Annotated in this window: 99 protein-coding genes and 1 pseudogene (1 of these 100 only partly in view); 58 read left to right on the top strand and 42 right to left on the bottom strand. The window is 70.2% G+C overall.

Annotated features, from left to right (window positions below; translation table 11 throughout):
- The 5 genes in view from araD to DPQ23_RS10710 are tightly spaced (at most 2 nt apart) and all read left to right on the top strand, a layout consistent with a single transcriptional unit that may run on beyond the window.
- On the top strand, window positions 1-767 hold the 3' portion of the coding sequence (gene araD, locus DPQ23_RS10730) for an L-arabinonate dehydratase (RefSeq protein WP_112874693.1). The gene continues 976 nt to the left of window position 1, outside the view; only the last 767 of its 1,743 coding nucleotides appear in the window; the start codon falls outside the window, past its left edge; the stop codon is at window positions 765-767.
- A complete protein-coding gene (locus DPQ23_RS10725; RefSeq protein WP_112874692.1) occupies window positions 754-1,704 on the top strand; it encodes a Gfo/Idh/MocA family protein in 951 nt (316 codons plus the stop codon). Before araD ends, DPQ23_RS10725 begins: the two co-directional genes overlap by 14 nt.
- Before the next feature lie 2 nt (window positions 1,705-1,706).
- Window positions 1,707-2,633, top strand: coding sequence for a 2-dehydro-3-deoxygalactonokinase (locus DPQ23_RS10720; RefSeq protein ID WP_112874691.1), 927 nt, complete (start codon window positions 1,707-1,709; stop codon window positions 2,631-2,633).
- Window positions 2,630-3,268, top strand: a complete 639-nt coding sequence (locus tag DPQ23_RS10715; RefSeq protein ID WP_112874690.1) for a 2-dehydro-3-deoxy-6-phosphogalactonate aldolase — start codon at window positions 2,630-2,632, stop codon at window positions 3,266-3,268. The genes DPQ23_RS10720 and DPQ23_RS10715 overlap by 4 nt, the downstream gene beginning before the upstream one ends.
- The gene (locus DPQ23_RS10710; protein WP_112874689.1) at window positions 3,268-4,119 is read left to right on the top strand and encodes an SMP-30/gluconolactonase/LRE family protein; all 852 of its coding nucleotides are present in this window, start codon (window positions 3,268-3,270) and stop codon (window positions 4,117-4,119) included. Before DPQ23_RS10715 ends, DPQ23_RS10710 begins: the two co-directional genes overlap by 1 nt.
- A 16-nt stretch (window positions 4,120-4,135) precedes the next feature.
- Here DPQ23_RS10710 and DPQ23_RS10705 read toward each other — a convergent pair whose 3' ends face one another.
- Both DPQ23_RS10705 and DPQ23_RS10700 read right to left on the bottom strand, forming a co-directional pair.
- Window positions 4,136-5,167, bottom strand: coding sequence for an aldose epimerase family protein (locus tag DPQ23_RS10705; RefSeq protein ID WP_112874688.1), 1,032 nt, complete (start codon window positions 5,165-5,167; stop codon window positions 4,136-4,138).
- Window positions 5,164-6,102 (bottom strand): sugar-binding transcriptional regulator, encoded by a 939-nt coding sequence (locus DPQ23_RS10700; protein WP_112874687.1) that lies wholly within the window; start codon window positions 6,100-6,102, stop codon window positions 5,164-5,166. The genes DPQ23_RS10705 and DPQ23_RS10700 overlap by 4 nt, the downstream gene beginning before the upstream one ends.
- Before the next feature lie 102 nt (window positions 6,103-6,204).
- Between DPQ23_RS10700 and DPQ23_RS10695 the strand changes: the two genes are divergently transcribed.
- From DPQ23_RS10695 to xylB, 8 genes are all read left to right on the top strand, one after another.
- Window positions 6,205-7,521 carry an ABC transporter substrate-binding protein gene (locus tag DPQ23_RS10695; RefSeq protein ID WP_112874686.1) on the top strand — a complete coding sequence of 439 codons (1,317 nt, stop codon included), beginning with the start codon at window positions 6,205-6,207 and terminating at the stop codon, window positions 7,519-7,521.
- Window positions 7,522-7,591: 70 nt separating this feature from the next.
- Window positions 7,592-8,461: a carbohydrate ABC transporter permease gene (locus DPQ23_RS10690; protein WP_112874685.1), complete on the top strand. Its 870-nt coding sequence runs from the start codon at window positions 7,592-7,594 to the stop codon at window positions 8,459-8,461.
- A 4-nt stretch (window positions 8,462-8,465) separates the two neighbouring features.
- On the top strand, window positions 8,466-9,296 hold the full coding sequence (locus DPQ23_RS10685) for a carbohydrate ABC transporter permease (RefSeq protein ID WP_112874684.1): 831 nt from the start codon (window positions 8,466-8,468) through the stop codon (window positions 9,294-9,296).
- A 15-nt stretch (window positions 9,297-9,311) separates the two neighbouring features.
- The gene (locus DPQ23_RS10680) at window positions 9,312-10,310 is read left to right on the top strand and encodes an ABC transporter ATP-binding protein (protein ID WP_112874683.1); all 999 of its coding nucleotides are present in this window, start codon (window positions 9,312-9,314) and stop codon (window positions 10,308-10,310) included.
- On the top strand, window positions 10,307-11,071 hold the full coding sequence (locus DPQ23_RS10675; RefSeq protein WP_112874682.1) for an L-iditol 2-dehydrogenase: 765 nt from the start codon (window positions 10,307-10,309) through the stop codon (window positions 11,069-11,071). Before DPQ23_RS10680 ends, DPQ23_RS10675 begins: the two co-directional genes overlap by 4 nt.
- A 3-nt stretch (window positions 11,072-11,074) precedes the next feature.
- A complete protein-coding gene (locus tag DPQ23_RS10670; RefSeq protein ID WP_112874681.1) occupies window positions 11,075-12,541 on the top strand; it encodes a mannitol dehydrogenase family protein in 1,467 nt (488 codons plus the stop codon).
- Window positions 12,538-13,230: an HAD family hydrolase gene (locus DPQ23_RS10665; protein WP_112874680.1), complete on the top strand. Its 693-nt coding sequence runs from the start codon at window positions 12,538-12,540 to the stop codon at window positions 13,228-13,230. The genes DPQ23_RS10670 and DPQ23_RS10665 overlap by 4 nt, the downstream gene beginning before the upstream one ends.
- A gap of 49 nt (window positions 13,231-13,279) precedes the next feature.
- Window positions 13,280-14,719, top strand: a complete 1,440-nt coding sequence (xylB, locus tag DPQ23_RS10660; protein ID WP_112874679.1) for a xylulokinase — start codon at window positions 13,280-13,282, stop codon at window positions 14,717-14,719.
- Here xylB and DPQ23_RS10655 read toward each other — a convergent pair.
- Window positions 14,716-15,276: a nucleotidyltransferase family protein gene (locus DPQ23_RS10655; RefSeq protein ID WP_112874678.1), complete on the bottom strand. Its 561-nt coding sequence runs from the start codon at window positions 15,274-15,276 to the stop codon at window positions 14,716-14,718. The genes xylB and DPQ23_RS10655 overlap by 4 nt on opposite strands.
- Window positions 15,273-16,250 carry an XdhC family protein gene (locus tag DPQ23_RS10650; protein WP_112874677.1) on the bottom strand — a complete coding sequence of 326 codons (978 nt, stop codon included), beginning with the start codon at window positions 16,248-16,250 and terminating at the stop codon, window positions 15,273-15,275. The genes DPQ23_RS10655 and DPQ23_RS10650 overlap by 4 nt, the downstream gene beginning before the upstream one ends.
- Window positions 16,251-16,317: 67 nt before the next feature.
- On the opposite strand from DPQ23_RS10650, the gene DPQ23_RS10645 reads away from it, so the two are divergent.
- The 11 genes from DPQ23_RS10645 to DPQ23_RS10595 all read left to right on the top strand — a co-directional run bounded on the left by DPQ23_RS10645 (window position 16,318) and on the right by DPQ23_RS10595 (window position 27,564).
- Window positions 16,318-16,860: a 2Fe-2S iron-sulfur cluster-binding protein gene (locus DPQ23_RS10645; protein WP_420818580.1), complete on the top strand. Its 543-nt coding sequence runs from the start codon at window positions 16,318-16,320 to the stop codon at window positions 16,858-16,860.
- Window positions 16,857-17,849: an FAD binding domain-containing protein gene (locus DPQ23_RS10640; protein ID WP_112874676.1), complete on the top strand. Its 993-nt coding sequence runs from the start codon at window positions 16,857-16,859 to the stop codon at window positions 17,847-17,849. Before DPQ23_RS10645 ends, DPQ23_RS10640 begins: the two co-directional genes overlap by 4 nt.
- On the top strand, window positions 17,846-20,053 hold the full coding sequence (locus DPQ23_RS10635; protein ID WP_420818579.1) for a molybdopterin cofactor-binding domain-containing protein: 2,208 nt from the start codon (window positions 17,846-17,848) through the stop codon (window positions 20,051-20,053). The genes DPQ23_RS10640 and DPQ23_RS10635 overlap by 4 nt, the downstream gene beginning before the upstream one ends.
- A gap of 182 nt (window positions 20,054-20,235) precedes the next feature.
- On the top strand, window positions 20,236-21,399 hold the full coding sequence (locus DPQ23_RS10630) for an ABC transporter substrate-binding protein (protein ID WP_205961439.1): 1,164 nt from the start codon (window positions 20,236-20,238) through the stop codon (window positions 21,397-21,399).
- A gap of 78 nt (window positions 21,400-21,477) precedes the next feature.
- Window positions 21,478-22,332: a branched-chain amino acid ABC transporter permease gene (locus DPQ23_RS10625; RefSeq protein WP_112874674.1), complete on the top strand. Its 855-nt coding sequence runs from the start codon at window positions 21,478-21,480 to the stop codon at window positions 22,330-22,332.
- A gap of 1 nt (window position 22,333) precedes the next feature.
- A complete protein-coding gene (locus DPQ23_RS10620; RefSeq protein ID WP_112874673.1) occupies window positions 22,334-23,356 on the top strand; it encodes a branched-chain amino acid ABC transporter permease in 1,023 nt (340 codons plus the stop codon).
- A complete protein-coding gene (locus DPQ23_RS10615) occupies window positions 23,353-24,105 on the top strand; it encodes an ABC transporter ATP-binding protein (RefSeq protein WP_112874730.1) in 753 nt (250 codons plus the stop codon). The genes DPQ23_RS10620 and DPQ23_RS10615 overlap by 4 nt, the downstream gene beginning before the upstream one ends.
- On the top strand, window positions 24,098-24,829 hold the full coding sequence (locus DPQ23_RS10610; RefSeq protein ID WP_112874672.1) for an ABC transporter ATP-binding protein: 732 nt from the start codon (window positions 24,098-24,100) through the stop codon (window positions 24,827-24,829). The genes DPQ23_RS10615 and DPQ23_RS10610 overlap by 8 nt, the downstream gene beginning before the upstream one ends.
- Entirely contained in the window at window positions 24,826-26,007 is a 1,182-nt protein-coding gene (locus DPQ23_RS10605) for a cytochrome P450 (RefSeq protein WP_112874671.1), read from the top strand. The genes DPQ23_RS10610 and DPQ23_RS10605 overlap by 4 nt, the downstream gene beginning before the upstream one ends.
- A gap of 17 nt (window positions 26,008-26,024) precedes the next feature.
- A complete protein-coding gene (locus tag DPQ23_RS10600; RefSeq protein WP_112874670.1) occupies window positions 26,025-26,348 on the top strand; it encodes a 2Fe-2S iron-sulfur cluster-binding protein in 324 nt (107 codons plus the stop codon).
- A 1-nt stretch (window position 26,349) separates the two neighbouring features.
- Window positions 26,350-27,564, top strand: coding sequence for an NAD(P)/FAD-dependent oxidoreductase (locus DPQ23_RS10595; protein WP_112874669.1), 1,215 nt, complete (start codon window positions 26,350-26,352; stop codon window positions 27,562-27,564).
- Between the two features lie 161 nt (window positions 27,565-27,725).
- Here DPQ23_RS10595 and DPQ23_RS10590 read toward each other — a convergent pair whose 3' ends face one another.
- Window positions 27,726-29,024 (bottom strand): cation:proton antiporter, encoded by a 1,299-nt coding sequence (locus DPQ23_RS10590; protein ID WP_112874668.1) that lies wholly within the window; start codon window positions 29,022-29,024, stop codon window positions 27,726-27,728.
- A gap of 372 nt (window positions 29,025-29,396) precedes the next feature.
- Between DPQ23_RS10590 and DPQ23_RS10585 the strand changes: the two genes are divergently transcribed.
- Together DPQ23_RS10585 and DPQ23_RS10580 are read left to right on the top strand one after the other, a co-directional pair.
- Window positions 29,397-30,782 (top strand): GntP family permease, encoded by a 1,386-nt coding sequence (locus tag DPQ23_RS10585; protein WP_112874667.1) that lies wholly within the window; start codon window positions 29,397-29,399, stop codon window positions 30,780-30,782.
- 3 nt (window positions 30,783-30,785) lie between these two features.
- On the top strand, window positions 30,786-32,732 hold the full coding sequence (locus DPQ23_RS10580) for an acyl CoA:acetate/3-ketoacid CoA transferase (protein WP_112874666.1): 1,947 nt from the start codon (window positions 30,786-30,788) through the stop codon (window positions 32,730-32,732).
- Window positions 32,733-32,797: 65 nt separating this feature from the next.
- Here the strand turns inward: DPQ23_RS10580 and DPQ23_RS10575 are convergent, their stop codons facing one another.
- Window positions 32,798-33,502 (bottom strand): GntR family transcriptional regulator, encoded by a 705-nt coding sequence (locus DPQ23_RS10575; protein WP_112874665.1) that lies wholly within the window; start codon window positions 33,500-33,502, stop codon window positions 32,798-32,800.
- Between the two features lie 186 nt (window positions 33,503-33,688).
- On the opposite strand from DPQ23_RS10575, the gene DPQ23_RS10570 reads away from it, so the two are divergent.
- The 12 genes from DPQ23_RS10570 to glf all read left to right on the top strand — a co-directional run bounded on the left by DPQ23_RS10570 (window position 33,689) and on the right by glf (window position 48,598).
- Window positions 33,689-34,924 carry an NRAMP family divalent metal transporter gene (locus DPQ23_RS10570; RefSeq protein WP_205961438.1) on the top strand — a complete coding sequence of 412 codons (1,236 nt, stop codon included), beginning with the start codon at window positions 33,689-33,691 and terminating at the stop codon, window positions 34,922-34,924.
- 13 nt (window positions 34,925-34,937) lie between these two features.
- Complete coding sequence (locus tag DPQ23_RS10565; RefSeq protein WP_205961437.1) at window positions 34,938-35,699, top strand: LamB/YcsF family protein; 762 nt, start codon at window positions 34,938-34,940, stop codon at window positions 35,697-35,699.
- On the top strand, window positions 35,696-36,475 hold the full coding sequence (locus tag DPQ23_RS10560; protein ID WP_112874663.1) for a putative hydro-lyase: 780 nt from the start codon (window positions 35,696-35,698) through the stop codon (window positions 36,473-36,475). Before DPQ23_RS10565 ends, DPQ23_RS10560 begins: the two co-directional genes overlap by 4 nt.
- Window positions 36,472-38,049, top strand: coding sequence for a 5-oxoprolinase subunit B/C family protein (locus tag DPQ23_RS10555; protein ID WP_112874662.1), 1,578 nt, complete (start codon window positions 36,472-36,474; stop codon window positions 38,047-38,049). Before DPQ23_RS10560 ends, DPQ23_RS10555 begins: the two co-directional genes overlap by 4 nt.
- On the top strand, window positions 38,046-39,821 hold the full coding sequence (locus tag DPQ23_RS10550; protein ID WP_240602634.1) for an acetyl/propionyl/methylcrotonyl-CoA carboxylase subunit alpha: 1,776 nt from the start codon (window positions 38,046-38,048) through the stop codon (window positions 39,819-39,821). Before DPQ23_RS10555 ends, DPQ23_RS10550 begins: the two co-directional genes overlap by 4 nt.
- 408 nt (window positions 39,822-40,229) lie before the next feature.
- Window positions 40,230-40,937, top strand: coding sequence for a serine O-acetyltransferase (locus DPQ23_RS10545; RefSeq protein ID WP_112874661.1), 708 nt, complete (start codon window positions 40,230-40,232; stop codon window positions 40,935-40,937).
- A gap of 56 nt (window positions 40,938-40,993) precedes the next feature.
- On the top strand, window positions 40,994-42,178 hold the full coding sequence (locus DPQ23_RS10540; RefSeq protein WP_112874660.1) for a DegT/DnrJ/EryC1/StrS family aminotransferase: 1,185 nt from the start codon (window positions 40,994-40,996) through the stop codon (window positions 42,176-42,178).
- Between the two features lie 292 nt (window positions 42,179-42,470).
- Window positions 42,471-43,634 carry a glycosyltransferase gene (locus DPQ23_RS10535; RefSeq protein WP_162630717.1) on the top strand — a complete coding sequence of 388 codons (1,164 nt, stop codon included), beginning with the start codon at window positions 42,471-42,473 and terminating at the stop codon, window positions 43,632-43,634.
- A gap of 353 nt (window positions 43,635-43,987) precedes the next feature.
- On the top strand, window positions 43,988-45,892 hold the full coding sequence (locus DPQ23_RS10530; RefSeq protein ID WP_112874658.1) for a DEAD/DEAH box helicase: 1,905 nt from the start codon (window positions 43,988-43,990) through the stop codon (window positions 45,890-45,892).
- Window positions 45,893-46,091: 199 nt separating this feature from the next.
- A complete protein-coding gene (locus tag DPQ23_RS10525; RefSeq protein WP_112874657.1) occupies window positions 46,092-46,313 on the top strand; it encodes a hypothetical protein in 222 nt (73 codons plus the stop codon).
- A gap of 87 nt (window positions 46,314-46,400) precedes the next feature.
- Window positions 46,401-47,456 carry a glycosyltransferase gene (locus DPQ23_RS10520; protein ID WP_240602632.1) on the top strand — a complete coding sequence of 352 codons (1,056 nt, stop codon included), beginning with the start codon at window positions 46,401-46,403 and terminating at the stop codon, window positions 47,454-47,456.
- The gene (gene glf / locus DPQ23_RS10515; protein ID WP_112874656.1) at window positions 47,453-48,598 is read left to right on the top strand and encodes a UDP-galactopyranose mutase; all 1,146 of its coding nucleotides are present in this window, start codon (window positions 47,453-47,455) and stop codon (window positions 48,596-48,598) included. The genes DPQ23_RS10520 and glf overlap by 4 nt, the downstream gene beginning before the upstream one ends.
- A gap of 6 nt (window positions 48,599-48,604) precedes the next feature.
- Here glf and DPQ23_RS10510 read toward each other — a convergent pair whose 3' ends face one another.
- From DPQ23_RS10510 to DPQ23_RS10465, 10 genes are all read right to left on the bottom strand, one after another.
- Window positions 48,605-49,918: a polysaccharide pyruvyl transferase family protein gene (locus DPQ23_RS10510; protein ID WP_112874655.1), complete on the bottom strand. Its 1,314-nt coding sequence runs from the start codon at window positions 49,916-49,918 to the stop codon at window positions 48,605-48,607.
- Window position 49,919: 1 nt separating this feature from the next.
- A complete protein-coding gene (locus tag DPQ23_RS10505) occupies window positions 49,920-50,747 on the bottom strand; it encodes a sulfotransferase family 2 domain-containing protein (RefSeq protein WP_162630716.1) in 828 nt (275 codons plus the stop codon).
- Between the two features lie 26 nt (window positions 50,748-50,773).
- A complete protein-coding gene (locus tag DPQ23_RS10500) occupies window positions 50,774-51,676 on the bottom strand; it encodes a glycosyltransferase family 2 protein (protein ID WP_112874653.1) in 903 nt (300 codons plus the stop codon).
- Complete coding sequence (locus tag DPQ23_RS10495) at window positions 51,673-53,310, bottom strand: glycosyltransferase (protein WP_112874652.1); 1,638 nt, start codon at window positions 53,308-53,310, stop codon at window positions 51,673-51,675. Before DPQ23_RS10495 ends, DPQ23_RS10500 begins: the two co-directional genes overlap by 4 nt.
- Window positions 53,311-54,044: 734 nt before the next feature.
- On the bottom strand, window positions 54,045-55,001 hold the full coding sequence (locus tag DPQ23_RS10490; RefSeq protein WP_112874651.1) for an FAD:protein FMN transferase: 957 nt from the start codon (window positions 54,999-55,001) through the stop codon (window positions 54,045-54,047).
- Window positions 54,982-57,186, bottom strand: coding sequence for a PepSY domain-containing protein (locus DPQ23_RS10485; RefSeq protein ID WP_112874650.1), 2,205 nt, complete (start codon window positions 57,184-57,186; stop codon window positions 54,982-54,984). Before DPQ23_RS10485 ends, DPQ23_RS10490 begins: the two co-directional genes overlap by 20 nt.
- Window positions 57,187-57,195: 9 nt before the next feature.
- Window positions 57,196-57,657, bottom strand: coding sequence for a DUF2271 domain-containing protein (locus tag DPQ23_RS10480; protein ID WP_112874649.1), 462 nt, complete (start codon window positions 57,655-57,657; stop codon window positions 57,196-57,198).
- A gap of 74 nt (window positions 57,658-57,731) precedes the next feature.
- Window positions 57,732-58,097 carry a PepSY domain-containing protein gene (locus tag DPQ23_RS10475; protein ID WP_112874648.1) on the bottom strand — a complete coding sequence of 122 codons (366 nt, stop codon included), beginning with the start codon at window positions 58,095-58,097 and terminating at the stop codon, window positions 57,732-57,734.
- Window positions 58,098-58,914: 817 nt separating this feature from the next.
- Window positions 58,915-59,778, bottom strand: a complete 864-nt coding sequence (locus DPQ23_RS10470; protein WP_112874647.1) for a dienelactone hydrolase family protein — start codon at window positions 59,776-59,778, stop codon at window positions 58,915-58,917.
- A complete protein-coding gene (locus tag DPQ23_RS10465; RefSeq protein ID WP_240602630.1) occupies window positions 59,763-61,394 on the bottom strand; it encodes an alpha/beta hydrolase in 1,632 nt (543 codons plus the stop codon). The genes DPQ23_RS10470 and DPQ23_RS10465 overlap by 16 nt, the downstream gene beginning before the upstream one ends.
- Window positions 61,395-61,928: 534 nt before the next feature.
- On the opposite strand from DPQ23_RS10465, the gene DPQ23_RS10460 reads away from it, so the two are divergent.
- The gene (locus DPQ23_RS10460; RefSeq protein ID WP_240602628.1) at window positions 61,929-64,823 is read left to right on the top strand and encodes an erythromycin esterase family protein; all 2,895 of its coding nucleotides are present in this window, start codon (window positions 61,929-61,931) and stop codon (window positions 64,821-64,823) included.
- Window positions 64,824-65,252: 429 nt separating this feature from the next.
- On the opposite strand, the gene DPQ23_RS10455 is transcribed toward DPQ23_RS10460, so the two are convergent.
- The 3 genes from DPQ23_RS10455 to DPQ23_RS10445 all read right to left on the bottom strand — a co-directional run bounded on the left by DPQ23_RS10455 (window position 65,253) and on the right by DPQ23_RS10445 (window position 69,811).
- Entirely contained in the window at window positions 65,253-66,473 is a 1,221-nt protein-coding gene (locus tag DPQ23_RS10455) for an acetate/propionate family kinase (RefSeq protein WP_112874645.1), read from the bottom strand.
- Complete coding sequence (locus DPQ23_RS10450; RefSeq protein ID WP_112874644.1) at window positions 66,470-67,900, bottom strand: bifunctional enoyl-CoA hydratase/phosphate acetyltransferase; 1,431 nt, start codon at window positions 67,898-67,900, stop codon at window positions 66,470-66,472. Before DPQ23_RS10450 ends, DPQ23_RS10455 begins: the two co-directional genes overlap by 4 nt.
- Before the next feature lie 108 nt (window positions 67,901-68,008).
- Window positions 68,009-69,811 carry a PHA/PHB synthase family protein gene (locus DPQ23_RS10445; RefSeq protein ID WP_240602626.1) on the bottom strand — a complete coding sequence of 601 codons (1,803 nt, stop codon included), beginning with the start codon at window positions 69,809-69,811 and terminating at the stop codon, window positions 68,009-68,011.
- 200 nt (window positions 69,812-70,011) lie between these two features.
- Here DPQ23_RS10445 and DPQ23_RS10440 point away from each other — a divergent pair, with 200 nt between their 5' ends.
- A complete protein-coding gene (locus DPQ23_RS10440; protein ID WP_112874642.1) occupies window positions 70,012-70,587 on the top strand; it encodes an exopolysaccharide biosynthesis protein in 576 nt (191 codons plus the stop codon).
- A gap of 117 nt (window positions 70,588-70,704) precedes the next feature.
- Here the strand turns inward: DPQ23_RS10440 and DPQ23_RS10435 are convergent, their stop codons facing one another.
- The 3 genes from DPQ23_RS10435 to DPQ23_RS10425 all read right to left on the bottom strand — a co-directional run bounded on the left by DPQ23_RS10435 (window position 70,705) and on the right by DPQ23_RS10425 (window position 74,525).
- A complete protein-coding gene (locus DPQ23_RS10435; protein ID WP_112874641.1) occupies window positions 70,705-71,625 on the bottom strand; it encodes an AEC family transporter in 921 nt (306 codons plus the stop codon).
- Window positions 71,626-71,628: 3 nt separating this feature from the next.
- Window positions 71,629-73,509, bottom strand: a complete 1,881-nt coding sequence (locus DPQ23_RS10430) for a bifunctional sugar phosphate isomerase/epimerase/4-hydroxyphenylpyruvate dioxygenase family protein (protein WP_112874640.1) — start codon at window positions 73,507-73,509, stop codon at window positions 71,629-71,631.
- 89 nt (window positions 73,510-73,598) lie between these two features.
- On the bottom strand, window positions 73,599-74,525 hold the full coding sequence (locus DPQ23_RS10425) for a LysR family transcriptional regulator (RefSeq protein WP_112874639.1): 927 nt from the start codon (window positions 74,523-74,525) through the stop codon (window positions 73,599-73,601).
- Window positions 74,526-74,700: 175 nt separating this feature from the next.
- Here DPQ23_RS10425 and DPQ23_RS10420 point away from each other — a divergent pair, with 175 nt between their 5' ends.
- From DPQ23_RS10420 to DPQ23_RS10385, 8 genes are all read left to right on the top strand, one after another.
- On the top strand, window positions 74,701-75,369 hold the full coding sequence (locus DPQ23_RS10420; protein ID WP_112874638.1) for an amino acid ABC transporter permease: 669 nt from the start codon (window positions 74,701-74,703) through the stop codon (window positions 75,367-75,369).
- Window positions 75,370-75,382: 13 nt separating this feature from the next.
- Window positions 75,383-76,030 carry an amino acid ABC transporter permease gene (locus DPQ23_RS10415; protein ID WP_112874637.1) on the top strand — a complete coding sequence of 216 codons (648 nt, stop codon included), beginning with the start codon at window positions 75,383-75,385 and terminating at the stop codon, window positions 76,028-76,030.
- 30 nt (window positions 76,031-76,060) lie between these two features.
- Window positions 76,061-76,897: a transporter substrate-binding domain-containing protein gene (locus DPQ23_RS10410; protein WP_112874636.1), complete on the top strand. Its 837-nt coding sequence runs from the start codon at window positions 76,061-76,063 to the stop codon at window positions 76,895-76,897.
- Between the two features lie 73 nt (window positions 76,898-76,970).
- A complete protein-coding gene (locus DPQ23_RS10405; RefSeq protein WP_205961436.1) occupies window positions 76,971-77,774 on the top strand; it encodes a transporter substrate-binding domain-containing protein in 804 nt (267 codons plus the stop codon).
- A 49-nt stretch (window positions 77,775-77,823) separates the two neighbouring features.
- On the top strand, window positions 77,824-78,264 hold the full coding sequence (aroQ, locus tag DPQ23_RS10400) for a type II 3-dehydroquinate dehydratase (RefSeq protein ID WP_112874634.1): 441 nt from the start codon (window positions 77,824-77,826) through the stop codon (window positions 78,262-78,264).
- A gap of 17 nt (window positions 78,265-78,281) precedes the next feature.
- A complete protein-coding gene (locus DPQ23_RS10395; protein WP_112874633.1) occupies window positions 78,282-79,034 on the top strand; it encodes an amino acid ABC transporter ATP-binding protein in 753 nt (250 codons plus the stop codon).
- On the top strand, window positions 79,034-79,894 hold the full coding sequence (locus tag DPQ23_RS10390) for a shikimate dehydrogenase family protein (protein WP_240602624.1): 861 nt from the start codon (window positions 79,034-79,036) through the stop codon (window positions 79,892-79,894). The genes DPQ23_RS10395 and DPQ23_RS10390 overlap by 1 nt, the downstream gene beginning before the upstream one ends.
- Window positions 79,895-79,905: 11 nt before the next feature.
- Complete coding sequence (locus DPQ23_RS10385) at window positions 79,906-80,940, top strand: 3-carboxy-cis,cis-muconate cycloisomerase (RefSeq protein ID WP_112874632.1); 1,035 nt, start codon at window positions 79,906-79,908, stop codon at window positions 80,938-80,940.
- On the opposite strand, the gene pcaQ is transcribed toward DPQ23_RS10385, so the two are convergent.
- Complete coding sequence (pcaQ, locus tag DPQ23_RS10380) at window positions 80,937-81,848, bottom strand: pca operon transcription factor PcaQ (protein WP_112874631.1); 912 nt, start codon at window positions 81,846-81,848, stop codon at window positions 80,937-80,939. The two genes, DPQ23_RS10385 and pcaQ, sit on opposite strands and share 4 nt — an antisense overlap.
- Window positions 81,849-81,934: 86 nt before the next feature.
- Here pcaQ and pobA point away from each other — a divergent pair, with 86 nt between their 5' ends.
- The 6 genes from pobA to DPQ23_RS10350 all read left to right on the top strand — a co-directional run bounded on the left by pobA (window position 81,935) and on the right by DPQ23_RS10350 (window position 86,941).
- Complete coding sequence (gene pobA / locus DPQ23_RS10375) at window positions 81,935-83,116, top strand: 4-hydroxybenzoate 3-monooxygenase (protein ID WP_112874630.1); 1,182 nt, start codon at window positions 81,935-81,937, stop codon at window positions 83,114-83,116.
- An 86-nt stretch (window positions 83,117-83,202) separates the two neighbouring features.
- Window positions 83,203-83,604, top strand: coding sequence for a 4-carboxymuconolactone decarboxylase (gene pcaC, locus DPQ23_RS10370; RefSeq protein ID WP_112874629.1), 402 nt, complete (start codon window positions 83,203-83,205; stop codon window positions 83,602-83,604).
- On the top strand, window positions 83,601-84,344 hold the full coding sequence (pcaH, locus tag DPQ23_RS10365) for a protocatechuate 3,4-dioxygenase subunit beta (RefSeq protein ID WP_112874628.1): 744 nt from the start codon (window positions 83,601-83,603) through the stop codon (window positions 84,342-84,344). Before pcaC ends, pcaH begins: the two co-directional genes overlap by 4 nt.
- 2 nt (window positions 84,345-84,346) lie before the next feature.
- Window positions 84,347-85,057 (top strand): protocatechuate 3,4-dioxygenase subunit alpha, encoded by a 711-nt coding sequence (gene pcaG / locus DPQ23_RS10360; RefSeq protein WP_112874627.1) that lies wholly within the window; start codon window positions 84,347-84,349, stop codon window positions 85,055-85,057.
- A gap of 10 nt (window positions 85,058-85,067) precedes the next feature.
- The gene (locus DPQ23_RS10355; protein ID WP_112874626.1) at window positions 85,068-85,928 is read left to right on the top strand and encodes a 3-oxoadipate:acetyl-CoA acetyltransferase; all 861 of its coding nucleotides are present in this window, start codon (window positions 85,068-85,070) and stop codon (window positions 85,926-85,928) included.
- Between the two features lie 398 nt (window positions 85,929-86,326).
- The gene (locus tag DPQ23_RS10350; RefSeq protein ID WP_112874625.1) at window positions 86,327-86,941 is read left to right on the top strand and encodes a rhomboid family intramembrane serine protease; all 615 of its coding nucleotides are present in this window, start codon (window positions 86,327-86,329) and stop codon (window positions 86,939-86,941) included.
- A 217-nt stretch (window positions 86,942-87,158) separates the two neighbouring features.
- On the opposite strand, the gene gph is transcribed toward DPQ23_RS10350, so the two are convergent.
- The 10 genes from gph to DPQ23_RS10300 form a co-directional block, all read right to left on the bottom strand.
- A complete protein-coding gene (gph, locus tag DPQ23_RS10345; protein WP_112874624.1) occupies window positions 87,159-87,839 on the bottom strand; it encodes a phosphoglycolate phosphatase in 681 nt (226 codons plus the stop codon).
- On the bottom strand, window positions 87,836-88,534 hold the full coding sequence (locus DPQ23_RS10340; RefSeq protein WP_112874623.1) for an HAD-IA family hydrolase: 699 nt from the start codon (window positions 88,532-88,534) through the stop codon (window positions 87,836-87,838). The genes gph and DPQ23_RS10340 overlap by 4 nt, the downstream gene beginning before the upstream one ends.
- Complete coding sequence (rpe, locus tag DPQ23_RS10335) at window positions 88,531-89,220, bottom strand: ribulose-phosphate 3-epimerase (protein ID WP_112874622.1); 690 nt, start codon at window positions 89,218-89,220, stop codon at window positions 88,531-88,533. Before rpe ends, DPQ23_RS10340 begins: the two co-directional genes overlap by 4 nt.
- On the bottom strand, window positions 89,210-90,136 hold the full coding sequence (gene cbbX / locus DPQ23_RS10330) for a CbbX protein (RefSeq protein WP_112874621.1): 927 nt from the start codon (window positions 90,134-90,136) through the stop codon (window positions 89,210-89,212). Before cbbX ends, rpe begins: the two co-directional genes overlap by 11 nt.
- A 75-nt stretch (window positions 90,137-90,211) precedes the next feature.
- Entirely contained in the window at window positions 90,212-90,601 is a 390-nt protein-coding gene (locus tag DPQ23_RS10325; RefSeq protein ID WP_112874620.1) for a ribulose bisphosphate carboxylase small subunit, read from the bottom strand.
- 12 nt (window positions 90,602-90,613) lie between these two features.
- Window positions 90,614-92,068 (bottom strand): form I ribulose bisphosphate carboxylase large subunit, encoded by a 1,455-nt coding sequence (locus DPQ23_RS10320; protein WP_420818581.1) that lies wholly within the window; start codon window positions 92,066-92,068, stop codon window positions 90,614-90,616.
- Between the two features lie 23 nt (window positions 92,069-92,091).
- On the bottom strand, window positions 92,092-93,171 hold the full coding sequence (gene fba, locus DPQ23_RS10315) for a class II fructose-bisphosphate aldolase (protein WP_112874618.1): 1,080 nt from the start codon (window positions 93,169-93,171) through the stop codon (window positions 92,092-92,094).
- A gap of 4 nt (window positions 93,172-93,175) precedes the next feature.
- Window positions 93,176-95,158, bottom strand: a complete 1,983-nt coding sequence (gene tkt / locus DPQ23_RS10310) for a transketolase (protein ID WP_240602622.1) — start codon at window positions 95,156-95,158, stop codon at window positions 93,176-93,178.
- Between the two features lie 16 nt (window positions 95,159-95,174).
- Window positions 95,175-96,047 carry a phosphoribulokinase gene (locus DPQ23_RS10305; protein WP_112874616.1) on the bottom strand — a complete coding sequence of 291 codons (873 nt, stop codon included), beginning with the start codon at window positions 96,045-96,047 and terminating at the stop codon, window positions 95,175-95,177.
- Entirely contained in the window at window positions 96,047-97,060 is a 1,014-nt protein-coding gene (locus DPQ23_RS10300; protein ID WP_112874615.1) for a class 1 fructose-bisphosphatase, read from the bottom strand. The genes DPQ23_RS10305 and DPQ23_RS10300 overlap by 1 nt, the downstream gene beginning before the upstream one ends.
- Before the next feature lie 97 nt (window positions 97,061-97,157).
- On the opposite strand from DPQ23_RS10300, the gene DPQ23_RS10295 reads away from it, so the two are divergent.
- Window positions 97,158-98,126, top strand: a complete 969-nt coding sequence (locus tag DPQ23_RS10295; protein WP_112874614.1) for a LysR family transcriptional regulator — start codon at window positions 97,158-97,160, stop codon at window positions 98,124-98,126.
- Between the two features lie 605 nt (window positions 98,127-98,731).
- Here the strand turns inward: DPQ23_RS10295 and DPQ23_RS10290 are convergent.
- Window positions 98,732-99,502, bottom strand: coding sequence for a Crp/Fnr family transcriptional regulator (locus tag DPQ23_RS10290; RefSeq protein WP_112874613.1), 771 nt, complete (start codon window positions 99,500-99,502; stop codon window positions 98,732-98,734).
- A 92-nt stretch (window positions 99,503-99,594) separates the two neighbouring features.
- On the bottom strand, window positions 99,595-100,305 hold the full coding sequence (locus DPQ23_RS10285; RefSeq protein WP_112874612.1) for an HWE histidine kinase domain-containing protein: 711 nt from the start codon (window positions 100,303-100,305) through the stop codon (window positions 99,595-99,597).
- 250 nt (window positions 100,306-100,555) lie between these two features.
- Here DPQ23_RS10285 and DPQ23_RS10280 point away from each other — a divergent pair, with 250 nt between their 5' ends.
- Complete coding sequence (locus DPQ23_RS10280) at window positions 100,556-100,993, top strand: response regulator (protein ID WP_112874611.1); 438 nt, start codon at window positions 100,556-100,558, stop codon at window positions 100,991-100,993.
- Here DPQ23_RS10280 and DPQ23_RS10275 read toward each other — a convergent pair.
- From DPQ23_RS10275 to DPQ23_RS10265, 3 genes are all read right to left on the bottom strand, one after another.
- Entirely contained in the window at window positions 100,952-101,353 is a 402-nt protein-coding gene (locus DPQ23_RS10275; RefSeq protein WP_205961435.1) for a response regulator, read from the bottom strand. The two genes, DPQ23_RS10280 and DPQ23_RS10275, sit on opposite strands and share 42 nt — an antisense overlap.
- Window positions 101,346-105,857, bottom strand: a complete 4,512-nt coding sequence (locus tag DPQ23_RS10270; RefSeq protein ID WP_162630715.1) for a CheR family methyltransferase — start codon at window positions 105,855-105,857, stop codon at window positions 101,346-101,348. Before DPQ23_RS10270 ends, DPQ23_RS10275 begins: the two co-directional genes overlap by 8 nt.
- 108 nt (window positions 105,858-105,965) lie before the next feature.
- Window positions 105,966-106,991, bottom strand: a complete 1,026-nt coding sequence (locus tag DPQ23_RS10265) for a chemotaxis protein CheB (RefSeq protein WP_112874609.1) — start codon at window positions 106,989-106,991, stop codon at window positions 105,966-105,968.
- Window positions 106,992-107,145: 154 nt separating this feature from the next.
- On the opposite strand from DPQ23_RS10265, the gene DPQ23_RS10260 reads away from it, so the two are divergent.
- Entirely contained in the window at window positions 107,146-107,373 is a 228-nt protein-coding gene (locus DPQ23_RS10260) for a hypothetical protein (RefSeq protein WP_112874608.1), read from the top strand.
- An 84-nt stretch (window positions 107,374-107,457) separates the two neighbouring features.
- Here DPQ23_RS10260 and DPQ23_RS10255 read toward each other — a convergent pair whose 3' ends face one another.
- From DPQ23_RS10255 to cphA, 3 genes are all read right to left on the bottom strand, one after another.
- Window positions 107,458-108,327, bottom strand: a complete 870-nt coding sequence (locus DPQ23_RS10255; protein ID WP_112874607.1) for an isoaspartyl peptidase/L-asparaginase family protein — start codon at window positions 108,325-108,327, stop codon at window positions 107,458-107,460.
- Between the two features lie 191 nt (window positions 108,328-108,518).
- Window positions 108,519-109,325 (bottom strand): cyanophycinase, encoded by an 807-nt coding sequence (locus DPQ23_RS10250; protein ID WP_112874606.1) that lies wholly within the window; start codon window positions 109,323-109,325, stop codon window positions 108,519-108,521.
- Entirely contained in the window at window positions 109,322-112,210 is a 2,889-nt protein-coding gene (gene cphA / locus DPQ23_RS10245) for a cyanophycin synthetase (protein WP_112874605.1), read from the bottom strand. The genes DPQ23_RS10250 and cphA overlap by 4 nt, the downstream gene beginning before the upstream one ends.
- A gap of 446 nt (window positions 112,211-112,656) precedes the next feature.
- Here cphA and DPQ23_RS16190 point away from each other — a divergent pair.
- Window positions 112,657-112,872 (top strand): annotated as a pseudogene (locus DPQ23_RS16190) (hypothetical protein); the annotation flags it as partial.
- Window positions 112,873-112,925: 53 nt separating this feature from the next.
- Here DPQ23_RS16190 and DPQ23_RS15440 read toward each other — a convergent pair.
- A complete protein-coding gene (locus DPQ23_RS15440; RefSeq protein ID WP_162630714.1) occupies window positions 112,926-113,228 on the bottom strand; it encodes a cytochrome c biogenesis protein ResB in 303 nt (100 codons plus the stop codon).
- Window positions 113,229-113,508 lie beyond the last annotated feature (280 nt).

The raw sequence follows: 113,508 nt of genomic DNA, 5'->3' as shown, positions 1-113,508 counted from the left end.
ACGCCGGCGGCCTGCCCGTGGTCATCAAGCGCCTGGCCGAGGCCGGTCTGCTGCACCGCGACGCGCTGACCGTTTCCGGCGAGACCGCCTGGGATCAGGTCAAAGACGTGGTCAACTGGAACGAGGACGTGATCCTGCCCGCCGACCGTCCGCTGACCGAACACGGCGGCATCGCGGTCCTGCGCGGCAACCTTGCCCCTGACGGGGCGGTGCTGAAGCCGTCCGCCGCCTCGCCCCATCTGTTGCGCCATCGCGGCCGGGCGGTCGTGTTCGAGGACATCGACGATTATAAGGCGCGCATCAACGACGAGGACCTCGACATCGACGAGACCTGCGTGATGGTGATGAAGAACTGCGGTCCCCGCGGCTATCCCGGCATGGCCGAGGTCGGCAACATGGGCCTGCCGCCCAAGGTGCTGCGCCGCGGGATCACCGACATGGTGCGGATTTCCGACGCGCGGATGTCGGGGACGGCCTATGGCACCGTGGTGCTGCACACCGCGCCGGAATCGGCGGTCGGCGGCCCGCTGGCCGTGGTGCAGACCGGCGACATGATCGAGCTGGACGTGCCCGCCCGCCGCCTGCATCTGGACATTCCCGACGACGAACTGGCGCGCCGGCTGGCCGGCTGGCGGCCCGCCGCCCCGCCCCCGCAGGGCGGATACGCGCAGATCTTTCACCAGCACGTCCAGGGGGCCGACACCGGCGCTGACTTTGATTTCCTGCGCGGCTGCCGCGGGGCGGAGGTTGGTCGTGACAGCCACTGACGCCCGCGCGCCCACGCCCCTGGCCATCGTGGGGCTGGGCAAGATTGCCCGCGACCAGCATGTGCCGGCCATCGCGGCCTCGGCCGCCTTTACCCTGGCCGCGACCGTCGATCCGGCCGGCGGCATGGCGGGGGTCGAGACCTTTGCCGACCTGGCCGCGATGCTGGACGGGCGCCCCGACATCGCCGCCGTCGCGCTGTGCACCCCGCCGCAGGTCCGCTTTGACCTGGCCCGCGCGGCGCTGCTGGCGGGCCGCGACGTGCTGCTGGAAAAGCCCCCCGGCGCGACGGTCGCCGAACTGCACGCGCTGGACCGCATCGCCGCCGACACCGGCCGCGTGCTGTTCACGGCCTGGCATTCGCAGTACGCGCCCGGCGTGGACGCGGCCCGCGACTGGCTGGCGGGCCGCCGCGTGACCGGCATCGACGTCGTCTGGCGCGAGGATGTGCGCCAGTTCCACCCCGGCCAGGACTGGATCTTCCAGCCCGGCGGCACCGGCGTCCACGATCCGGGCATCAACGCGCTGTCGGTGCTGACGCGCATCGTGCCCTCGCCCCTGCGCGTCATCGCCGCCGAACACATGGTGCCCGCCAATCGCGCCGCCCCCATCGCCGCCCGCCTGACGCTGGCGACCGGGGACGGCGCGCCGGTCACGATGGACTTGGACTTTCGCGAACAGGGCACGCCCCGCTGGGACATGACCATCCGCACCGACCGGGGCGATCTGTCGCTGTCGCGGGGCGGCGCCGTGGTGTCGGCCGAGGGACTGGACATCGCCGCGGCGGGCGCGCTGCCGGGCGAATACCGGCGCCTCTACGACCGCTTTGCCGCGCTGATCGCCCGGCGCGAACGCGACGTGGACGCCACGCCCTTTCAGCTGGTCGCCGACGCCTTCCTGCTGGCGCGCTGGTCCGTGGTCGAGCCGTTCGCGTGGTGAGCATGACCCCCGCAGCCGACCGGATCGCCGCCGACTGGATCGCCGCCGACTGGGGCACCAGCAACCTGCGCGCCTGGGCGATCTCGGACGCGGGCGCGGTGCTGGCGCAGGCGGACAGCGACCGCGGCATGGGCCGCCTGACGCCCGCCGACTATGAACCCGCGCTGCTGGAGCTGATCGGCGGCTGGCTGGCCCCCGCCTGCACCACCCCGGTGCTGGTCTGCGGCATGGCCGGCGCGCGCCAGGGCTGGACCGAGGCCGCCTATCGCCCGGTCCCCTGCCCGCCGCTGGGCCTGCCGCTGACCGCTGCGCCCACCGCCGATCCGCGTCTGGTGGTGTCGATCGTGCCCGGACTGTCGCAGGTCCGCCCGTCCGCGGACGTGATGCGCGGCGAGGAAACCCAGATCGCGGGGGCGCTGGCGCGGCACCCCGGTTTCGACGGCGTCGTCTGCCTGCCCGGCACCCACAGCAAATGGGCCGAGGTCTCGGCGGGCGAGGTCGTCAGCTTTCGCAGCTTCATGACGGGCGAGCTGTTCGACCTGCTGGCGACGCAGTCCGTGCTGCGTCACGGGCTGGCGGGGGACGGCTGGAACGACGACGCCTTCGACGGGGCCGTGGCCGAGGCGATGGCCCGCCCCGAGGCGCTGGCCGCCCGGCTGTTCACCCTGCGGGCCGAGGGGCTGCTGGCCGGCCTGTCCCCCGACCGTGCCCGCGCCCGCCTGTCGGGCCTGCTGATCGGCGCGGAACTGGCGGCCGCGCGGCCGTGGTGGCTGGGGCGCGACGTGCTGCTGGTGGGCGCGGGACCCCTTGCCGCGCTGTATGCCCGCGCGCTGGCGCCGCTGGGCGTCACGCCGCGCACCCTGCCTGCGGAGGGCGCCGCCCTGGCGGGGCTCGCGCAGGCCCGCGCGCTGTCGAAAGGACCCCGATGACCCGCCCCCTGATCGCCATCCTGCGCGGGATCACCCCGCCCGAGGCCGTGGCCCACGCAAGCGCGCTGATCGACGCCGGCATCACCGTGATCGAGGTGCCGCTGAACTCTCCCGACCCGTGGGACAGCATCGCGGCGCTGCTGGCGGCCTGCCGCGGGCAGGCGCGGATCGGTGCGGGCACCGTGCTGGACGTCGCGCAGGTGGACCGGCTGGCGCGGCTTGGCGGTCAGCTTGTCGTGTCGCCCAACGCCGACCCCGCCGTCATCGCCGCGACCCGCGCCGCCGGGATGGACAGCTGGCCCGGCGTGATGACGCCGACCGAGGCGTTCGCCGCGATCCGAGCAGGGGCGACCGGGCTGAAGCTGTTTCCCGCCAGCCTGATCGGCCCCGCCGGACTGGTCGCGCTGCGCGCGGTGCTGCCGCCGGACCTGCCGGTCTATGCGGTGGGCGGGGCGGGCGCGGACAATTTCGCCGACTGGCGCCGGGCGGGCGCGGACGGCTTTGGCCTTGGCACGGCGCTCTATCGCCCCGGACAGCCGGTGGACCGCACCGCCGCCACCGCCGCCGCCGCCGTCGCGGCGTTCGACGCGGCCTTCGACGCGGCGGTCGGCGGACCAGCACAGGCGGGCGGCTGATGCGGGTGCTGGACGCAACCCCCTGCCAACTGGGCGAGGGCGCCTTCTGGCACCCCGAACGCGGCGTCTTCATGTGGTTCGACATCACGGGCCGGACCCTGTTCGCGGCCCAGCCGGGCGGCACGCACCGCTGGCCGATGGCCGAGATGACCTCGGCCATGGGATGGGTGGACCGCAGCCGGGTGCTGCTGTCGGGCGAAACCGGGCTGGCGCTGTTCGACCTGGACAGCGGCGCGCGCACGCCGGTGGCGGTCATCGCCGCGGACGACGACGCGCTGCGGTCCAACGACGGGCGCGCCGATCCCTGGGGCGGGTTCTGGGCGTCCACGATGGGCAAGCAGGCGCAGCCCGGCGCGGGGGCGATCTGGCGCTGGTGGCGGGGCGAGCTGCGCCGCCTGCACGACGCGATCACCATCCCGAACGCGATCTGCTTTCACGGGCGCCACGCCTATTTCGCCGACACCATGCGCCAGATCGTCTGGCGGCAGGCCCTTGACCCGGCGACCGGCTGGCCCGAGGGCGCGCCCGCCGTGTTCCTTGACCTGTCCGCCGAGGGGCTGATCCCGGACGGGGCGGTGACGGACGCCGCGGGCAATCTGTGGATCGCGCAATGGGGCGCGGGCCGCGTCACCTGCCACGCCCCCGACGGGCGGTTGATCCGCAGCCTGCCCGTGCCCGCGCGCCAATGCAGCTGCCCCGTCTTCGGCGGGGAGGGGCTGTCGGAGCTGATGGTGACATCGGCCACCCAGGGATTGGGCGCGGACGGGCTGGCCGCCGACCCGCTGGCGGGCCAGACCTTCATCGTGCGCACCGATGCGACGGGCGTTGCGCCGCCGCGGGTGGTGGTCTGAACGGCCCGACAGGCCCTCAGGGGCAGGGCGGAAGGGCGCTGAAGGCCAGCGCCATGCGGTGCCGATAGACCGTGCCCGGCCGCAGGATGCAGGCGGGAAAGTCCGGCCGGTTCGGGCTGTCGGGCCAGGCGCCCGGTTCCAGGCAGACCGCGTCGCCCATCCGGTACGCGGCCCCGGCCTTGCCCGCCACGGTCCCGTCCAGGCCGTTCCCGGTATAAAGCTGCAAGCCCGGCGCATCCGTCCACAGCGTCATGCGCCGCCCCGACCGGGAGGCCTGCAGCACCGCCGCCGGCCGCAGCCCCCCACCGTCCAGCGCAAGGCAATGGTCATAGCCGCGCACGCGCAGCAGCTGCGGGTGCCCCGACCGCAGCCCCTGCCCGATCGTGGGGCCTGCGCGAAAGTCGAAGGGCGTGCCCGCGACCGGCTGCGGTGCGTCCCCCAGCGGGATCGCCGCGTCGTCCACCGGCAGATAGCGCGCGGCCGCGATGGTCAGGCGGTGGTCGTCCACGGCCCGGATCGCCGCCGGGTCGTCGGTGCCGTCCAGATTGAAGAAGGCATGGTTGGTCAGGCTGACCGGCGTGGCGCGGTCGGCGGTCGCGATCATCGTGATCGCCAGCCGCCCCACCCCGCCGGGGTCGGCCGCGCCGTTGTCCTGAACCCCATAGGTCACGCGCGCCTCAAGCCGCCCCGGAAACCCCTGGTCGCCGTCCGGGCTGACCAGCGCCAGCGTCACCGCGACGTCGCTGCGGTCCACCACGGCCCAGTCGCGGCGGTCGAAGCCCTCGGCCCCGCCGTGCAGCGTGTGCGCGCCGTCGTTGGCCGAAAGCCGGTGCGCCGCGCCGTCCAGATCGAACCGCGCCCCCGCGATGCGGTTGGCGAACCGCCCGATCGTGACGCCGAAAAAGCCGCGCCCCATGCGCGGGTCGGGCACGCCCGCCAGCACGTCGGCCGGACGGCCCGCGGCGTCCGGCACCCGCAGGGCGACCAGCGCCGCACCGAACGGGTCGATGTCGGCCGAAAGCCCGCCCGGCAGGCCCAGCCGGATCATGCCGCGTCCCCCTGCGCCAGCAGCCAGTCGGCCGAGCCCTCGTCGATGACCAGCCCCGTCACCAGCCCGCCCCGCAGCGCGCCCAAGGCCGGCGCGCGCTTGGCCGGGCCATGGACGGCGGCGATGACGCGGGTGCGGGCACGGTCGGGCAGCGGGGCGGCGGCGACCCGCGCCTCGTCCGGCAGCAGCCGGCCCTGCGCGTCATAGGCGCGGCCCAGGATCTCGCCCACGGCACCCGCGTTGTGCAGGGCCGCGACCTCGGCCCCGGTCAGAAAGCCGTCCTGCAGCAGCGGCGCGCCCGGGTCCATCGAGCCGAGGCCGACAAAGGCGACGTCCGCCTGGCCCGCAAGCTCCATCACCCGGGCGATGCCGGGCTGGCGGTGCAGGGCGTCCTTTTCGTCCGCCGTGGCGGCGATCACCGGGACCATCAGCGGATAGATCCGCGCCGTCACCAGATCCGACAGGGAAAACAGCACGTTGTAATACGCGGCCGAGCCGTCGGGGGCGATGTTGCCGGTCAGCGACACGATCCGGTGCTGCGGGCAGTCCAGCCGCGACATCTGCCCCACGGCGGCGCGCAGGGTGCGCCCCGTGCCGATGGCGACGATCTGCGGATCGGGGCGGGACAGTTCCCCCTCGATCAGGTCGGCCAGCGCCATGGCCACGCCCGCCGGCCCCGCCTCGGCCGGCGTCACCTCGGCCAGCGCCAGGCCGAACCGCGCGCGCAGCCGGTCCGCCAGGTCGCGGCAGCGCGCCAGCGGGTGGTCGATGCGCACCTTGACCATCCCCGACGCCATCGCCTGCGCCACCAGCCGCTGCGCGGTCTGGCGCGACACGCCCAGGGCGCGGGCAATGTCGTCCTGGGTCTGCCCCGCGACATAGTACATCCACGCCGCGCGGGCCTGCTGATCCTGTTTGCGGTTGTCCCGCGTCATGCCACCATCCACCCGGCGCGAATCCGTTTGACAACCCTGCAGCAATGATGAGCATTTGCCCACAGTCATGGCAAATGACACCCTTGGGGGAGGAAAGATTTGATGACCACCATGATGCGCCGCCTGCTGGGGGCCTGCGCGCTGACCGCGCTGGCGATGCCCGCCGCGGCCGAGACGCTGACCATCGCCACCGTGAACAACGGCGACATGATCCGCATGCAGCAGATGGCCGAGGATTTCACGGCCAAGAACCCCGACATCACGCTGGAATGGGTCACGCTGGAGGAGAACATCCTGCGCCAGCGCGTCACCACCGACATCGCCACCAGGGGCGGGCAGTATGACGTGGTGACGATCGGCAACTACGAGGTGCCGATCTGGGCCAGGCAGGGCTGGCTGATGCCGCTGGACCAGCTGCCCGCCGAATACGACGTCGAGGACCTGCTGCCGGCGCTGCGCAGCGCGCTGTCGCAGGACGGCAAGCTGTATGCCGCGCCCTTCTACGGCGAATCCGCGATGGTGATGTATCGCACCGACCTGGCCGAGAAGGCCGGCGTCACCATCTCGGAGACCCCGACCTGGGCCGAGCTGCTGGATGCCGCCCGCAAGATGACCGACAAGGACAACGAGATCTACGGCATCTGCCTGCGCGGCAAGGCCGGCTGGGGCGAGAACATGGCGTTCCTGTCGGCGATGGCCAACAGCTATGGCGCGGCCTGGTTCGACAAGGACTGGAAGCCGCTGCTGACCAGCGACGAATGGAAGGCCGCGGCGACCGACTACGTCACCATCATGGCCGAGGCGGGGCCGCCCGGCGCGTCGTCGAACGGCTTCAACGAGAACCTCGCGCTGTTCCAGCAGGGCAAGTGCGGGATCTGGATCGACGCGACGGTTGCCGCGGGGTTCGTCACCAACCCCAAGGAATCGACCGTGGCCGACAAGGTGGGCTTTGCCCAGTTCCCCAACAAGGAGGGCGTGGACAACCACGGCAACTGGCTGTGGTCGTGGAACCTTGCCGTTCCCGCCTCGACCGACGCGCCCGAGGCCGCGCAGACCTTCATCGCCTGGGCGACCAGCAAGGACTATACGAACCTTGTCGCCGGCAAGGAGGGCTGGCTTGCAGCCCCGCCCGGCACCCGCGCCTCGCTGTACGAGAATGCCGAATACCAGGCGGCCGCGCCCTTTGCCAAGCTGACGCTGCAGTCGATGAACGCGGCCACCCCCGACCGGCCCTCGGTGCAGGAGACGCCCTATACCGGCGGGCAGTTCGTCGCGATCCCCGAGTTCCAGGCCATCGGAACCGCGGTGGGCCAGCAGCTGTCGGCAGCCGTCGCCGGCCAGGTGCCGGTCGATCAGGCGCTGACCATGGCCCAGCAGATCGCCGAGCGGGAAATGGCCAAGGCCGGCTATCCCAAGTGACCTGACAGGGCACGCCGGCCGGGCGGACCGTCGCCCGGCCCCATCGACGCCGCCAGCAGGGGGACGCGGCATGGCAACCCGACACCAACGCGGACTGGCCCGGCTGATGGTGGCGCCTTCGGTGCTGCTGCTGCTGGGCTGGATGATCGTGCCGCTGGCGATGACGCTGTGGTTCAGCTTCCAAAGCTACAACCTGCTGTCGCCGGGGACCGAGCAGTTCATCGGGCTGATGAACTATCGCTTCTTCCTGTCCGACCCGGCGTTCTGGGCGGCGCTGACCAATACGCTGCTGCTTGTGGGCGGGGTGCTGGTCATCACCGTCGGCGGCGGCGTGCTGCTGGCGCTGCTGATCGACCAGCCGATCTGGGGGCAGGGCATCGTCCGCATCCTTGTGATCGCGCCCTTCTTCATCATGCCGACGGTGTCGGCGCTGGTGTGGAAGAACATGTTCCTCAATCCCGTCAACGGGCTGTTCGCGTGGCTGGCCAAGCTGGTCGGCGCGCAGCCCGTCGATTTCCTGGCGCAGTATCCGCTGGCCTCGATCATCGGCATCGTCGCCTGGCAGTGGCTGCCCTTCGCCACGCTGATCCTGCTGACCGCGCTGCAGTCGCTCGACAGCGAGCAGCTTGAGGCCGCCGAGATGGACGGCGCCGGCGCCTGGGCCAAGTTCACCCACCTGACCCTGCCGCATCTGGCGCGCCCGATCACCGTCGTCGTGCTGATCGAGACGATCTTCCTGCTGTCGGTGTTCGCCGAGATTCTTGTCACCACGAACGGCGGGCCGGGGTATCAGTCCACCAACCTGACCTATCTGGTCTATTCGCTGGCGCTGCTGCAGTTCGACGTGGGCGGCGCGTCCGCCGGCGGCATCGTGGCCGTCATCCTTGCCAACATCGTCGCGATCTTCCTGATGCGGATGATCGGGCGGACGCTGGACTGATCCCATGGCCCGCACCGTCACCCCCGCGCGCAAGCTGACCTTCACGATCCTCGCCTGGGGGATCGCGGGCCTGATCTTCTTTCCGATCCTGTGGACCGTCCTGACCAGCTTCAAGACCGAGGCGGACGCCATCGCCAGCCCGCCGAAGTTCCTGTTCTTCGACTGGACGCTGGAAAACTACGCCACCGTGCAGGAGCGCTCGCCCTATGTGCGCCACTTCCTGAACTCGATCGCGATCGCGCTGGGATCGACCCTGCTGGGGCTGGCGGTGGCGGTCCCCGCGGCCTGGTCGATGGCGTTCCAGCCCGCGCGGCGCACCCGCGACGTGCTGATGTGGATGCTGTCCACCAAGATGATGCCGGCGGTGGGCGTGCTGATCCCGATCTATCTGCTGTTTCGCGACCTGGGCCTGCTGGACACGCGCAGCGGGGTCATCGTCGTGCTGATGCTGATGAACCTGCCGATCATCGTCTGGATGCTGTACACCTATTTCCGCGAGATCCCCGGCGAGATCCTGGAAGCCGCGCGCATGGACGGCGCCAGCCTGTGGAACGAGATCCGGCACGTCCTGCTGCCCATGGCGCTGCCGGGCATCGCGTCCACGATGCTGCTCAACATCATCCTGGCCTGGAACGAGGCGTTCTGGACGCTGAACCTGACGACCAGCAAGGCCGCGCCGCTGACCGCCTTCATCGCCAGCTATTCCAGCCCCGAGGGGCTGTTCTACGCCAAGCTGTCGGCGGCCAGCACCATGGCGATCGCGCCGATCCTGATCATGGGCTGGTTCAGCCAGAAACAGCTTGTCCGCGGCCTGACCTTCGGCGCGGTCAAGTAATCAACGGGGGAACACATGGGCAGCATCACCCTGCGCCGGGTCCGCAAGTCGTTCGACACGGTCGAGGTCATCCCGGGCGTGGACCTCGACATCGCGGACGGCGAGTTCGTGGTCTTCGTCGGCCCCTCGGGCTGCGGGAAATCGACCCTGCTGCGGCTGATCGCGGGGCTTGAGGACGTGACCGACGGCCAGATCCTGATCGACGGGCAGGACGTCACCCACGCCGCGCCGTCGAAACGGCGGCTGGCGATGGTGTTCCAGTCCTATGCGCTCTACCCGCACATGTCGGTGCGCAAGAACATCGCCTTTCCGTTGAAGATGGCGGGGCTGTCGGCGGCCGAACAGGACGCGCGCGTGGCGCAGGCAGCCGGCATCCTGAACCTGACGCCCTATCTGGACCGCAGGCCCGGCCAGCTGTCGGGCGGCCAGCGCCAGCGCGTCGCCATCGGCCGCGCCATCGTCCGCGAACCCGCCGCCTTCCTGTTCGACGAGCCGCTGTCGAACCTGGACGCCGCGCTGCGCGTCAACATGCGGGTGGAGATCAGCCAGCTGCACAAGAAGCTGGCGACCACGATGGTCTATGTCACCCACGACCAGGTCGAGGCGATGACCATGGCCGACAAGATCGTCGTGCTGCAGGCGGGCCGGATCGAACAGGTCGGAAGCCCGCTGGATCTGTACAACAGCCCCGCCAACCGCTTCGTCGCGGGCTTCATCGGCTCGCCCAACATGAACTTTGTCGAGGGCGAGGCCGCCGCCCGCCACGGCGCCCATGCCATCGGCGTGCGCCCCGAACACTGGCAGCTGTCCACCACCGCGGGGGCGTTGCAGGGCACGGTGGGCGTGGCCGAGCATCTGGGGTCGGACACGTTCCTGCATGTCGGCCTGGACGGCGGCACCCCCATCGTCGTGCGCGCGGCGGGCGAAGTGCCGGTCCACCACGGCGACCGCATCTGGCTGACCCCGCAGGACGGCCGCATCTATCGTTTCGACGCACAAGGATTGGCACTATGAGACTGGCCGGAAAGACTGCCCTGATCACCGGCGCCGCGCGCGGCATCGGCCGCGCCTTTGCCGAGGCCTATCTGGCCGAGGGCGCGCGCGTGGCCATCGCCGACATCGACGCGGCCCGCGTGGCGGACACGGCGGCCGAGATCGGCGCGCTGCCGGTGGTGATGGACGTCACCGACCAGGCCAGCATCGACGCGGGCGTTGCGCGCGTGGTCGCGGAACTGGGCGGCATCGACATCCTGATCAACAACGCAGCCCTGTTCGACCTGGCGCCCATCGTGGACATCACCCGCGACAGCTATGACCGGCTGTTCGCCATCAACGTCGGCGGCACGCTGTTCACCCTGCAGGCCGTGGCGCGGCACATGATCGACACCGGCCGGCGCGGACGGATCATCAACATGGCCAGCCAGGCGGGCCGGCGGGGCGAGCCGCTGGTCGCCGTCTATTGCGCGACCAAGGCCGCCGTCATCAGCCTGACGCAGTCGGCGGGCCTGAACCTGATCGCCCACGGCATCAACGTGAACGCCATCGCGCCGGGCGTGGTGGACGGCGAGCACTGGGACGGCGTGGACGCCAAGTTCGCCGAATACGAGAAAAAGCCGCGCGGCCAGAAAAAGGCCGAGGTGGGCGCGGCCGTCCCCTATGGCCGCATGGGCACCGCCGCCGACCTGACCGGCATGGCCATTTTCCTCGCCTCGTCCGAGGCCGATTACATCGTTGCCCAGACGTACAACGTCGACGGCGGCAACTGGATGAGCTGACCCATGACCCGACTGTCGAACGCGACCCTGCCCGCCCTGACCGGCGCGGCCACCCCGTCCTATGACCGCGCGGCGCTGACGCCGGGCATCGTGCATTTCGGACTGGGCAACTTTCACCGCGCGCACCAGGCGGTCTATCTGGACCGGCTGATGAACGCGGGGCTGGGGCTGGACTTTGCCATCGTCGGCGCGGGCGTGATGCCGTCGGACGCGCGGATGCGCGACGTGCTGGCCGCGCAGGACCACCTGTACACCGTGGTCGAGCAATCCGCCGCCGCGTTCCAGGCGCGCGTCCTGGGGGCCACGGTCGATTACCTGCCGCCCGGCGATCCCGCGCGCACCATCGCGGCGCTGGCGGACCCGGCGATCCGCATCGTGTCGCTGACCATCACCGAGGGCGGCTATTTCATCGACGCGGCGACGGGGCATTTCGACCCGGCGCATCCTGCCATCGCGGCGGATGCGGCGCACCCGGACGCGCCCGCCACGGTGTTCGGCCTGATCGTCGCGGGCCTGCGCGCACGCCGCGATGCGGGCAGCCCGCCCTTTACCGTGATGTGCTGCGACAACATCCCCCACAACGGCGTCGTCACGCGCGAGGCGGTGGTGGAAACCGCGCGCCTGTCGGACCCGCGGCTTGCCGACTGGATCGCCGCGAATGTCGCCTTTCCGAACGGCATGGTGGACCGCATCACCCCCGCGACCAGCGACCGCGAACGCGCGATGGTGCGCGACGACTTCGGCATCGAGGACGACGCCCCGGTCTTTTGCGAGGATTTCATCCAGTGGGTGCTGGAGGACAACTTCCCCGCCGGCCGCCCACCGCTGGAACAGGCCGGCGTCGAGTTCGTCGCCGACGTCACCGCGTGGGAGATGATGAAGATCCGCATCCTGAACGGCGGCCACGCGGTCATCGCCTATCCGGCCGGGCTGATGGACATCCACTTCGTGCATGAAGGCATGCAGGACGATCTGGTCCGCGCCTTCCTCGACAAGGTCGAGGTCGAGGAGATCATCCCGGTGGTGCCGCCCGTGCCCGGCACCGACCTGCGGGCCTATTTCGACAAGGTCAAGGAACGCTGCGCCAACCCCAAGATCGGCGACACGATCCGCCGCCTGTGCCTGGACGGATCGAACCGCCAGCCCAAGTTCATCATCCCGACCATCGCCGACCGGCTGGCGCGGGGCCTGGCCGTGGACGGTCTGGCGCTGGAATCGGCGCTGTGGTGCCGCTATTGCGCGGGCACGACCGACAGCGGCGCGGTGACCGAGGCCAACGACCCGAACTGGGACCGCCTGACCGCCGCCGCGCAGGCCGCGCGCCACGACCCCGCCGCATGGCTGGGCATGGCCGACATCTATGGCGCGACCGGGGCCGACCCGGGGCTGGCCGAACCGTTCGCGCGCTGGCTGGCGATGCTGTGGGCCGACGGCACGGCGGCGACCCTGCGCAGGTATCTGGGGCCATGACCGGCCCGGCCGCGGCGGGACCGGCGCTGATCTTCGACTGCGACGGGGTGCTGATCGACAGCGAGCCGCTGTCGGTGTCGGAACTGGGCCGGACGCTGCGGGCGGCGGGCGCGCCGGTCAGCGACGCCGACATCTATGACCGCATGATCGGCCGCTCGGTGGCCGAGATCACCGCCCTGGTGCGGGACGAACACGGCGTCGATGCGACCGCCGACCTGCCCGCCTATCGCGCCCGGCTGGCCGACCGCTTCGCCGCCGAACTGCGCCCGATCGCGGGCATCGCCGCCGCGCTGGCCGCGCTGGACGGGCTGCCGCGGGCCGTCGCCTCGTCCTCCACGCCGGCGCGGCTGGACCTGACGCTGCGCCTGACCGGACTGTGGGACGCCTTCGCCCCGCACATCCACTCCGCAACCGAGGTGGCGCGTGGCAAGCCCGCGCCCGACCTGTTCCTGCACGTGGCGGCGCGGCTGGGCGTGCGCCCCGCCGACTGCATCGTGATCGAGGACAGCATCGCCGGCGTGCGCGCCGCGCAGGCCGCGGGAATGCGCTGCATCGGGTTCACCGGGGGCAGCCATGCGGCGGCGGCGCGGCTGGCCGAACGCCTGCCCGCGCTGCACCCCGATGCCGTGATCGCCCGGGCCGCCGACCTGCCCGACGCGGTGGCGCGCTTGGCGGCGGCGCGGGCGTAGGGCGCGCAGGCGGACGGGACGGGCGGGCATCCGGGGCAAGGGACTGGCGATGTATCTGGGGATCGATCTGGGCACCTCGGGCGTCAAGGCGCTGCTGATGGATGGCGATCAGCGCGTGCTGGCATCGGCGACCGCGGCCCTGACCGTCTCGCGCCCCGCGCCCGGCTGGTCCGAGCAGGACCCCGCCGACTGGACCCTCGCGGCGGCACGCGCCGTCGCGGACCTGCGCGCGCGCCACGACCTGTCGGCGGTGCAGGGGATCGGCCTGTCGGGCCAGATGCACGGCGCGGTCACGCTGGACGCAGGCGACCGCGTGATCCGCCCCGCGATCCTGTGGAACGACGGGCGCAGCCACGCCCAGGCCGCCCGGCTGGACGCCGACCCGCGGTTCCGCGCCATTTCCGGCAACATCGTCTTTCCCGGCTTCACCGCCCCCAAGCTGGTCTGGATGGCCGAAAACGAACCCGAGGCCTTCGCCCGCGTGGCCAGGGTGCTGCTGCCCAAGGACTATCTGCGCCTGTGGCTGACCGGCGAGCCTGTCGCCGAGATGTCGGACGCCGCCGGCACCAGCTGGCTGGACACCGGCGCGCGGGCGTGGTCGCCCGACCTGCTGGCCGCGTCCGGAATGCGCCCCGACCAGATGCCCGCGCTGATCGAGGGGACCGCGCCCTCGGGCGGGCTGCGTCTGGCGCTGGCGGCCGACTGGGGGATGCGGCCCGGCACGGTCGTCGCGGGGGGCGCGGGCGACAACGCCGCGACCGCCATCGGCGCGGGCACGGTCGCGGCGGGCCAGGGGTTCGTGTCGCTGGGCACCTCGGGCGTGCTGTTCGCGGCGACGGACCGGTACCTGCCGCTGCCGGAAAGCGCCGTCCATGCGTTCTGCCACGCGCTGCCGGGGATGTGGCACCAGATGGGGGTGATCCTGTCGGCCTCGGCGGCGCTGGACTGGCTGGCGGGCCTTGTGGGCCAGCCCGCCGCCGCCCTGACGGGGGCCCTGGGCGAGCGTCTGGCCGCACCGGGCGAGGCGCTGTTCCTGCCCTATCTGTCGGGCGAGCGCACGCCCCACAACGACGCCACGCTGCAGGCGCGGTTCCTGGGCCTGACCGCGCGCACCGACCGCGCCGCCCTGACCCGCGCCGTGCTGGAAGGGGTGGCCTTTGCGCTCGCCGACAGCCTGGCCGCGCTGCGGGCCGCGGGGTCGGACCCGCAGGCGCTGCTGGCGCTGGGGGGCGGGGCGCGGTCGCGCTATTGGCTGGCGGCGATCGCGACGGCGCTGGACCTGCCGGTGCTGGTTCCCGAAAGCGGCGATTTCGGCGCGGCCTTCGGCGCGGCGCGGCTGGGGCTGATGGCGGCCACGGGGGCCGACCCGCTGGACGTCTGCACGCCCCCCCGCATCGCCGCCGAGATCGCGCCCGACCCGGCCCTGCGCCCCGCGTTCCGGCAGGCACTGGCGCGGTTTCGCGCCGAGGGGCCGCAGCCGCGCCCCTAGGGGCGCAGATCGCCCGGCCGGTCGACGTCGCGCAGCGCGTCCAGGGGCAGCGCCAGGCACAGCGGGTCGATCGACGCGAGCAGCGGCCCGGCACCCCGGTCGCCCTGCGCGTCCGCCAGCGCAGCGATCAGCCCGCCCGGCAGGCAGGCCGGCACGCCGGGCCGGTTGCCGTGCGCCGTGGCCGCGGGCCGGTCGTCGGTGCAGGCGTCCACCAGCCGCGCCAGATGGGCGGCGGTGATCGCCGGCATGTCCCCCAGCGCGATCAGCAGCCGCGCCGCGCCCAGCCGCCGGGCCGCTGCGACCCCGGCGCGCAGGCTGGCTGACTGGTCCAGGCCGTCCGGCGCGACCAGGGCAAAGCCGTCCAGCATGGGCGCCAGCGCCGGATCGCGGATCACCGCCAACCGCGCGTCCAGCGCCACGCCGCGCAGCGCGTCGGCCGCCCAGGCCAGCACCGGGCGGCCCCGATCCAGCGCCGCCAGCTTGCAGCCCCCGCCAAAGCGCCGCCCATGGCCGGCCGCCAGCAGCAGCCCCACCCTCGTCCCCGCGGGGCCCCTCATTCCCGCGGGGCCATGGCCAGGATCTCGGCCAGAACCGACACGGCCAGCACCTGCGGGTCGCGGGCCGAAGGGATCAGCCCGATCGGCCCGCGCAGCCGCGCGATCGCGTCGTCCGGCACGCCCAGCGCGGCCAGCGCCGCCACCCGCGCCCGGTGGGTCCGCAGGCTGCCCTGCGCGCCGACATAGAAGGCGGGCGAGCGCAGCGCCCGCGCCAGCAGCGGGGGTTCGCGGTCGTGGTCGTGAAAGAACAGCACCACCGCCGTCCACGGATCGGGATCAGCCCCCAGCCCCGTCGCGCCGGGCGCCAGCATCGTCACCGGCACGCCCCGCGCGGCGGCGGCCCGCGCGGTCGCAGGGTCCGGCGTCGCCAGCCGCACCGGATGCCCGGCCGCGGCGGCCAGCGCGGCAAAGACCAGCGCCTCGACCCCTGCGCCGGCCGTCAGGCACTGCACCGGCGGCACCAGCCGCAGGGCAAAGCCCGCAGCCGTGCCGGTGTCGTCCAGCGCCAGCCCGTCCTCGGACAGCCGCAGCAGCGCCGGCCGCCGCGCCGCGCGCCGCGCCAGCGCCGCCGCCACCGGGGCCGGATCGGGGACCGGCACCAGCGCCACGTCCAGGCCCCCGCCGCAGGGCAGCGCCAGATCGACGAAGGGCGAGCCCTGCCCATAGCGCAACCGGCGCATCCGCCCGCTGGCGGCGACCTCGGCCGCGTGCAGGGCAAGGTCGGCCTCGATGCAGCCCGAGCTGAGCTGCCCGACGGCCCCGCCGCCTGCTGGAAACGCCATGAAGGCCCCCGGCGCGCGATAATGCGGCCCCTCGACGCCCGTCACGACGGCGATCACGCCGCCCTGCGCCAGCGCGGCCAGCGGATCGCCCACCGGATCGCAGCCGGGCGCGGCGGGGGGCCCGGACGGCCCCTGCCCCGCAACGGCGGGCGCGCCGCTGGTGGCGGCGTCAGTCGGATCGAACGCGTTCATCGCACGGGAACCCCTTGCCCCACCCGCTTGTTCCCTGCCGACCGCCGCCGCCGCAAGGAGCCACGCCGTGCCCGCACCCACAGATCACCCGATCACCCTGACCGTCAACGGCACGGTGGAAACGCTAGTGCTGGCCGACCCGCGCGTCAGCCTGCTGGACGCGCTGCGCCAGCGGCTGGGGCTGACGGGCACCAAGAAGGGCTGCGACCATGGCCAGTGCGGCGCCTGCACGGTCATCGTCAACGGGCGGCGCATCAACAGCTGCCTGTCGCTGGCCGTGATGCACGACGGCGACGCGATCACCACGATCGAGGGGCTGGGCGCCCCCGGCGCGCTGGCGCCCTTGCAGGCGGCCTTCCTGCACCACGACGGGTTCCAGTGCGGCTATTGCACACCCGGCCAGATCATGTCCGCAACCGCCATGCTGGAGGAGCTGCGCGCCGGCTGGCCCAGCGTGGTGTCGGACGACCTGACCGCCCCGGCGCTGAGCGACGACGAGATCCGCGAACGCATGTCGGGCAACCTGTGCCGCTGTGCCGCCTATCCCAACATCGTCGCCGCCATTCGCGCGGTGGCCGACGCCGCCGCGCCCGCGGAGGATGCGGCATGAGGGCCTTTGCCTATGCCCGCGCCGCCACGCCCTCTGACGCCATCGGGGCGGACGGGCGGCTGATCGCCGGCGGCACCAACCTGCTGGACCTAATGAAGCTGGAGATCGAGACGCCCGACCGGCTGATCGACGTCAACCACATCGGCCTGGACGAGATCGCGCCCGATGGTGACGGCAACGGCGACGGGCTGCGCATCGGGGCGATGGTCCGCAACGCCGACCTGGCCGCCGACGACCGGGTGCGGCGCGACTGGCCGTTGCTGTCGCGGGCGCTGCTGGCGGGGGCCAGCGGGCAGATCCGCAACCGTGCGACGACCGGCGGCAACCTGATGCAGCGCACGCGCTGCCCGTATTTCTATGACCTGGCCGCCGCCTGCAACAAGCGCGACCCCGGCACCGGCTGCGACGCGCTGGCCGGCCGCAACCGCAACCATGCGATCCTGGGCGCGTCGGACCATTGCATCGCCACCTATCCCGGCGACATGGCGGTGGCGCTGGCCGCGCTGGACGCCGTGGTCGAGATCGAGGGCGCGGCCGGGACCCGCCGCGTTCCCGTGGCCGCGTTCCACCGCCTGCCCGGCGACACCCCCCAGCGCGACACGGTGCTGGAACCGGGCGAGCTGATCCGCGCGGTCACGCTGCCCGCGCCCACGGGCGGGCGGCAGGTCTATCGCAAGGTGCGCGACCGGCGGTCCTATGCGTTCGCGCTGGTGTCGGTCGCGGCGGACGTCACCGTCGCGGACGGCGCGATCACCCGCGCGGCGCTGGCCCTGGGCGGCGTTGCCCACCGGCCCTGGCGCGACCCGGACGCCGACGCGCTGCTGGTCGGCCGCGCCCCCGATGGGGCCGCTTTCGCCGCCGTCGCCGATGCCATCCTGCGGGGGGCGCGCGGGCACGGCGACAACGACTTCAAGATCCCGCTCGCCCGTCGCACGCTGATCGCGGCGCTGGCCGAGGCCACCGGAACCGACGTGAGGACCGCCGCATGAGCGCCCCGATCGAGCTGAAGCTGCACCACACGATGGACCGCCCCGACAGCGACAACCTGCTGGACCGGACGGCGCAAGGCGTCATCTCGGCGCCCCTCGACCGCCCCGAGGGGCCGCTGAAGGTGACGGGACGGGCCACCTATGCCGACGAGGATCACCCTGACGGCACCGTCCACGGCGTGCTGGCCCGCGCCAGCGTCGCCCGCGGCTGGGTCGTCGGCATGAACACCGCCGAGGTGCGGGCGATGCCGGGCGTGCTGGACGTGATCCGCGACCCCCGCCTGCTGCGCAGCCCCGCGCAGGGCCAGGCCAGCCGCGCCCCGGTGCAGAACCCGGCCGAGATCTTTTACGTGGGCCAGCCGGTCGCCCTTGTCGTGGCCGAGACGCTGGAACAGGCGCGCCACGCGGCCCTTGCGATCCGCCCCGATTATGAGGCGCGCGAGCCGGTCGCCACGGCGGATGGCCAGCCCTGCGAGACCCCGCCCGCCAAGCAGGCCACGCAGGGCGACCTGGACGCGGCCATGACCGCCGCCGCGCACCGCATCGACGTCACCTACACGACCCCCGCCATGAGCCATGCGGCGATGGAACCCCACGCCGCCGTGGCATCGTGGGACGGCGACCGCCTGACGGTGCGGTCGTCCAACCAGATGCTCAAGCACAACGTCGCCGAACTGGCCGATGCGCTGGGCATACGGCCGGGCAACGTCCGCATCCTGTCGCAGTATGTCGGCGGCGGGTTCGGCGGCAAGCTGGGCATCTCGCACGAGGCCGTGGCGGCCGCCATCGCCGCCCGGCGGCTGGGCCGGCCGGTGTCGGTGGCCCTGCACCGCCGCACCGTGTTCGAGGCGACGATGCGCCGGTCGGAAACCCGCCAGCGCGTCCGTCTGGCCTGCGACGCGGACGGACGGCTGACCGGCGTGGGCCACGAGGCCTGGGTGTCCAACCTCAAGGGAGAGCGTTTCTCGGAACCGGTGACGCAGGCCACGCCCTTTACCTATGCCGGCGAGAACCGCGTCATCGGCCACCACGTCGCGCGGGTGAACCAGACCACCGCGGGGTCCATGCGCGCCCCCGGCGAGGCGGTGGGCGTGCCGGTCCTGGAATGCGCCATGGACGAGCTGGCCGAGGCCGCGGGCATCGACCCCGTCGAGCTGCGGATCCGCAACATCCCGTCTGAGGACCCCTCGACCGGCAAGCCCTTTTCGTCCAACCGGCTGGAGGATTGCCTGCGCGCGGGCGCCGAGGCGTTCGGATGGGCCGACCGCAGGCTCACGGGCCAGCGGCGCGAGGGGGAATGGCTGATCGGGATGGGCATGGCGTCGGCCGTGCGCGTCAACATGCTGGAGACGTCCGAGGCGACCGTCATCCTGCTGGCCGACGGCACCGCGCGGGTGGAAACCGACATGACCGACATCGGCACCGGCAGCTATGCGATCCTGACCCAGATCGCGGCCGAGGCGCTGGGCCTGCCGATGGACCGGGTGACGACGGTGCTGGGCGACAGCGACCTGCCGCCCGCGTCGGGGTCGGGCGGGTCGTTCGGCGCGGCCTCGGCCGGCAGCGCGGTGATGCTGGCGGCGCAGGCGATCCGCACGCAACTGGCCAGGCGGCTGGGCTGCGACGAGGCCGAGCTGACGCTGAAGGACGGCGCGGCCATCGCGGGCAACCGGATGACGCCGCTGACCGAGGTGCTGGCCGGCGACGTGCTGAAGGGCAACGGGCTGATCAAGCCCGGCAAGACCGAAAAGACCGTCCGCCAGGCCACCTGGGGCGCGCAGTTCGCAGAAGTTGCGGTCAGCGCCCTGACCGGCGAGGTCCGGCTGCGCCGGTTGGCCGCGACCTTCGCCTGCGGGCGCATCCTGAACGAAAAGACCGCGCGGTCGCAGTGCCTTGGCGGCATGGCGTTCGGCATCGGCTCGGCCCTGACCGAAGAGGTGATGAACGACCCCCGCGACGGGCATTTCGTCAACCGCGACATGGCGGAATACCACATCCCCGCGAACCTGGACGTGCCCGAGATGACGGTGACGTTCCTGCCCGACCGCGATCCGCACGCAAATCCGATGCAGGCCAAGGGCATCGGCGAACTGGCCTGCTGCGGCACCGCGGGCGCCATCATGAACGCAATCCACAACGCGACCGGCATCCGCGTGCGCGACTTTCCGGCGACCGTGGACAAGCTGCTGGACCGGCTGCCCTAGGCAGGGCGCCCGTCCAGTCTTCTGACGTCTCGTGCCGTTCTTCTGCATGATGGGGTTCGGTGACTGTCCCCCCCTTTTCCCTTTACTCGGTCGCGGCGGTTACCCAACACTGCGACCCGGTGGACGCGCCGACGCGCAGCGCCAGGGGTGGAGGGGACGACATGGCAATGACAAGACGGTCGATGATCACGGCTGCGATCCTGGCGGCGGGAACCGCGCTGACGGGGGCCGCAAGCTGGGCGCAGGACGCGGCACCGTTCAAGATCGGCCTCATCCTGCCGATGACCGGGCCCTTCGCCTCGACCGGGCGCCAGATCGAGACGGCCGCGCGGCTTTACATGGCCGAGCACGGCGACACCGTCGCCGGCCGCAAGATCGAACTGATCGTCCAGGACGACGCGGGCACCGCCGACACGACCAAGCGCATCGCGCAGGAGATGATCGTCACCGACAAGGTCGGCGTGCTGGCGGGCTTTGGCCTGACGCCGCTGGCCCTGGCGGTGGCGCCGCTTGCGGCGCGGGGCAAGACACCGGCCGTCGTGATGGCGGCGGCCACCTCGGCGGTGACCGAGGCCTCGCCCTACATGGTCCGCACCAGCTACACGACGCCGCAGGTGACATCGAAGATCGCCGAGTGGGCGGCCAGCGACGGCATCAAGAGCGTCGTGACGGTCGTGTCGGATTACGGCCCCGGCATCGACGCCGAAAAGACCTTTGTCGAGGGCTTCACCGCGGCGGGCGGCGAGATCCTCGATACCCTGCGGATGCCGCTGCAGAACCCCGATGCCTCGCCGTTCCTGCAGAAGGTCGCGGACCGCAAGCCGGACGCGATCTTCGTGTTCCTGCCCTCGGGCGCCGCGGCCCCGTTCATGAAGCAGTTCGTCGAGCGCGGGCTGGACACGTCGGGCATCCGCCTGATCGGCGACGGGGGGCTGACCGACGACGACATCCTGAACGGCATGGGCACCGCGGCCCTTGGCGCGATCACCGGGTTCCATTACTCGGCCGCCCACGACAGCGCCGCCAACAAGGCCTTTGTCGAGGGCTACGGCACGCTCGGCAAGGGGGGCCGGCCGAACTTCATGGCGGCGGGCGGGTATGACGGCATGCACCTGATCTATGCGGCGCTGGAAAAGGCCGGGGCGGACGCCGACGGCGAGGCGCTGATCGAAGCCATGAAGGGCCAGTCGTGGGAAAGCCCGCGCGGCCCCGTGACCATCGACCCCGAGACCCGCGACATCGTCCAGAACGTCTACATGCGCCGGGTCGAGGAAAAGGACGGCGCGTTGTGGAACATCGAGTTCAAGACCTATGAGGCGGTGAGGGACCCGGCCCACGGCAAATAGGTCGCGGCGCCCCCTGTCGATGCGGGCAGGGCACGCGGGGCCGCAAGGCCGGACACGGACTGCGCCAGAGGAGCAGGAATGCTGACGATCCTGATCGACGGAATAGCCTACGGGATGCTGCTGTTCGTCCTGTCGGTGGGACTGTCGGTGACGATGGGGCTGATGAACTTCGTGAACCTGGCCCATGGCGCCTTTGCGCTGGTGGGGGGCTATGTGACGGCGCTGCTGATGAACCGCGCGGGCGTGCCCTTCCTTGCCACCCTGCCCTTTGCCTTCCTGATCCCGGCCGCGCTGGGGGCGGTGCTGGAACGCACGATCTACAAGCCCCTCTACAGCCGCAGCCACCTGGACCAGGTGCTGTTCTCGATCGGCCTCGTCTTCATGACGGTCGCCGCCACCGACTTTCTGGTGGGGTCCGAGCAGCAATTGATCCAGTTGCCGACCTGGTTGCAGGGCCGCTTCGACCTGGGCGGGGTGGCGGTCGGGCGATACCGGCTGTTCCTGATCGTGATCTGCGCGCTGCTGGTCGTGGGCCTGCAATACGTGCTGTCGCGGACCCGCTTTGGCAGCCGCCTGCGCGCGGCCGTGGACGACCAGCGGGTGGCGCGGGGCCTGGGCATCGACGTGGGCACGATCTTCGCCGTGACCTTTGCCGTGGGGTCGGGCCTCGCGGGCCTCGGCGGCGCGCTGGGGGTCGAGTTGCTGGGGATGGAGCCGACCTTCCCGCTGCGCTTCATGGTCTATTTCCTGATCGTCGTGACCATCGGCGGCACGGACAGCCTGACGGGTCCGTTCCTGGCGGCGCTGATCATCGGCGTGGCCGACGTGGCGGGCAAATACTACGTGCCGCAGGTCGGGGCCTTCCTGATCTATGCGCTGATGATCGTCATCCTGGTCCTGCGCCCGCAGGGCCTGCTGGCACGGGGGCGCTGACATGACCGCGACCGACGACCGCGCGGACGCGCCCGCCGCCTCGATCGAGGACCGCGCGCTGGCGCTGCTGGCCCGGACGCGGCGCTGGCACTGGGCCGAGGCGGCGTTCTGGCTGGGGGCCGCGGCCAGCTTTGCCCTTTTGCCCGACAGCCACCTGCTGCTGACCGAGATCGCGATCCTGGGGCTGTTCGCGTTGTCGCTGGACCTGATCCTGGGCTATGCGGGCGTTGTCTCGCTGGGCCACGGCGCCTTCTTCGGGCTGGGCGCCTATGTCGCGGGCCTGACCTCGATCCACCTGACGGCCGAGCCGCTGACCGGGCTGCTGCTGGCGGGGGTTGCGGCGGGCCTGCTGGGGGCGCTGACCGCGCCCCTGCTGCTGCGCCGCGCGACGGACCTGACGCGGCTGATGGTGACGCTGGGCGTGGCCATGCTGCTGTACGAGGCGGCCAACAGGATGGCCTGGCTGACGGGCGGGGCGGACGGGCTGCAGGGGGTCATGATCGACCCGATCCTCGGGCGGTTCGAGTTCGACCTGATGGGGCGCACCGGCTATGCCTACAGCCTGGTCGTGCTGTTCGTCCTGTTCCTGTTCGCGCGCCGGGTCGTGACCTCGCCTTTCGGCATGTCGCTGCGGGCGATCCGCGGCAACAGCCTGCGCGCGGCGACCGTGGGCGTCCCGGTCGGGCGCCGGATCATCGCGATCTACACCATGGCCGCGGTCTATGCCGGCATCGCGGGCGCGCTGCTGACGCAGACGACGATGTTCGTGTCGCTGGACGTGGTGGCGTTTCACCGCTCGGCCGACGTGCTGCTGGTGCTGGTGCTGGGGGGCATCGGCTATCTTTACGGCGGGCTGGTCGGGGCGCTGGTGTTCAAGCTGCTGCAGGACGGGCTGTCGGCCATCACGCCGCAGTACTGGCAGTTCTGGATCGGCCTGATCCTTGTGGTGCTGGTGCTGATCGGGCGCGACCGGGTGCCCGCCCTGTGGCGCCGCGCCGTCCGCCGGGGCGGGGCCGGGGCATGAGCGCGGCGCTGCAGACCATCGGCCTGCACAAGTGCTTCGGCGGGCTGGTGGCCACGAACGACGTGACCCTGACCCTGGCCCACGGGGCGCGCCACGCGCTGATCGGGCCCAACGGCGCGGGAAAGACGACCTTCGTCAACCAGCTGACCGGCGTGCTGGCCCCCGACGCGGGGCAGGTGCTGCTGGGCGGCATCGACATCACGCGCCTGGGCCGGACCCAGCGGGTGCGCCTGGGACTGGGCCGGACGTTCCAGATCAACCAGCTGTTCGGCGACCTGACGCCCGTCGAATCCATCGGGCTGGCGGTCAGCGAGCGGATGCGGGGGGGCGGCGACTTCTGGCGCGGCCTCGGCACCCGGCGCGACATCGCCCGCGAGATCGCCGAACTGATCGAGCGTTTCGGCCTGGGCGACGTGATGGCCTTGCCGACGCGCGATCTGTCCTATGGCAAGCAGCGCCTGCTGGAGATCGCGATCGCGCTGGCGGGCGCCCCGCGCGTGCTGCTGCTGGACGAGCCCGCGGCCGGCGTCCCCGAGGCCGAGCGGCAGGACCTGCTCGACACGCTGGGACGGCTGCCCAGGGATGTCTCGATCCTGCTGATCGAGCACGACATGGACCTTGTGTTCTCGTTTGCCGACCGCATCTCGGTGCTGGTCAACGGCGGGCTGTTCGCGGAGGGCACGGTGGCCGAGATCATGGCCCATCCCGGGGTGCGGGCGGTCTATCTGGGGGGCGACGAGCATGGCTGAGCTGCTGCGCCTGACCGGGCTGCGCGCGGGGCACGGCGACGCCCAGGTGATCCCCGACCTGACCCTGTCGCTGCGCGAGGGCGAGGCTCTGGCCGTGCTGGGCCGCAACGGCGTGGGCAAGACCACGCTGCTGGACAGCATCGTGGGCGTCACGCGGCGCTTTGGCGGCACGATCCAGTTCGGCGGGCAGGACATCACCGCCCTGTCGCCCGAACGCCGGGCCCGCGCCGGCATCGGCTGGGTCCCGCAGGAACGCAACATCTTCAGGTCGCTGACGATCGAGGAAAACCTGACCGCCACCGCCCGGCCCGGCCCGTGGACGCTGGACCGCGTCTACGCCATGTTCCCGCGCCTGCGGGAGCGGCGGTCCAACATGGGCAACCAGCTGTCGGGGGGCGAGCAGCAGATGCTGGCCATCGGCCGGGCGCTGATGCTGAATCCGCGGCTTCTGCTGCTGGACGAGCCGACCGAGGGGCTTGCCCCGATCATCGTCGAGGCGCTGCTGGAGGCGGTGACGGCCATCGGCCGCGAGGGCGTGGCCACGATGATCGTCGAGCAGCACGCCCGCAAGATCCTGACGATCACCGACCGCGCCATCATCCTGGACCGCGGCCGTATCGTCCACGAGGCCGACAGCGCCACGCTGCTGGCCCAGCCGGCCGCGATGGAGGCCCACCTGGGCGTCATCGCCAGGGACGCCCCTGCAACTGGAGGGATGCCATGACCGCCCCGCTTGCCCCGATCGACGAGACGATCACCATCGACCAGCTTCACCTCGACCCCTATCCGATCTATCGGCGCTTGCGGGCCGAGGCGCCGGTGCTGCGGGTCAAGGCTGTCGGCCGGACCTTCCTGACCAAGGCCGCCGACGCGAAATACGTCAAGGACACGCCCGCGCTGTTCAGCTCGGACGACCCCCGGACGCCGATGAAGCCCGCCTTCCAGGCCCATACGCTGATGCGCAAGGACGGGCCCGAGCATCTGGCCGAGCGGATGGCCATGGCCCCCGCGCTGATGCCCAAGACCATCGAGACGGTCTGGGCCCCGCTCTATCGCCAGTTCGCGTCCGACTACATGGACCGGCTGCCGACGGACGGGATCGTCGATCTGCACAGGGACCTGGCGGGTCCGATCGCGGCGCGCATCCTGGCCCATATCCTCGGCATCCCCGAGGCCAGCGACGAGGACATGCAGGAATGGTCCGAGGCGCTGATCCACGGCGCCGGCAACTTCGGCTGGCGGCCCGAGCCGTTCGAGCGGTCGGACCGCGCCAACGCCGAGATGAACGCGCTGCTTGACCGCGCGATCGAGCGGGTGCGCGCCGAACCCGACGCCTCGGCGCTGTCGGTCATGGTGAACGCGGCGGACCCGATCCCGCTGAGCCAGATCGTCGCCAACATCAAGATCGCCATCGGCGGCGGCATCAACGAGCCGCGCGACGCGCTGTCCACCATCGTCTATGGACTGCTGACCAACCCCGACCAGCTGGAGGAGGTGCGCGCCAGGGGCGCCTGGGGCACCGCCTTTGAAGAAGGAATCCGCTGGGTCGCGCCGATCCAGGCCAGCTCGCGCCGCGCGCTTGAGGATGTCGAGATCCGCGGCTGCCTGATTCCCAGGGGCGACACGGTGATGACTATCCAGGCGTCCGGGAACCGCGACGAGGAGCTTTACGAGGACGGCGAGACCTTCCACGTCTTCCGCCCCAGGAACAACCATCTGTCGTTCGGCAGCGGCCCCCACCACTGCGCCGGCAGCCATGTCGCGCGCCGCACCGTGGGCAAGATCCTGCTGGAGATGCTGTTCACGCGCTTTCCCGCGATGAGCCTGCCCGACCCCTCTGCCGTGCAATGGCGCGGCTTCGGCTTTCGCGGGCCGATCAACCTGCCCGTCCGCCTGACCTGATCCAAGGACCAACGCCCATGCCCCATGTCACCTATGTCGCCGCCGACGGCACCCGCACCACCCTCGACGCGGCCGAAGGCGCCAGCGTGATGGAAACCGCGGTCCGGAACGACGTGGGCGGCATCATCGGCGAATGCGGCGGCGCGATGATGTGCGCGACCTGCCACTGCTATGTCGATGACGCCTGGACGGCAAGGACCGGCCCCCGCAAGGACGGAGAGATGGACCTGCTGGACTGCGCCGCCTCGCCGGTGACGGACGCCAGCCGCCTGTCGTGCCAGATCAGGATGACGCAGGACCTTGACGGCCTTGTCGTCCACCTGCCCGAGGCGCAGGTCTGAGATGAGCGGCCGTGTCGTGATCGTGGGCGCAGGCCAGGCGGGGTTGCAGGTCGCGTCCAGCCTGCGCCAGGACGGGTTCGCGGGGTCCATCACCCTGATCGGGGACGAGCCCGGCCTGCCCTATCAGCGCCCGCCCCTGTCCAAGGCCTACATGAAGGACGGCGATGCGGCGCGGCTGGCGCTGAAGCCCGACAGCTTCTTTGCGCGCGCCGACATCACCTATCGGCCGATGACCCGCGTCTCGGCCATCGACCGCCTTGCGGCCGAGGTGGTGCTGGACGGTGGCGAACGCCTTGGCTTTGACCATCTTGTCCTTGCGACCGGGGCGCGCACCATCCGCCCGCCCCTGGACGGGCTGGACCTGCCCGGCGTGCACGAACTGCGCGGCCTGGCTGACGCCCGCCGCCTGCGCGACGCGATGGCGCAGGCGCGCCGCGCGGTGGTGATCGGCGGGGGGTTCATCGGGCTCGAGTTCGCCTCGGTCGCCCGCGCCGCGGGGCTGGAGGTCACGGTCCTCGAGGCCGCGGACCGGCTGATGGGCCGGTCCATCACGGGCGCGATGTCGGCCCGCTTTCTGGCCGCCCATGTCGCGGACGGCGTGGACGTCCGGCTGGGCGCCCGCGCGCTTGCCATCCTGGGCACCGACCGCGTCGAGGGGGTTGCGCTGGACAGCGGCGTCGTGCCGGCGGACCTGGTGCTGGTGGCGACCGGCGTGCGGCCGAATTCGGAACTGGCCGAGGCGGCGGGACTGGCGGTGGCGAACGGGATCGTCGTGGACGCCGACCTGCGCACCGAGGACCCCCGCATCTTCGCGATCGGCGACTGCGCGAACTTTCCCAGCGGACAGGAACGCATCCGCCTGGAATCGGTGCAGGCCGCGACCGACCACGCCCGCCATGTCGCCCGCGCGATCATGGGGGCCCCGGCCGCCCCCTATGCCGCGCTGCCGTGGTTCTGGTCGGATCAGGGGGCGTTGAAGCTGCAGATCGCGGGCCTGTCCACCGGAGCCGACGAGATCATCGCGCAGAGCGACGAGGACGGCGCCGTCCATTCGGTCTTTGCCTTTCGCGACGACCGGCTGATCGCGGTCGAGACCGTCAACCGGCCCGGCGTGCACATCGCGGCGCGCAAGCTGCTGGGCGCCGGGGTGGCGGTCACGCCCGCCGCGCTGATTGCGGCGGGACACGACCTCAAGGCGCTGCTGCCGCCAGCCTGAGGGGCAGGCGGTCCAGCGCGCGAACCGCGTTGTCGGGCCGCCAGACCGCCTCGCCGTCCAGCGGGATTCCCGCGCTCTCGGTGTCTGTCGCTTCGGCATCCGCCTGCCGGCCTTGTGGCAGGACGGCTGACCGACCGCGGCGGCGGGCCTGCCCGGCCGCGTCAGGGAACGCGCTCGACCGGGGTCCCCTGCTCGGCGTCGTTCAGCTGCGCCATGATGTGGGGCGCCGCGAAGCCGTGGAAGACGATCGAGATCAGGACGATCAGGGTCATCACCGCCCACAGTTCGCGCCCCATCTCGACCGAGAAGGGCGCGTGCCCCAGCCCATAGGCCATGTAATAGACCGACCCCACGCCGCGGATGCCCAGCACGCTGACGGCCGCCCGCGACCGCCGCGTCAGCCCGGCGCCCGCCAGCGCGACCCAGCCCGCCGCCGGACGCACGACCAGCAGGAACAGCGCGGCGACAAGCCCCCCGGTCCAGCCCAGCGGGCGCAGCAGCCCCTGCCCCACCGCCATCCCCAGGACGAACATCACCATGATCAGGCCCATCACCTCGATCTGCTCGACGAAATGGTGCAGGTCCGAGTGCAGCCTGTGGCGCACCTCGATCTGGCGAAAGGTGACGGCGGCGACGAAGACGGCAAGGAAGCCGTAGCCCTCGGCCATCTCGGCCAGCCCATAGGACGCCAGCATCAGTCCCAGCCCCAGGAACGCATCCGCGACGCTGCCGCCGGGCGCCACGCGAAAGACCAGCCAGGCGGTTGCGCCGCCGACCGCCAGCCCGGCCGCCAGCCCGGCCGCCGTGCGCCACAGCACGTCATGGACCAGCCAGTCCTGAAGCACCGCCAGGCTGAATCGGCCCGTGTCGCCCGGCAGGGCGCTTTCCGCCGCAAAGGCCGCCGCTGCGGCCAGCGCCAGATGGACGAAGGGAAACGCCAGGGCGTCGTTCAGCCCTGCCTCGGACGTCAGGGCGAAGCGCGCCTCGTCGCCGTCGCCCTGGCCGGGCGGGCCGACCTGAACGGACGCGGCCAGCACCGGGTCGGTCGGCGCCATGGCCGCGCCCAGCAGCAGCGCCGCGGCCAGCGGCAGACCCATGATCCCCCACCCCAGCAGCGTCACGCCGGCGATGCACAGCGGCATGGTGATCGCCAGCAGCCGCCAGGTCGTTCCCCAGCTGCGCCACCCCGGCGCCCGGTCGATCTTGAGCCCGCAGCCGGTCAGCGACAGCAGCACCACCAGTTCCGTGGCATGGGTGATGACCGTGCCGCCGTCGATCACGTCGACCAACGGCAGGTCCAGGAAGAACCCGATGCCGATCCCGCCCAGCACGCACCCGATCGGCAGCGTCATCAGCCGGGGCAGCCGGTAATGCGCGACGATCGGCGGCACCAGCGCGGCGATCAGGATGCCCGCGCCCAGCAGGACCAGAAACAGGGGATAGGTCAGGTCGGCTTGCATGCCAGCTCCGATCGGGCAACGGGCCGGCACGGGGAAACGCCTGGTGGCCCTGGGACCAATCACCGGACGGTGCAAGACGTTCCCGTCCGGCCTGTCGAATCTTGGAGCAGGCAGGCGCGGGGGCGCCGCGCCGGGGGCTGACGGCCTTCTGGGGAGGCCGCAAGGATCGTCCGTCGCGGTGGGGCGGGCCCCGACGACGGGCGGCAAGCGACAGACGCCCTGCGGGATCACCCGCGGTCCAGGGCACCGCGGCCCTGTGATCGCGCGACGACGCACCCGGTCGCGGTCCCGCCCGCCCGGGAGGAACGCGCTTGCCAAATCTTGCGCCGCTCTGCACCTTTCGGTCACGATCAACCAGAAGGACTGACGGACATGGGCCTTTTCGGCATTCTGCTCTCTCTGGCGCTGCTGATGTATCTCGCCTATCGCGGGATCAACGTGCTGATCCTTGCGCCGCTGCTGGCCCTGCTGGCCGTGCTGATGGCGGGCGATCTGCCGATCCTTGCCACCTATACCCAGATCTTCATGAAGTCGCTGGGCGGCTATGTGATCACCTATTTCCCGCTGTTCCTGCTGGGGGCGATCTTCGGCAAGGTCATGGCCGACAGCGGCGCCGCCCGCACCATCGCCGAGCAGATCGTCGAACGTGTCGGCGCCCACCGCGCCATCCTGGCCGTGGTGCTGGCCTGCGGCGTGCTGACCTATGGGGGCGTGTCGCTGTTCGTCGTGGCCTTTGCCATCTACCCCATTGCCAACGCCCTGTTCCGCAGCGCCGGCGTGCCCAAGCGCCTGCTGCCCGCGGCGATCGCGCTGGGCTCCTTCACCTTTACCATGACCGCCTTTCCCGGCACCCCGGCGATCCAGAACGCGATCCCGATGCCCTTTTTCGGCACCAACGTCTTTGCCGCCCCGATCCTGGGCACGGTCGCGGGCCTGATCATGCTGGGCGGCGGCGTGCTGTGGCTGAACCGCCGCTCGGCCGCGGCCCACGCCCGGTCCGAGGGCTATGGCCAGCACGAGCGCACCGCCGCCGACAGCTCGCTGCCCGAGGACATGGACCTGCCCGGCTTCTGGGTGGCGATCCTGCCCGTGATCTCGGTCATCGCGCTGAACGCGCTGTTCACCTATGTCATCATCCCGCAGATGAACGCGACCTACCTTGCCGATCCGAAATACGGCGCGACCTCGCTGCAATCGGTGGCCGGCATCTGGGCGATCATCGGGGCGCTGGTCGTGTCCATCGTGCTGGCCATCGGGCTGAACTGGCGCCGGTTCACCAACCTGACCGACAGCATCAACAGCGGCACCATGGGCTCGCTGCTGCCGATCTTCAACACGGCGTCCGAGGTGGGCTATGGCGCGGTGATCGCCTCGCTGCCCGCCTTCGCCATCATCCGCGACGCGGTGCTGGGGCTGTTCCCGACGAACCCCGTCGCCTCGCTGGCCGTCGCCGTGAACGTGCTGGCGGGGATCACCGGCTCGGCCTCGGGCGGGATGTCCATCGCGCTGCAGGCGCTGGGCGAGCAGTTCGCGACGATGGCGCGCGAACAGGGCATCAGCATGGAGCTGATGCACCGCGTCACGGCGCTGTCCTCGGGCGGCTTCGACGCGCTGCCCCACAACGGCGCCGTCATCACCCTGCTGGCGATCACCGGGCTGACCCACAAGAAAAGCTACGGCGACATCTTCGTGGTGTCCGTGGCGATCCCGGTCCTGGCCACGATCGTCGTCATCATCCTCGGCTCGCTGGGGCTTTGAACCATGCCCAACAAGATCGTTCCCGCCCGCGATGCCGCAGCCCTGGTGCATTCGGGCGACACCGTCACCACCTCGGGCTTCGTCGGCGCGGGGGTCCCGGACGGGCTGCTCAAGGCGCTGGGCGACCGCTTCGCCGAGGAAGGCAACCCGCGCGACCTGACGCTGCTGTTCGCCGCCGGTCAGGGCGACGGCAAGGGCCGGGGGCTGGACCGGCTGGCGGCGCCGGGGCTGGTGCGGCGGATCATCGGTGGCCACTGGGGTCTGATCCCGCAGTTGGGCGCGCGGGCGCTGGCGGGCGAGATCGAGGGCTGGAACTTTCCGCAGGGCGTGATCTCGCATCTCTATCGCGACATCGCCGCGGGCAAGCCCGGCACCATCAGCCATGTGGGGCTGGAAACCTTTGTCGATCCGCGCCTTGGCGGCGGCCGCATCAGCGCCGCCGCCAAAGAGGATCTGGTCGAGCTTGTCACCATCGGCGGCGTCGAGCGGCTGTTCTTCAAGGCCATGCCGATCCATGTGGCCTTGCTGCGCGGATCGACCGCCGACCAGCGCGGCAACATCACCATGGAGCGCGAGGCCCTGATCCTCGACAACCTCGCGCAGGCCATGGCGGCGCGGAACTCGGGCGGGGTCGTGATCGTGCAGGTGGACGAGGTGGTGGCCGCGGGCACCCTGCCCGCGCGCGACGTGGTGATCCCCGGCGCGCTGGTCGATGCCGTGGTCCTGGCGCCCGCGGAGCTGCATCCGCAGACCTATGCCACGCAGTACAACCGCTTCTACACCGGCCGCTATCGCGCGCCGATGGGCGGGGCGGCACCCCTGCCGCTGACCGACCGCAAGATCATCGCCCGCCGCGCGGCCTTCGAGCTGCCGGTGGGCGGCGTCGTGAACCTGGGGATCGGCATGCCCGAGGGGGTCGCGGCGGTCGCAGCTGAGGAGGGGTTGCTGGACCATGTGACCCTGACCGCCGAACCGGGGGTGATCGGCGGCCAGCCGGCATCCGGCCTCGATTTCGGCGCGGCGGTCAACACCGACGCGATCATCGCCCAGAACCAGCAGTTCGACTTCTACGACGGCGGCGGGCTGGACCTTGCCTGCCTGGGGATGGCCGAGGTGGACGGCACGGGCAACGTGAACGTCAGCCGCTTCGGCCCCAAGCTGGCGGGCTCGGGCGGCTTCATCAACATCAGCCAGAACGCGCGGCACCTGGTGTTCGCCGGCACCTTCACCGCGGGCGGCCTGTCCGTGCAGGCGGCCGAGGGCCGGCTGCGGATCGCGGTCGAGGGCCGCGCCCGCAAGTTCGGCGCGTCGGTCGAGCAGGTCACATTCTCGGGCGCCCGCGCCGCCCGGCTGGGGCAGCCGGTGCTGTACGTCACGGAACGCTGCGTGTTCCGGCTGGAACCGGCCGGCCTGCGCCTGACCGAGGTCGCGCCCGGCATCGACGTGCAGCGCGACATCCTCGACCACATGGGGTTCACCCCCCTGCTGGACGACGTGGCGCCCATGGACCCGCGCATCTTCACCGACGCGCCCATGGGGCTGAAGGACGACCTGCTGACCATCCCGCTGGAACGGCGGATCGTCTGGGACGCGGCCAAGGAGATCCTGTTCATCAACCTGTCGCGCCTGGCGGTCCGCAGCCTGGCGGATGTCGAGGCGATCCGCCAGCGGGTGAACGGGGTGGTCGGTCCGCTGGGGCGGCGCGTGGACGTGGTGGTCAACTACGACCAGTTCCACATCGCCGAGCCGGTCGAGCGCGCCTGGTCCGAGATGGTCGATGACCTGGAAACACGGCATTACGGCCATGTCTCGCGCTATTCGACCTCGGCCTTTCTGCGCCGCCGCCTTGGACAGACGCTGGAACGCCGCCGCCGCCCCACGATCCATGACAGCGAGCATGCCGCCCAGGCGGCGCTGCGCCGCGCGGCACACGATCCCGCAGACGAGTGACGGGCCCGGTGCCGGGTGCGACCAGCCCCGCAGGCTGGCCGCGTCCGGCCCTTGCCGTCCCTTGGTCAGGGCACAAGGGCCCTGCGCCTGCGGTCGTCCTCGTCCTCGATCCGCGCGAACGCCGACAGGACCGTGCGTTCGGAACGCTCCAGATAGGCGGTCAGCAGGACCGCCGCGCCCTCGGGATCGCCTCGCTCGATCGCCGACAGGATGGCCGTGTTCTCGGCGATGAACGGCTCGTGCAGCTGTTCCAGATCGCTCAGCAGGCCGAAGGCAAGGCGCAGCTCGGCCGCGACCTGCGTGTAAAAGGCGATCAGGCGCGGGCTTTCGGTCAGCGTCACGACAGCGGCATGAAACCGCATGTTGGCGGACCCGACCGCGCGCCAGTCCCGACGCTCGCGCGCCGCCTCGGCCTCTGCCACGGCCTTGCGCATCGCCGCCACCGCGCGGTGCCGGGGAAAGGCCTTGGTCAGGGCCGGGACCTCGATCAGCCGCCGGACGCGATAGATGTCCAGGATGGCCGCCATCGAGGGGACGGCGACGAACACCCCGCGATGCGGCTCATGCCGCGCCAGACCCTCGCGCGTGAGCAGGCGGAACGCCTCGCGCAGGGTGTTGCGCGAGACGCCCAGATCGCCCGACAGCCGCACCTCGGACAGGCGCTGGCCGGGCACAAGCTCGCCCTCGATCACCATGGTCCGCAGCCGCGCGGCCGTCTGCTCGGACAAGGGGGCCGCGCGGTCGCCGGACGCCTGTCCCTGCTCCTCCATCCCACGCCACCCCTGGTCCCGTGTCTGTGGCGCGCTGCGGCGCCATCCCGGCGAAAACCCGCCGGCGCATCGAAGCCAGCGCGGATTGTTGAACAAATCCTCTGTTCTGTAGGATAATCCGTTGACGGAACGGCTTGCAAGCCGGACAATGCAGTCATTCCGAATCCGCAACTCTGGGGGCCCGCAGTGGGTGAATACACGTCTTCCACCACCGCATCGGCCGCCTCGATGCGCGGCGGGCTGATCGCGGCGATCTTCCTGATGGCGACCTCGGCGATCGGCCCGGGCTTCATCACGCAGACGGCGACCTTTACCGCCAAGCTTGGCGCGGCCTTCGCCTTTGCGATCCTGGCGTCGATCCTGATCGACTTCGTGGTTCAGATGAACATCTGGCGGATCACCGCCCTGACCGGCCGGCCGGCGTCCGAGACGGCCAACCGGGCGGTTCCCGGCGCGGGCTATCTGCTGTCGGTGATGGTCATCTTCGGCGGGCTGGTGTTCAACGTCGGCAACATCGCGGGCAGCGGACTGGGCCTGAACGCGATGATCGGGCTGGACCCCAAGATCGGCGGCGCGCTGTCGGCGATCCTGGCGATCGGCCTGTTCCTGTCGAAAAGCGCGGGCGTGCTGCTGGACCGGATCATCGTGGTGCTGGGCATCCTGATGATCGCCATGACGATCTTTGTCGCCGTCATCACCAACCCGCCGGTGGGCGAGGCGCTGCGCCAGACCGTGCTGCCCGACACCGTCGATTTCGCGGCGATCACGACCATCGTCGGCGGCACGGTCGGCGGCTATATCACTTATGCGGGCGCGCACCGGCTGCTGGACAAGGGCCTGACCGGCGTGGCGAACCTGCCGGCCATCACCCGGGGCGCGCTGTCGGGGATCGCAGTGACGGGCGTCATGCGCTTTGTGCTGTTCCTGGCGATCCTGGGCGTCACCTCGTCGGGCGTCACGCTCGACCTCGCCTCGAAGACGGCCAACCCCGCGGCGCAGGCGTTCCTGGCCGCGGCCGGCGAATGGGGCCTGCGGATCTTCGGCCTCATCTTCTGGGCCGCGGCGATCACCTCGGTCATCGGGGCGGCCTACACCTCGGTCAGCTTCATGCCGGTGTTCCGCCCCATGGACAGCCGGGCGCGCGACATCGCGACGGTCATCTTCATCACGGTCTCGCTGGGCATCTATCTGCTGCTGGGCACCGCGCCCGCGGCGCTGCTGGTCTTTGCGGGCGGATTCAACGGGCTGATCCTGCCGGTCGGGCTGACGATCTTCACCTATATCGGCTTTGCCCGCGCGGACCTGATGGGCGGCTATCGCTATAACCGCGCGCTGCTGACGCTCAGCGCGATCGTCTGCGCGCTGACGTGGTATATGGGGATCAAGTCCGTCGGCACCATCTTCGCCTTCCTGGGCAGCTGAGGAGGACACGGGTTTGGACATCAACAGCGACCTGGGCGAGGGCTATGGCGCCTGGGCGATGGGCGACGACGCGGCCATGCTGGGCATCGTCAGTTCCGCCAACATCGCCTGCGGCTTTCATGCGGGCGATCCGCTGACGATCCTGTCCACGCTGCGCGAGGCCGCAGCGCGCGGCGTCGCGGTGGGCGCGCATGTGTCCTATCCCGACCGCGTGGGCTTTGGCCGCCGCAAGATGGACGTGGCGCCGGCCGAGCTGACGGCCGATGTGATCTATCAGATCGGCGCGTTGCAGGGGCTGGCCGCGGCGGCGGGGACGCGGGTGCGCTATGTCAAGCCGCACGGCGCGCTGTACAACACCATCGCGGACGATGCCGTGCAGGCCGACGCGGTGATCGCGGGCATCCGCGCCGTCGATCCCGGCCTGACCCTGATGGCGCTGGCGGGCGCGCCGATCCTGGACCGCGCCCGCGCCGCGGGGCTGACGGTCGTGGCCGAGGCCTTTGCCGACCGCGCCTATACGCCCACCGGCGCGCTGGTCTCGCGCCGCGACCCCGGGGCGGTGCTGCACGACCCGGACCTAGTGGCCGCGCGCATGCTGCGGCTGGCGACCGAGGGCGTGATCGAGGCCGCCGACGGATCGACCCTGCGGCTTGAGGCGCAGAGCATCTGCGTGCACGGCGATAGCCCCGCCGCCGTCGAGATGGCCGCGCGCATCCGCGAGCGGCTGCTGGCCGAGGGCGTGCAGGTCGCCAGCTTTGCGGGGGCTGGGCGATGACCGTCCACAGCCCCGCCGAATTGCGCGCCGCCTGCCGGCAGGGCTGGGCCGCCCCCACCTCGGGCCACGCCATCGGGTTCACCCAGTGCAACCTGATCGCGCTGCCCAGGGACTGGGCCTGGGACTTTCTGCTGTTCGCCCAGCGCAATCCCAAGCCCTGCCCCGTGCTGGACGTGACCGAGCCGGGCCGCTTTGACACGGTCCTTGCCCCCGGCGCCGACCTGCGCCGCGACCTGCCGCTGTATCGCATCTGGCGCGACGGCGTGATGGTCGAGGAAACGCCGGACGCCTCGGCCGCCTGGGCCGAGCATCCCGATCTGACGGCCTTCCTGATCGGCTGCTCCTTCACTTTCGAGACGCCGCTTCTGCAGGCCGGGATCGAGATCCGGCACATAAGCCAGGGCTGCAACGTGCCCATGTACCGCACCAACCGGCCCTGCCGCCCTGCCGGGCGGCTGTCGGGGCCGCTGGTCGTCTCGATGCGCCCGATCCCGGCCGACAGGGTGGCGGATGCGGTGATGATCTCGGGCCGTTCCCCGGCAGTCCATGGCGCCCCCGTCCATGTGGGGGCACCGGACGCCCTGGGCATCGCCGACCTGGATCGGCCCGATTTCGGCGACCCGGTGCAGGTCCGGGCGGGCGAGGTTCCGGTCTTCTGGGCCTGCGGGGTGACGCCGCAGGCGGCGGTCATGGCCTCGAAGGTGCCCTTTGCGATCACGCATGCGCCGGGGTACATGTTCGTCACCGACATCCCCGACCGCGTGTGGCAGACATGACCCTGCGCTTTCTTCCCGTGGGGCCGCGCACGCTGCTGGTCGAACTGCCCGATCTGGACGCCACGCTGGCGCTGTTCGACGCGCTCAGCGCCGACCCGCTGCCCGGCATCGCCGAACTGGTGCCGGCTGCGCGCACGCTGCTGGTCCGCACCACGCCGGGGCAGGCGGCGGACGGGGGCCTTGCGGCTGCGATCGCGGCGGTCGCGCCGGGCGCCACGGCCCGCGCGGCACATCCCGCCGAGGCCGTCGAGATCCCGGTCGTCTATGACGGCGAGGATCTGGCCGAGGTCGCGGCGCATCTGGGGATGAGCGTGGCCGAGACCGTCCGCGCGCATGGGGCAGCGACCTGGCAGGTGGCCTTCACCGGCTTTGCGCCGGGCTTCGCCTACATGACCTGCGAGGACGCGCGTTTCGATCTGCCGCGCCGCGCGACCCCCCGGCCGCGCATCCCGGCCGGCGCGGTGGCGCTGGCCGGGCGGTTCTGCGGCGTCTATCCCAAGGCCAGCCCCGGCGGCTGGCAGTTGATCGGCACGACGCCGGTGCCGATGTGGGATCTGGGGCGCGACCCGCCCGCGCTGCTGCACCCGGGCGGGCGCGTCCGGTTCGTCGAGCAGCGGGGCGCGGTGCACGCGATGCCCGCGGCGCCCCTGCCCGCGCCGGCTGCGCCGGCCTTGGGGCTGCGGGTGCTGGCCACGGCCTTTCCGATCCTCATTCAGGACGCGGGGCGGCCCGGACAGGCATCCGACGGCATCTCGGCGTCCGGGGCGATGGACCTGCCCAGCCTGCGGCGCGCCAATGACCGCGCGGGCAACCCGCCCGACACGCCGGCGCTGGAAATCACGCTCGGCCCCGTGCGGCTGGCCGTGGACGCCCCCGCAACGCTGGTTCTCGACGGCGCGGCCGAGCGGGCCGAGATCGAGGCCGGCGGCGCCCGCATCCCGGTGGACGTGGCCCGTCCCTTTGCGCTGGACCCCGGCGACGTGCTGGTGATCGCGCCGCCCGCGCGCGGCATGCGCAGCTATCTGGCCGTGCGCGGCGGGTTCGACGTGCCCCGTCTGCTCGGCTCGGCCTCGCGCGACACGCTGGCGGAAATCGGCCCCGAGCCGCTCGGCCCCGGTGCCACGATCGGCCTGGCCCGCAACCCGGCCGGGGCCGTCGATCCCGACCCCGCCCCGCGCCCGGCCCTTGCGGCGCCGGGCGAGGTCGTGGTGCTGCCGGTGACGCTCGGCCCCCGCAGCGACTGGTTCCCGCAGGCCGCGCTGGACCTGTTGCTGTCGCAGGACTGGGAGGTCACGCCCCAGTCCTCGCGCGTGGGCATCCGCCTGGCGGGCCAGCCCCTGGTCCGCGACGACGCGCGCGAACTGCCGTCCGAGGGGACCGAGCGCGGCGCGATCCAGGTGCCCCATTCCGGCCAGCCGGTGCTGTTTCTGGCCGACCATCCGCTGACCGGCGGCTATCCGGTCATCGCCACCGTGCTGCCCCATGCGCTGCCGCTGGCGGGACAGATCCCGCCCGGCGCGCGCATCCGGTTCGCCGCAGACCGTCCCTTCAGCCCGATCGAGCCCACGCCATGATGACATCCCTGTTCGAGCCCGGTGCCGAGACGCGCCCGATCCGCCGCCTGTTCATCGCCAACCGCAGCGAGATCGCCGTCCGCATCATCCGCGCCTGCCGCGACGAGGGGATCGCGCCCATCGTGGCCTATGCCGATTCCGACCGCGACGCGCTGTTCGTCCGCATGGCCGACGAGGCCTATCCCCTGGGCGGCGAGCGGCCGGCCGAAACCTATCTGGACGCGGGCAAGCTGATCGCCATTGCGCGCCGCGCGGGCGCCGACGCGGTTCATCCCGGCTATGGCTTCCTGTCCGAGCGCGCCGAGTTCGCCCGCGCCGTTCAGGCGGCGGGCCTGATCTGGGTCGGCCCCGACCCCCATGTGATCGAGGCGCTAGGCGACAAGATCGAGGCCCGCCGCATCGCCGAATCCGTGGGCGCGCCGCTGGTCGCCGGCACCCCCGGTCCCGTGGAGACGCCCGCCGAGGCCCGCGCCTTTGCCGAGGCCCACGGGCTGCCCATCGCGATCAAGGCGGCCCACGGCGGCGGCGGACGCGGCATGAAGGTCGCCTGGACGCTGGACGAGGTCGAGGAGCTGTTCGAGTCCGCCACGCGCGAGGCGCTGACCGCCTTCGGACGCGGCGAATGCTTCATCGAACAGTTCCTCGACCGGCCCCGGCACATCGAGGCGCAGGTGCTGGCCGACCGGCACGGGCGGGTCAAGGTGCTGGGCACCCGCGACTGTTCCCTTCAGCGCCGCAACCAGAAGCTGGTCGAGGAGGCGCCCGCCCCCTTCATCTCGGATGACCAGCGCGAGCGCATCCATGCCTCGGCCCGCGCGATCTGCGCCAAGGCGGGCTACAGCGGCGCGGGCACGGTCGAGTTCCTGCTGTCGGCGAACGGCACGCTGTCGTTTCTTGAGGTCAACACCCGGCTTCAGGTCGAGCATCCGGTGACCGAGGAGACGACCGGCATCGACATCGTGCGCGCCATGATCGCCGTGGCGGCGGGCGCGCGGCTGGCCGACGAGGCGGTGCCTGCGCCCCGCGGGCACGCGCTGGAGTTCCGCATCAACGCCGAGGACCCGGCGCGCGGCTTTCTGCCCACGCCCGGCCCCGTGACCGGATGGGACGCCCCCGCCGGCCCGGGCGTGCGGATGGACAGCGGGGTCGCCGCCGGGTCGGTGGTGCCGGGCAGCTTCGATTCGCTGATGGCCAAGCTGATCGTCACCGGCGCCACGCGCGAGGAGGCGCTGGCCCGTGCGGCCCGCGCGCTGGCCGAGTTCCGCATCGACGGCGTGGCCTCGGTCCTGCCCTTCCACCGCGCGGTGATCGCGGCGCCCGAGTTCCGGGCCGAGGACGGCGGTTTCGCCGTCCACACTCGCTGGATCGAGACCGACTTTGCCGACCGGCTTGCGGCCCTGGCGGGTCACGACCGCGTGACCCCTGCGCCCGCCGCGCCGCTGTTGCGCTTTGCCGTCGAGATCGACGGCCGCCGCGTCGAAATCGGCCTGCCAGCCGGGATGCTGGCCGCCGCCCCCGCCGGAACGGCGGCGTCCGAGACGCCGGCCGAAGCGGCCGAGGACGTCATCACGGCCCCGGTCGCCGGCACGCTGCAGGTCTGGCAGGCCGAGGACGGCGCCGAGGTCGCCGCCGGAGACGTGATCGCCGTGATGGAGGCGATGAAGATGGAGACGCGCGTCGAGGCCCCGCACTCCGGCCGCCTGCGCCATCTTGCCGAGGCGGGCGCCCCCGTGGCGTTCGGCGCCCCGCTGGCGCGGATCGAATCGGCCTAGGCGAGCGCCACGGCGGGGGCAGGAACGGGCGGGATCGCCGGGTTCAGCGATCCTGCGGGGCGGACGCCCGCCCCCTTCTGTCGTGACCGGATGATTCCCGCTGCCGCCAGACCTGCAATCGTTTGCTCGTCGGCATTGCAGGCGGTTCGGCGTTACCCCGTGCAAAGGCCGGACAGCCGCTGACGCCGCACGGGGTCAAGCGAGAAACCTGTCCTTATAGCCAGCTTCCTTTCCCCGTAGGGGTGCATAGTCTGCAGGTGCCGGCACGTTTTTCACTGCACGGCGCTTGTTGAGGCATTCCTTTGAACACCAACTGAGTTTCACCATGTGGCCCAACGGCTCTTGCGACTGCAGAGGCTCTTTCCAGCCATCAAGGCTTATCGGCATGATGACAATTTCGGCCCTGCCATGACCAAATGGCAACAGCGCGCCGCCGCTGATCCTCGTTTTGTCCCCTTCAAGGGTGACTGCAACGGGAATCCGCCCGATATTGCCCTTGTGGCCCTGATCGCGGAGGATTTCCGCACCCACGGGGGGAATTTTTTCTCCGACGGGTTCTGGGTGCTGTTCTGGCACCGGTTCGGCAATTGGCGCATGGCGTTTCCCAAGCCTCTGCGGGCCCCCATGACGCTGATCTATCGCGTCATGTTCTGGCTGACCGCGCGCGCAACCGGAATCCTGCTTCCCTATACGGTCCGGGTCGGGCGCCGCGTCCGGCTGGATCATTTCGGAGGAATGATCCTGGTGGCGCAGTGGATCGGGAACGATGTCACCATCCGGCAGAACACGACCTTTGGCATTGCGCGCCTGACCGAACCGCAGGACCGGCCCGTCATCGGCGACCGCGTCGAGATCGGGGCAGGCGTGGTCATCATGGGCGCCGTCCGGATCGGAGAGGACGCGATCATCGGCGCCAATGCAGTGGTGACGTGCGACCTTGCGCCGCGGGTGGTTGCCGGCGGCGTGCCAGCCCGCGTGATCGCAGAGCGCCCTGAACCGGCAGACCACCGATTTCCCTTTCCCCTCTCCAGCCGCCCCGACACTGAAGATCACGGGCCGGCGAAAGGCATTCACAAGAACGAAACGACAGATCGCTGCGAAGCAAAGGCAAACTGAGCGCCGCGCGGCAAGTCGAGACGGTTTCATTCGCTATTTCTGACTTGGAGGCATTCATGACAAGCGGCGGCCCGGTCTTTATCACGAAGCCCAGTCTTCCTCCCCTGGCCGAGATCATCCCCTTGCTGGAGGAAATCTGGAACAGCCGGATGCTGTCCAACAACGGCCCGCTGGTGCAGCGTTTCGAGGCGGCGCTTGCCCGCTATCTCGGGGTCGAGCACCTTTCGCTGGTGGCCAATGCGACGGTGGGCCTCATGGTGGCCTTGCGTCACGCGGCGGTAGCGGGCGGCGAGGTCATCACCACGCCGTTTTCATTCGTCGCCACGGCTCATGCGATCACCTGGGCGGGTGCAACGCCGGTCTTCGGCGACATTGACCCGGGGACGCTGAACCTCGATCCGGAACGGGTCGAGCGTGCAATCACGCCGCGCACCAGGGCCATCATGCCGGTGCACACCTTTGGCATTCCCTGCGACGTGGCGGCATTCCAGGACCTCTCGCGGCGCTACGGGATTCCCGTGATCTATGACGCGGCCCATGCCTTTGCGGTCAGCGATGCAGGCGGCTCTGTCCTGCAATGGGGCGACATGTCGGTGCTGAGCCTGCACGCCACCAAGGTGTTCAACACCTTTGAAGGCGGCGCCATCATCTCGCGCGATCGGGACACCAAGCGTGCGGTGGATCGGCTGAGCAACTTCGGGATCACGGACGAGGCGCATGTCGATACGATCGGGCTGAATGCCAAGATGAGCGAGATCAACGCGGCCATCGGCCTGACGCAGCTCAACCACATCGACGACATGATCCGGGCCCGCGGGATCGTGGCCCAGCGGTACATGGACGGCCTGCGGAACGTGAACGGCGTGCGGTGCGTATGTCCGCCATGCGGATCAGGACAGAACCACTACGCTTTTCCGATCCTTGTGGGCCGGGATTACGGCATGAACCGGGACGCCCTGCTGGAACGGCTCAAAGCCCATGACATCCACGCGCGCCGGTATTTCTATCCGCTGATCTCGGACATGCCGATGTATCGAGACCTGCCGTCCGCCCATGCGGGGTTTCTGCCCGTGGCCCGGCAGATCACGTCGCAGATCCTGTGCCTTCCGCTCTATCCCGATCTGGACCCGGCGCGCCAACAGACGATCATCGACCTGGTCATCCAGGGACAGGCCGACATCGGCCCGGACCGGCAGAATTCCCGCTTCGACGTCGAATACCTCGCAAGAATCGCCTCCTGAGGGATCAATCCACCCACGTCATTTTTCAACCCTTCCACGATCCCGTTGCGGCCTGTGCCGCGCCTTGTTTCCCAAAACGACCCCTCGGCATTCGGGCAGGGGTTGATGAATTGAGCACCCCCCAACGGGTTTCGCCCACAGTGGAGCAGCCAACATGAAAACGGCCATGAATTCCGCGGAACTGATCCTGCTGCCTTCCCTTGCTGCGCACCGCGGGCCACACGGCGGGCTGGTGATGACACAGAAATACATGAACGGGGCAGCCGCCTTTGCCCGGCGCTGGCCCGGCCCGGTGACCAGCCTGGTCACGCTGAGCAGCACGCCGTCGTCGGACATGGACCACGTCGAGGTGACTCCGGGCGCGTTCGAAACCGAACTGGAGGTGCGCCCGGTGGGGCTGGACGCCCTGGCCGCGCGCATCGCGAATGCGGCTGTCGTGCTGGCGTTCCTGTCGCCCTTCGAGGCGCCGACGGCCGCCTTGTGCAAGCGGCTGGGCGTGCCGATCGTCTTTACCAGTGAATATACCCCCCGGACCGAACGCCAGATCGTGGATGCGGACACCAGGAACCCGGTTCTTCGCCTGCGTCGAAAGCTCTGGATCGAACAGGCCGAGCGCATCCGTCGCCGGATGCTGCGGGACTGCGCGGGTCTGCAGTGCAACGGCACGCCGACCTACGACATCTACAAGGATCTCAGCCCGCGCAGCCTGTTGTTCTTCGACAACCGCGTGCCCCAGGCCGGGTTGGTGTCGGATGCGGTGTTCGGTGCCAAGCTGGACAGGCTGCGTGCCGGAAAGCCCTTGCGCCTCGTGTTCGGCGGGCGCCTCATTGCGATGAAGGGGGTGCTTCAACTGCCCAAGGTCGCCGCAGAGCTGCGCCGGCGCAACGTGCCCTTCACGATGGATATCTATGGCAGCGGCGATCTGGAAAAGAAGCTGGCCACCGGGATCGCGGCGAGGGGCCTGGCCGGGCCTGTCACCCTGCACGGACCGCTGGATTTCGAAAGTGGATGGCTCCCGACGCTGAGGGAGGCGTCGGATCTGTTCGTCTGCTGCCATGTGCAGGGCGATCCGTCCAGCACCTATTCGGAGGTGATGTCCTGCGGCGTGCCGATCATCGGCTATGACAACGAGGCGCTTCTTGGCGCGATCGCGCAGTCCGGCGGCGGCTGGGCCACCCCCCTGCAGGATCCCGGCGCACTGGCGGACAGGATCGCGATCCTGGACAAGGATCGCTCGGACCTCGTGCTGGCGGCAAAGGCCGCGCGGCACTTTGGCAGGTCGCACATGTTCGAGCCGACGATGGACCGCCGCGCGGCCCATCTGATCGAGGCCAGCCGCCTGGCGTCTCAGGGCACCGGGCCTTTGCGTCCTGCACACGACACACGCGGGGCCGCGAACGCCGCGGAGACGTCTGCAGCAAGCGTTCAGGCAGCGAGGCGCGTCAGGCGTGGGTGAATGAAGGCGCAGGCCGGGCGGGTTGCACCGGCCACCCGCGGCACGGCCGCGACTTGGTGAAAGCGCCCCGGCCCCGGGGCAGCCGATGCCGGGGGCCTGCCGCCTGCGCGGGGTCATCGGCCCGACGGGGACGCCCCGGGGACGACCCGGGGACCATCATCGACCGCCGAGGGCCGTGCGACGCCCCGGGCCTGTGCGCCATGGCTCAGGAACTCTTTGACTTCGGCCCGGTTTGCGTCTAAGGAACGTCCTTTCGGCCCGCGACGCGGCGGTGGCGGGCGCGGGCGTCCGACCGCCAGGGGCGCGACGGGGCCGCCCAACGGGTGCGCGGCATCCCCTTCTGGCGACGATCAATGACCGATTTCGACATTGCGGCACCCTTGGGTGCAGCCCTGGCCGGCAAGGGTTATGCCAGCCTTACCTCTGTCCAGCAGGCCGTGCTGGCGCCCGACGCGCAGGGGCGCGACCTGCTTGTGTCGGCGCAGACCGGCTCGGGCAAGACCGTGGCCTTCGGGCTGGCGATGGCCGAGGGCATCCTGAACGGCGACACGTCGGGGATGCTGGCCGCGCCCCTGGCGCTGGCGATCGCGCCCACGCGCGAGTTGGCGTTGCAGGTCGCGCGCGAACTGGGCTGGCTTTACGAAAAGGCCGGGTTCCAGGTGGCCACCTGCGTCGGCGGCATGGATTTCCGCACGGAACGCCGGGCGCTGGACCGGGGGGCGCAGATCGTCGTGGGCACGCCGGGCCGACTGCGCGACCATCTGGAACGCGGCAGCCTTGACCTGTCGTGCCTGCGCGCCTGCGTGCTGGACGAGGCCGACGAGATGCTGGACCTCGGGTTCCGCGAGGATCTGGAGTTCATCCTGACGGCCGCCCCCGCGGACCGGCGCACGCTGATGTTCTCGGCCACCGTCCCGCCTGCGATTGCCCGGCTTGCGGCCGAGTTCCAGCGCGACGCGCTGCGGGTCGTCGCCGGCGGCGAGGCGCGCCAGCACGGCGACATCGCCTATCGCGCGCTCAACGTGACCACGCGCGACCGGGAAAACGCGATCTTCAACATCCTGCGCTTTTACGAGGCGCGGACGGCCATCGTCTTTTGCAAGACCCGCGCCAACGTGAACCACCTGCTTGCCCGCATGGGCAACCGCGGCTTTCGGGTCGTGGCGCTGTCGGGCGAGCTCAGCCAGCAGGAGCGCACCCACGCCCTGCAGGCGCTGCGCGACGGGCGGGCGCAGGTCTGCATCGCCACCGACGTGGCGGCGCGCGGCATCGACCTGCCGGGGCTGGAGCTGGTGATCCACGCCGACCTGCCCACCAATTCCGACACGCTGCTGCACCGGTCGGGCCGAACGGGCCGGGCCGGGGCCAAGGGAGTGTCGGCGCTGATCGTGACGCCCGCCGAGATCAAGAAGGCGCAGCGCCTGTTGCAGGGCGCGCGGGTCGAGGCCGAGTGGGGCGGCGCCCCGTCAGCCGACGAGGTGCGCGCGCGGGACGATGCGCGCATGCTGGACCATCCGGCGCTGGCGGCCGATCCGGGCGACGAGGCCGAGGCCGGCGCGCGCCTGCTGGACCGCTTTGGCCCCGCGCAGGTCGCCGCCGCCTTTGTGCGGCTGTGGCGCGAGGGCCGCCCCGCGCCCGAGGAGCTGATGGAAACCACCCGTCCCGACGCGCCGGGCGCCGGCGCGCGCGCCCCGCGCGGCGATTTCGGTGACGCCGCCTGGTTCGCGCTGTCGGTCGGCCACGAGGGCCGGGCCGAGGCGCGCTGGCTTTTGCCCAAGATCTGCGAGGCAGGCGGCATCACCCGCGACGCCATCGGCGCGATCCGCGTTCGCCAGACGGAAACCTTCGTGCAGATCTCGGCCGCCGACGCCCCCCGCTTTGGCGACGGGGTCGAGCTGGAGCCGGGCCTGTCCATGCGCCGCCTGCCGGGCGAGCCGATGCTGGACTGCCCCGAGGGAGCCCAAGTTCGCCGCCCGCTTGCCGGGCCGCGAAAGCCAAAACCCGCGCCCCGCGACGATGCCCCTGCGTCCGCGCGCGAAACCGCCCCTGCCCCCACGCGCGATGCTGCCCTGCCCCGCCGCGCGTGGGCCGACCCCGCCGCCAAGGCGCAGCCCGCCCCCACCGGGGAACGGCCCGTCAGAAAGGCAGGGAAAGCCGCCGGCAAGCCCGGGGGCAAGCCGGCTAAGGCCCCCTTCAAGCCCCGCCCCGCCGGGGGCGCCGGCAAGCCGGTCAGGCCCGGCAAGCCGCCCCGGCGCTGAACCGCGGCGTCGCGCTGCCACGTTGCCGACGAGCGCCACGGGCGATGGGTGCACCCCGCTGAACCTGCAGCGCAGGATGGGGGCGTCCCTGGCCGCCCCAGCCGGTCGTCGAGATCGCCGGATCGGGATCGGGGGCGGACCCGATCCCGATCCGGCGCGATTCGGCGGGAGAGGTCTGCCCCTGTGGCCGGGCCACCCCATGACGGCGCACTGGGGCATCATGGACCGGGCAGAGGGCACCGTGTTCCGGCGTCGCGCCGCCTTCGCGCACGCGCTTGAGTATCCGCGGCACCGGATGGCCGCCTTCGTCAGCCTGCCCATCGGCAACCGGGAGCGCCGGGCGTTGACTCACGGCGTCAACGCATCACTGCCCTGGACAGGGCTGTCCCGCGGCCTTCCATGCCAGGTCTGTTCTCCCTGATTGCCCCTTGTGCCGCTTGACGCTAACCGGGGCCGCGTGGGGCCTGCACTCACCCAAGAAACGAACTGCTCAGGTCAGGGGACTGAAGTGCTTCAAAGCGGCCAGCCGATCCAGCACTCGAGCATCGCGGCTCGGACCGAACCCCGGCAGAGCCTTGCCGCCGTGGTCGTCACTCACAACCGGATCGGCCAGTTGCGTGTCACCGTGGACCGTCTGCTGGGCGAGGACCTGGATCACCTGCTGGTTCTGGACAACAACTCCGATGACGGGACGGCCGAGTTCCTGAACGGCATCGACGACCCGCGGCTGACCGTTCTGCACCAGGACCGCAATCTTGGCGGCGCGGGCGGGTTCGAGCAGGGCCTGCGGCATGCTGTCGCCGTCCTGGACCCGGACTGGATCGTCGTCATGGACGATGACGGCCGTCCTTTTCGCGGTGCCATCGAGAGGTTTCGCCGCCTGGACACACGGGGCCTGGACGCGATCAGCGCGGCTGTGTGGACACCCTCGGGCCAGATATGCGAGATGAACCGCCCCTACCGCAATCCCTTCTGGCACCTGCCAGAGTTCCTGCGGGTCCTGGGCGGGCAGGGTCGGAGGGGGTTTTATCTGGGCGACACGGCCTATCAGCCCGGTGCAGACCCGACGGACATCGACATGGCGTCGTTCGTCGGGCTGTTTCTGTCGCGCGACAGCCTTGCGCGTGCCGGATTTCCCGACGGAAGGCTGTTCATCTATGGCGACGACCAGCTTTACACGTTGCAGATGCGTCGCCTCGGGCTGCGGATCGGTTTCTGCCCCGGCCTCCGTTTCGAACACGACACCCGATCCATCCAGACGGACGGAACCCTGGTGCTGCGGCCCCTGTGGAAGGTCTATTACATGTATCGCAATGCCCTGATCGCCTATCGCGTGGCGGCGGGGCCATGGTTCTGGCCGCTCTTGCCCATCCTGCTGGCCAAGTGGCGGCGTCAGGCACGCCATTACGGCCCTGACCGCGGGGCCTATCGCAAGCTTCTGGCCAAGGCGCTGTCGGACGGGCTGCACAAGCGGCTGGACAGATCGCATCAGGATGTCATGACGATGGCCGACGCCTGCGCGGCCCAGGGCCGGACAGCATTCCAGAGGGACGGAACTCGATGAAGATACTCTTGGTGGGGGCGGGGCTCTCGGGCGCGGTGATCGGGCGCCAGTTGGCACAGGCAGGGCACGATTGCCGCATCATCGACGGGCGTCCCCATATCGGGGGCAACTGCCATACCGAGCGGGACCCGGACACCGGGGTCCTGCTGCACTGCTATGGCCCCCACATCTTCCACACCGACGATGCCGAGGTCTGGGACTACGTCAACCGCTTTGCGGCGTTCAGGCCCTTCCAGAACCGCGTCAAGACGACGGCGCAGGGCCGGGTGTATTCCCTGCCCATCAACCTGCTGACCATCAACCAGTTCTTCGGCACCACGCTGCGCCCCGACGAGGCCCGCGCGTTCATCGAGTCCAAGGCCGACACCAGCATCGCCGACCCGCAGACCTTCGAGGAGCAGGCGCTGCGCTTCGTGGGGCCGGAACTCTACGAGGCGTTCTTCAAGGGCTACACGGAAAAACAGTGGGGCTGCTCGCCGTCCGAACTGCCCGCAAGCATCCTCAAGCGCCTGCCCGTGCGCTTCAACTATGACGACAACTACTTTGCCCATCGGTTCCAGGGCATGCCGGCCGAGGGCTATACCGCGATGATCGGGGCCATCCTCGACCATCCGCGGATCACGGTCGATCTGTCCACCCCCTATGCGCCGGCGATGGCCGAGACGGTCGATCACGTCTTCTGGTCGGGCCCGCTGGACGGCTTCTTCGACTATCGCCTGGGCCGGCTGGGGTATCGGACGCTGGATTTCGAGCGTTTCACCGTCGCCGGCGACTATCAGGGCTGCGCGGTGATGAACTATGGCGACAGCGACGTGCCCTATACGCGCATCACCGAGCACAAGCACTTCTCGCCCTGGGAACGCCACGAGGGCAGCGTCTGCTATCGCGAATACAGCCGCGCGGCAGAGCCCGGGGACATCCCCTATTACCCGATCCGCCTGGTGAACGAAAAGGCGCTGCTGGCGGACTATGTGGCGCTGGCCGAGGCCACGCCCCGTGTCACCTTCGTCGGCCGCCTGGGGACCTATCGCTACCTCGACATGGACGTGACCGTGCGCGAGGCGCTGGACACGGCCGCAGCGTTCCTGGACGGCGTGCAGGGCGGAACGGCAGTGCCCGCGTTCGTTCAAAACCCGCTCTAGTCTGGCTTAGCGCAGGCGGTGTGCCAAACGGCGCAGCTTTTGCTTGAACGGCACTGGTGGAGCGGCTGGGACTGCATCAGGAACCCGCACGTCTTCGATCGCAGGGGTTAAACCTGCACGCGCGGCCACGGCGAAGAATTCGCGTCTGCGTTGCTGATAGAGGGTCTTCATTGCCTGCAGGGCTTGCGGTGACAGATATTCTTCCAAAACGGCAGGCAGGCCCTTGCGGGCGAACGCCTTGGTCGAAAGGTGGGGCAGTCCGAAATGTTCGGCCAGTTCGACAACACGGTTGTCGTGCGATAGGAAGATCGCAGGAACGCCGGCCTGCAGCGCGGCTACTCCGCCGTGGAAACGGTCTCCGACATAAACGTCATGGCGCAACGCAGCCTGACGCCATGCTCCTGCCTCGTTAAAATAGTAATAACGCAGGAAATTCAGCTTGCCCCCAGCCTGCTGACCCAGCCAGTCATTCAAAAGGTCGGCACGGAATTCGTTATTGCCTTCGTTGTAAAGACCGCGCATGTGCGCCAACCCCTCGAATGACCAGGGTTCATCCTGAAACACGTAAGAGGCACTGGCCTTCTGAAAGGCGTGCGCCAGCTCGATCCCGCGCGGAGAAAGGGTGCCATTGGCCATCTTGATATAGCCTGCGGTCATCACCGAAGCTGCCGCACCCTTGCTGCGGGCGGCCGCACCGTCCAGGCCCATGATGCTGTGGGGATAGGCATAAAGGCTGGGGCAACCCAGCACGTCTGCGTTCTTGAAGCCATTGTCATGCAGCCAGTTGGCCGTCTGGGCGCCGCGTACGCCAAAGATGACAGCATTCTGATTAAACCAGTCGATCAATGCGGCATTGCCCGGCATCATGTCCGACAGCTTGTGATTGCCCTGCAGCCCGCAGCCCAGAACCGCCACCGGAACCTGGCCCTTGAGCGCCCTGAGGCTTTTTAGCAGGCGCGCCCCGTCATGGTCGGGCCGAATGAAATTCGCCATCGAAATGATGACCATGTCAAATGATCGCGACATGCGCGTGGCGAAGCCGGCGCCGATCGCGTTCAGGATCTCTGCCAAGTTGCCATAGGTCGAGCCGCTGGGCGACTTGGCGAAGATCTTGGCAGGGGCCTCAGCATGAATGATGTTGCCGCGATTGCCGGTCAGCATGTGATTGGGGTAAAGCCCTGCGATGCTGTCGGTGGTCGTGGACTGCGCACCTGTGATCATCGGAAGGGACGACCGCGGCCTATGCGCGGCGATACCGGGAGCATGGAAGAAAAGACGCAGGGGCTTGGCGCTTGTGATCGTCGCAGCCTGTCGATTCATGTCAGGTCTCCTCGGACATCGCGTAGAGCCGCAGCATCAGCGCGTGAATCTTGGTGTCGTTATGATTGCGGTCCAGGATCAGGTCCCGGACGGCATCAGGCAGCTTATCAGCAGGCTTGGAGCCGACATTCGTATGGTATTCGGTAATTGGCGGCAGGCCGTGGGACCGAGACAGGAAGGCCAGAGACTGGCTTAGGCGTTCGGTGACGCCAATGAAGCTGTAATACCGTGTCAGCTTGGCCAGCACGTCGTCGAAGGACGTGGCAAAACCGATGGCCTGCGACAACTGCACGTCAAAGCTGGTGCTTTCGACATAGCTTTCGATTTGAGGGAAGCGTTTCACAAAGTCTTGGTGCGCCGGATGAGCGGCAGAGCTGTTGTAGTTGAAGTTCGAGATCATCCGTTGGACCGGGTCGCGCAGGATGGTCGCCGACTTGATCGGCAGTTCCTGATTGCGCCAGAGCTGCATCTCGCTCCAGCCATAATGGCCCATGACAATCTGACGGATATTGCCTCTGGATTGCAGATAGGCGGCCTGTCGCGACGCCTTATAGAACGAGGGGCCTATGTTGTTCCATTCGACTCCGTGGAACTGATCGAAAGCCTGCTGCATCGCCTTTCCCACCGACATGCCGGCGGTCTTGGGGATATGGACGAACAGCATCGTGTCGGATTTTGCCCAGAATCGATTGTCCTCGACCGCAGCAGGACAGAAACGATGCACGAATTTCGCCATGATGGCAGGCGTCGCGTCGAATTCCTCCGCCAGGCTGGTCAGGGTAGTCCTGTTCAATCGAAAGGATCTGGGTCCCGCCAGCAGCTTGGCCATTTTTCGCAATGAGAAATCTGGTCTGATCACGTCACGTGCTCGATTGCAGGCCGAAAGGCGTAACCCTTGAAAATCGCACCATAGATGGACCATTTCAGGCGCCGGGGGACACCTGCCTCCCGCATCTGCCGTCGGACACCATAAGCATAGGCCAGCACGCCCGCCAGACCCTGCTCGCGGCGGCGCCATGAGGTTTCATTGCGGGCGCCGTACTTGAACTTCCACAGGCTCTTGTCGTCGATCATCCCGAAGTTGACGCCCCTGTTGTCGGGCGTGTCGTGGATCACCCGGCTTTCGGGGCAGTAGATGCCGGGGTACGACCGCGCGATGCGGCGGGTGTATTCGGCGTCGTCGAACCAGATGAAGTAGTCCGCGATCGGCAGCCCATGTTCGCGCACCGCCCACCGCGGGATCAGCGCCGACACGAACGAGCAGGAATCGACCAGCGCCCACGGCCGGTCCGGGGTCAGAAAGCGCGGCCAGTCCCAGACCGGGCGCGGCGTGTTCATCTCGCACAGGGTCCCGTCGGTCCATTCGACCCGCGAGCAGGCAAAGCTGGGGCGCCAGACGTTCGCGTCCTCAAAGGCGGTGATGGCGTCCAGCAGCCTTTCAAGGGCGTCTGGCTCGGGATAGGCGTCGTCGTCGGACACCCAGAAATAGTTGGCCCCCTGGGCATAGGCGGCCTTCATCCCTTCGTGAAAGCCCCCGGCCCCGCCCACGTTCCGGGGCAGGCGCATATAGCGGATCGCGCTGTCCTGCGTGGCGCGCGCCTCGACCAGCTCCGCGGTGTTGTCGGTCGAGGCGTTGTCCACGACCAGGATCAGGTCGGGCTTCAGGGTCTGGCGGTCCAGCGCATCCAGGACCTTCATCAGCTTGGCAGAGCGGTTGAAGGTGACGATGACGGCGGCCGTTCTGGTCAGGGCGCTCATCGGGAACCGGTCTCCTCGGTCTGGTGGCCTTGCGCTGCATCCCGGTAAAGCGGCATCAGCACCTCTCGGGCGGTCGGATCAGCGGCAAGCGCGCGCGATGCGGCCTGCAGCGCGGCCTTTTGCGCGGCAAGGAACGCGCCGTCCCGCCACAGCCGGTCCACGGCGGTGACGATGCCGCGCACGGCCGCGCGGGGTTCCACGGGCACCAGCAGGTCCGGCGGGATGATCTCGCCCTGGGCGCCGACATCGGTCGAGATCGGGATGCAGCCATGGGCCAGCGCCTCGTAGCAGACCAGCGCCAGCCCCTCGTTGTTGGAGGGAAGCAGCAGGATGTCCGACCGCCCGAGAAGGCCGGGCACGTCGGCCGAGGCAGGCTCGATCGCCACCCTGTCCTGCAGCCCGTACCGTTGCAGCAGCCGCGTGACCGCCCCCCGGAACGGCCCCTCGCCCACGATGGTGCCACGCAGATCCACCTGGTTCCTGTCCGCCCAGCCGGCAAGGGCGCGGATGGCCTCGACGACGACGACGGGGCGCTTTTGATAATAAAGCCGGCCGATGAAGGTGACGTGCAGGGTTTTCTGTCCGGCCTGCAGGCGCAGGTCCGGCGGGCTCGCCTCGCCCTCTGGCCGGGTCAGCATGCGGCCCAGCCGGACCTTGCCGACGATGTGGAAATCGTCGCGGTAATAGCGCACGAGCTGGCGGCTGATGACATGGTGCATGTCGATGTAGTTCGACCATACCCCCGAGATCCGGGGATAACCGCCGTCTGCATATTCGACGATGTGGGTGCTGTCGATGACCCTGACCCAGGGCATCATGGTGCGCAACTGTGGCAGGGATTCGTACAGGAACGTGCAATGATGGATATGGACCAGCCGGATGTTCTCGGTCAGGGCCAGCTGCTCGATGAAGCGGGGCCACAGGTGATGGGGCAGGTAGCGGTCCAGCGGGATGAACCGGACATCCGGATGATCGGGCAGCTTGCTTCTCAGGCGCTGGATCGAGGGCACCGAGGTGACCACGAACACGCGCAGCCCTGCCTCGAGCGCCCATTGCACCGTATCGAAGGCCAGTGCTTCGGCTCCCCCGACTTCCAGCCAGTGCATGCCGATCAGGATCGCGGGTCTGGTGGCGCTGTCGGCAGGCGCAGGGGGCGGAAACAACTGCGAACCCTGGCTGCGCGCAAGCGAGACCGTGCTGTGCACACGCCGTGAGCGGCGTTTGCGGGCCATCTCGGCCTGATAGCGGATCGTCTCGTAGAGCATCGGGCTGAGACGATGAACAGCCTTCAGCCCGCGCACCGGCGCCCAGGGCGCATCGGTCAGCGCCCTCTCGCTTGGCAGAGGCGCGCGCGGGATCGAGACCATGACGGTGACGACAGGCGCCCCCTCCCGCGGGGCGGGCCTGCGCATCTGACCCAGGAATTCGGGGCTGAGATGGCTGGCCTGCAAGGTGACAGGCCCCTCGATCACCGAGGGCTTTCCTGAAAGGGGATCGTTGCTTTCGTAAAGGAACAGGTTCAGCGTCTGTGTCGGATAGAGAAGATCGTAGATCGCAAGGACCTGAGAGACTTCACGCCGGATATGATCCACCGCCGGCTGTCCGAGAGGCTTGTGCGATGCAGGCGTGGTCATGATGACCTTTCTCAGTTCAGCCACGGGAACAACCGGGTCCGTGTAGTAGATAGGCTTGTGAAGGAAAAGGCTCAGCGCCTTCACATTCCGATGCACGCGCGGCGTCGGGATCTGGAGGCGGGGCCTCGCAGGCCAGGGCCATGCCGGGTTGATGAAGGTTCGTGACCGTCAGCATTTCCTGGCGGATGGCCGGCGGGTGACGAACCAGCGGGGCCGTCCAGCCGTCCGCCGGCTAGGCCCTGTCTGGTGGTCGACCTGACTCGGCGGACGTGGCCGCGCGCGTGGCAATCCGGTGCAGGGCACGCTGGCCGGACGGCACGCTGGCCGGACGGCGTGCGGGGCGGATGGCGTTCGCCGCCCACACGCCGGAGCAGCGGGCGCAGGGCATCGAGGGCAATCCTGTCCACGGCGGCTGGATCGCCCTCCGGTTGACCCAAGATCTCCTCAGCTGCGCTCTTGCCCGCTGGTGGCCCGGAATGCGGCAGGTCTGCCGGACCGATCCGACAACCGCGGCGGCAAACGCGGCTATCGGCCTTTCTGCCCTGCGCGCGCCCCGACCTTGACGCAGACCAGGTTCGCATCGCCCCCCTTTGTTGTCCTGTGGCCCGGCGGCTGCCGGGGGTTGCATGGGGACGACAGCCTGTCTGCCCGCGCCCAAGGAGGGGCGCACCGGCAAGGCCGCCTTGCGGGGATGAACCGGCAGAAAGCGCCAGGACGCCTGCTCTGCACGCGCGTCATCTGTCCAGACCCCCGAACAGACGGCCCACCGACACGGCCCGAAGGCCGGTTCCCTCGCGCAGCAGAAACAGCGCATCAAGGCCACGGCGGCGGGCCAGCGCGGGGCCCGCGGCTGCGCCCTGCACCATCAGCGCGCTGGCCCAGGCGTCGGCCTCTGCGCAGGTTTGCGCGACCACCGTGACCGAGGCCGGCGGCGCTAGCAGCGGCGCGCCGCGGCGCGGGTCCATGGTGTGCGACAGCGCCCGGCCCCCGGCCTGAACGCGGTGCCGGTAATCGCCCGAAGTCGCCACCGCCGCATCGTGCAGCGCCAGCAGCGAATGCGCCGCGCGGCGGCTGGGGTCGGGCGCCTCGACCGCCACGGCCCAGGGCGTGCCATCCGGGCGCAGGCCAAGGGCGCGCATCTCGCCGTCGATGCCGACCAGTGCCGCACCGATGCCGAAGCGCCTCAGCGTCTCGGCCAGCCGGTCCACGCCATAGCCCTTGGCGATGCCGTTCAGGTCAAGCGTGACGGGCGCTGTCCTGCGGGCCCGGCCGGCCGCGACGGCGAGATCCAGCACCTCGTGCGCGGGCGGGCGCGGGGCCGCCAGCGCCTGCCTGATCCGATCCCCATCCGCCGCCGCCGGGCCGAAGCCCCAGGCCGTCACCGCGTCGCCCACGGCGATGTCGAAGGCGCCGGCCGAGGCGCGGCCGACCTCCAGCCCCAGCCGCAGCACCGTCATCAGAGGCGCGGGCACGGAAACCCATTCCCCGACCGGCGCCGCGTTCAGCCGCATCAGGTCGCTGTCGGGCCGCCAGATGGACATCTGCGCGTCCACCTCCTCGGCGGCGGCCTGCAAGGCCTGCTGCACCGGCGTCGGATCAAGGTCCTCCGCAAAGAACAGGGCCGACCACCGGGCGCCCATGGTGGGGCCGCTCAGCGCGTGGCGGGTCAGGTCAGTAGATGTCTTCGACATAGCGCCCCTCGGCTTTCAGCAGTGCCGGCGTCAGCCCGGCCGGCGCAAGGATCTCGGCCAGCGCGGTGCTGACGCCCGCCGCCATCCCGCGGCCGCCGCAGACCATCACCCGCGCGCCCTCGCCGATCAGGCGGGCGACCTCGGCGGCCTCGTGCCGCAGCGCGTCCTGGACGTAATGCGGCCGCTCGCCGCGCGAACGCGCGGTGACAAGGCGGGACAGGCGCCGGGATGCCTGCCACTCGGCCAGGTCCTCGCGATACAGAAAGTCGCTGTCCGGATGCCGCATCCCGAAGAACAGATGCACCGGGCGGCGGCGCGCATTGGCGCGGATGAAGCCTGCAAGCGGCCCGATCCCGGTGCCCGCGCCGATCAGGATCAGCGGCGTGCGGCCCCGGCCGGCGCGGAACCCCGGATTGCGGCGCAGGAAGGCCTGCACGGTTCCGCCCCGCTGCAGTTCGACCAGCTGCCCCGAGCACAGCCCGCCCGGCTGCTTGCGCACCACGATCTCGATGAAGCCGTCGGACGAGCCGGACGCCAGCGAATAAAGCCGCGGCACCGGCGAGCCTTCCGGCAGGATGCCCAGCAGATCACCCGCGCGATAGCGTGCGAACCCCTGCCCGGTCAGCCGCTGCCACAGCGTGACAGGCGGCCGGGCAAAGCGCAGGATCGCGGTCGGGGCCTGCACCTCGGCGCCGTAATCGCGGCGCGACACCAGCGTCAGCGGCTCGCTTGCGGGCGTCACCGGCTGATGGACCAGGTCCAGCGCCATCCCCAGCGCCGCGCCAAGCGTGCGTCCCCAGCGGGCGAAGTCCTGCGGCGACTGGCGGTCGATGCTGCCTGTGGCAAGAAGCTGCGGCCAGCCCTTGGCCTCGGCGGCGGTCGAAACCGCCTCGGCATAGGCGCAGAAGGCCGGAAAGCTGCGGTCCCCGAAGCCCAGCACCGCAAGCGGGGCACAGGGTGCGCGGTCCATCCGCGCCAGCCGGTCGAGGAACCCCCTGGCCGAGGCCGGGGCGCAGCCCTCGCCATAGGTCGCGGCAAGGATGATGAACCGTGCGGCCCGAGGATAGCGCGCCGGGTCAAAGCCGGACATCGGGGCGACGTGGACGTTCTGGCCGGCATCGGTCAGCGCCGCGTGCAGCGTCGAGGCAAAGCCCCAGGTCGAGCCGCCCTCGCTGCCGACAAGGAGGACCGTCCCGGCGTTCCGGGGCGGGGCATTGCCGCGGATGCGGGGCCGCGCGCGGCGCGACGCAAGCCACAGGACCAGGCCGGTTCCCGCCATCACCGGCACGCCAAGCGCCATCAGCCCCAGCACCAGCCCCAGCACCGCGGCGCCCTGCCCCGTGTGCAGCATGAAGATCGTCTCGGACACGCGGCTCCAGCCCGCAAGATCGGCCCAGGCCAGCAGCGCGCCGGTGCCCTGGTCCAGATAACCGGTGCCCTGGGCGGTCTTCAGGGTGTGGGCATCGGCCGGATCGCCCGGATCGGCCAGCGACAGGCTGCGGAAGGTGGCGACGGGTATCTGCAACGCGCCTGCCGCCGCCAGATCCGCGCCGGTCCGTCCGCTGACCTCGGCAGGAAACGGGGGCGTGCTGGCCCCGTCCGGCAGCAGATCGAAGGTCGAGGCTGTCATCCACAGCGCGGTGGCCGAGGACAGCACCAGGCCCAGGACCGCGATCCGCGCGATCTCGACGTGCAGCCGCCCGGCCACGGGCCCGCGCAGCGGGGCGAACCACCGCCGCCAGCCGCCCGTGCGGCGCGCGACCAGCACCGCGCCCGACAGCGCCAGCACCAGCATCGCACCGGCGCCCACGGCGGTCACGATCCGCCCGGCGTCACCCAGAAACAGCGAGCGGTGCAGGTTGGTCAGCCAGCGCCGAACCGGGTCGGGATCGGCCGGGGCGGCATCAAGCCCGGTTGCCGGGTCGATGACGGCGGCCTGCGGGGTGCCGCCATCAAACCAGTAGGCGGTGACCAGCCCCGAGGGCGCGCGCCGGATCTGTTCCAGCCCCGGATGGCTGGCGGCGATCCGTCCGGCAAGATCGGCGACGGAAAGCCCGGCCCCGGCCTGCGGCGCGGACAGCCGCTCGACTGCGGGATAAAGCGACAGCGCCGCGCCCGACAGCGCCAGCACGACCAGCAGCAGCGCGGCCACAAGGCCCGGCCAGCGATGGAATGCGCGGATCATCCTGATCCCTTACCTGTAGGAGACACTGGTGATGTAGCGGGTGCCGGACGCACTGGCCCCGGCCGAGTTCAGCGGCAGGGCGACCTCGTTGGGGCTGTCGCGCATCTCCTCGACGGCGGCATCGACATGCAGGGTGTAGCCCGCGTCGAACAGGGCGTCGGCCAGATCCAGGGTGATCTCCAGCGTCCGCCCCGCGCCGACACTGGCGCCGGTGATGCCATCGACCTGCCGGGTGTCGCCGCCGGTCGCGCGATACCAGCCCGACAGGTGCTCGTAGTATTTCGACTTGGTGCCCGCCATCCACAGGCTGCCGACATAAGCCCCCTGCGGGTCGGTAACGTAAAGCGCCAGATAGGCGCCGTCGCCGCCATAGTTGTTCAGCGTGGCAGCCAGCGTGACGGGCCGCGCCAGTGCAACGGCAGGCAGCGTCAGCGCGGTGGAGAGGGCAAGGACGGCGGCGAGAGGATTCATGGTCGGGTTCCTACAGGGGGCTTTGCACTGTCCCGGCGGCGCCGCTGAGCAGCGGCGGCCGCCGGTGGCGGGGTTCAGTTCGCCGGGGCGGCCGCGGGCGCGGCCGGGGCCGGGGTCGCCGGGGCAGTCGCGGTTGCGGTCGCGGGTGCAGGTGCGGTCGCGTCGCGGGCGAAGGCCTCGAGCTTGGCCTTGATGACATCCAGCGTGGCCGGGTCGATCTTGGCCTCGATGGTGTTGCCGCCGGTGTCGGTCACGTTGAGCTCGTAGCAGCCGTCGTCCATCTCCATGGACGAGATCGTCCAGCCGTAGTCGTTGGCCAGCTGCGCCACGGCTTCCCAGGACTGCCTCTGTTCGGGCGAGACCGGGCAGTCGTCGTCGGCCAGGGCCATGCCGGCCGGCAGCGCGGCCACAAGGGCGAGGGTCGCAAGCATCCGTTTCATCGCTGGTTCCTCTCGTGTTGCGGTTGTCGGATGAGGCGACTGTGTGCGCTGTCGCTGACGGGGGGCTGAACCGGCCCGGACGGTTGCGTCAGCTTGCCGTCAGCAACGAAAAAGGCCCGGCTGTCGCGGGCGGGGCCGGGCCGGTGGGGGCGGGTGGCGGGGCGGTGGCGGGGCGGGCCCCTTCGAGGCCGAAGCCCTCTGGATGGACTTCGTCCGCTCACCCAAGGCCTGCGGCCTTCGACTGGCGGAACGCAGGGACGCCAGCGGGCACGACGTGCTGGCCTGCATCGCCCTGGGCCCGGCCAAGGTGTTCAGGGCACCATCCCAGGCCGCGCCCGTGGCCGGGAAAGTCTCTCATGCTCTCCGAAGTCGCGCCTGGACGAAGGGCCCTTGGCAGGTCAGAACGGCTGAGCCAAGAGGCGCTACCTTGGTGCTTGCCAGCGTGCCGGCAGCAATGCGCTTCCGATGGTGCCGACGTTCATGGCGCGCATCCCGCAGCGCCTCTGCGCGGCACCGTGCCGCTGCATTCCTCCTGCTTCGGCAGAGCGGCGTTCGAGGTCGAGCCTCTCTCCCGCGGCACATTCGACGAGGATAACAGGACATCAGAAACCTCGGGATGCCGATGGACCCACTGCCCGGCCTTTCGCCCCAAGCCGGCGGTGCATCTCTCCAGCATCGGGAGGTCGAACCCGATCAAACAGCAAGCCCCGGCGCAGATCTGCGCTTGCCAGGACGCAGCCCGCTTGTGCAGCCGCCAGCGCGCCACACCCAAGCCGTCCGCAGCAGGCCTGACCGAGCCATGGTCCAGGGTCTCCGCTCACTTCGCAGCGGACAGGAAGGCGTCGATCGCCGCGGCGGCACGATCACGCAAACCCGCGTCGAACCTCAGTGCAGAGAAGGTGGCGCGGTCCTGCTGGTCAAAGCCGTGATCGGCGTCCGGCAGGACCTCGACTGCGACCCGCGCGCCCCGTTCGCGCAGACGGGCGGCCATGCTCTCGCAGTCGGGGGTGCTGACGATCCGGTCCTCGGCGGCCAGAACCATCAGGATCGGAGGCGCGCCGGTCCAGTCACCCGCATCGGCGCCGTTCAGCAGCCCGCAGTAGGGATAGAGCAGAATGACCGCCTCCAGGTCCCGCAGCAACTGGGCCGGAGGGGCTGGCCAGTCCCGAAGCGCGGGGGAAACCTCTCCGGTCACGGCAAGGCGCAGGAACTCCATCGTCGCCCATCCGCCATGCGAGGCCCCCAGCACGACCCTGCCGCCCGGCGGCAGCGCCGGATCGGCCAGTGCGACGGCCAGATCGCCCGCACGCTCTGCACCGGGCAGGGCCTGTCCCGCGCAGACCAGCCGCCATGCCTCGAACCGGTCCAGACCCCGGGGGCCGTGACTGTCGAGGATCAGCGTCCGGTATCCGCGGCCTGCAAGCCGGCCGGCCCAGAAGTCCATGTTGTCATGGACCCCGTCGCAGCCCGACAGCACCACCGCGCCGCCGGTCTCGGGGGCGCCCAGGGCCGGCGGCCTGACGCGCCAGAAGGGCTCCAGTTGCGCCCGGCGTTCGGCGGGCGTGTCGGGCGCGACGGTCAGCCCCGCCCATTGTCGCCAGGTATTCGCCCCTGTCATCACCAGCAGCAGCAACAGAAGGGCCGCCGTGGCGACTCCCGCGCGCTTCAGCCGTTGCTGCATCCCTGCTGGAACCCCCCGTCGCAATGCGCGGCCAGGCGGGCGCTGTCCGCGGGGGTCCAGCCCTCGGGATCGGTCAGGGCCACCCAAGGGCCGATATAGTCATGCGCGTAATAGCTGTGGCCATAGCCCGCGGGGGCATTGGTGGCCAGGATCATGTCCACGACCAGCTGAAACTGCGTCACCAAGGGGGTGAATCTGAGATCGGGCGAGACGTCCGGGGCAGGAGGCTCGCGCATCCAGGCCGGCGCCCGCCAGAGCGAGGCAGGCTCGTAGAAGACGATGGGATCGCTGGAATACTGAAGGAACACCAGCCGCATGTCGCCCCAGCCGCCGGGGCCGCCCGCGTCGCGGAAATGGCTGGCAAAGCGGATCAGGCGGCCGTCGCCCACCTCCGGGGCGACATGGGGGCTGCCGGGCTTGCGCTTGGCCGTCGCTTCGTTCCAGCGCGCCGAGGGAAAGGGCGGGCCCGCCCAGAACGCCCCGTTGATGGGATTGTCGAGCAGCGCGAAAAGGTCGGTGCCATACATCGACGCCCAGGCCCCCAGGCTCAGCCCGTGGATATAGAGCCTCGGGCGGCTCTCGCGCGGCAGATCCCGCCAATGACCGTGGATCGTGCTGATCAGCGTCCGCGCCTGATCCAGCCCCGCCCGCGTTTCCAGCAGCAGCGCCATCGGCGATTGCAGATAGGAATACTGGACAGCCACCGTCGCGATGTCGCCCTGGTGCATGTACTCGACCACGTCGAAGCTGCCCGGATCGAGCCAGCCGGTCCCCGTCGGCAGGGCGACGATCAGCACCTTGCGCTCGAAGGCGCCAAGCCGCTGCAGCTCGGCAAGCGCGCGGTCGGCGCGCTCCTGCGGGCTGTCGGCCTCGGCAAGGCCCACATAGACCCGGATCGGGTCCAGCGCGGACCTGCCGGAGAATCCGGCAATCGCGCGGGCGTCCGGCCCCTCGGTGACGAAGTCACGCCCCGGCCGCCCCATCGCGCCCCAGTCGATCAGCGAGGCCGCGCTGCCCGGCATCTGCGGGTCCTCGGGCGAGGGGGGCGCGGTGTCGAACAGTTCCTGCGCGGTGGTGAACGAGCGGTCCATCCCCTGGATCACCCGGTCCAGAACGCCGTCGCGGGTGACGATCACCAGCGCAAGCGTCAGAAGCAGCAGGCCCGAGACATTGGCCGTGCGCCGCGGCATGTGCCGGTAAAGCCGCGCCCGCAGGCGGTCGAAGGCCCATTGGATCAGGGCGCCCCCCAGCATCAGCAGCGTGAAGACCAGCAGCGCCACGACCGCCATGCTCGGCACATCCACGCTGTCGAGCAGGTCCATGCCCATCCGGCTGCGGATGCCGTTCTGCCAGTCCCGCGCCCGCGCGAGGCAGAAGATCAGGAACAAAGCCACCGGAACGCCCGCCAGCAGATGCACCACCGTGGCGGCCTGCCCGCGCAGGACCGGCAGCTCGACCGCCCGCCACAGCGTCTGCAGCAGCCGCCCGATCATGTAGCCGAGCGCCGCCACCAGCCCGCCCAGCACCCCCTGGACGAGCCAGCCGCGCGGGATCAGCGACGGCGTGAGCGAGGCGGCAAACAGCGCAAGCCCCAGGTAGAGCGGGAAAAAGGACATTTTGAGAAACCGTCGCCGATCCATGCAGCCCGCCTGTCGTTCACCTGCCGCAACCTTACCCGATTTCGGCGCAAGCGAAAGGAAAGGAGCGAGAGGACTGGACGGGGTGCCCGGGGCGCTGTTGCGCAAGGTCCAGTCCCCGCATGCCGCGGGTTCCGGCATGGAACGGCCGCGTTCGAGAAGGGAAGCCAGCCCCCCGCGGTCGGCTTGCCGCCGGGGATCGTCTCGACGATCTCAGCGGCAGGGACGCAGGCTCCGGGCGGTCTTGTCGGCCAAGGCGACGATGACCCGCAGCACCGCATCAGCCCGCGGTGCCAGGGTCCGGTTGCGGTGCCGTCGCACGCCGCACGACCCCGGTCGCGCCGACCACCAGCAGGCGCCCAGGCCCGGCCCGGACGCCGGCCCCCTGCCCGTCACGCAGCCTGCGGAACTCTGTCGTCGGCAGCAGGTGATCTTTAGCCAAGGTCCATCACCCGGGCAGCAGAAGCGATCTGTTGCACCCTCATCTGCACGAGGGCACGCAAAAGCCGGACTATGCACCCCTTCATGATGCAACGGATCACCTGTTCCTGCAGGACATGCGGTGCAGTTCACCCGCATGGGCGGGGCGGCGATTCCGGGTCCAGGGTCCAGGGTCCAGGGTCCAGGGAGACCATCGCGGCAAGGCCGTGCCTCCAGCCGATTCCTGTGATAAACTCGATCGTGGAAGACCTCCGGCGTCATGGCCCGTCATCAGAAAGGACCATCGCACACGGGAGCCATGGGATGGTGAAAGGCTGGCAGGATTTCAGATTTTCCGATCGCGCCGAGGCAGGGCGGATGCTTGGAACGCATCTTGCCGGGCTGTCCCTTGATCGGCCCATCGTCTATGCGCTTCCCCGCGGCGGGGTGCCCGTCGCGCTTGAGGTGTCGCGCGCGCTGAAGGCGCCGCTCGATCTCATCCTTGTCCGCAAGATCGGCGCGCCGGGTGCGCCCGAGCTTGCGCTCGGCGCCCTCGTCGACGGGGCCTCACCGCAGATGGTCATCAACGAAGAGGTGCGCCGGCACACGCGCGTCACCGACGACTATCTTCAGAACGCCCGTGCGCGGGAACTGCGGGAACTCGAGCGGCGGCGGGTGCGCTACCTGGGCCAGCGGGGGCAGACCGATCCCAGGGGCCGCACCGTGATCATCGTGGATGATGGCCTTGCGACGGGCGCGACGATGAAGGCCGCCCTGATCGCGATGAAACGGCAGGGGGCGGGCAGGACCTGTGTTGCCGTCCCGGTGGCCCCCGCCGATGTCGCCGCCGAGATGAGGACGCTTGCCGATCTGGTGGTCTGCCTCAACCCGGCCCCGGTCTTCTACGGCGTCGGGGGCTTCTATGACGATTTCCACCAGCTGAGCGACGAGGAGACCGTCTCGCTTCTGCAGCAGGGATGGTCCGACAGCGCCCGGGCAGCATCGCCGCAGGACGACGTCTCCCGACGGCAGGTGGCCATTCCGCCGCTGGGCCTTCCCGGCGAACTGACCGTCCCCGAAGCCGCGCGCGGCCTGGTGCTGTTTGCCCACGGCAGCGGGTCAAGCCGGCTGAGTCCGCGCAATCGGGCTGTCGCGGATGACCTGAACGCCTGCGGCTTTGCGACGCTGCTCTTCGACCTTCTGACCCCTGCCGAGGCCGCCGACCGGAAGACCGTGTTCGACATCGCGTTGCTGGCCGAGCGGATTGTCGAGGCGGTTCTCTATTCGGCCGGCGAGCCGGACGTCTCGGACCTGCCGGTCGGCCTGTTCGGGGCCAGCACCGGGGGCGGTGCGGCGCTGGTCGCGGCGGCGGAACTGACCGGCAGGATCGTCGCGGTGGTGTCACGCGGCGGCCGCCCCGATCTCGCCGGCCCGCGCTTGCAAGATGTCGGGGCGGCCACCTTGCTGATCGTCGGGGGCGAGGATCACCCCGTGATCGCGGCGAACCGGCAGGCCCTGGCGGCGCTGCGCTGCGAGAAGCAGCTGGAGATCATTCCGGGGGCGGGGCATCTGTTCGAGGAACCCGGAACGCTGGACGCTGTCGCACAGCGCGCGTGTGCCTGGTTCGAGCGTCACCTGACGCCCGCCGAACGCCGCGCCGCGGGGCCGGTGCAAGCGGCGGCCGAGCCCGACTCGCTGCTGTCAACCCTGCGCCGCACGGTCCAGCCGCTGCCCGAGCCGGAGGAGCCCGGTTTCGCCGCGGCCTTCGACCGCTATGGTTCGGCGCGTGTCGTGCTGTTGGGCGAAGCCACCCACGGCACGTCCGAGTTCTATCGCGCCCGCGCGGCCATCACCCGGCGCCTGATCGAGAACCACGGCTTCACCATCGTCGCCGTCGAGGCGGACTGGCCCGACGCGGCCGCGATCGACCGCAGCATCGACCCGCGGCCCCGGCCCGCGCCCCGCACGCCCCCCTTCACGCGGTTCCCGACATGGATGTGGCGGAACCGCGAAGCCGCCGATTTCACAGAGGTCCTGCGTCGGCACAATGCCCAGGCCCCCAGGGATAGCCGCGTGCGCTTCTACGGTCTCGACCTCTACGGGATGAACGCCTCGATCGCCGAGGTTCTGGGCTATCTCGACCGTGTGGACCCCGAGGCCGGGCGCGAGGCGCGGGCGCGCTATGCCTGCTTCGATCCCTGGACGCGCGAGTTGGCGGGTTATGGGCGCGCAGCACTCAGCAGAGGGCATGCGGTCTGCGAGGAGCAGGCCACCCGAACCCTGATCGACCTGCTGCAAAAGGAACTGCACTATGCGCAACAGGGTGGCGACGACTTCTTCGACGCGGTCCAGAACGCCCGTCTTGTTGCAGATGCCGAACGCTACTACCGGGCCATGTATCATGCCTCGCGCGAGGCCTGGAACCTGCGCGACCGGCATATGTTCGACACGCTCAAGCACAGTCTCGACCGCGCCGGACAGGACGGCAAGGCGGTGGTCTGGGCGCACAACTCGCACATCGGGGACGCGCGCTTCACCGAAATGGGCACCACACGGGGCGAGTTGAACCTGGGGCAACTCTGCCGCGAAGCCTGGGGCGAAGCCGCGGTGCTGGTCGGCTTCGGCACGCATGCGGGCACCGTCGCCGCCGCGTCGGAATGGGATGCGCCCGTGGACATCAAGACCGTGCGTCCGTCACGCCCCGACAGTCATGAGGCGCTCTGCCATGAAATCGGATACCCGCGCTTCCTGCTTCCAATGGGCCGCGATCTCTCGCCGTCCGTTCGCACAGCCCTTACGCAGCCACGGCTCGAACGCTACATCGGCGTCATCTATCGGCCCGAGACCGAACGCTGGAGCCACTATTCCGAGGCGTCCCTGGCCGAGGAGTATGATGCCTTCGTCTGGTTCGACGAAACGCGCGCCGTGACGCCTTTGTCGGGCATGGTGGGCACAGGTGACGAGGAAACCTATCCCTTCGGCCTGTAACCGCGTGGATGACGGGTTGGCCAGCCCCTGCTGAGGGCACTCTTTCAGTTGCATGGTGCCATGGCAGGGGGCGAAATCCGTGTTCCGCACGACGCCCGCCCCACGGTTTGCTCGACGGAACAGGAGGGATTTGCCGGAACGCTGCTGCACCGCGCCTTCGCCCTTCGGCGGGACCGTGCAGCGCGCTTGCGGCACCCCTCGCCACAGCAGCAGGCATCCGGGCGGCGAAACGCGGGCGCCGGGCCTACACCAGCGGCACGTCCGGCTTCGGGGTCCTGCTCTGGGCGCTTGATCAGGGAGTATTTCCCCTGAAAGCGACGAGGGCCGAGCCGAACAGCAAAGCCCGGTTCGTCAAACCCGGACCCTGATCTCATCGGCTGCTGCCCGCGTGTCGAGAGGCGGAGGGGCTGGCGGAGCCGGCCTCGCGGCTCAGCAGGCTGCGGCGGGTCCCCTGCCCGCCCGGTCCGGGTCCCGCAAGACCTCCTCGGTCCGGGATGCCGCGATCCATTCCTCGTTGGTCGGCTCGACGCCGACGATGACCCGGCTTGCGGTCGCAGAGATCACCGGCGCGTTGGCAAGGTTGGCCGCCGGGTCCAGCGCCACACCCAGAAATCCAAGCCCGTCGCAGATCCGCGCGCGGATCGTGGCGTTGTGCTCGCCGATGCCGGCGGTGAAGACCAGCAGGTCCAGCCCGCCGATCGCTGCCGTCATCGACCCGATCTCGCGCACGGCCCGGCGGACGTATAGCGCCAGCGCGTCGCGGGCCGCCTCCTCTCCCTCTCGGGCGAGAAGCACGCGGGGGTCCGAGGAGAGGCCCGACACCCCCAGCAAGCCCGAGTCGTGATAGAGAAGATGGCCCAGTTCCTCGGGCGAGAGCTTTTCGGTCTGCATCAGGTACAGCAGCGCGCCGGGGTCGATGCTGCCGCTGCGGCTGCCCATCATCAGCCCTTCGAGCGCCGAGAACCCCATCGTCGTCGCCATGCTCTGCAAGCCGATCATGCCGCACAGGCTGGCGCCGCTGCCCAGATGCGCGACGATCACGCGGCCGCGGGCCAGCGCGCCGTGACGCTCGGCCAGCGCGATCGACTGGTATTCATAGGACAGGCCGTGGAATCCATAGCGGCGGACGCCCCGGTCCCAAAAGGCGCGGGGCAGCGGCAGCATCTGCTCGACCGCCGGAACCGTGTGGTGGAAGGCGGTGTCGAAGCACGCCACCTGCGGAACACCCGGACGCTGCGCCAGCAGCTGGTCCACCGCCTCGAGGGCGAAGGGCTGGTGCAGGGGGGCCAGCGGAATATAGCCCCGCAGGTCAGCCAGGACATCGGAATCGACGCGCACCGGCTGAAAATAGCGCGCACCGCCGTGGACGATGCGATGCCCGATGGCCCCGATGGCGCGGTCGCCCCGGCGCTGGTCGATGCGGGCCCCGATATGGGCGAGCGCCGCGGTATAGGGCGCGGCAGGGTCCAGCGCGACCGGCGCCGGGGGAACGCCCGTCTCGCCGAAGGTGGGCGCAGGGCCGGTGATGCCGTCCACCTTGCCGTTCCACAGCGGCTTGCGCGCGACCGGCCGCGTGCGTTCGAACAGCGCGAACTTGATGCTGGACGAGCCGCAGTTGAGGACAAGGATCAGGTCGTCCGTGTCGCTCATGGGGGGCTGGTCCGGTAGCGATGCGCCAGCATCACCGCCAGCGCGCAGGACGCAAGCCGGGTGTCGCGGGCATCGGCGCGGCTGGTCAGGACGATGGGCACCCTGGCCCCCAGCGCGATGCCGGCGGTGTCGGCGCCGCCGAGATATTCAAGCTGCTTGGCCAGCATGTTGCCGCTTTCAAGATCGGGCACGACCAGGATGTCCGCCCGCCCGGCCACCGGCGAGACGATGCCCTTGACCTGCGCGGCCGCCGCCGAGACGGCATTGTCGAAGGCCAGCGGCCCGTCGAGGACCGCCCCCGCGATCTGGCCGCGGTCGGCCATCTTGCACAGCGCCGCCGCGTCCAGCGTGGCCGGCATGTCCGGCGAGATCGTCTCGACCGCGGCAAGGATCGCCACCCGCGGCGTCTCGACCCCCAGCGCGTGGGCAAGATCGACCGCGTTGCGGACGATATCGGCCTTTTCCGCCAGCGTCGGCGTGATGTTCACCGCCGCGTCGGTGATGATGAAGGGGCGCGGATAGGCCGGCGTCTGCATCACGAAGCAATGCGTGACCCGGCGCCTGGTCCGCAGGCCCCCCTTGGCGGCGATCACGGCGCCCATCAGCTCGTCGGTGTGCAGGCTGCCCTTGACCAGCACCTCGACCGTGCCGGCGGCGGCCAGTTCCACGGCCCGCTCGGCCGCCGCGTGGCTGTGGGGGACGTCCTCGATGGCGATGCCGCCCAGGTCCAGCCCCGCCTCGGCCGCGACGGCCTCAAGGCGGGCACGCGGGGCGACCAGCACCGGAACGATCAGCCCGGCATCGCGCGCGTCGATCACGGCCGACAGGCTGAGCGCGTCGCAGGGATGCACCGCCGCCGCCCGCACCGGGTCCAGCCCGCGCACAAGGTCGAGCAGCCGCGTGGTCCCGCCGTTGCCCTGCGGGGCCAGCCGGACCTCGGGCAGGCTCGTGCGCTGCCAGCGGCGCTTTTCGGCGGGCGCGATCAGATCGACGCGACCCTCGATGACCACCGTTCCCTCCTGGTTGGTGCAGCGGCAGGCAAGGCGCAGCCTGCGGGTGGCAGGGTCGCGTTCCACGACCTCGATCCTTGTGGCAAGGGTGTCGCCCGCGCGGATGGGGGCCAGGAAGGCCAGGTCCTGCCCCAGATGGGTCGCGCCCGGCCCCGGCAGCCGGGTGCCAAGCACCCCCGCGACCAGCGCGCTGGCCAGCATCCCGTGGCTGAGCCGCTCGGCCAGATGCGCCTCGGCCGCCGCGTCGGGATCGACCGCGCCGCCCCCGTTGAACCCCGTCAGCGCCGCCAGCAGCCGGATGTCGTCCCTTGTCAGCTTGCGCGTCATCGACGCGGTATCGCCCAGCGCGATCTCGTCGAAGGTCCTGTTTTCCAGGACGGTCGGGCGGGCGGCGGTCATCGGCCGGGTGTCGGGCATGGCATGTGGTTCCTTCCGCGGCCCAGTGCAGCGGGCTTCCTCGGCCGCGTCAAGGGCGGCTGGACCTGCCCGGGCCGCACCGCCGCCTGGCGGATGCCGGGGTCCGCGTCATCGCTGCAGGACATAGCTGCCGGGCGCATCCATGATCGGGGGATGGCGTGCGCTGCCCAGGGCCGGTGGCGCCACCCGGTCCGGGCCCGAACCGGCGTCGAGCCAGCTGGTCCATTCCGGCCACCAGGACCCGGGCCTGGTCGCCGCCGCCGCCAGCCAGTCCTCGCTTCCGATGACGTGATCCTCCCTGCGCTGGCGGGCCGCGCGATAGTGCCGGCGCGGATTGCCCGGCTCGCTGACGATGCCTGCGTTGTGCCCGCCGCTCGTCAGCACGAAGGTCACTTCGGTGTCGGCGAGATAATGGATCTTGTAGACGGACCGCCACGGCGCGACATGATCCCGCTCGGTGCCCACGACGAACAGAGGCACGCGGATGTTCTGAAGGGCGGCGGGGCGGCCATCGACCATGAAGCGGCCGGCCGCCAGTTCGTTGTCCAGGTAAAGCCGCTGCAGATACTCGCTGTGCATCCGATAGGGCATGCGCGTCGTGTCCGCATTCCAGGCCATCAGGTCCGTCATGGGCGTCCGCTGCCCGGTCATGTAGTCCTTGACCAGCCGCGACCAGATCAGGTCGTTCGACCGCAGAAGCTGGAAGGCGCCCGCCATCTGGTCGGCCGCAAGATAGCCCTGGTCCCACATCATCCCCTCCATCACCCGCATCTGGCTGTGGTCGATGAAGAGCGCGAGTTCCCCCGGTTCCGAGAAATCCGTCTGCGCCGCAAACAGCGTCACCGAGGCGAGCCGCTGATCCCCCGCGCCGCCCATCGCGGCGGCCGCGATCGCCAGCAGCGTGCCCCCCAGGCAATAGCCCGTGGCGTGGACCCTGGCCCCCGGCACGATGTCCGTGACTGCGTCCAGCGCGGCCATTACCCCCATCCGGCGATAGTCGTCCATCGACAGGTCGCGATCCTCGGCCAAGGGGTTGCGCCACGAGATGCAGAAGACCGTGTGCCCCGTCCCGACCAGGTGGCGGATCAGCGAGTTCTGCGGCGAGAGATCGAGGATGTAGTATTTCATGATCCAGGCCGGGACGATCAGCACCGGCTCGGCCCGCACCGTGTCCGTCGCGGGGGCATACTGGATCAGTTCGATCAGGTGATTGCGGAAGACGACCTTGCCGGGGGTGGTCGCGACATCCCTGCCCACGCGAAAGGCCTCGCTGCCCACGGGCGGCTGCTTCATGAGGGTGCGCCGGGAATCCTCAAGCCAGTTCCGCAGGCCCTGCACGAAATTCTGCCCGCCGGTTTCGATGGTGCGGGCGATGACCTCGGGGTTGGTGAACGGGCTATTGGAGGGCGAGAAGACGTCGAGGACCTGACGCGTGGTGAAGGAGACGATCTCCTCGTGATGCGGCGCCACCCCCGGAACATCGTGCGTCGCCTGGTGCCACCACTGCTGGTTCAGCAGAAAGGCCTGCGCCCACAGCGAGAAGGGCGGCTGCTGCCAGGCCTCGGCGCGGAAGCGGTTGTCTCCCGGCAAGGGCTCGATGCTGGGCAGAGGGTCCGCCCCGCTGGCCATGGTCGCAGCGTGCAGTCCCAGCCGGGCCGTCTTTCGCACGGCCTTCTGTGCCAGCTGCATCTGCTTTCCGGGCGCCATCAGCAGGTGCATCCACCAGTCCATGACCGCCAGCGACAACCCGACCGGCGACAAGCCGCCCGTGAGCCTGCTCGCCGCGGCCGCCTGGATCCGGTTCAAGGCCCGGAACGCCTCGGGCAGATCGTCGGCGTCGGATATGCCCTGGCGTTGCGTGGGTTCCGGCAGGTGCAAGGCCGCCCGGTCCTTGGGAGATATCTCGTTCAAGCGTCCGATCCCTGCTGCTGACGAAGGGCCCCGACGCCTGGCGCGACGTGCCACACGCCTCGAAAACGTCAGGCTCATCCTAGCGGTGCAGGCCGTCCGGTTCAACGCGCGGGACAATCACCTGTCCCCATGTCTTTGCAGTGCGCTACCATCTGACGCATCGGATCCACGATCATGTCGGCCAAGCAGGACGGGAAAGGATGACCGCCAAGGGGACGCTCACACAGGCTCTGGAAAATCTGCCGGAAGGGCAGCCCGTCACGTTGGGCGCTCTTCTTTCCGCGACGGGGTCGCGCGCGCATGGCGTCGCCCTTCTGCTTCTGAGCCTGCCCGAGGCCCTGCCGATTCCTGTGCCAAGCGCAGCGGCCTTTCTTGGCGTGCCGCTGGTCGCGATTTCCGCGCATCTCGCCGTCTTCGGCGAGGCGGCAACCCTGCCGCGCTGGCTGCGCCGCCAGGTCCTGCCGCACCGGCTGGTCGGGGTCCTGCGATCGCGGGTGGCGCCGGTCCTCGGCCGGGCAGAGCGGATGTCTCACCTCCGCTGGACGCCTCTGGCGGGGCAGGAGCGATTGCTCGGCCTCGCCTGCCTTTACCTGTCGGTCCTGCTTCTGCTGCCCCTGCCCTTCTTCAACGTCCCCCCGGCCCTCTGTCTCGTGCTGCTCGCCTGGGGGATGGTGCAGCGCGACGGCACAGCCGTGGCGGCGGGGCTTGCCGGCACCCTGGCGCTGACCGCTGTCCTGTTCGGGGTGATCCAGTGGGTCGGCCGCCTTGCCGGCTAGCGAACGGGCGTGGTTTCACGCGTCGGCCTGCCTTGCACCCGCGCGGGCGCCGGTCCCGGCCGCCCCGGCGGACGGGCTGCGGCCCGCGATCCTGCAGCCGCTGGTGTTTTCGCCCCTTCAGCCCGCCAGCCCCAGCCAGCGGGTTGCAAACCCCAGCGTGACAAAGCTCAGCGCCGTGGCGGCGACCAGCGCGGCGGCAGCAAGGCCCTCGGCGCGGGTCCGCTGGGCAAGGATGGGGAAGATCGTCAGCATCGGCATGGCCGCAAACAGCGTGGCCGCCGCCCTCAGCCCCGGGTCCGCACCGACCAGCGTCATCGCGCCGAAGACCAGCAGGGGATGCAGCACCAGCTTGCCCGCCGTCACCGCCAGGCCCGGCCCCAGCATCCCCGCCAGCGGCAGCGCCGCCAGCGTTCCGCCCAGCACGAACAGCGCCAGGGGCGCCGAGATCTGGCGCAGCAGGTCCAGCGCGCCCAGCACCTCGCCCGGCAGCGGGACGCGCGCGGCCGACAGCGCCAGCCCGGCGATCAGGGCGATCACGATGGGATTGCGGACCATCCCCGCGACGGTCGCGCGCAGGATGGACCCCGCCGTGCCCCCGCCTTGCAGCGAGGTCCCCAGTGGCAGGATGAGCAGGTTCTCGACGATCATGCACTGGGCCAGGAACAGCCCCGCGGCCGGCGCGCCGAAGATCCCCTGCGCCACGGGATACCCCATGAAGCCGCTGTTGGAGGCCGCCACCCCCAGGCCCAGCACCGCCGCCCGGTCCAGGGGCAGGCCAAAGCCGCGGCGGCTGACCAGAAGGGCCAGCGCAAAGGCCGCGAGCGAGCCGAGCGCATAGCCCGCGACGTAATCCGGGCGGATGATCTCGGCCAGGGGCGAGCGGACGAAGCTGGCAAGGATCAGCGCGGGCAGCGCGACCCGGATGACGACGTCGCCCAGCGTCCGCAGCCCCCCGGCAGGAACATAGCCCGTGCGCACCGCCAGAAAGCCCGCCCCGATCACCAGAAAGATCGGGCCGTTGATCGACAACAGGTCCAATCGTCAGAACCGGGGCATGGCCGGGCGGCGCAACATCCGTTTCTGGGCGGCGATGCGGAAGGGGGCATTGGGGGCGCCATAGCCGTCATAGCCGCCGCGGCGCTGGCAGATTTCCAGAAACAGCCCCTCGGGGGTCGCCGCGCCGTAAAGCTGGAAGAACTCGCCCCCTTTCGCATCGCAGTCGTACAGGATGTTGGCGGCCCGCAGCCGCGCCGTCAGGGCGGGGTCGAGGCCCAGGCGCGCCTCGAGGTCGTCGTAATAGTTCTCGCCGATGCGCAGGACCGGGAAGCCGCGCGCCTGCAAGGCGTCGGCCGTGGCAAAGATGTCGTCGCTGGCCAGCGCGATGTGCTGGACGGCCGAGCCGAAGCTTTCCTCGTGGAAACGCCCGGCCAGCGTGCGCCGCGCCTGGCTGCCGTTCAGCGTGACCCGCAGGCCCCCGCTGCGGATCGCCTGGCTGCGCACCAGGCCATCGGGGTCCACGACGTCCAGCATGGGGGCGCGCTCGGCCGCCAGCAGCGTGGTGTAGAACAGCGACCAGCTGAGCATCTCGTCATAGGCCATGGTCTGCGCGATGTGGTCGATGCGGGTCAGCCCGGCGCCGGGCGCGGCGGGGCCGGTGCGGAAGTCCACGTCCCAGATGCGCCCCAGATCCTCGCCCGCGTCCAGCAGCCGCAGCATGCTGCCCCCCACCCCCCGGATCGCGGGGATGGACAGTTCGTTGCCGGTGACGGCCTGCTCGTGCAGGGTCGCCCCCAGCGCGCGGGCGCGGGCGAATGTGCCGGCGGCATCGGGCACGCGCAGGCCGATCTCGGCCACCGTGGTCCCGTGGTTGACAAAGGCGGTGTGGGCAAAGCCCTCGGTCGCGGTGTTGACCAGGATGTTGACGCCGCCCTGGCGCCAGACGGCCACCGGCTTGGACACATGGGCGCCCGCCCGCGCAAACCCCGCGGCCGACAGCATCGCCTCCAGCGCCGGGGCCTCGGCGGCCGAGGTGGCGAACTCGATGAACTCGACGCACTCGGCGGCGCGGGGGGCGGGAAAGGCGGGCAGGTCCACGGCGATCTGCGGCTCGGCCCGGCGCACCGCGTCCAGCGCGGCTGTCAGCGACCGATGGCCGTCGCGCGCGATGCCGCGCGGCAGGCCCTGGCGGAACTGGTCGTTGAAGATCTCGAGGCTCAGGGGACCGTCGTAGCCGGTGGCCAGAACGGCGCGCAGGAAACGGGTCACGTCCAGGTCGCCCTCGCCCGGCATGTTGCGGAAATGGCGCGACCAATACAGCAGGTCCATCGGGATCGCGGGCGCGTCGGCCAGCTGGACGAAGAAGATGCGGTTGCCCGGAATGCTGCGGATGGTGTCGGGGTCGATCCCGCGCCCCAGCGTGTGGAAGCTGTCGAGGATCAGCCCGATGTTGGGGTGGTCCGCGCGGCGCACGATTTCCCAGGCGTCGCGGTGGTCGTTGACGTGCCGGCCCCAGGCCAGCGCCTCATAGCCCACGCGGATGCCGCGGCGGGCCGCGATGTCGCCCAGTGCGCGGAAATCGGCGGCGGCGCGGTCGATGCCGCCCAGCGAGTCCGCATGAACGCTGGAACAGAACAGCACGAGATCTGTCCCCAGCTCGCCCATCAGGTCGAACTTGCGCTCGGCGCGGGCAAAGGCGCGGGCGCGCTGCGGCTCGGGCAGGGTCTCGAAGTCGCGGAAGGGCTGGAACAGGACGATCTCGAGCCCGTGGTCGCGCACCATCCGCGCCACCTCGCGGGGCGAGATGTCCTCGGCCAGGAAGTCCTGCTCGAAGATCTCGATGCCGTCGAAGCCGGCGGCCCGGATCGCGTCAAGCTTGTCGCGCAGCGTGCCCGAGATCGACACCGTCGCGATGCAGGTCTTCATGTCGCGTCTCCCCTGGCCAACGGGGCCGAGTGTGCGCGGGCGACGGCGTAACTGCAAATACCAACCGGGGCAGTTCGCGGAACATCCTGTTACGGTGACGCCTGGCCGGGAACGGGCGCGGCCACCGCCGCCTGCAACTCGCGCCGGAAGCGGGTGACGGCGAATTCGGCAAAGCTCGACAGCTCGCGGCCGTCCTTGCGGACGGCGTAGATGGTCATTCCCGCCTGTTCCACCAGCGGGCGGCGGACGATGCCCGGCATGTAGATCTCGGCCACCGAGAACTCGTCGATCACCGCGACGCCCAGCCCGTGGCGCACGAGGCTGATGACCGTCTGGGCAAATCGGCCGCGCATCGTGTGATGCAGGGGCAGGCCCGCGTCGGCGAAGGGGCGGGCCAGGATGGCGCCATAAGGGTCCGAGGGGTCCACCCCCACGAAGGGATGGCCGGCGAGGTCGCGCACCGAGATCGCGTCCCGCGCGGCCAGAGGGTGCGCTTCGGGCACGATCGCCACCAGCCGCCCGCGCACCAGCGGCTCGCTGACCAGCGCCGCGTTCTCGATGGCCGAGGACATGATGACGAACTCGCCACGCTCCAGCAGCAGATAGTCGGTCGCCTCCTCGATCTTTAGGATGTTGAGGTCGATGAACAGGTCTGGAAAACGCTGGCGGATCTGGCGCACCGCGCGCGCGGCGATGAACTGTGCGATCGAGGGGGCGCAGGCAAAGCTGAGCCGGGTGTCCTCACCCTTCTTCAGCGAGCCCAGGGCGGCATTCAGGTTTTCCATCTGCCGGTGGACCTGGTGCAGCATCTCGAAGACGCGGGACGCCTCGGGGGCGGGAACGAACAGGCCGCCCTTACGGGTGAAAAGCCGCAGGCCGAGCGAGTCTTCGGTATGCTTGACCAGCCGCGAGATGCCGGGCGCCGACACGCCCAGCAGCGTGGCCGCGCCCTGGATCGTGCCGGCCAGCATGACGGCGCGGATGACCTCGACCTGGCGCAGGGTCAGTTCTCGCATGACGCCATCCTTGCATGGACGGGGCGCGATTAACAGGATGTTCCGCAGTTTGACGATATCGTCTTTGACGTTTCGCCCTTGCGCGGCGCATTGTCCCGGTTGGGGAAAGGGACGGGCTGCGGCCGCGTTCCGTCCGGTCGCCTTGGCGCCCGGGTTAAGTGGGGAAAGGACGCTCATGGCCGTGCAACTCGACTTCGGGGTCGTGCTGGAACGCTGGCCCGAGCTTGTGCGCGGGACCGCCGCGACCATCGGCCTGGCCCTGGCGGGCATGGCGCTGGCGCTGGTGATCGGCATCGCGGGGGTGGCCGTCCTGCGCGGCAAGAACCGGATCGGCCACGCCGTCGTCCGCGCCTTTGTCGAGGTGATCCGCAACACGCCCTTTCTTGTGCAGATCTTCTTCATCTTCTTCGCCCTGCCGCTGGCGGGCGTCCGACTGAACCCGACCGTCACGGCCATCGTGGCGCTGGGCCTGAACGGCGGCGCCTATGCGATCGAGATCATCCGCGGCGGGGTCGAGGCGATCCCCACGGGCCAGACCGAGGCGGGGCTGGCCCTGGGCCTGCGCCCGTCCGAGGTCTTCCGCTTCATCATCCTCAAGCCCGCGCTGCGGTCGATCTATCCCTCGCTGGTCAGCCAGTTCATCATGCTGACGCTGACGACCTCCATCGCCACCTCGATTTCCGCCTATGAGCTGACCTCGGTCGCGCAGCGGATCGACGGCGACACCTTCCGCACCTTCGAGGTCTATTTCACGATCACCGTGATCTACCTGCTCGTGTCCTGGGGCATGATGGCGATGTTCGCCGCCGTCTCGCGCCGGGCCTTCGCCTATCCGACCCGTTGAAAAGGGGCGCGTCATGATCGGACCACAGGAACTCGCCTTTCTCGGCCGCGGCCTGATGTGGACGCTGGCGCTGACCGCCATCGGCTTCACCGGGGGCATCGTCTTCGGCTTCCTCGTGGCGCTGGCGCGGGTGTCGCCGCTGAAATGGCTGCGCTGGATCGCGGCGGGCTGGATTGCCGTCTTTCAGGGCACGCCGCTGCTGATGCAGCTGTTCGTGGTCTATTTCGGCCTGCCGCTGCTGGGCTTCAGCCCGCCCGCCTGGGGCGCGGTCGCGGTGGCGCTGACGGCGCACGCCTCGGCCTTTCTGGGCGAGATCTGGCGCGGCGCTATCCAGGCCGTCCCCGGGGGCCAGACCGAGGCCGCCCACGCGCTGGGCCTGGGCTACCGCGCCCGGATGCGCGACGTGATCCTGCCGCAGGCGCTGCGGCTGTCCCTGCCCGCGACCATCGGCTTTCTGGTGCAGCTGCTGAAAGGCACGTCGCTGGCCGCCATCGTGGGCTTCATCGAACTGACCCGCGCGGGCCAGATCGTGTCCAACCAGACCTTCAAGCCGCTGCTGGTCTTCGGCCTGATCGGGCTGATCTACTTTCTGCTGTGCTGGCCGCTGTCGCGGCTGGGGCGGCGGATGGAACTGCGGCTCGCGGCGGCCACCGCGCGCTGACAAGAAACGAACCGAACGGGAGGAAGACCGATGTTCGCAAGACTGCTTTCGGGAACCACAAGTCGCGCCGTCCTGACCGCCGCCCTGCTGGCGCTGCCCCTGGCCGGCGCCGCCCAGGCACGCAGCCTCGAGGAGGCCAAGGCCTCGGGCACCGTCCGCATCGGCATCCAGGCCGACAATTGCCCCTGGGGCTGCCTTGGCAGCACTGGCCAGGCGCAGGGCATCGACGCCGAGATCGGCCGCGCCCTCGCCGCCCATCTCGGGGTCGAGGCGGAATTCGTCCCAATGGCCGTCGCCAACCGCATCCCGGCTTTGACCGCCGACAAGGTGGACGTGCTGATCGCGTCGCTTGGGATCACCGCGGAACGCGCCCAGTCGGTCCAGTTCAGCCAGCCTTATGCAGAAAACGAGCTCTTCGTGACTGCCGTCAAATCACAGGCCTTGCCTGACCTTGCCGCGCTTTCGGACAAGGCGGTCGGCGTGCCCCGTTCGACCCCCATGGATACGATCCTGACCGCCCAGGCGCCGACCGACGCCACGCTTCAGCGGTTCGACGACGACGCCTCGACCATCCAGGCGCTTCTGTCGGGACAGGTCGATGCAGTCGGGGCAAACCAGTTCTACATCCAGCGGCTGGAAACCGCCCGGCCCGGAGAGTTCGAGAACAAGTTTCCGATCGGCGCCCTGTATCAGGGCATTGGCACACGCCTCGGCGAAGCTGACTGGAACAACGCCGTGAACACATTCCTGGACGACCATCTTTCCAGTGACGAGTTCAAGGCCGCATATTCGGAATGGTTGCAGATCGATGTGCCGGACCTGCCGGAAAGCATCGACAGCGTCAGCTTCACCGTCGCGCAACAGTAATCAAGGGATCCGGGCGCTTCGTGGGTCCGCATCAATCAAGGGAGGAATCATGACAAACCGAAAGTTCGCAAACATGCGTCGGATCGCCGCCGGGACCGCGCTGGCGCTGGTGGTGCTGGCCGGCGCGGCCCAAGCCCGCACGGTCGAGGAGGCCAAGGCCTCGGGCAAGGTCATCATCGGCATCCAGGGCGACAATTGCCCCTGGGGCTGCATCAACGCGACGGGCGAGGCCGACGGCTTCGACGCCGACATGGGCCGCGCTTTCGCCGACTATCTGGGGGTCGAGGCCGAGTTCGTGCCCCTGCAGGTCGCCAACCGCATCCCGGCGCTGACCACCGACAAGGTGGACGTGCTGTTCGCCACCATGGGGATGACCGCGGAACGGGCGAAGTCCCTTCAGTATTCGCGCCCTTATGCCGCCAACCAGCTGTCGGTGCTGGCACCCAAGGAGATGGCCGCCGCGACGGCTGCGGACCTGGCCGGCAAGCGCGTGGGCGTGCCGCGCTCCTCTGCCCAGGACAACGCCCTGACGGCCGAGGCGCCCGGCGCCAGCATCATGCGCTTCGACGACGATGCCGCGACCATCCAGGCGCTGCTGTCGGGCCAGGTGGATGCGGTCGGCGGCAACCAGATCTATATCCAGCGGCTGGAGGAGGCCCGTCCCGGCATCTATGAAAACAAGATGCCGCTGACCGTGCTCTACAACGGCGCCGGCAGCCGTCTGGGCGAGGCCGACTGGAACGAGGCGCTGAACGCGTTTCTGGATGCCCACATGGCCTCGGACGCCTACAAGGCGACCTATGACAAGTGGATGAAGCTCGCTCCGCCGGACTTTCCCGCGCAGATGGACGCCATCCCCTACACCGTCACGCAATAAGTCTGCCGCCCGGCGCCGCCTGTGGCGCCGGGCACCAGCCGAGGACATCATGGCTCGCACGATCTATATCCTGAACGGTCCCAACCTGAACCTGCTGGGCAAGCGCCAGCCCGAGATCTACGGGCACGAGACGCTGGCCGACGTGGAACGCGATTGCGGGCGCCTTGCCGCCGAACTGGGCGTCGGGCTCCGCTTCCTGCAGTCGAACCACGAGGGCCAGCTGATCGACTGGATCCACGAGGCGCGGGACGAGGCGGCGGGGATCGTGATGAACCCGGCCGCCTTCACCCACACCTCGGTCGCCATCCTCGACGCGCTGAAAGCCTTCGACGGGCCGGTGATCGAGGTCCACATCTCGAACGTCCACCAGCGCGAAAGCTTTCGCCATCACTCCTATGTCAGCCTGCGCGCCGACGGGGTGATCGCGGGCTGCGGGACCGAGGGTTATTGCCTGGGACTGCGGCGCGTGGCGTCGCTGACCGCACCCTGACAACGAAAGGACGCGGCATGGCCGGCACCGACGACATCCTGATCCGCATGGAAAAGGTCGAGAAATACTACGGCAACTTCCACGCCATGCGCGACGTGAACCTAACCGTGCGGCGGGGCGAGAAGATCGTGCTGTGCGGCCCGTCCGGGTCCGGCAAGTCCACCCTGATCCGCTGCATCAACCATCTCGAGGCGATCCGTTCGGGCCGCATCGTGGTGGACGGGACCGAACTGACCGACAACCCGCAGGCCATCGACACCATCCGGCGCGAGGTCGGGATGGTGTTCCAGCAGTTCAACCTGTTTCCGCACATGACCGTGCTGGAAAACTGCATGCTGGCCCCCCTGCGCGTCCGCAAGGTCAGCCGCGCGGAGGCCGAGGCGACCGCGCGCAAGTACCTCGACCGCGTCCGCATCGGCAACCAGGCCGAGAAATACCCCGCGCAACTGTCGGGCGGCCAGCAGCAGCGGGTGGCCATCGCCCGCGCGCTGTGCATGGAACCCATCGCCATGCTGTTCGACGAACCCACCAGCGCGCTGGACCCCGAGATGGTCAAGGAGGTGCTGGACACCATGATCGGGCTGGCCAACGACGGCATGACCATGATCTGCGTCACCCATGAGATGGGCTTTGCCCGGCAGGTCGCCGACCGCGTGATCTTCATGGCCGAGGGCCAGATCCTTGAAGAGAACCAGCCGGACGCCTTCTTCCGCAACCCGCGCCACGAACGCACCCGCGCCTTTCTGGGCGAAATCCTGGCGCATCACTGATGGACGGCGCACCTTCGGCCATGCCCCGGATCACCGGGCGCACGGTGCTGCTGGCGCACCTGGGCTTTCCCACCGAAAGCTTCAAGGCGCCGATGATCTACAACCCCTGGTTCGCCGCCCGCGGCATCGACGCGGTGGTGGTGCCCATGGGCGTGCGGGCCGAGGATTACGCGGCCTTCCTGCCGATGGTCTTCCGGCTGTCGAACATCCGCGGCGCACTGGTGACGATGCCGCACAAGGTCACGACCGTGGGCCTTGTGGACCGGGTGACGCCGACCGCCGCCATCGCCGGCGCGGCCAACGCGGTCCGGCTGGAACCGGACGGGCGGCTGACGGGCGACCAGTTCGACGGCGAGGGGTTCGTGCGCGGCCTGCTGCGCAAGGGGCAGCCGATCGAGGGCCGCCGGGCGCTGGTCGTGGGCTGCGGCGGCGTGGGCAGCGCCATTGCCGCCTCGCTGGCGCGGGCGGGCGCGGCGGAACTGGCGCTGCATGACCCGAACAGGGCGGGGATGGAGGGGCTGGCGGGGCGGCTTTCGCAGCACTATCCCGACCTGCGGCTGGTGCTGGATCACGAGGACCCGGCCGGCTTCGACATCGTCGTGAACGCGACGCCGCTGGGGATGCGGCCGGACGATCCGCTGCCGATGGACGTGGACCGCATCGGCCCTGCGGCGTTTGTGGGCGAGGTGGTGATGAAGTCCGAGATGACCCCCTTTCTGCGCGCCGCCGCGGCGCGCGGCTGCCGCTATCAGGTCGGCACCGACATGCTGTTCGAGATGATCCCCGCCTATCTGGAGTTCTTCGGCTTCGGCACCGCCACCGCCGACGACCTGCGCCGCACCGCGCAGATCGCCTATTGAAGGCGCCGCTCATGCTGCCCGGCACCACCGCCGCGCTGATCCGCGATCCCCAGGTTGCCGCGTTTCTGTCGGACGAGGCCATGCTGGACCGCGCCCTGCGCTTCGAGATCGCGCTGGCCGAGGCCGCTGCCGACTGCGGTGCGGCCCCGGCGGCTGCGGCGCAGGCCCTGCGCGAGCGGCTGGCGGGATTTTCCCCCGACCTTGACGCCATCGCCGCCGCCATGCCGGTGGACGGGGTGCCGGTGCCCGAACTGATGCGGCAGCTGCGGCCCGTGGTCGGACCCGAGGGCGCGGCGGCGCTGCACATCGGCGCCACCAGCCAGGACGTGGTGGACACCGCGCTGGTGATGGGGCTTTCGCAGGTGAACGACCTGCTGGCCGCGCGGCTGGCGTCCGTGGAAACCACCCTCGCCGCGCTGTCCGCGCGCTTCGGCGCGCAGTCGCTGATGGGGCGCACGCGGATGCAGGCGGCGCTGCCGATCACCGCGGGCGACCGCATCGCCGCCTGGGCCGCGCCCTTTCCGCGCCACCGCCGACGGCTGGCGGACCTGCGTCCCCGGCTGGAATGCGTGCAATACGGCGGCGCGGTCGGCGTGCGGGCACCGCAGGGCGACGCCATCGCGGCGGGACTGGCGCAGCGGCTGCGGCTGGCGGATGCGGCCCCCTGGCACAGCGCCCGCGACGGGATCGCGGAATACGGCGGCTGGCTGTCCCTGGTCACGGGCAGCCTGGGCAAGATCGGGCAGGACGTGGCGCTGATGGCCCAGCAGGGCGTGGACGCGCTGCGGCTGTCGGGGGGCGGCACCAGCTCGGCCATGCCGCACAAGCAGAACCCCGTTTCGGCCGAGACGCTGGTGACGCTGGCGCGGTTCAACGCGGGGTCGGTGGGCACGCTGCACCAGGCGCTGGTGCATGAACAGGAACGCTCCGGCGCCGCCTGGACGCTGGAATGGCTGGTGCTGCCGCCCATGATCCATGCCACGGCCCACGCCCTGACGCTGGCGCACGCGATGCTGTCGGGCATCACGGCCATGGGCGAGGGCTAGGCCAGCGTCAGCCGGTCCACGGCCAACCGCACCGCCCGCACGAAGATCCGATGGGCGTGCGTCGGGTCCTGGTCCGCCCGCACCAGCAGCCCCACCGGCCCGCGGGTCAGGGTCGTGTCGATGGGCAGGCGGACCAGCCGCCCTTCCTCGATCTCGGCCGCGACCACGCCTTCCGAAATGATCCACACCGCATCGCTGCGGCGGGTGAAGACGGCACCGAAGGCCTGGCTGACGGTTTCCAGCCGCCGCGGCAGCGCCGGGATGCCCGCGGCGATCAGCATCCGGTCCACCAGCGGCCGGATCGCCGCGCCCTCGGACGGGTAGATCACGGGCCATCGGGCCACCTCGGCCAGCGCACCGCTGCCGCACAGCGGGTGGCCGGGGCGGACGACAAAGGCGACCTGCTCCTGGTACAGCTGGGCAAAGCTCAGGCCCTGCATCAGCTCCTCGGACCCCAGCCGCCCCACCATCGCGTCCAGGCCGCCCCCGCGCAGCCGGTCCAGAAGGTGCCGGTGGGCGCCGTCCACGACCGTCAGCCGCAGCTCGGGGGCCATGCCGCCCAGGATCTCGACCGCCGTGGGCATCAGCCGGGCCGCGACCGAGGGCAGCGCGCCGACGGTCAGCCGCGCGCCTGGGCCGGCGGCGCCCAAGCTGTCCAGCCCCTGCGTCAGCGCCGACAGGCTGAGTTCGGCGAAGGGCAGGAAACCCTCGCCGGCCGGGGTCAGGGCGACGCCTGCGCGCGAGCGCAGGAACAGGGGCGCGCGCAGGGCCGTCTCAAGCTCGCGCATGGTCTTGGATATGGCGGGCTGGGTCAGGGCCAGCGCCTCGGCCGCGCGGCGAAAGCTGCGCCGCCGGGCGATCTCGGTAAAGGCGCGCAGGTGGCGTAGCTGAATCGCGCCGGGATGCATGACCGATCCTGTATCGAAAACGCCTATTATTCATTTTACTCGAGGCCTGCGGTTAAGCAACCTGTCCCCGAGGGGGAAATGCCGGAATGCGAACGCAGGTTGCGATCATTGGCGGGGGGCCGTCGGGGCTGCTGCTGGGGCAACTGCTGCACCGGCAGGGCATCGACACGGTGGTGCTGGAGCGCAAGACCCCCGCCCATGTGCTGGGCCGCATCCGCGCGGGCATCCTGGAAACCGGGCTGGTCGAGTTGTTGCGCGAGGCGGGCGTGGGCGCGCGCATGGACCGCGAGGGCTTTGTCCACGACGGCGCCGAGATGTCCGCGACCTATGGCGGCACGGGCGAACGCTTCCGCATCGACTTCGTCCGCCATGCCGGCCGCCCTGTGGTCGTCTACGGCCAGACCGAGCTGACCCAGGACCTGTACGACGCGCGCGAGGCCGCCGGCCTGCCCACGCTGTTCGAGGTCGATCACATGGCGATCCACGACGCCGACACCGACCGCCCGCACCTGACGTTTGACCGGCATGGCCGGGCGCAGCGGCTGGACGCCGCGGTGATCGTGGGCTGCGACGGCTTTCACGGCGTCAGCCGGCAGGCGATCCCGCTGGCCGTCCGGCGCGAGTTCGAGACGATCTATCCCTTCGGCTGGCTGGGCGTGCTGTCGGAAACGCCCCCGGTCCATCACGAGCTGATCTACGCCAACTCGGACCGGGGGTTTGCGCTGTGTTCCATGCGCAACGCCAATCTCAGCCGCCATTACATCCAGTGCGCCCTGTCGGACCATGTGGGCGACTGGACCGACCGCAATTTCTGGGACGAGCTGCGCCGCCGCCTGCCGCCCGACGTGGCCGAGGCGCTGGTCACGGGGCCCTCGATCGAGAAGTCCATCGCCCCCCTGCGGTCCTTCGTGACCGAGCCGATGCGCTGGGGCCGGCTGTTCCTGGCGGGCGACGCCGCCCATATCGTGCCGCCGACCGGGGCCAAGGGGCTGAACACCGCGGCCTCGGACGTCCATTACCTTTACCACGCGCTGGCCGAGTTCTTCGTCGAACACTCCGAAGCGGGCCTCGACAGCTATTCCGCCCGCGCCCTGCGCCGGGTTTGGAAGGCCGAGCGGTTCAGCTGGTGGATGACCAACCTGCTGCACCGATTCCCGGACATGACCGCGTTCGACGTCCGCATGCAGCAGGCCGAACTGGACCTGCTGCGGTCCAGCGATCACGCGCAGGCGCTGATGGCGCAGCAATATGTCGGGCTGCCCTACTGATGCGCCCGCGTCCCACCCCTGCTCGCCGCCCTGTCGCCGCGCCGGCCCTCTCACCCGGCTTACTCGTTTCCTGAAGGACATCGGCCATGCCTGACCCCGACCGCTACGATTCCGGCATGGCGGTGCGCCGCCGCGTGCTGGGCGACGCCCATGTGGACCGCGCGACCGCTGCCATCACCGACTTCGACGCGCCGTTCCAGCGGTTCATCACCGAAGGCGCCTGGGGCTCGGTCTGGGCAGGCGACGGGATCACCCTGCGCGAACGGTCCATGCTGACGCTGGCGCTGCTGGCGGCCACCGGCAACTTCGACGAGATTCCCATGCACGTGCGCGCGACGCAGCGCACCGGCGCCTCGCGCACGGACATCATCGAGGCGTTCCTGCACGTCGCCGTCTATGCCGGCGTGCCCCGCGCCAACCACGCGATCAGGCTGGCGAAAGAGGTCTTCGCCGAACTGGACGCCGCCCCCGGAAAGGATGCGACATGATCCGCCCCACCCCTGCGCCTGCCCCCGCGGAATACCATCAGCGCGACCGCGCCCGGCATCCGCCGGCGCTGACGCCCCCGTACAAGACCTCGGTCGCGCGCAGCCCGCGCCTGGCGCTGCTGTCCCTGCAGCAGTCGATGTCCGAGATCACCGGCCCGGTCTTCGGCCACACCGACATCGACCCGATCGACAACGACCTGATCCGCAACTACGCCAAGACGGGCGACCCGGTGGGCGAGCGCATCATCGTCCACGGCCGCGTGCTTGACGAGAACGCGCGGCCCGTGCCGAACACGCTGGTCGAGATCTGGCAGGCGAACGCCGGCGGCCGCTATCGCCACAAGAAGGACACCTATCTGGCCCCTATCGACCCCAATTTCGGCGGCTGCGGGCGCACGCTGACGGACGCGGAGGGCTATTACCATTTCCGCACGGTCAAGCCCGGCGCCTATCCGTGGCGCAACCATGTCAACAACTGGCGGCCCGCGCATATCCATGTCTCGGTCTTCGGGTCCAGCTTCAGCCAGCGGCTGATCACCCAGATGTATTTCGAGGGCGATCCCCTGATCCCGATCTGCCCGATCGTGAACACCATCCCCGATCCCGCCGCCATCGACCAGCTGATCGCGCCTTTGGACATGAACGCGGGCATCGCGCTGGACTGCCTGGCCTACAAGTTCGACATCGTGCTGCGGGGCCGCCGCTCGACCCTGTTCGAGAACCGACTGGAGGGGAACTGACCATGCCGCAGCCGCTGCATTACCTGAAGGAATCGCCCTCGCAGACCGCCGGGCCCTATGTCCACATCGGGCTGGCGCCGGGGGCGGCGGGCTTCGACATCTACCGCCAGGAACTGGGCCGGGACATCGCCGGTCCGAACGCCGAGGGCCAGCGCATCATCGTGGAGGGCGTCGTGACCGACGGCACCGGCGCGCCGGTCAAGGACGTGCTGCTCGAGGTCTGGCAGGCCGACGCCCAGGGCCGCCACGCCCACCCCGAGGACCCGCGCCACGCCGAGGTCGCCCAAGGGTTCCGCGGCTGGGGTCGGGTCATCACCGATTTCGACACCGGCCTGTGGTCGTTCCGCACCGTCAAGCCCGGCCCCGTGCCCGCCCGCCGCGCCCTTGCCCCGCACCCCGAGGAGGTGCGCCCGGCCGAGCAGGAGGAGCAGGCCGATGCCCTGGGCCGCGGCCACCAGCAGGTCCGCCGCATGGCGCCGCACATCACCGTCTGGATCGTGGCGCGCGGCATCAACATCGGCCTGAACACCCGGATGTATTTCGACGACGAGGCCGAGGCGAACGCGGCCGACCCCGTGCTGAACCTGATCGAGCAGGCCCACCGCCGCGACACCCTGCTGGCGCGCCGCACCGGCGAGCGGGACGGCCTGCCCCTCTATCGCTTCGACATCCGCCTGCAGGGCGAAGACGAGACCGTGTTCCTGGACCTGTGAGGGATTGCCCATGACCGACCATCCCGCCCCCGACACCCCCTGCATCATCTGCGTGGCGATCACCGGCAGCCTGCCCACGAAGGCGAACAACCCCGCCGTCCCGATCACCATCGCCGAGCAGGTCGAGTCCACGCACGAGGCCTTCGAGGCCGGCGCGAGCATCGCCCACTGCCACGTCCGCGACGACGAGGGGAAGCCGACCTCGGACCCCGAGCGCTTCGCTCGGCTGAAGGAGGGGCTGGAGAAGCACTGCCCCGGCCTGATCGTGCAGCTGTCCACCGGCGGGCGGTCCGGCGCGGGACGGGCGCGGGGGGGCATGCTGCCCTTGCGCCCCGACATGGCATCCCTGTCGGTCGGGTCCAACAACTTTCCGACCCGCGTCTACGAGAACCCGCCGGACCTGGTGGACTGGCTGGCGTCCGAGATGCGGGCCCATGACGTCAAGCCCGAGATCGAGGCCTTCGACCTGTCCCACATCGTGCAGGCCGCGGCCATGGCGCGGGACGGGCGGCTCAGGTCGCCGCTCTATGTCCAGTTCGTCATGGGGGTGAAGAACGCGATGCCCGCCGACGAGCCGATCCTGGATTTCTACATCCAGACGCTGCGGCGGCTGGCCCCGGACGCGCTGTGGTGCGCGGCCGGCATCGGCGCGGAACAGCTGCGGGTCAACGACTGGGCGGTTGCCAGGGGCGGCCACACCCGCACGGGGCTGGAAGACAACGTGCGGCTGGACCGCGACCGGCTGGCGCCCTCGAACGCGGCGCTGGTGCGCCGGGTGGTGGACCTGTGCGACAGGCACGGCCGCCCCGTGGCCACCTGGCAGCAGGCGCGCGCGATGCTGGGGCTGAGGAGACCGGACACACCCGCCTGACTGCCGCTCTTGCGGCGAAGGGCAGACGGTCCGCTCCTGCGATTCGTGTCGGCCGTTTCGGTGAATGCACCTGAAGCGCACCCATCGGGCAGGACCACACCACGCCCTCCGAACCAGGCCGCCCTCCGGGCGAAGGGGGGCGCGGTCGCCGAGGGCTGAGTGCGGTCTTTCCGAGGTGCAGACCTGCCCGGCATTGCCACATGGTGCGGCTGATCCAGCCGCCCTGTGTGCAGCCGTTTGTCAGGCATCAAAGCACCGATGCGGCCAAGGCCCAAGCCGGCGCTGTCCAAAGCCGCGCCGCCTGATCGCGCCGCGTCACCCAGGGTCCGCCACAGATCCCCCTCTGACAGGGCCGCCATGACGCTTCCCGCCGCGCGATCGGCCCCTATGCTGGCGCCATGACCGAGTCGAACCCGGCCCTTTCCCGCCCGTCTGTCCCGCCCGCCTTCATGGGGGTCATCGTCGCCTGCGTCGCGGTCCATCTGCTGACCCTGCCTTCTGCGCTGCAGGAATGGGCGATGCTGCATGGCGCGCTCTGGCCACAGCTCATGCAGGACGTCCGGCCGATGTTCCCCGGCCAGCAGGTGACGATGTTCCTTACCTATGGTTTCCTGCACGGGGGACTGCTGCACCTTGGAATGAACATGCTGGCGCTTTACGTGCTGGCGCGCTCGCTGTCCGTCGCGATGTCCGGGGGCGCGATGGTGGTGCTTTACCTCGTCTCGCAGGTGGTGGCGGGGATCGTGCAGCTTTGGCTGTCGGACAGCCCCTCTCCCGTCGTCGGTGCCTCGGGGGCGATCTTCGGACTTGCGGGGGCCGAGATTGCCATCGCCGCCCGCATCCAGCTTGCCAGGGGCGGCAGTCTGCGGCCGCTGGCAGGACCGGTCGTGCAGTTCGTCCTGCTGAACGCGGCGCTGACGCTGGCCCTGCCCCAGATCGCGTGGCAGGCCCATGTGGGCGGAGCCCTGGCCGGCCTGGTCATGGGAGCCCTCTACAGGCCGCTTCGGCGATAAGGGCCATGGCGGCCGGGGCGGCCTTTCGCCGTGCGAGCCGCCATGGCCCCTCATCCGCCTGCGGCGGTGGATCTGCCGGGTGACACAGTCGCCGGGGCGGGCCGAAGTCCGACAGGCCGATGTCCTCCGGCCGGACCCGGTGCAGCCGGGCCAGCGCGCCGACGGTTGACAGGCAGACGGTGCGGTGCAGGTCCGACAGGCGCGTCAGGGGCGCGCGCTATTGCGCCGGCACGCCGTGGCCGCAGGCCAGCACCTCGGCCTGTGCCGCCACGATCCCGGGCAGCGCGGCAAAATCCGAGAACACCGCGACGGGGCGGAACGCCTCGACGGGCGTCTTGCGGTAGCCTTCGGTGTGGACGATCAGCGGCACCTCTGCGGCCGCGGCGCAGGCCGCGTCCACCTCGCTGTCACCGACATACACCGCCGGGCCGCCGCCGCACGCCGCCACGGCCATCTGCAGGGGCTCCGGGTCCGGCTTGCGCTGCGGCGCGCTGTCGCCGCCGATGATGGCGGTGAAGTGATCGAGGATGCCCAGGTGCCGCATCACCGCGCGCGCGGGCGCCACCGGCTTGTTGGTGCAAAGCCCCAGCCTGTGGCCCTGCGCCACAAGGGCCGCCAGCGCCTCGGCCGCGCCGGGGTAAAGGCGGGTCAGGCCGACCGCGCCCTCGTAGCGCGCGCCGAACCTTGACACCATGCGGGCCGCCCGCCCCTCGTCGGCGATGCCATGCGCGCCCAGCAGCCTGCCGACCAGATGCGGGACGCCGTGGCCGATGAAGCTGCGGACAGTAGGCAGGTCCAGAGGACCCAAGCCCTCGCCGGCCAGCACCTCGTTGGCGGTCTTGTGGATGTCGGGGGCGCTGTCGATCAGCGTGCCGTCCAGGTCGAAGATCACGATCATGCCTTGGCCTCCAGCAGCCGTTCCAGTGCCTCGACCGAGGCGACAGGGGTGAAATCCCCGACAAGCGTGCAGTCGTCGGGAAAGGGATCGCCCGCCGTATAGGTCGCGGGGCTGACCACGCAGCGCAGGCCCGCCGCGCGCGCCGACATCAGCCCGTTCAGCGAATCCTCCAGCGCGACGGCCTCTTCGGGCGGGACGCCCAGCCGCTCCAGCGCCAGCAGATAGACGTCGGGCGCGGGCTTCTTGGCCCCGACCTCGTCGCCCGCCGCGATGGCGTCGAACAGTTCGCCCGTCTCGCAGCCCAGGGTCACGCGGATCAGCGCGTCGATGTTGGGCCGGCTGGTCGTGGTGGCGATGGCCAGCCGCAGTCCCCCCGCGCGCGCCGAACGGATCAGGTCCGCGATGCCGGGGCGCAACGCGATCTCTCCCCCGGCCATCAGGTCGGTGTAGCGGTCGGTCTTGGCGCGGTGCAGGGCGGGGATGTCGTGGGCATCCGCCGCAATGCCGCGCCGGGCCAGGTCGTGGGCGATGCGTTCCTTGCCCCCCGTCACCTGCAGCAGGTCGCGGTAGCGCGGCTGGTCCCAGTGCCAGTCCAGGCCATGGGCGGCAAAGGTGTCGTTGAAGGCGCGGCGGTGCAGCTCTTCGGTTTCCGCCAGCGTGCCGTCCACGTCGAAGATGATGGCGCGCAGCGTCATGCCAGCGCCGCCTGCGCCGCCGCGCGGATGGCGCGGATGTTCTCGCCGTAGGGCGCGCTGTTGGACACCGACCCGCCCCGGAACACCGCCGAGCCCGCGACCAGCACGTCCGCGCCCGCCGCGGCCAGTTGCGGCGCGGTCGAGGGGTCCACGCCGCCGTCGATCTCGATGTGCACGGGCCGGTCGCCGATCATCTGCCGCAGCCGGCGGACCTTGGCGGTCATGTCGATGAACCTCTGCCCGCCGAAGCCGGGGTTGACCGTCATCACGCAGACGAGGTCGGCCAGGTCCAGCAGGTGCTCGACGGCCTCGGCGGGCGTGCCGGGGTTCAGCGCGACGCCCGCACGCGCGCCCGCGCCCCGGATCGCCTGAAGGGTGCGGTGGATATGGGGCCCGGCCTCGACATGGGCGGTGATGATGTCGGCGCCCGCCCGCGCGAAAGCCTCGATGTAGGGATCGACCGGCGCGATCATCAGATGCACGTCCATGACCGTGGTGACGTGCCGGCGGAAGGCCGCGACGGCGGGCGGGCCGAAGGTGATGTTGGGCACGAAATGCCCGTCCATCACGTCCACATGGACCCAGTCGGCGCCCTGGTCCTCGACCGCCCGGATCTCGCGGCCGAAATCGGCGAAGTCGGCCGACAGGATCGAGGGCGCGATCTTGATCGTGCGGTCAAAGCTCATGGGGGTCGTCCTTCCTGCCGCTGCGGTCGGGGTCGAGCCCGCCCGAGAAGACGCGGCTTGCGCGGATGTCGGCCTGGGTGATCGTGCACAGCTCGTCCGCCGTCACGGGGCGATCCTGCGTGAACAGGCGGTTCGCCTGCCGCAGCCGGGCGCGGTCCAGCGCGTTGCGGATCGACCGTGCGTTGGCGAAATGCGGCTGGGCGCGGCGCAGCGTCACGTATTCGGCCATGGCCGCGCGCGCGCCCTCGTCCAGGCGATAACCCTGCGCGTCCAGCATGCTGTCGGCGATGCGCGCCAGTTCCTCCTCGGAATAGTCGGGAAAGTCGATGTGATGGGCGACCCGCGACCGAAAGCCGGGGTTGGCCGAAAAGAACCGGTCCATGCGGTCGGCATAGCCTGCCATGATGACCACCAGGTCGTCGCGGTTGTTTTCCATCACCTGCAACAGGATCTCGATCGCCTCCTGCCCGTAGTCGCGCTCGTTGTCGGGCTTGTAGAGGTAATAGGCCTCGTCGATGAACAGCACGCCCCCCATCGCCTTCTTCAGCACCTCCTTGGTCTTGGGGGCGGTGTGGCCGATGTACTGGCCGACCAGATCGTCGCGGGTGACGCTGACCAGATGGCCCTTGCGGATATAGCCCAGGCGGTGCAGCAGCCCGGCCATCTTGTAGGCGACCGTGGTCTTGCCGGTGCCCGGGTTGCCGGTGAAGCTCATGTGCAGGGTGGGCGTGTCATGGGCCAGGCCCAAGCGCGCCCGCGCCCGGTCCACCAGCAGCAGCGCCGCCGTCTCGCGGATGCGGCTCTTGACGGGGGCCAGCCCGATCAGCTCGCGGTCCAGCTCGTCCAGCACCTCGCGGACGCCGGACTGTTCATATTCGGCCCGCAGGTCGATCGTCGTCGGCGTCGCGTCGTCCATCCCGGATGTCCTTTCTTCTTTGCCCAAGTATCCCGCGGGGGTCCGGGGCGCGAAGCCCCCGGGTCCGGCCGCGCCTCAGCGCGCGACCTCGTGGGTATAGCGGATCGCGCGTCCGTCCACCTCGGTGCGCCGCATGATGATCTGCGGCTCGACCGCCGGGCGGCTGACCAGGAACGACATCGTCACCGTCTCGAACCCGCGGGTGTTGTCGAAGGCGTTGATGCGGATATAGGTGTCGGGGTTCGCCTTGCGGCAGTCGTCCAGTTCCATCATCACGCCCTTGGCGTCCCTGAGGTCGAACATGGGATTGCCCCACATCTCCCAGAAGGTGGCCCGCGGGTGCGGATCGTCGGTGTGCTCGATGCCGATGGCCCAGCCGCGGCCCAGGCAGTATTCGATCTGGGCGCTGATCTCCTCGTCGGTCAGGTCGGGCAGGAAGCTGAAGCAGCCCTGGGTGATGCGCATCGTTCGCTCCTTTCAGGAAACACTGGCGGTCGGAACGAAGTCCGAGGTGTCGGTCGAGGTGTAGTTGAAGGAAATGTTGCCCCAGGTATCCAGGGCAGCCTCCAGCGGCTTGCACCACTTGGCGGCGCGGCGCAGCACCTCGGGACCTTCGGTCGCGATGTCCACGCCCTCGTTGCGGGCCTTGATCATCGATTCCAGCGCCACCCGGTTGGCGGTCGCGCCGGCCTGGATGCCCATCGGGTGCCCGATGGTGCCGCCGCCGAACTGCAACACCACGTCGTCGCCGAACAGGTCGATCAGCTGGTGCATCTGGCCGGCGTGGATGCCGCCTGAGGCGACCGGCATGACCTTCCTGATGTCGGCCCAGTCCTGCTCGAAGAACAGGCCGCGCTGCAGGTCCACGGGGTTATGCGTCTCGCGGCAGACGTTGTAGAAGCCCTGCACGGTCATCGGGTCGCCTTCCAGCTTGCCGACGGCGGTGCCCGCGTGGATATGGTCCACGCCCGCCAGCCGCATCCACTTGGCGATCACCCGAAAGCTGATGCCGTGGTTCTTCTGGCGGGTATAGGTGCCGTGGCCCGCGCGGTGCAGGTGCAGGATCATGTCGTTCTGGCGGCACCATTCGCTGATCGACTGGATGGCGGTATAGCCGATCACCAGGTCGATCATCACGATGACCGAGCCAAGCTGCTTGGCGAACTCGGCGCGGCGGTACATCTCCTCCATCGTGCCGGCGGTGATGTTCAGATAATGGCCCTTGATCTCGCCGGTGCGGGCGGACGCCAGGTTCACCGCCTCCATCACGTAAAGGAACCGGTCGCGCCAGTGCATGAAGGGCTGCGAGTTGATGTTCTCGTCGTCCTTCATGAAGTCGAGGCCACCCTTCAGCCCCTCATAGACGACGCGGCCATAGTTCTTGCCCGACAGGCCCAGCTTGGGCTTGGTCGTGGCCCCCAGCAGCGGGCGGCCGAAGTTGTTCAGGCGTTCGCGTTCCACGACGATCCCGGTCGGCGGCCCCTTGAAGGTCTTGCAGTAGGCGACCGGCAGGCGCATGTCTTCCAGCCGCGCCGCCAGCAGCGGCTTGAAGGAAAAGACGTTGCCGATGATCGAGGCCGTCAGGTTGGCGATCGAGCCTTCCTCGAACAGGATCAGGTCATAGGCGACATAGCAGAAATACTGCCCCGGCTGGCCCGGCACCGGCTCGACCTTGTAGGCCTTGGCCCGGTACTGGTCGCAGGCGGTCAGCCGGTCGGTCCAGACCACCGTCCAGGTCGCGGTCGAGCTTTCGCCCGCCACCGCCGCCGCGGCCTCGATCGGATCGACGCCCTCCTGCGGGGTGATGCGGAACAGCGCCAGGATGTCGGTGTCCTTGGGTTCGTAGTCGCCGTCCCAATAGCCCATCTGCGCGTATTTCAGCACGCCCGCGGCATAGCGTTTCTTCTTGTCGGTGATCTCGGTCTTGCTCATCTCGTTCATGGGTCTTCCTCCCTTCAGGCGGCCCGGGCCGCAGTGAGTGCGGGGTCCAGCGCCCCCGAGGCGTAGCGTTTGGCCATGTCATCCATGGGGATGACCCTGATCCGGCTGGCGTGGCCGGCCGTGCCGAAGCGTTCAAAGCGGTCGCGGCACAGCGCCGCCAGCTCCTCCATCGCCGGGACCAGGAACTTGCGCGGGTCGAACTCGGCGGGGTTCTCGCGGGCGATGCGCCGGAACTGGCCGGTCATCGCCATGCGGCAGTCGGTGTCGATGTTGACCTTGCGGACGCCGTGGCGGATGCCGCGCTCGATCTCCTCGACCGGGACGCCCCAGGTCTGCGGCATCTCGCCGCCGTTGCGGTTGATCAGGTCCTGCAGATGCTGGGGGACCGACGACGATCCGTGCATCACCAGATGCGTGCCGGGCAGCCGCTGGTGGATCGCCTCGATCACATGCATCGCCAGGATCTCGCCGTCCGGCTTGCGGGTGAACTTGTAGGCCCCATGCGAGGTGCCGCAGGCGATGGCCAGCGCGTCGCAGCGGGTCCGCAGGACGAAATCGACGGCCTGGTCGGGGTCGGTCAGAAGCTGGCTGTGGTCCAGCGTGCCCTCGGCGCCCGACCCGTCCTCGGCCGCCGCCTCGCCGGTTTCCAGGCTGCCCAGGATGCCCAGCTCGCCCTCGACCGAGGCGCCGACGGCATGGGCCGCCTCGGCCACCTTGGCCGTCACCGCGACGTTGTAGCCGTAATCGGCGGGGGTCTTCATGTCCTCGTGCAGCGACCCGTCCATCATCACGGATGTGAAGCCGTGGCGGATCGCGCTCATGCAGGTGGCCAGGTTGTTGCCGTGGTCCTGGTGCAGGCAGATCGGGATGGTCGGGTTCATCTCGGCCAGCGCCTGCACCATGTGGCGCAGCATGATGTCGCCGGCATAGGACCGCGCGCCGCGGCTGGCCTGCAGGATCACCGGCGCGTCGGTCGCCGCCGCCGCCTTGAGGATCGCCAGGCCCTGTTCCATGTTGTTGATGTTGAAGGCCGGGACGCCGTAGCCATGCTCGGCGGCGTGGTCCAGAAGCTGTCTCAGCGTGATCAGGGCCATCGGCTCACTCCTCGATCAGGTTGCGGGCGGTTGCGGCGACCGCCTCGGCGGTGATGCCGAAATGGCGGTACAGCGCGGGGGCGGGGGCCGAGGCGCCAAAGCCGGTCATGCCCACGAAGCCGTCGGTCGTCCGCAGGATCGGGCCGTCCCAGCCCTGCCGGATGGCGGCCTCGATGCCGACGCGCGGGGCGGCGCCCAGGGTGGCGGCGCGATAGTCCTCGGGTTGGCCGGCGAACAGCTCGAAGCTGGGGGCGCTGACCACGGCGGCGCGGATGCCCTGCGCGGCCAGCAGCTCGGCCGCGGCCAGCGCGATCTCGACCTCCGATCCGGTGGCGATCAGCGTGACCTGACGGTCGCCGGGGTCGAGGAGGGGATAGGCCCCACGCGCCGTCAGGTTCTCGGTCGCGTCCGTGCGGACGCAGGGCAGGTTCTGCCGCGACAGCGCCAGCAGCGTCGGCCGGTCGGCCGAGGCCATGGCGATCTCCCACGCCTCGGCGGTTTCCACGGCGTCGGCGGGACGGATCACGACAAGGTTCGGGATCGCCCGCAGGCTTGCCAGATGCTCGACCGGCTGGTGGGTCGGGCCGTCCTCGCCCAGGCCGATGCTGTCGTGGGTCATCACATGGGTGACGGGCACCCCCATCAGCGCCGCCAGCCGGATCGACGGGCGGCAATAGTCGGCAAAGGCCAGGAAGGTGCCCCCATAGGGGCGGAAGCCGCCGTGCAGCGCGAGGCCGTTCATCGCCGCCGCCATGCCGTGTTCGCGGATGCCATAGTGCAGGTAGCGCCCGCCGTAATCCTGGCGGGTCACGGGCCGCATGTCCTTTGTCCGGGTCAGGTTCGACCCGGTCAGGTCGGCCGAGCCGCCGACCGTATCGGGCAGCGCGGAATTGACGACAGCCAGCGCCATTTCGGACGCCTTGCGGGTTGCCACCCTGGGCTTGTCTGCCAGCAGCTTCGCCTTGTGGTCGGCCATGGCGGCGGTCAGATCCTCCAGCCCGCCGCGGGCCTGCGCCGCCTCGAAGGCCTGGCGCCGGGGGTGCGCCTCAAGGCGCTGCGTCCAGTCCTTGCGCGCCTCGGCCCCGCGCCGGGCAATGGCGCGCCACTGGTCGTAGATCGCAGGCGCGATCACAAAGGGCTCGTGCGCCCAGTCAAGATAGCCGCGCGCGGCCGCGATCTCCTCGGGCCCCAGGGGGGCGCCGTGGACGTCGTGGCTGCCCTGCCTGTTCGGCGCGCCGAAGCCGATCACCGACCGGCAGGCGATCAGCGACGGGCGCGGGTCGCGGCGCGCCGCGTCGATGGCGGCGGCGATGTCCGCAGGGTCATGGGCGTCGCAGGCGAGGCTGTGCCAGCCGGACGCGGCAAACCGCGCTATCTGGTCGGTCGAGGTCGAAAGCTCGGTGCCCCCGTCGATGGTGATGCGGTTGTCGTCCCACAGCACGATCAGCCGGCCAAGCCCGAGGTGGCCGGCCAGGTCGATCGCCTCGTGGCTGATGCCTTCCATCAGGCAGCCGTCGCCCGCGATGACGTAAGTCCAGTGGTCCACCAGGCCGTCGCCAAAGCGCGCGTTCGCCATCCGCTCGGCCAGGACCATGCCGACGGCGGTGGCAAGGCCCTGTCCCAGCGGCCCGGTCGTGACCTCGACCCCCGCGGCATGGCCGTATTCCGGGTGACCCGCCGTCCGCGCGCCCAGCTGGCGAAAGCGGCGAAGCTCCTCGACGGGCATGTCGGCATATCCCAGCAGGTGGTTGATCGCATACAGCAGCATCGAGCCATGGCCCGCCGACAGCACGAAGCGGTCGCGGTCGGGCCATTTCGGGTCCGCGGGGTCCAGCGTGACGAAGCGGTCAAACAGCACCGTCGCCACGTCCGCCATCCCCATCGGCATCCCCGGATGCCCCGAGTTCGCCGCCTGCACCGCGTCCATCGTCAGCGCCCGGATGGCGTTGGCCATCGCGCGTTCGGCCATGTCCCAGGTCTTCGTCATGGGTGCGTTCATCGGATCAGGCCTTTTTCGAGGTTTCGACCAGCCGCTGGACCATCGGCGTCAGGATCAGCTGCATCGCCAGGTCCATCTTGGGTCCCGGGATGACGATCGAGTTCGCGCGCGTCATCCACGACCCCTGGATCATCTGGCTGAGATAGGCGAAGTCGATCCCGCGCGGGCTGCGGAAGCGGATCACCACCAGGCTTTCGTCCGCCGTCGGGATCCAGCGCGCGATGAACGGGTTCGAGGTATCGACCACCGGCACCCGCTGAAAGTTGATGTCGGTCTGGGTGAACTGGGGCGTGATCACATGCACATAGTCGTGCATCCGCCGCAGGATCACGTCCGTCACCGCCTCGGTCGAATAGCCGCGGCTGGCCTTGTCGCGGTGGATCTTCTGGATCCATTCCAGGTTGATCACCGGCACCACCCCGATCTTGAGGTCGGCGTGCCGCGCGATGTCGATCCCGTCGGACTTCACCGCGCCATGCAGCCCTTCATAGAACAGCAGGTCGCTGCCGTCCTCGAAGGGGGCCCAGGGGGTGAAGGTGCCGGGTGGGGCGCCCAGGCGCTCGGCCTCGCGGTCGTCGTGGACATAATGGCGCGTCTCGCCGCGCCCGGTCTCGCCATAGATGCGGAAGATGCCTTCCAGCTTGTCCAGTTCGTTCGCGTCCAGCGAGAAATGGCTGAAGGTGTTGTCCCCCGCGGCCGTGCGCCGGGCCACCTCGGCCTTCATCGCGGCGCGGTCATGGCGGTGAAAGGCGTCCCCCTCGATCGAGACCGCGCGGATGCCCTCGCGCCGGAAGATCTGGTCGAAGGTCGTCTTGACCGTGGTCGTGCCCGCGCCCGAACTGCCGGTGACCGAGATGATGGGGTGTTTCTTGCTCATCAGGTCCTCTCCCGGAAAAGTCCGCGCTGGCCGAAAAGGGCCGCGACTTCGTCATGCGGGAGGTCGTGATAGGCGGCGAGGCGATGGACCTTCTCGGCGGTGCCGAAGACGAAGGGCGTGCGTTCGTGCAAGGATTGCGGCACGCGGTCCAGAATGCGGTCGCAGCCGTCGGTCGCGGCGCCGCCCGCCTGTTCGACCAGCATCGCGATGGGCGCGCATTCATAGACATGGCGCAGCCGTCCGCGCCGATAGTTCGGCCGCGCATCGGCGGGGTAGAGGAAGATGCCGCCGCGGCTGATGATGCGGTGGGTTTCCGCCACCAGCGAGGCCACCCAGCGCGTGTTGAAGTTCTTGTCGCGCGGCCCCGTCTCGCCTGCCAGGCAGTCGTCGATATAGGCCCGCACCGGCGGTTCCCAGTGACGATAGTTCGACACGTTGATCGCGAACTCGCTGGAGGTCGCCGGAATGTGCAGCCGACCCCCCGCCGGTTCAAAGCGGCGCGTGGCCGGGTCGAGGATGTAGAGCCGCACGCCATCGCCCGTCGTCAGCACCAGCGCGGTGTGGGGTCCGTAGATCACGTAGCCTGCCGCAAGCTGGTCCGTTCCGGGGCGCAGGAACGAGGCTAGCGGATCTGCATCGGCGGGCATGATCGAAAAGATCGTGCCGATCGAGACGTTCACGTCGATGTTCGACGATCCGTCCAGCGGGTCGATGGCCAGGGCCAGGGGCGCGCCCGGGTTCAGCTCGGCCACATGCTCGCGTTCTTCCGAGGCATACCAGCGCACAGGGCTGTCCTTCAGCGCGGCGGCGAAGCACTCGTCGGCGATCAGGTCCAGCTTCTTCTGGGCATCACCGTCGCTGTTTTCCCCGACCGTGCCGCCGTGGCCTTCCAGCGGTCCCCGGGCGATGCGCTGCGACAGATCGCGGGCGACCCGAGCGATGCGGCCGATCACCTGCACGATCTCGGCACGAGCGGCAAGATCCTCCAGTCCTGTGTCCTCGCGCCCGTCCATCGTCCTGCCCCCCCGGTCAGTAGCGTCGAGGTTGATATCGCGCGGCAGGAGAGATAGGTAAATTTAATAATACTGAGGCGCCATTTCAGGATATTGAATGAGCCTGCACGCCCTCTCCCTGCGCCAGTTGCGGGCGCTTCGCATGGTGGCCGAAACGCAGTCGATCAGCGGTGCCGCACATGCACTGGGGCTGACGCCGCCAGCGATCCACAGCCAGTTGCGCGTGCTGGAGGATCTGGTGGGCGCCCCCCTGATCTTTCGGAACGGACCCCATGCCTTCCAGGCGACAGCCGCGGGTGAGGCACTGCTGACCGCCGCGCGCCGCGCCGATGCCGCGCTGCAGGGGGCGCTGGACGAGATCGAGGCGCTGCGGCAGGGCCGGACGGGTCGGGTGGTGCTGACGGTCGTCTCGACGGGCAAGTATTTCGCGCCCGGACTCGTCGGGGCGCTGCGGCGCCAGCGGCCCGGAATCGATGTCGTGCTGCGGGTCGGCAACCGGGACCGGGTCCTCTCCGCCCTGCGCGACGGGACCGTTGACCTGGCCATCATGGGCCGTCCGCCGCGAGATCCCGCCGTGACGGCCGCCGACATCGGTCCGCATCCGCATGTGATGATCGCCCCGCCGGACCATCCCCTATCGACCCGATCCGAGGTCTCGGCGGAGGCCATCCTGGAGCAGCCGATCATCCTGCGCGAGCCGGGATCGGGCACCCGGGTTCTTGCGCAGCGGTATCTGGATCGGCTGGGCGAGGGCGCGCCCTATACCGAGATCGAGATGGATTCCAACGAGACGATCAAGCAGGCGGTGATGGCGGGCCTGGGGATCGCGCTGATCTCGGGCCACACGGTGGCGGATGAACTGAACTCGGGCCGGCTGGTCGCGCTGCGCCGGCACGACCTGCCGATCGTCCGGCGGTGGTTCGTCCTGCACCGCGCGGACACGCCGCCCGAAGGCGCGGCGCTGGCGGTGTGGCAGGACATCCTGGCGCGACAAGGGCAGTTCCTGCCCGCGCCGGTATCCTTGGCGGGTGCAGGCGACCGTCCGGCACCAGCCAGTGCATCGTAGGCCAGTCGCTGGACGCCTCCCGACGTTGCCCCTTGCGTGGCCTGCCCCCTGGAAGGTGGCCCTTCCTGACGCGGGCTTATAAGCCGGATGATCCGCTCCCTAACCTTCCGCCGCCCCAAGGAAAAGTCCTCCGGCTTCGCTCAGGGTGCCGGGCTGGCGACGCCCCCCGATGTTGTCGGCGTCACCGGGACCTTGCTGCCGATCGCACCATGTGGCGGCTCCTCGTCGTAGCATCCACGCCAGGACGGGGAATGGAACTCCGGGCCGGGCTGCCGCAGAGGCAGGGCCATCGAGGCGGTCCGATCCACGCCTGCCCTGTCAAGGCGTTGCGCGCGCAGGAATTGGGCCTCGCGCAGCAGGCCGAGAGAACCTGTCAGCCGTTCGGGGTCTGCTGGAAGAAGCGGTCGCCCAAGGCTTCGGCGCCAGGCCAGCCGATCCTCGTCGGCTATCCAGGAGCGGGGCGCGTCTTGGCAACTTGCCCCGCATCCGATCGGCCACCAGGCCCCATCAGGCCCGGGCTGTGCCGGACCGTCGGCGCGCTGGCCGCCTGTCACGCCCCTCTCATCCCGGGGCGCGCCCCCTCGAACGGCGCGGTCGGCTCGATCTCAGGCGCCCCGCGAGGATGTGCGGCGCGGTGCCGCCACCCTTTCGCTGATCTCGCCATGCAGCTCGGGGTCGAGATAGAGATAGTCCCACCAATACTGGCCGGTGTGGAACAGTTCGGGCGGGTTCGCGATCCGCACCGCGCCCTGCGTGAAGGTGCAGGTGCCCTCGTCGCGCAACTCCGACAGCATCCGGTTCACATGGACGGCCGTCATTCCGCTGACCTCGGCCAGATCCGTCTGGGTCAGGGGCAGCTCGAAGCGGTCGAACGTGCACAGGCCGCGGGCGTAAAGCCGCACCAGCATCTCGCAAAGGAAGTTGGCGATCCGCGCTCGCCCGCCCAGCCGTCCGATCCGGTAGACCCAGTAGCGATTGATCGCGGCCTCGATCATCGAGGCGCGCCACAGCGTTTCAAGCAGCCAGGGTTCCTCGGCCTCGATCACCTGCAATCGCTCCCGGGGCAGGCCCCGCACCTCCGCCGGGCCCAGGGCCTCGGCGTGATGGTCGATGCGGCCCAGAAACAGGCCCGCCAGATCGACGCAGTCGCCGGGCAGATGGATCCCCACGCACTGCCGCCGTCCCAGCCGTTCCAGGCGGTATTGCCCGACAAAGCCGCTGGACAGCCAGTGAAGCCCGGCCCCGCCGTCACCGTCAAAGGCCAGCTTCTGCCGGGGCCGCAGCAGAACGGCCGGCGGATCGGGACCGCACAGGCGCTGCATGTCGGCCAGGGGGAACAGGGCGGGCCAGGCCCGATCGAGCGTCATTTCCGCCATGGCCTGCCATCCCGCCGGGCGCCGGCTTTCGCCGGTGCGGCACGCTGTTTCTTCCCAGGGGAGGCCCCCGCCGACACGACCGGACGCCCCGCCTAGTCGAGCGCCGGACCGGCGTCGCCCCGCAGCAGGTGCCGCATCGGCACCCGGACGGAAATCCGCACCCCATCGGGACCAAGCGCGCGCTCGGCGCTGCCGTCCAGCTGATAGCGCAGCATCCCGTCCATTACCATGCTGCCAAAGCCCTCGTGGTGCATCCCGGCCGGGGCCGCTCCGCGTTCCACCCAGTCGAGACGCAGCATCTCGCCTACAGCTTCGCCCCCCCGTTCGTCCGCAGGTTCGCCCGCTGGTTCGCCGGTTGGTTCGCCCGCCGGTTCGACCGTCCAGCGCACCTGCAGCTCGCCCCCCTCGTCCGCGCCAAGCGCGCCGTGCGCGATCGAATTGGCGACAAGCTCATAGATCAGCAGGCCCAGCACCTCGGCCGACGCCGCGTCCAGGCTGACAGGGGGGCCCTCCAGCGACCATGTGTTCGCGCTGTTGCCCGCGTGCTGGTCGTTCAGCTCGTCCTCGAGCAGGCGGTGCAGGTCGAACCGGGTGCCGGGGTGGCGCATCGCGGCCATCAGGATGCGCCCGATGACGTCGATGCGCCCTTCCATGTGCCAGGCATAGCTGTCCAGGCTGGTCGCGGATTCGGCCGACCAGCGCGTGATCGCCCTGAGCAGCGCAAAACTGTTCGCAGCCTGGCGCCGGACTTCCTGCAGGTGCTCCATGACATCGGCTTGCGCCTGCGATTTGGGTTCGGCCATGCATCTTCCCGCTGATCCGGATCACCGTTGACCTTGGGCCGGCGGCACCCCCGACGGCGCCGGATGGTCCGGCGACAAGGCTGCAACGGCCGATGCTGCCAGTCGTCGGACACCGGCCCGCAACATACAACCTGTGATCGGCGGCCCCAGGGCAAAATTTGTTGTCCGCGGCGCTGCTGCGGGCGACATCGGCCGGTGCTATACTCGGTGCGGTCCACCTTTGGACGTCGATAGCGCATGAGGGACTGTCATGACCGTCGCCGCACGAACGCTTGCCCTGCAGGGCCGATCGATCATGGTGGTCGAGGACGAATTCTTTCAGGCCAAGGACCTGGCCCGCGCCCTGACCGACGCGGGCGCCCGCCTGGTCGGGCCGTTTTCGTCGGTGAACGCCGCGCTGGCGGCTCTGGACGACGGCAGCGCCCTTGATGCGGCGGTGCTGGACATCAACCTGCGTGGGCGCGCCGTCTATGACGTGGCCGACCGGCTGGCCGAACGCGGCATCCCGTTCGTGTTCGCCACCGGCTACGACCCCGAGCTGTTGCCGGCCAGCCACCGGGCGCGGCCCGTCTGCACCAAGCCCTTTCGGATCGAAAGCCTGATGAGCGCCGTCGCCGATCTTTTCGCTTCGCTCGCGGCCCCGCCCTCAGCCGGGCCGGCACGGCAGCACCTGCAGGAGCTGGGCTAGATCGACAGGCTTGCTGCAGCGGGGAAGGTCGGCATAGGCCTCGGGGATGGCCTCGGCGTCATAGCCGGTGACAAAGACGAAGGGGATCTGCCGGGCCGTCAGGGCGTCCGCCAGCGGCCAGACCTTCCGTCCCTGCAGGCAGACATCCAGGATGGCCAGCGACGGCGGCGGGCCGCGGTCCAGCATGTCCAGCGCGGTGTCCAGCCGCGGCACCGGGCCCATGATCGTCGCCCCTTCGGACACAAGGTCGTGGCACAGTTCCTGGGCCAGCAGGTATTCGTCCTCGACCACCAGCACATGCAGGCCCTGAAGGGCGCCCGCCCCTGCGGCCTTGCCGGGATTGGGCCGCGCCTCAGGCATCCGCCGTCGCCGGCAAAAGCGCGGCCTCCTCCATGCTGGTCGAAACGGGCAGCGTGATCGTGCAGCGCACGCCCTCGGGGGCCAGGTCGTAATCGACCTCGGCGTTCAGCTGATAGGGCAGCGCCTGCTCGATCAGCTCGCGGCCATAGCCCTGGCGCGCCGGGCTGGCGGTGCCGGGGCCATCCGCCGCCGCGACGGGAACGCCGCTTTCGCGCCAGTCCACCCTCAGCCGCGGCGGCGCGCCGGGGGCCGCCAGCAGCGACCAGCGGACGTCGAGCTGCCCCTCGGGCCGCGACAGCGCCCCGTATTTCAGCGCGTTGGTCGCCAGCTCGTGCAGCCCTAGGGCCAGAGTCTGCACGGTCGAGGACCGCAGCCGGATCTTCCTGGGGCCGCGCAGCCTGACCCGCGGGCCCGTGCCGCCGCCGCCCAGGACCCCGTGCGCGTCCAGCTCGGACCGGATCAGCTCGTCGAAATCGATGCGGTCGTCCTCGCTCAGGCGCGACAGCAGCCCGTTGACCCGGGCCAACGCCCCCAGGCGTTCGCGGATGCGTGCGTTGAAGTCGTCCAGCGAGGTGCTGCCGTTCAGCGTCTGTTCCATGACCGAGCGGACCACGCCCAGAAGATTGCGCGTGCGGTGCTGCAGTTCCGCCACCAGCACCGTCAGCCGCTCGGCCGAGGCGGCCTCCTGCGTGGCGTCGTGGCCGACGCCCGCGATCCACAGCACCCGCTCGTCCGGGCCGCGGATGGGGAAGCCGGCGTCGCGGATCAGGCGGACCTGCCCGTCCGAGGGCCGGGTGGCGCGGTATTCGAAGACCAGCCGCTCGCCCGCGCGCAGGCGTTCCACCGCGTCGCGGGCGCGCTCGCGGTCCTCGGGGACGATCAGGCCCAGCCAGCCCTCCAGGGTGTCGCCGCCCAGCGCCTCGTCGCGGGGCCGCCCAAAGACCCGATCAAAGGCGGGGCTGACATATTCAAAGGCCAGCGTGTCGGCGTCGCGAATCCACAGCAGGTCCGACGAGGCCTCGCCAAAGGCCGTCAGCTGCGCCTCGGTGCGGCGCAGGGCGGCTTCGGCGCGGGCGCGCCCGGCGGCGGCGCGGGTGCGTTCGGCCACTTCGCGCACAAGCTCGACCTCGGCGGGGGACCAGGGGCGCGGGCTGTCCTGGAAGACGCCGAAGCTCAGCGCCTCGCGGCCCTGCTCGATCAGCGGGACGGCGACCAGCGCACGCAGGCCAAGCGCCTGCCACGCAGCCTTCGCGGGCGCGTCAGGCCGGGGGTCCTGGTCCGCGTCCTCGACCACGACGGGTTCGCCCCGGCCGAGGGCGTGGGCGATCCAGCCCTGCCCGAAGACCTCGTCCAGCCGCTCGGGCGCAGGCGGCCCTGTTCGGGCCTCCCCGCTGTGGCCCTCCTCGCCGCAGGCGACCGCGACGACCGCGCCCGGACCGTCCCCGATGTCGCGCCAAAAGCCGCAGCCCGCGCCGAGATGCCCGGCCAGCAGGCGCGCCGCGGCGGCCTGGATCTCGGCGGCGTCGGTCAGGGGACGCAGCGCGTCGGACATCTTCAGCAGGAAGGCCTGGCGCGCCTCGCTCGCGCGCAGCGCGGCCTCGGTGGACCGCTGCTCGGTCACGTCCCGGCCGATCTTCAGGAAGCCCACGGGCTGGCCCTCCGCGCCCCGCAGGGGGCGCATCATGCCGTCGATGAAGACGCGCCCGCCGGTCTTGCGCAGGTGCCAGCGCACGTCGGGCGCCTGGCCGTCCTCCAGCGCGGCCTGCCGCTCCTGCTCGGGCTGGCCCGCGGCGCGGTCCTCGGGGGTGAAGGTGATGTCCACGGGCTGGCCCACCGCCTCGTCGGCGCGCCAGCCGAAGACGTTCTCGGCCCCCGGCGGCCAGGTCTCGATCCGGCCCGCGATGTCGGTGGTGAAGATCGCATAATCGCTGGCCGTTTCGACGATGGCGCGATAACGCTCCTCGCTGCGGCGCAACCGTTCCTCGGCCTCGCGCCGGGCGGTCACGTCCAGGAAGGTCGCGACCACGCCCGCGATGAAGTTGTCGGTGCTGCGATAGGGCAGCAGTCGCGCGATATAGCGGGCATGGGTTTCCGGGTCGTCGATCTCGCGCTCGACCGGCGCCAGGGTGCGCAGGACGCGGCGGGCGTCCTGGGCCAGATCCTCATAGGCCACGCGCGCCTTGATATGGGCGATCGGCCGGCCCTCGTCGGCCTCGACCAGGTGGAAGACATCGACGATGGCCGGGGTGAAGTTCGTGACCCTCAGGTCGTTGTCCAGGAACAGCGTGGCGATCTGGGTGGATTCGAGGAAGTTCTTGAGATCGCTGTTCGCGCGCCCCAGTTCCTGCACGCGATGCGCGAGTTCCCCGTTGACGGTGGTCAGCTCCTCGTTGACGGACTGCAATTCCTCCTTCGAGGTCTCCAGCTCCTCGTTGGCGCTTTGCAGTTCCTCGTTCAGGGACTGGTATTCCTCGTTCGAGGATTTCAGCTCCTCGTTGGTGCTTTCCAGCTCCTCGATCGTGGCCTGCAGCCGGTCGCGCGTCAGGCGCAGGTCTTCCTCCAGCCGCTGCAGGTGCTCGGCCCGCTGGCCCGGGGCGGCGTCGCCCGCGCCGCCCGCGCTGGCCGAGGTGCCGCAGTCCCTGAAGATGACGAGAAAGCCGGCTTGGCGGCCCGGTTCGGCGATGCGCGGCTCGACGATCAGGTCCAGCCGCAGGCACAGCCCGCCCGTCCCGATCTCAAGCCCGCCGACCTCGACCGTTTGCACCTTTTCGGCCGCGCGGCCGAGGGCGGCGCGAAGCTCGACCCGCAGCATCGGATGGGCCAGCTGCAGCAGGTTCAGCGAGGCCGCGCCGCTGGCGGGCGCCAGATAGCGCCCCATCGGCCCCGAGAAATGCAGCACGGTGTGGCTTTCGTCGATGACGACGAAGGCGGGGGTGTGGCGCTCCATCGCGTGCTCGGCCCAGCGCGTCAGGTCGGCGACGGACCGGTCGCGGGCCGGGGCCTCGGGGGCGGTGCGGGACGCCTGGCCCCGCTGGACCGCCGTGAAGGGAAAGTCGGGAACGACGCGGCGGGGCGTGTCGAGGCGGCGGAAGATGCGGCAGCGCGGCTCGACCGGCAGGAACAGGGTCTGATGGCGCGACGCGTTTTCCGAATTGCCGAGGAACAGGAACCCCCCCGGCCGCAGCGCAAAGTGGAACAGCGGGATCACCTTTTCCTGCAACTCGGCATCCAGATAGATCAGCAGGTTGCGGCACGAGATCAGGTCCAGCCGCGAAAACGGCGCGTCCTTGATCAGGCTGTGGTGCGAAAAGATGCACATCTCGCGCAGTTCCTTGACGACGCAATAGGTGTCGCCTTCCCTGACGAACCAGCGGGCCAGCCGTTCGGGCGTCATCTGCGCGGCGATGCTGTCGGGATAGCGCCCCGCCCGCCCCATCGCCAGGGCGCGCCCGTCCAGGTCCGAGGCGAAGATCTGGATCGCCGTCGGCTCCTCCAGCGTGGCGCGATGCTCGGCCAGCAGCATGGCCAGGGAATAGACCTCCTCGCCGGTCGAGCAGCCCGCGACCCAGACGCGCAGGGGCTCGCGGACCTTGCCCTGGAACAGATGGGGGATCACCTCCTGTTCCAGGACCGCCCATTCCTTCTTGTCGCGGAAGAACTCGGTCACGCCGATCAGCAGGTCGTTGAACAGGTTCTGCGGCTCGTCCGCCGCCGTGCGCAGCAGGTCCAGATAGGCGGGCAGGTCGTCGATCAGCAGGGCCTGCATCCGCCGCTGCACCCGGCGCAGGAAGGTGCCGCGCTTGTAGCCGTGGAAGTCGTGCCCGGTCTTCTGGCGCAGCAGCCCGGCGATGGCCTCCAGCGCCTCGGCCGTCGCGGCGTCGTCCGGGTCCGCCGCGGCGGCGTCGCCCGGACTGCGCGCAGCCTGCGCGATCAGCGACACAAGGCGCGCCGGGATGTCCTCGACGGCAAGGACGGCGTCGGCCAAGGCTGCGGCGCTGTCGCTGTGGGCCAGGTCCTCGGGCACGGATTCCGCCAGCACCACGCCGCCCGCGGCCTTGATCTCGCGCGCGCCCAGGGTGCCGTCCCCGTCCGTGCCGTCCAGCGCGACCCCGATGGCCCGGTCGCCTTGGTCGCGGGCCAGCGACACGAGGAAGCTGTCGATGACGCCTTGCAGCCCGGGGGCCTGCTGCGTCGGCTGCGCGGCGAAATGGTCCCCCTCGATCGTCACGACCCTGTCCGGCGGGGTCAGGTAAAGCCGCCCCGGCTCGACCGGCATTCCGTCCGCGATCCAGACCGGATCGTGGCCGCCCTCGGACGCGGCCTGCCGGAAAGGGGCCTCGTCAAAGGCCTCCATGTGCTGCAGCACGACGACAAGGGCCGCGCCCTCCTGCGGCGGCAGGCGCCTCAGCAGCGCCTCGGCCGAGGCGGGGCGGGCGGCCGAGGCCGTGATGGCCGCGACCACCTGCGACGGCGCGGCAAGGTCGGTGGCGCTATCCCTGGACATCATCCCCTGGCCCGTCCCGCAGAGCCGATCCCGCCCCCCGTGGCGCGGAGCGGCCGATCGCGTTCAACCCCGGGTGCCTGCATCATCTGGCACCGCCGGGCCTGTCGTTCAACCCTGATCCTGCCCGCCCTCGTCCCCCGAGGGCTGAATGGGGCGCATCGACCTCAGGACGGCGCGGCGGATCGTGTCGGCATAGCGGCGGTATTCCTCGGCGCGGTCCTGGTACATCTCGGCCACGGCGCGGCGGCCGGACTGGCGCCCCTCCTCGGCCATGCGCGTGACCAACTCGGCGCGCTCCTCGATGATCCGCAGCGCCACCCGCAGCGCCTCGTCCACCGCGTTCTCCTGTTCATGGGCCAGCACCTCGGCCGTCTTGGCGTGGCCGACCTGGCAGCGAAAGCGCAGCGGCCCCGGCCCGCGCATCTGCGACATGACCCCGCCGCAGTCCGGGCAGATCAGGGGCGCGGGATCGGCGATGCGGCTGAGAAGCGCGCTGTCGATCCGCTCGCCCGCGGCGATGTCCACCTCCAGCCGGATCTCGGGCGGGATCGGGACCCTGGGCCCGGGGGCTTGCCGCGCGACGTCGGCCAGCACGTCGCCGATGCGCGTCCCCGGCGCCACCAGGTCGGCGGTGACGGCCCGCAGCGCGGCCTGCGGCATCTCGGCGGCGGTGGCGTCATCCGGGTCCTGGACCAGCGCCAGCCCGCCGCAGCGCTTGATCGCGGACAATCCCGCCGCGCCGTCGTTCAGCAGCCCGCTGAGCAGCACGCCCACCACGCGCGGGCCATAGGCGACGGCGGCCGAGCGGAACAGCGGGTCGATGGCCGGGCGCGCCATGTTCTCGCGCGGGCCGCGCCCCAGCCGGATGCGGCCGTCCGCCAGCAGCAGGTGGCGGTCGGGCACGCCCAGGTAGATGTGGCCGGGCCGGATCTCCATCCCGTCCTCGGCCGGCAGGACCGGCAGGTGGGTGGCGGCCTGCGTGACGGTGGTCAGGATGCCGATGCTGCGTGCCGGGATGTGCAGGACCACGAAGACGGCGGCAGGCAGGTCGCGGGGCAATCCCCCCAGGACGCTTTTCAGCGGGGTGGTCGCCCCGGCCGAGCCGCCGATGACGATGATGTCGCGGTTGTCCATGAAAGGGCCCTTCCATCATCGGCCTTGCAGGGGAAACTGCGCAGGGCCGGGCCGCGTTCCCTTTTCGCGGTCCGGTTCGCGCGGCGAAGGGCGCCCGACTTGCGCCCGGCCCACGCCCGCGCCCCCAGGGGGCCGCCTTCCGGGGAGGAAAGCCATGCCCGACATCGCCATGGAACGGGCCCATCTGGCCCAGGCCGAGCGCGACATCCGCGACGGCGAAAGGCGCGTGCTGCGGCAGGCGGAACTGGTGGCGCAACTGCGGGCGCGGGGCCAGAACAGCGCCGAGGCCGAGACCTTGCTGCGGGTCCTGCGCGACACCCTGCAGGTCTGGCAGGCGCACCGGCAGCAGATTCTGCGCATGCTCGCCACGCCGCAAGGCTGAGGCGGGCTGCCGGGGCACACCGGGGCGCGCAGGCGCCTTGCCCCGTCAGGGTCCTGCCGGCCCGCCCCCCGTCTCAAGAGCCGATCATTCCCGCTCTTCCGCCTTTCTGAGGTAGACACGCGGCTCTGGCTGGTCACTGCTGGCGTAGGCCACCGCGAACTCGCGGCTGTTGTGCATCCAGCCAAAGCGGCCGTCGGGGGTCAGGGCGATGCCCCCCGCCTCGCCGCCGATCTGGGCGACATGGCGGATGGCAAGCCCCAGCGCCTCATCGGGACCTTGGGGGCCCAGCGCATGCATCACCCGCGCGGCCAGAATCTTGCGGGCGATGCGTTCCCCGTCGCCGGAAAAGGCGACCGCGCCCAGATCGTTGTCGGCATAGAAGCCGCAGCCGGGCAGCGCCGAATCGCCCACGCGGCCGACGGGCGTGTCATCCAGCCCGCCGGTCGAGGTGCCCGCGACAAGCAGCCCATGCCGGTCAAGGGCCACGCAGCCGACCGTGTCATGCGTCCCCGTCCGTCCACGCTTCTTCTCGTCCTTCGACGCCCTGAGGGCGGCGGGATCGCAAAGCTCCAGCCCCTTTTCGGCGGCAAAGGCCCGCGCGCCGGGACCGGCGATCAGGGTGGTTTCCTCCTCCAGCATGGCCCGGGCGACGCTGACGGGATGGCGCACCCCCTGGACGATGGAAACGCCGCCGACGTTGAAGGTCCGGCCCTCCATGATGGCCGCGCACATCTCGACCTCTCCGGCCGCGTTCAGCACGCTGCCATAGCCGCAGTTGAAGGCGGGGTCGTCCTCCAGGACGCGGATCGCGGCCTCGACCGCGTCCAGCGCCGAGCCGCCGCCTTCAAGCACGGCGCGGCCGGCGGACAGCGCCCGCAGGCAGCCGGAACGGTTGGCGTCGGCCTCGTCCGGTTCGATCTCCTTGGCGCCGCCGTGCAGAATGATCGCCCACATCTTGATGCTCCCAAATGGTGGATGAAATGGCCGGACACACCGGCGCGTCAGGAAGGACGGGGGAAGGCCCGCATCCCCGGCGATCTTGGTCCGGCAGGGAAGGCCCGGCCGCATCCGCGGGCTTCCCCAAGGCAAGCGCCGCCGCCGGACGGGCCGTTTCCACAGTGGGCGCGCGCGGCCAGGCGCGACGATCAGTCCCCGGACGCCGCGCCGTCCGCGGCCTCGGGGCGGCGGTTGGCAATGTCGAAGCGGTCGCCCGACCCCAGCACGTGCAGCGTGACGTCGAACAGCGACAGCACGCGGTCGGGCGCGGCATCCGCGATGTTGGAATGCGTGATGCGGTGTCCGTCCACGACCGTCACCGCGCCGCTGCCGATGACGCGGAAGGCGTCGCCCTCGACCACGATGGCGGTGTCCTCGTCGATGCCGATCCCCAGCGTGCGCGGGTTCTGCGACACCGCGCCCAGCAGCCGCCCGATGCGGCCTCGTTCCGCGAAATGCTGGTCGATGACGATGTCCTTGACCAGCCCCAGCCCGGCGGCCATCCGCAGGTCGCCCACGCGATGGGATTCCGCCCCCGCGCCCCGGACCAGCATCGTGTCGCTCATGACCGACGCCCCGGCCGAGGTGCCCGCGATCACCGCCCCCTGGCGATGCAGGTCATAGATGCGGCGTTCGAGCGGCGTGTCGCCGATCTGGCTGGTGATGCGAAGCTGGTCGCCGCCGGTGAAATACACGCCCGTGGCGCCGTCCAGCAGCGCCCGCTTGGCCTCGTCATGGGCCTGCTCGCGGTCCTCGACATAAAGCTCGACCAGATCGGTGATGCCCAGTTCCTGGAAGACCGGACGATAGGCCTCGAAATAGCCCTCGGGTTCGGACGAGGCGACGGTGGCCAGGACCAGCCGGCCGCCATGCGCGCGGCGCGCGATCTCCTGCAGGATGACGTTGTCCGCCTCCTTCCGCTCGCGTCCGCCGACGATGACCAGAGCGCCCGTCATGGCCGCACCGTCCGCAGCAGGCCGTCCCCGGCGGGACTGCCCCCGTCAGCTTCGGGGAAGGGCGGCCGGTTCCAGGCCGAGGGCGGGCCGTCGCGGTGCCGCACCAGGGACCTGTCCGCCGTGGCCGCAACCAGTTCCACCTCGCCCCCCTGGGTTGCGACGCGCAGGACCGGCTCGATCGCCCGGGGCGTCCGCTCGGGCACCCAGGCCAGGACCTGCCGCCACATCGCCTCGACCTCGGTCGGGGTCAGCACCACCAGGTCGCCGGGCCGCGCGAGCCGCAGGCACAGGTCCGCCGCCGCGTATTCGTCCAGGATGCGGTGCATCCGCTCGGGCGGAAAGCCCGCCGCCTGTGCGCCTTCTGCCAGCAGCGCCACGATCTCGCCGGGCCGGCGGCCGCGCCGCGCGGGGTCCTCTCGGAAGACGATCTCGTCGAACAGGCCCGCCGCGACCCGGCCCATCAGGCGCATGTCCTCGTCCCGGCGGTCGCCGGGGATGCTGATCATGCCGATGGCGCGGGACTGGCGCGATTTCAGCCCGGTCACGACCTTGCCCAGCGCGACCAGCCCCGCCGGGTTGTGCGCATAGTCCAGGATGACGCGGATGCCGTGGCAGTCATGGATGTTCAGCCGTCCGGGGCATTGCTCGAACGAGGTGGTGAAGCCGGACAGCGCGCGGGCGACCGCCTCGGGCTCGACCCCCTGGGCGATGGCCATGGCCGCCGCCGCCATCGCGTTCTGGACGTTGAACTCGGCCAGCCCCCCCAGCGTCGCGGGGATATCGGCCGTGCGCATCAGACGGCGGCCTTCGCCGTGACGGTGCAGCACCAGGATGTCCTCGCCGCCCTGCGTTTCGCGCAGGATGGCCATGCCGCCGTCCGCGACATGGGCGCGCAGAAAGTCCGGCATCTCGTCCCCGCCCTTCAGCGAGAAGAAGACGATCCGCCCGCCGGCATGGCGCTGCATGGCGACCGTCAGCGGATCGTCGGCGTTCAGGATGCTGGCGCCGTTGCGGTGGACGGATTCGGTCACGATGGACTTGATGCGCGCCAGATCCTCGAGGCTGTCGATGCCCTTCAGGCCGATGTGGTCCTCGGCCACGTTCAGCACCGCGCCCACGTCGCACCAGTCAAAGCCCAGGCCCTCGCGCAGCATCCCGCCGCGCGCGGTTTCCAGCACGGCGACCTCGACGGTCGGGTCGCGCAGCACCTTGCGCGCGCTCTGGGGCCCGGAGGCGTCCACCTCGGCGATCAGGTGGTCGCCGATCTGGATGCCCGTCGTCGTGGTGAAGCCGACGGTCTTTCCGAGGCTGCGATAGATGTGGGCCACCATGCGGACGGTGGTCGATTTCCCGTTGGTGCCGGTGACGGCAAAAACGGGGATGCGGCCGTTGCGCCCTTCGGGAAACAGCCGGTCGATCACGGGCCGCGCCACGTTGCGGGGCTGGCCCTGCGAGGGGTCGAGATGCATGCGGAAGCCGGGGCTTGCGTTCACCTCGACGATGCCGCCGCCGGACTGCCGCGCCGACAGGGTGATGTCGGGCAGGATCATGTCGATGCCCGCCACGTCCAGGCCCACGACCTGCGCGGCCCGGGCGGCGAGCCAGGCGTTTTCCGGGTGGATCTCCAGCGTCCGGTCGATGGCGGTGCCGCCGGTGGACAGGTTCGCGGTGTCGCGCAGAGGAACGACCTCGCCTGCGGGCGGCACGCTGTCGGGGGTCATCCCGGCCAGTTCCAGCCGCGCGCGCACATGGTCGTCGATGACGATCCGGGTCATGACCTTTTCATGCCCCTCGCCCCGGCGGGGATCGCGGTTCTCGGCCTCGACCAGGTCGGCGATGCGCGAGCGCCCGTCGCCGGTCACATGGGCGGGCACGCGCTCGGCCACGGCGCAGACCTCTCCGCCGACGACCAGCACGCGGTAGTCCTTGCCCCGGAACTGCTGTTCCACGATGACGCGGCGGCCATGGCTGCGGGCTTCCTCAAAGGCCGCAGCCAGCTTTTCCGGGCTGTCGATGTCCAGCGTGACGCCGCGCCCGTGATTGCCGTCCAGCGGCTTGACCACCACCGGCCAGCCCAGGTCCTCGGCCGCCGCCAGCGCGTCGGCGGCGGTGCGGACGACCGAGCCCTGCGGCACCGGCACGCCCGCCCCGTCCAGCAGCGTCTTGGTCAGCTGCTTGTCGGACGCCACCTCGACCGCCAGCGACGAGCTTTCGCCGGTGATGCTGGCCCGGATGCGCCTCTGCGCCGCCCCGGTGCCCAGCTGGACGAAGCTGTTGGCGTCCAGCCGCAGGGCGGGGATGTCGCGGCGCCGGGCCTCCTCGACCAGGGCGCGGGTGGTCGGGCCGAAGCCGACGCGCCCCAGCAGCCGGGCAAGTTGGGCGACGGCGGCGGGCACGTCCACCGTTCCGTCCTCGCGCCGCGGCGCGGGGGTGTCGTCCACCCGGCCAAGCCCGCCGACGCCGCGCAGGGTCTCGGGCAGCAGCCCGTCCAGGATTTCCAGCGCGAAGCGTCCGGCCATGCGGCCCGCTTCCTCATGGTCATAGGCGAACATCACGTTGTAGACGCCGGGCTGGCCCCGGACCGAGCGGGTCTTGCCGCGCGTCACGGGCGTGCCCGCGCGCGACTGCAGCTCCAGCGCGACATGCTCGGCCACATGGCCCAGCCAGGTGCCGTCGCGCAGACGGCGCAGGAAGCCGCCCGGCTCGCCAAAGCAGCAGCCGTGTTCGTGAAGGCCCGGCAGGTCCCCCATCAGCCGGTCCGCAAACCCCGGCAGCCGGTCCGTGGGCCAGTCTTCCAGCGCCCCGAGGTCCAGTTCGATCCGCACCATGGGCGTCGCGCTGTAAAGATGCGGTCCGCGATAGACGCCGACCGCACGGACCTGCATCGCGCAGGCGGAAACTGATGCATGGTGATCTCCAAAGACGGCCCACGCCCGCGAAGCCCGGAACAGGTCCCTGAACTGCGCTGCATGATATCTGACGCTTCAATCATGACGGTGGCTTTGCAGTTCCAGGCCCGGCACACGCTGAGGGACTAAAAATTGTCAGCAAGGATCTGCCGGGTCGTCAGCAATCGCTGCGCGGCAGGCCGCCGCTGCGGTGAGCGGGCCATGGGGGTACGCCTCTTGCCGGCGACCTCCTCGGGGCCAACCCCTCGGTTCAGCGCAGCACGGGCGGCTGGCCAGGTCTGACAGCAACAGGCGGTTGGTGCCGGAAAGCCTGGCGAGTGCATGCGTCCTTCTTGCGCCCGTCGGAACGCCCAGAGAACAGTGGCGCCAACCGCGCAACCTTCACCACCCCCGGGACACCATCCCACAGGTTTCCCGGGCCGCTCGATCATGATGGCCGGCTGACCGAGCTGCGGCTGGTATCTGTCGCCGACTCGGACATGCGTGGCATCGAAGCCGTGCGGCAGGACCGCGCCGCCTATGACCTGCCATCGGCCGCGCCGCGCCCGGCGGCGCTGTCAGTGCCAACCAATTTCGGTCCGCGGGACGTCGTTCTGCTGGACTTGCCGCAGCTGCACGAGGACCAGCCCCTTCATCGCCGCACAGGCCACCCCCCCGCGTCGCGCGATAGTGGCGGCCCGATGCCCCGCCGTCAGTTCATCGACCGTGGGCGGTCACGGATCCCGGCCAACGCGATCAGCGCACCCGTTTCGGCCACCCGCTGATGCCGGTCGGCGAGCCGTTGCCGGATGCGTTTGCGCACCTGCTCCGATGGTGTGCGCATCTCGACCGAGCAGCTCATGCGGCGCAGGAACGCCGGGTCGCAGGAGTCGATGGAAGTGGTGGTCCACAGTATCGGCACGGGGTTGGTTTCGAGCAGCCGGTGCGCGAAGACCTTCGAGATCCGCTCCGGGCGGAAAGACTGCGGTGACCTGCCACGGGCTTTTTCCTCCACCTGTGATTAGAGTTCTCTCCAGCGAGAGGACGGACGATGAAGGAGGGACGACGGACCGAGGAGCAGATCATCGGCCTCCTGCAGGAGCATGGTCGTCGGATACGTTGACGGCGCGGACTGCGCTGATCTGTGCCGCAGGTACGGGATGTCGGAAGGGACGTGTCTCAGCTTGGAAGGCGAAGTAGGTCGTGTCTCGGAAGTGGTGGAAATTGGAAGGCGGCGTAATCTCCGGGTGAAGTCTCACCCACCCAACCGGCGGCGGCAACCGCCAGGGAGATCA

The organism is Paracoccus endophyticus, from assembly GCF_003286075.1.
Lineage (GTDB): Bacteria > Pseudomonadota > Alphaproteobacteria > Rhodobacterales > Rhodobacteraceae > Paracoccus > Paracoccus endophyticus.
Note: the sequence above shows the minus strand (reverse complement) of the source record. Positions and strands in the feature narration are given on the sequence as shown.

Coding starts and splice junctions, on each gene's coding strand:
- DPQ23_RS10720 (WP_112874691.1), top strand. CDS start 1,707: ATGACCCCCGCAGCCGACCGGATCGCCGCCGACTGGATCGCCGCCGAC.
- DPQ23_RS10715 (WP_112874690.1), top strand. CDS start 2,630: ATGACCCGCCCCCTGATCGCCATCCTGCGCGGGATCACCCCGCCCGAG.
- DPQ23_RS10710 (WP_112874689.1), top strand. CDS start 3,268: ATGCGGGTGCTGGACGCAACCCCCTGCCAACTGGGCGAGGGCGCCTTC.
- DPQ23_RS10705 (WP_112874688.1), bottom strand. CDS start 5,167: ATGATCCGGCTGGGCCTGCCGGGCGGGCTTTCGGCCGACATCGACCCG.
- DPQ23_RS10700 (WP_112874687.1), bottom strand. CDS start 6,102: ATGACGCGGGACAACCGCAAACAGGATCAGCAGGCCCGCGCGGCGTGG.
- DPQ23_RS10695 (WP_112874686.1), top strand. CDS start 6,205: ATGACCACCATGATGCGCCGCCTGCTGGGGGCCTGCGCGCTGACCGCG.
- DPQ23_RS10690 (WP_112874685.1), top strand. CDS start 7,592: ATGGCAACCCGACACCAACGCGGACTGGCCCGGCTGATGGTGGCGCCT.
- DPQ23_RS10685 (WP_112874684.1), top strand. CDS start 8,466: ATGGCCCGCACCGTCACCCCCGCGCGCAAGCTGACCTTCACGATCCTC.
- DPQ23_RS10680 (WP_112874683.1), top strand. CDS start 9,312: ATGGGCAGCATCACCCTGCGCCGGGTCCGCAAGTCGTTCGACACGGTC.
- DPQ23_RS10675 (WP_112874682.1), top strand. CDS start 10,307: ATGAGACTGGCCGGAAAGACTGCCCTGATCACCGGCGCCGCGCGCGGC.
- DPQ23_RS10670 (WP_112874681.1), top strand. CDS start 11,075: ATGACCCGACTGTCGAACGCGACCCTGCCCGCCCTGACCGGCGCGGCC.
- DPQ23_RS10665 (WP_112874680.1), top strand. CDS start 12,538: ATGACCGGCCCGGCCGCGGCGGGACCGGCGCTGATCTTCGACTGCGAC.
- xylB (WP_112874679.1), top strand. CDS start 13,280: ATGTATCTGGGGATCGATCTGGGCACCTCGGGCGTCAAGGCGCTGCTG.
- DPQ23_RS10655 (WP_112874678.1), bottom strand. CDS start 15,276: ATGAGGGGCCCCGCGGGGACGAGGGTGGGGCTGCTGCTGGCGGCCGGC.
- DPQ23_RS10650 (WP_112874677.1), bottom strand. CDS start 16,250: ATGAACGCGTTCGATCCGACTGACGCCGCCACCAGCGGCGCGCCCGCC.
- DPQ23_RS10640 (WP_112874676.1), top strand. CDS start 16,857: ATGAGGGCCTTTGCCTATGCCCGCGCCGCCACGCCCTCTGACGCCATC.
- DPQ23_RS10635 (WP_420818579.1), top strand. CDS start 17,846: ATGAGCGCCCCGATCGAGCTGAAGCTGCACCACACGATGGACCGCCCC.
- DPQ23_RS10630 (WP_205961439.1), top strand. CDS start 20,236: ATGATCACGGCTGCGATCCTGGCGGCGGGAACCGCGCTGACGGGGGCC.
- DPQ23_RS10625 (WP_112874674.1), top strand. CDS start 21,478: ATGCTGACGATCCTGATCGACGGAATAGCCTACGGGATGCTGCTGTTC.
- DPQ23_RS10620 (WP_112874673.1), top strand. CDS start 22,334: ATGACCGCGACCGACGACCGCGCGGACGCGCCCGCCGCCTCGATCGAG.
- DPQ23_RS10615 (WP_112874730.1), top strand. CDS start 23,353: ATGAGCGCGGCGCTGCAGACCATCGGCCTGCACAAGTGCTTCGGCGGG.
- DPQ23_RS10610 (WP_112874672.1), top strand. CDS start 24,098: ATGGCTGAGCTGCTGCGCCTGACCGGGCTGCGCGCGGGGCACGGCGAC.
- DPQ23_RS10605 (WP_112874671.1), top strand. CDS start 24,826: ATGACCGCCCCGCTTGCCCCGATCGACGAGACGATCACCATCGACCAG.
- DPQ23_RS10600 (WP_112874670.1), top strand. CDS start 26,025: ATGCCCCATGTCACCTATGTCGCCGCCGACGGCACCCGCACCACCCTC.
- DPQ23_RS10595 (WP_112874669.1), top strand. CDS start 26,350: ATGAGCGGCCGTGTCGTGATCGTGGGCGCAGGCCAGGCGGGGTTGCAG.
- DPQ23_RS10590 (WP_112874668.1), bottom strand. CDS start 29,024: ATGCAAGCCGACCTGACCTATCCCCTGTTTCTGGTCCTGCTGGGCGCG.
- DPQ23_RS10585 (WP_112874667.1), top strand. CDS start 29,397: ATGGGCCTTTTCGGCATTCTGCTCTCTCTGGCGCTGCTGATGTATCTC.
- DPQ23_RS10580 (WP_112874666.1), top strand. CDS start 30,786: ATGCCCAACAAGATCGTTCCCGCCCGCGATGCCGCAGCCCTGGTGCAT.
- DPQ23_RS10575 (WP_112874665.1), bottom strand. CDS start 33,502: ATGGAGGAGCAGGGACAGGCGTCCGGCGACCGCGCGGCCCCCTTGTCC.
- DPQ23_RS10560 (WP_112874663.1), top strand. CDS start 35,696: ATGACCGTCCACAGCCCCGCCGAATTGCGCGCCGCCTGCCGGCAGGGC.
- DPQ23_RS10555 (WP_112874662.1), top strand. CDS start 36,472: ATGACCCTGCGCTTTCTTCCCGTGGGGCCGCGCACGCTGCTGGTCGAA.
- DPQ23_RS10550 (WP_240602634.1), top strand. CDS start 38,046: ATGATGACATCCCTGTTCGAGCCCGGTGCCGAGACGCGCCCGATCCGC.
- DPQ23_RS10545 (WP_112874661.1), top strand. CDS start 40,230: ATGACCAAATGGCAACAGCGCGCCGCCGCTGATCCTCGTTTTGTCCCC.
- DPQ23_RS10540 (WP_112874660.1), top strand. CDS start 40,994: ATGACAAGCGGCGGCCCGGTCTTTATCACGAAGCCCAGTCTTCCTCCC.
- DPQ23_RS10530 (WP_112874658.1), top strand. CDS start 43,988: ATGACCGATTTCGACATTGCGGCACCCTTGGGTGCAGCCCTGGCCGGC.
- DPQ23_RS10525 (WP_112874657.1), top strand. CDS start 46,092: ATGACGGCGCACTGGGGCATCATGGACCGGGCAGAGGGCACCGTGTTC.
- glf (WP_112874656.1), top strand. CDS start 47,453: ATGAAGATACTCTTGGTGGGGGCGGGGCTCTCGGGCGCGGTGATCGGG.
- DPQ23_RS10510 (WP_112874655.1), bottom strand. CDS start 49,918: ATGAATCGACAGGCTGCGACGATCACAAGCGCCAAGCCCCTGCGTCTT.
- DPQ23_RS10505 (WP_162630716.1), bottom strand. CDS start 50,747: ATGGCCAAGCTGCTGGCGGGACCCAGATCCTTTCGATTGAACAGGACT.
- DPQ23_RS10500 (WP_112874653.1), bottom strand. CDS start 51,676: ATGAGCGCCCTGACCAGAACGGCCGCCGTCATCGTCACCTTCAACCGC.
- DPQ23_RS10495 (WP_112874652.1), bottom strand. CDS start 53,310: ATGACCACGCCTGCATCGCACAAGCCTCTCGGACAGCCGGCGGTGGAT.
- DPQ23_RS10490 (WP_112874651.1), bottom strand. CDS start 55,001: ATGTCGAAGACATCTACTGACCTGACCCGCCACGCGCTGAGCGGCCCC.
- DPQ23_RS10485 (WP_112874650.1), bottom strand. CDS start 57,186: ATGATCCGCGCATTCCATCGCTGGCCGGGCCTTGTGGCCGCGCTGCTG.
- DPQ23_RS10480 (WP_112874649.1), bottom strand. CDS start 57,657: ATGAATCCTCTCGCCGCCGTCCTTGCCCTCTCCACCGCGCTGACGCTG.
- DPQ23_RS10475 (WP_112874648.1), bottom strand. CDS start 58,097: ATGAAACGGATGCTTGCGACCCTCGCCCTTGTGGCCGCGCTGCCGGCC.
- DPQ23_RS10470 (WP_112874647.1), bottom strand. CDS start 59,778: ATGCAGCAACGGCTGAAGCGCGCGGGAGTCGCCACGGCGGCCCTTCTG.
- DPQ23_RS10465 (WP_240602630.1), bottom strand. CDS start 61,394: ATGTCCTTTTTCCCGCTCTACCTGGGGCTTGCGCTGTTTGCCGCCTCG.
- DPQ23_RS10460 (WP_240602628.1), top strand. CDS start 61,929: ATGCACCCCTTCATGATGCAACGGATCACCTGTTCCTGCAGGACATGC.
- DPQ23_RS10455 (WP_112874645.1), bottom strand. CDS start 66,473: ATGAGCGACACGGACGACCTGATCCTTGTCCTCAACTGCGGCTCGTCC.
- DPQ23_RS10450 (WP_112874644.1), bottom strand. CDS start 67,900: ATGCCCGACACCCGGCCGATGACCGCCGCCCGCCCGACCGTCCTGGAA.
- DPQ23_RS10440 (WP_112874642.1), top strand. CDS start 70,012: ATGACCGCCAAGGGGACGCTCACACAGGCTCTGGAAAATCTGCCGGAA.
- DPQ23_RS10430 (WP_112874640.1), bottom strand. CDS start 73,509: ATGAAGACCTGCATCGCGACGGTGTCGATCTCGGGCACGCTGCGCGAC.
- DPQ23_RS10425 (WP_112874639.1), bottom strand. CDS start 74,525: ATGCGAGAACTGACCCTGCGCCAGGTCGAGGTCATCCGCGCCGTCATG.
- DPQ23_RS10420 (WP_112874638.1), top strand. CDS start 74,701: ATGGCCGTGCAACTCGACTTCGGGGTCGTGCTGGAACGCTGGCCCGAG.
- DPQ23_RS10415 (WP_112874637.1), top strand. CDS start 75,383: ATGATCGGACCACAGGAACTCGCCTTTCTCGGCCGCGGCCTGATGTGG.
- DPQ23_RS10410 (WP_112874636.1), top strand. CDS start 76,061: ATGTTCGCAAGACTGCTTTCGGGAACCACAAGTCGCGCCGTCCTGACC.
- DPQ23_RS10405 (WP_205961436.1), top strand. CDS start 76,971: ATGCGTCGGATCGCCGCCGGGACCGCGCTGGCGCTGGTGGTGCTGGCC.
- aroQ (WP_112874634.1), top strand. CDS start 77,824: ATGGCTCGCACGATCTATATCCTGAACGGTCCCAACCTGAACCTGCTG.
- DPQ23_RS10395 (WP_112874633.1), top strand. CDS start 78,282: ATGGCCGGCACCGACGACATCCTGATCCGCATGGAAAAGGTCGAGAAA.
- DPQ23_RS10390 (WP_240602624.1), top strand. CDS start 79,034: ATGGACGGCGCACCTTCGGCCATGCCCCGGATCACCGGGCGCACGGTG.
- DPQ23_RS10385 (WP_112874632.1), top strand. CDS start 79,906: ATGCTGCCCGGCACCACCGCCGCGCTGATCCGCGATCCCCAGGTTGCC.
- pcaQ (WP_112874631.1), bottom strand. CDS start 81,848: ATGCATCCCGGCGCGATTCAGCTACGCCACCTGCGCGCCTTTACCGAG.
- pobA (WP_112874630.1), top strand. CDS start 81,935: ATGCGAACGCAGGTTGCGATCATTGGCGGGGGGCCGTCGGGGCTGCTG.
- pcaC (WP_112874629.1), top strand. CDS start 83,203: ATGCCTGACCCCGACCGCTACGATTCCGGCATGGCGGTGCGCCGCCGC.
- pcaH (WP_112874628.1), top strand. CDS start 83,601: ATGATCCGCCCCACCCCTGCGCCTGCCCCCGCGGAATACCATCAGCGC.
- pcaG (WP_112874627.1), top strand. CDS start 84,347: ATGCCGCAGCCGCTGCATTACCTGAAGGAATCGCCCTCGCAGACCGCC.
- DPQ23_RS10355 (WP_112874626.1), top strand. CDS start 85,068: ATGACCGACCATCCCGCCCCCGACACCCCCTGCATCATCTGCGTGGCG.
- DPQ23_RS10350 (WP_112874625.1), top strand. CDS start 86,327: ATGACCGAGTCGAACCCGGCCCTTTCCCGCCCGTCTGTCCCGCCCGCC.
- gph (WP_112874624.1), bottom strand. CDS start 87,839: ATGATCGTGATCTTCGACCTGGACGGCACGCTGATCGACAGCGCCCCC.
- DPQ23_RS10340 (WP_112874623.1), bottom strand. CDS start 88,534: ATGACGCTGCGCGCCATCATCTTCGACGTGGACGGCACGCTGGCGGAA.
- rpe (WP_112874622.1), bottom strand. CDS start 89,220: ATGAGCTTTGACCGCACGATCAAGATCGCGCCCTCGATCCTGTCGGCC.
- cbbX (WP_112874621.1), bottom strand. CDS start 90,136: ATGGACGACGCGACGCCGACGACGATCGACCTGCGGGCCGAATATGAA.
- DPQ23_RS10325 (WP_112874620.1), bottom strand. CDS start 90,601: ATGCGCATCACCCAGGGCTGCTTCAGCTTCCTGCCCGACCTGACCGAC.
- DPQ23_RS10320 (WP_420818581.1), bottom strand. CDS start 92,068: ATGAGCAAGACCGAGATCACCGACAAGAAGAAACGCTATGCCGCGGGC.
- fba (WP_112874618.1), bottom strand. CDS start 93,171: ATGGCCCTGATCACGCTGAGACAGCTTCTGGACCACGCCGCCGAGCAT.
- tkt (WP_240602622.1), bottom strand. CDS start 95,158: ATGACGAAGACCTGGGACATGGCCGAACGCGCGATGGCCAACGCCATC.
- DPQ23_RS10305 (WP_112874616.1), bottom strand. CDS start 96,047: ATGAGCAAGAAACACCCCATCATCTCGGTCACCGGCAGTTCGGGCGCG.
- DPQ23_RS10300 (WP_112874615.1), bottom strand. CDS start 97,060: ATGGACGGGCGCGAGGACACAGGACTGGAGGATCTTGCCGCTCGTGCC.
- DPQ23_RS10295 (WP_112874614.1), top strand. CDS start 97,158: ATGAGCCTGCACGCCCTCTCCCTGCGCCAGTTGCGGGCGCTTCGCATG.
- DPQ23_RS10290 (WP_112874613.1), bottom strand. CDS start 99,502: ATGGCGGAAATGACGCTCGATCGGGCCTGGCCCGCCCTGTTCCCCCTG.
- DPQ23_RS10285 (WP_112874612.1), bottom strand. CDS start 100,305: ATGGCCGAACCCAAATCGCAGGCGCAAGCCGATGTCATGGAGCACCTG.
- DPQ23_RS10280 (WP_112874611.1), top strand. CDS start 100,556: ATGACCGTCGCCGCACGAACGCTTGCCCTGCAGGGCCGATCGATCATG.
- DPQ23_RS10275 (WP_205961435.1), bottom strand. CDS start 101,353: ATGCCTGAGGCGCGGCCCAATCCCGGCAAGGCCGCAGGGGCGGGCGCC.
- DPQ23_RS10270 (WP_162630715.1), bottom strand. CDS start 105,857: ATGTCCAGGGATAGCGCCACCGACCTTGCCGCGCCGTCGCAGGTGGTC.
- DPQ23_RS10265 (WP_112874609.1), bottom strand. CDS start 106,991: ATGGACAACCGCGACATCATCGTCATCGGCGGCTCGGCCGGGGCGACC.
- DPQ23_RS10260 (WP_112874608.1), top strand. CDS start 107,146: ATGCCCGACATCGCCATGGAACGGGCCCATCTGGCCCAGGCCGAGCGC.
- DPQ23_RS10255 (WP_112874607.1), bottom strand. CDS start 108,327: ATGTGGGCGATCATTCTGCACGGCGGCGCCAAGGAGATCGAACCGGAC.
- DPQ23_RS10250 (WP_112874606.1), bottom strand. CDS start 109,325: ATGACGGGCGCTCTGGTCATCGTCGGCGGACGCGAGCGGAAGGAGGCG.
- cphA (WP_112874605.1), bottom strand. CDS start 112,210: ATGCAGGTCCGTGCGGTCGGCGTCTATCGCGGACCGCATCTTTACAGC.